Origin of the sequence: Streptomyces sp. NPDC005492 (assembly GCF_040605995.1) — a bacterium.
Classification (GTDB): domain Bacteria; phylum Actinomycetota; class Actinomycetes; order Streptomycetales; family Streptomycetaceae; genus Streptomyces.
Window position 1 is genome coordinate 223,507 of record NZ_JBEXDX010000001.1, and the last position, 113,642, is coordinate 337,148.

A 113,642-nucleotide genomic window follows, 5' to 3' on the forward strand; every position below is an offset into this window, starting at 1 on the left:
GGTCGGCGCCGAGAACGACGGCTGGCGCGTGACCATGGTGACCCTCTCCTTCGAGCGCGGTACGGCCTTCGTCGGCGAGGTCGTCGCCTGCCGCCGAGTGCTCGGCGAACTGGCCGCCGAGGCACGGGAGAACGGCCGCTGGGACGATCCCGTGCTGCGCCGCCGACTGGGCAGGCTGAACGCCGAGTTCAGGGCGCTGTGGCGGCTCACGCAGTGGAACGTGAGCGAGGCCGAGGCGAGCAGGGGAGTGTCGGGGGTGGGCGGTTCGGTCTTCAAACTCCGCTACTCGCACGCCCGCCAGGAGCTCTACGACACGGCGGCCGACGTCCTCGGCCCGGACGCCCTCGACCTGGACCGGCCGTGGGTGCTGGACCGCCTCTCCTCCCTCTCGTACACCATCGCCGCCGGCACCTCCCAGATCCAGCAGAACATCGTGGCCGAGCGCATTCTCGGTCTGCCGAAGGGACGGTGATCTCCCCCATGCGCTTTCAACTCACCGATGATCAACGGGCGTTGCGGGACGGCGTACGGGGACTGCTGGCCCGGCGCTTCGACGGTGAGGCGCTGCGGGCGGCCGTGGAGCGACCCGGGCTCGACAGGTCGCTGTGGCGGGAGCTGGGGCGGGCCGGTTTCTTCGCGCTGCGGGTGCCGGAGGCGCAGGGCGGGGTCGGACTCGGGCTGCCCGAGGCGGTGTTGGCGTTCGAGGAGGCCGGGCGGGTGCTGCTGCCCGGCCCGCTGGTGGCCACGCACATGGCGGCGGGAGACATGCCGGGGGCGGCCGCGGGGGAGACGGTCGTGGCGGCCGTGGACGCCGGTTTGGTGGAGTGGCTGGACGCGGCCGATGTGGTGCTCGGCGACGCCTCGGGGGCCGTGCCGCTGCGGTCCGTGGACCCGCTGACGCCGCTGCACCGGGTGCCCGCAGCGGTCGTAGCGGATCCGGTGGCGGTGCTGCTCACCGCGGCCGAGCAGCTCGGTACGGCCGCGCGGGTGGGGGAACTGGCGGTGCAACACGCCCGGACGCGTGAGCAGTTCGGGCAGCCGATCGGGGCTTTTCAGGCCATCAAGCATCTCTGCGCGCAGGCGCTGGTGCGGGTCGAGGTGGCGCGGGCCGCGGTGTACGCGGCGGCCGTGACCGCGGAGCCGGTGGACATCGCGGTGGCCCGGCTGCTGGCCGACGAGGCCGCCGTACGCGGGGCCCGGGACTGTCTTCAGGTGCACGGAGGGATGGGCTTCACCTGGGAGTCCGAGGTCCATCTGCATCTGAAACGCGCATGGGTGCGTGCTCGGCGTGGCGGAGGAGGCACGGAGAGTGAGGAGTTGCTCGCGGTGGATCTGGTGGCCGGGGCGCGGTAGCGGGGCGCTCGCCTGCGAGGACCGGGACGGGCCCGACCACGGTGTCGCGGATCGTGGCACAGCGGAATCACGGAGCGTTGATATCGGGTTGTGTCCTATGCGTGACTTGTCACGGCCCGGAGTCACCTTCGGGCTCCGGTACCTTGTGTGGGATGCGAGTGGTTCAAGGTACGAGCCATGCCGGTGTTGCCCGTGAGGCGGCCCCGGATCGGGCGGTGCGCTCCGCCGCTCGTATGGCAGAACGGGCTTTCGCCCCTGCCTGTTCGACTCCCCGCAGAGAGCGTCGCACAGTATCCCGCACGCGTACTCCTTCGCGCTGGAATATGCCCGAAGCGCTTGTTGGGGTGACTGAACGTCAACCATGCTGTCTCGCAAGGGATTCACGTTCCGTGACCCTTGATCTGGCCATTGTTCTGGCCATGCAGGAAATGGCTACGATCGTGGCCCTCGTGAGGCGCGAGGCCAAGTGTCCGCCGGTTCGGATGGTGTGAGCGGTGCAGGTGCTTCAAGTGCAACTGGAGATCCGGCCCGACCCCGCGGAAGTGGGGCGAGCCAGGCGGTGGGCGCGCTCGCGGCTCGCCGGGTCCGGGATAGAGGCCGACGAGCCGCTGGCCGAGACGCTGATCCTGTTGGTCTCCGAGCTCGTCACCAACGCCGTGGTGCACACCGGCTGTCCGGCCGTGCTGAGGCTCTGTCTGCCGGACGTGGCGAACGATTCGGCGACCGTGCGCCTTGAGGTCGCCGACACCAGTTGCCAGGCCCCGGTGCCGCGTTGCGCGGAGGGTGACGAGACCGGCGGTCGTGGCCTCGCGCTGGTGGACGGTCTCGCCGACCGCTGGGGCTGGAGCGCCGAGGGCACCGGCAAGCGCATCTGGTGCGAGCTGGACCGGGACAGCGAACCCCGGGAGGCCGCGGCCGCGTTCGGGGGCGGTGTCACGCCGTACGAGGGCTTCGAGTTCGAGGGCTTCGCGTACGAGGCGGTGTAGGGGCTCTCGGGTAGGTGCTGCCTGCAAGTGCCGGGCGGAGATGCGCCGGGCCGTGCTTCCGTGCGCGCCCTGCAACAAATGGGTCTTACGGAACAAATCCCCGGATGGGCGTTGACGCGACGTGACCGTGTGGTCACGCTTGTGGGCAGCGATTCGCCGCGAGGGGACGACGAGGGCTTCGGTGACGGAGGCCCTCGGCGAGTGTGAGTCGCGTTCGGCGTGGGTCTCCTCGGGGCCGGGGACCAGGACGGGGCGCCGGAGTCGGATGGCGGCACGCGGTGCCGTGCTCGGGGCGGGCAGCAGCGCGCCGCCATCCGACCGTAAAGTCCGGCCCTCGTCAAAACCGGACTGCCCTAGAGGATGGCGATCGGGGCCACCGGGGTTCCCGTGGCGCCCACGAAAGGTTCGGGCATCGCCGACAGGAGGAACGTGTAGCGGTTCTCTTGTCCACAGGCTGTGGACAACTCTTCGAGATTCCAGTTCTGGCCCTGGAGCATCCCCATCTCGACCAGGTCGAGCGCGTGCACCGGCAGCCACAGATCCTCGATCTCCGGCGGAAATATCTCGAAGGTCATCGTGTCATTGGCGACCGCCGCGACATCGCGCGCGTGGAACCACTCCGGCGTACGGATCGACAGACCCGGTGACGGATAGCCGTACCCGTGCTTGTCGCCGGAGAGATACACCTGCACCTGCCCGGTCCGTACGAGCACGATGTCGCCCGCCCTGACCCGGGTGCCCGCGAACTCCTCGGCGGCCTCCAGGTCCTCCGGCGTGACCGCGTGACCGCCGTCGAGGCGATCGACCCCCTGTGCGCGTGCCACATCGAGCAGCACCCCGCGCGAGACGATGTGCCGCGCCTTGTCGATCCCGCTGAACTCGGCCCCGCCGTGCGGGGTCACGGTGCCGGCCGGACGGCCGTTGTAGAGCTTCCCGGAGTGCGAGACATGGGTCAGCGCGTCCCAGTGGGTGCCGGCCTGGAGCCCCATCGTCACGGCGTCGTCGCTGCACGCCACCGTCCCCGGGCCGAAGAGTTCCTGGTTGATCTGCACCATCGCGTGCAGCGGGTTGACCCGGCCGGGGATCATCCCCGTCTGGACGCCGTCCTGTTGGAGCGGCAGGGCAAGCGGCACCCGGCGGCCGGTCCGCACCTCGGCGGCGGCCTCGCGCACCACCTCGTCGGTGATCAGGTTCAGCGTGCCGATCTCGTCGTCCGACCCCCAACGCCCCCAGTTGTTCACGCGCTTGGCGATGTCGTGGAACTCCGGACCAAGTGTCGGCTGTGACATCGGGGCCTCCCCGGGGCTTGTCTCCAGGCATCTGACGGGTCGTAGAATCTGAGTCGAATCTAACGGACCGTCAGAAACTGCGGGAGGGGCCGGACATGGCGAACTTCTTGGCAGGCAAGGTCATCGCCGTCACGGGCGCGGGCCGGGGCATCGGCCGGGCGGTCGCGCTCGCGGCGGCCGCCGAGGGAGCGCGGGTCGTCGTCAACGACTACGGCGTCTCGATGGACGGCGCGTCCCCGACGAGCGAGATCGCCGAGGCCGTCGTCAAGGAGATCGAGGCGGCGGGCGGAGAGGCGGTCGCCGTCGCCGACGACATCTCGACGATGGCCGGCGGTCAGCGCGTCGTCGACGTCGCGCTGTCGTCGTACGGGCGGCTCGACGGGGTCGTGTGCGTGGCCGGGATCCTGCGGGAGCGGATGCTCTTCAACATGTCCGAGGAGGAATGGGATCCGGTGATCGCCACCCATCTGAAGGGGACGTTCACCGTTTTCCGGGCGGCCTCGGCGGTGATGCGGAAGCAGCGGGGCGGGACGTTGATCGGTTTCACCAGTGGTAATCATCAGGGGTCGGTTTCGCAGGCGAATTACAGCGCGGCGAAGGGCGGAATCATTTCGCTGGTGCGGAGCGCTGCGCTGGGGCTGAACAAGTATGGGGTGACTGCTAATGCGGTTGCTCCGGTCGCCCGTACGCGGATGTCGGCGAATGTTCCTATGGAGTTGGCGGAGATCGGGTCGCCGGAGGATGTGGCGGCGCTGGTGGCGTATCTGCTGTCGGACGCTGCTCGGGAGCAGGGGATTACCGGGCAGGTTTATACCGTTGCGGGGCCGAAGATCGCGGTGTGGGCTCAGCCTCGGGAGTTGCGCGCGGCGTATGCCTCCGGCGGTTGGACGGTGGAGAGGATCGCGGAGTTTTTGCCGGGGTCTGTGGGGGTTGATGCTATGCCGATGCTTTCTCGGGTGCAGGAGATGGAGAGGGCTGCGAAGGAGGGGGAGCGGCCTAACGCGTAGGTGGGGTGGGGGTGGTTGTTTGTTTGGCGGGTGCGGTTTCGCTGTGGTTTGCGCAGTTCCCCGCGCCCCTATGGGGATTCGTCTGAGCGGTGTTTTGAGGAGAGACCCTGTGGAGTTCGGGTTTGGTGCCGAGGACGATGAGTTTCGGGCGGAAGTGCGGGCTTGGCTTTCCGCGCATGGGGATGGTGAGCGGGATCGGCGTGCGTGGGAACGGACACTCGGTAAAAGTGGGTGGATAGGGCTGGGGTGGGCCGAGGGCGGATATGGGAATCGCACCGGGACTCTCACTCAGCAAGTCGCCTGGGCCGAGGAGTATGCGCGGTCGGGGGCCCCGCCGCGCTCCGGACACATCGGGGAGAACCTTCTCGCCCCCACTCTCATCGCGCACGGTACCGATGAGCAGAAAGCCCGTTTTCTGCCCGCTGTTGCCGCCGGGGACGAGTTGTGGTGTCAGGGGTACAGCGAGCCGGGTGCCGGGTCGGATCTCGCGGGGGTGCGGACCGCTGCCGTGTGGGATGCGGGGGACGGGTCGTATCGGATCAGTGGGCAGAAGATATGGACCTCGCTCGCTCACGAGGCCGACTGGTGTTTTGTGCTGGCGCGGACCGAGGCGGGGTCGCGGCGGCATCACGGGCTGAGTTTTCTGCTGGTGCCCATGGACCAGCCGGGGCGTATCGAGGTGCGGCCCATCCGGCAGTTGACCGGGACCAGTGACTTCAACGAGGTCTTCTTCGACGGGGCGCGGGCGCGGGGCGAGCATCTCGTGGGGGGTGAGGGCGCGGGCTGGGGCGTCGCCATGAGTCTGCTCGGGTTCGAGCGGGGGGTGTCGACCCTGGCCCAACAGATCGGTTTCGCCGGGGAGTTGGGGCGGGTGATCGAGGCGGCCGTCGCTTCGGGCGCCGTGCTCGATCCCGTCGTACGCGATCGACTCGTGCGGCAGTGGGCCGAGTTGCGGGCCATGCGGTGGAACGCCCTGCGGACGCTCGGGCGGGCCGGGGACGCGGGCGCTCCCAGTGTGGCCAAGCTGCTGTGGGGCGGGTGGCACCAGCGGCTCGGGGAGCTGGCGACGCAGGTGCGGGGGGCCGCGGCGGCGGTCGGGCCGGTGGACTGGTCGCCGGCCCTGTCGTACGAACTCGACGTGTTCCAGCACCTGTTCCTCTTTTCGCGGGCCGACACGATCTACGGCGGCTCGGACCAGGTTCAGCGCACGATCATCGCCGAGCGGGTGCTCGGCCTGCCCAGGGAACCCAAGGGGGTCGTCTGATGCGCGGTGTGCTCTTCGACGGAAAGCGGGTCGAGGTGGTGGACGATCTGGAGGTGCGGAAGCCGGGGCCGGGGGAGGTGCTGGTCGCGATCTCGGCGGCCGGGCTGTGCCACAGCGATCTGTCTGTGGTGGACGGGACCATACCCTTCCCCGTTCCTGTAGTGCTGGGACATGAGGGTGCCGGGGTGGTGGAGGCCGTGGGTGTGGGCGTCACCCATGTGGTGCCCGGGGATCACGTCGCCCTGTCCACGCTCGCCAACTGTGGGACCTGTGCCGAGTGCGACCGGGGGCGGCCGACCATGTGCCGGCAGGCCATCGGGCGGCCGGGGCAGCCGTTCACGCGGGCGGGCGGGCAGTCGGTGTATCAGTTCGCCTCCAACTCGGCCTTCGCCGAGCGGACCGTGGTGAAGGCCGTGCAGGCCGTACGGATACCGAAGGACATTCCGATGCCGTCCGCCGCGCTCATCGGGTGCGGGGTGCTGACCGGGGTCGGCGCCGTACTCAACCGGGCGCGGGTCGATCGCGGCGACAGTGTGGTGGTGATCGGGACCGGGGGCATCGGGCTCAATGTCCTCCAAGGGGCCCGGATCGCGGGGGCGTCGACGATCGTCGCGGTGGACGCGAACCCCGGGAAGGAGGCGGTGGCACGGCAGTTCGGGGCCACGCACTTCCTCACCTCGACGGAGGGCGTGCGGGAGATCCTGCCGAGCGGAGCGGATCACGCCTTCGAGTGTGTGGGGCGGGTGGAACTGATCCGGCAGGCCGTGGATCTGCTCGACCGGCACGGTCAGGCGGTGCTGCTCGGTGTGCCGGCGGCCACGGCGGAGGCAACCTTCCTCGTCTCCTCCATGTACTTGGACAAGTCGATCCTCGGGTGCCGGTACGGGTCGTCCCGGCCGCAGCGGGACATCGCCCTGTACGCGCAGCTCTATCGCGAAGGGCGGTTGCTGCTCGACGAGTTGGTGACCGAGACGTATCCCGTCGAGGACTTCGAGAAGGCGGCGGAGGACGCGGAGGCGGGGCGGGTCGCGCGCGGGGTTCTCACGTTCTGAGGCGGGGAAAACCCCGGGGGCGTTGTCGGTCCCGGCCCGTAGCGTCGTGGCATGACTTACCGCGATGTCGTCTCCCGACAGGTCCTGACCTGGGCCTGCACCGCCATCGGTGCCCGTATGCCGGTCGCCATGGCGCCGCTCGCCCTGGTCTTCCTGGTGCGCGAGCGGCCGGGCGGCTACTCGCTGGGCGCGATACTCGCGGCGGCCTACGTCATCGGGGAGATCGGCGGTGCGCCGGTCCTCGGGATGCGGTTGCGGCCGGAGCGGGCCCGGGTGCACCTGGCTGGCGGGCTCGCGGTCGGGACGCTGGGGTATCTGGGGCTCGGGGCGTTTCCGGGCGCGCATCCCGCGGTGCTCGCCGGGTTCGCGTTCGTCGCCGGGGCCGCGCCCGCCGCCGCCACCGGTGGACTGCGCACCCTGCTCGGCGAGTTGGTGCCGGCGCGGTCCGTGGCGCAGGCGCTGTCCGTCGAGTCGATACTGACGGCCGGCGTGTGGGCCGTCTCCCCCGCCGCGGTGGCCGGGCTGGCGCTCGGTGTCGCGCCGCGCGTTCCACTGCTGTTGGCGGCCGGGCTGATGGCGTGGTCGGTCACGGGGCTGTGGCTGCTGCCGGCCAGTTGGGGGGTGGGTGGTGAGGACCGGGCAGGTCCCCCGCTGCTCCGGGTGCTGATCGGTGCCTGGCCGGTGTATGTCGTGGGCGCGGCCAGCCTCACCCTGCTCGGCCTGTCGGAACTCGTCCTGCCCGCCCTGCTCGAACAGCGCGGCATAGGCGTCGGCTGGTCCGGCCCCCTGCTGACCGGCATGGCGGTGGGCGGCGGCCTCGGCGCGTTCGTCTACGGCCTGCGCGGCTGGCCGGGACTGCTGCGCACCCGCAGCGTGGTGCTGATGGCCGGGACGTCGGTGTGCGTGGCGCTGGCCGCGTCGATACCGGCCATGGCGGCCATCGCGGTCGCGCTCGTCGTGGCCGGCACACTCCAGTCGGGCGCGATGCTCACCCGGAACCTCTCCCTGCGCGAGGTCCTGCCGCCGAACGCCCTGGCCGCCGGCTACTCGATCATGTACGCGGCGGCGGGCGCGGGGTACGCGGCGACGGGTTCGCTGACCGGTGCGCTGCTGAGGGTGGTGGCGCCGTCGACGGCGATGCTGGCGGGGGTCTGCCTGACCGTGGTGCTGACCGGCGTCGGGTGGTGGGGGGAGGTGCGGGGTGTGGCGGAGGCGGCTCGGTGCGGCGGGCGGCCGGTCAGCTCAGGGTGGTGAGGGCGCCGGAGCGCCGCTCGGACCCTGTGACTGCCGTCGCTGTCGTCGGTGCTGTCGCTCCGGTGCGGAAGGTGCGGCGGTATGCGGTGGGGGTGACGCCGAGGGCTGTCTGGAGGTGCTGGCGCATCGACTGGGCCGTGCCGAAGCCGGCGTCGGTGGCCACCTGGTCCATGGAGAGATCGGTGGACTCCAGGAGGTGCCGGGCGCGTTCGACGCGCTGCTGGGTCAGCCACTGGCCGGGGCTGACACCGACCTCCTCGCGGAAGCGGCGGGTGAAGGTGCGCACCGACATGGCTTCCTGCTCGGCCATGTCCCGGAGCTGGATGGGTTCGTGGAGCCGGCCCAGCGCCCAGGTGCGGGCGGCGGTCGTGGTCGCCAACTGCGGGTCAGGGACCGGGCGGTGGATGTACTGCGCCTGACCGCCGTCGCGGTGGGGCGGTACGACGGTGCGGCGGGCCACGTCGTTGGCGACCGCGGTGCCGTGGTCGCGGCGCACCATGTGCAGGCACAGGTCGATGCCGGCCGCGACGCCCGCCGAGGTGAGGAGGTCGCCGTCGTCGATGAACAGGACGTCCGCGTCGACCTCGATCCGAGGGAACAGCCGCTGGAAGCGCTCGGCGTCGGCCCAGTGCGTGGTGGCGGGGCGGCCGTCGAGGAGACCGGCGGCGGCGAGGACGTAGACACCGGTGCAGATGGAGGCGATGCGCGTGCCGGGGCGGATGTGGGCGAAGGCGGCCGTGAGTTCGGGGGTGAGGACGCCCTTCTCGAAGACCGGCCCGAGTTCGTACGACGCCGGGACGATCACCGTGTCGGCGGTGGCCAGGGCCTCCGGGCCGTTCGGGACATGGATGGCGAAGTCGGCGTCGGTCTCGACCGGCCCGGGCGGCCGGACGGAACAGGTGACGACCTCGTACAGGTGCCGGCCGCTCGCGGGGTCCTTGGGACGCCCGAAGATGCGATGGGGGATGCCCAGCTCGAAGGGGAGGAGGCCGTCGAGAGCGAGGACGACGACGCGGTGCGGGCGGAAGGCGGTGTGCACTGGGGCCATGGCCTGATCCTAGCGAATGCCGTCCTCCGGGCCAGATGGCGATGGCCGTGGCGCTCTCACCCTTGGCCGACGTGTGAGACACATGCTCGCCGCCCCCCTCCCCGCACAAGCACGCCGACCTGTTGTGGCAGCCGGCCTGGTCAAGTAGCGTCGCCCAACGTGAACACCGGACCGGCACTACGCCACACACGGATTGGCCACCCGGTGGAGGGCTGATCGCACGGCGGGTGCAGAGAGCGCACCCCCTCGGTTCGGCACGCGGACCTCCTGGCACTCGCGCACCACGAGTCCGTTTCCCGTGTCGAACAACCACGAGGTCAGCCGAATGACAGCCACGTTCAACCACACCATCATCGCTGCCAAGGACCGCAACGAATCGGCCCGGTTCTTCCGGGAGTTGCTGGAGCTTTCGGAAGCACCGTCCTGGGGCCCGTTCACCAACATCCAGCTCTCCGACGGCGTGCTACTGCAGTTCGCCGAACCGCCGGTGGAGATCCAGATGCAGCACTACGCGTTCCTGCTCGACGACGAGTTGTTCGATCGCGCCTATCGGCGGCTGTGCGACCGCGACATCGAGCACTGGGCCGATCCGCAGATGCGCCGCCCCAGCGAGATCAACAACGAGCACGGCGGTCGAGGCGTGTACTTCAAAGACCCCGCCGGTCATGCGATCGAGCTGATCACCCGCCCGTATCTGTAACCGAGGGAGCACCTGGTCGGGCGCCCGAAACACGGCGCCCGACCCGGTGGCTGTGGTCGTGGACCGACGGGGTGGCCTGATCCTAGCGAATGCTGTCCTCCGGGCCAGTGGATCGGGAAGGGTGGGGTGCCGGAAGCTCATTGACGTGACGCAGACAACCGATGCCACGACCGGCACCACTCAGGAGCCCGGCCCCACGCCCCGTGGCCGTGCTCGTATCCACCGCGCCTGGTTCGTCGCCGCCGTCGCGTTCGTGACGATCATCGGGGCGGCGGCCTTCCGTTCCCTGCCCGGGTTGTTGATCGATCCGCTGCATCAGGAGTTCGGGTGGTCGCGGGGCACGATCGGGGCGGCGGCCTCCATCAATCTCGCGCTGTACGGGCTGACGGCTCCCTTCGCGGCGGCGTTGATGGACCGCTTCGGTATCCGGCGGGTCGTCGCGGTCGCGCTGACCGTGATCGCGTTGGGTTCGGGGCTGACCGTGTGGATGACGGCTCCCTGGCAACTGCTGCTGTGCTGGGGGCTGTTGGTGGGGCTGGGCAGCGGGTCGATGGCGCTGGCCTTCGCGGCGACCGTCACCAACCGCTGGTTCACCGCGCGGAAGGGGTTGGTCACAGGCATCCTCACCGCAGCTTCGGCGTCCGGCCAGTTGATCTTCCTGCCGCTGCTGTCGTGGATGGTCGAGGGGCACGGCTGGCGTCCGGCGGCGGTGACCGTGGCCCTCGCGGCCCTCGCGGTCGTCCCCTTTGTGTGGCTGCTGCTGCGGGACCACCCGGCGGACGTGGGTGCGACGCCGTACGGCGCGACCGAGTTCGTACCGAAGCCGGAACCCGTGCAGGGCGCGGCCCGGCGCACGGTGGCGGTGCTGTTCAAGGCGGTCCGTACCGGCCCCTTCTGGTTGCTGGCCGGCACCTTCGCGATCTGCGGTGCTTCGACCAACGGCCTGATCCAGACCCACTTCGTGCCCGCCGCCCACGACCACGGCATGCCCATCACGGCGGCGGCCTCGCTGCTCGCGGTGATCGGCGTCTTCGACGTCGTCGGCACGATCGCCTCCGGCTGGTTCACCGACCGCTTCGAACCCCGCCGCCTGCTCGCCGTCTACTACGCCCTGCGCGGCATCTCGCTCCTGTTCCTCCCCATGCTCCTCGCCCCCACCGTCCACCCTCCGATGCTTTTTTTCATCGTCTTCTACGGCCTCGACTGGGTCGCCACGGTCCCCCCGACCCTCGCCCTGTGCCGCGAGCAGTACGGCGAGGACAGCGCGATCGTCTTCGGCTGGGTCCTTGCCTCCCACCAGATCGGCGCGGCCCTCGTCGCCTTCCTCGGCGGGGTGGCACGGGACGCGTTCGGGTCGTACGACATGGTCTGGTACCTGTCGGGGGCGCTGTGCGCGGTGGCGGCGCTGATGGCGCTGGTGATCCGGCGACGGCGGCCGGTCGTGGGGGTGGGGTCGGTGGCGGTGGCGTAGCGGCTACGGGGCGGAGGTGACGTTCCCCTTCGCGTCCACGGTGTGGGCCTCAAGGGCACTCAGAGAAACCGCCCCCGGTGGAACAACAGTGGCTCCCCACCCCCGTCGTCCGTCGCCCCCAGCGCGTCCACCCGGCCCACCACGATCAAGTGGTCCCCGCCCGTGTGGACCGCGTGGATCGTGCAGTCGATCCAGGCGGCGGCGCCGGTGAGCCGGGGCGAGCCGGAGGCCGGGGAGGCGTCGTACGGTACGCCCGCGAACTTGTCCGTGCCGCTGATGGCGAAGGCGCGGCACAACTGGCCCTGGTGGGCGGCGAGTACGTTGACGCAGAAGGTGCCGGCGCGGGCGATGCGGGGCCAGGTCGTGGAGGTGCGGCCGACCATGAAGACGACCAGGGGCGGGTCGAGGGAGAGGGCGGAGAAGGACTGGCAGGCGAAGCCGGCGGGGCCGGGTTCGCCTGGTGCCGCGGGGGCGGTGATCACGGTCACGCCGGTCGCGAAGTTGCCCAGTACGCGCCGGAATTCACCCTGGTCGAGCGGTGCCCGCTCGTCGTCCGCGACGCACCGGAGCTCCGGCCGCGGCAGCGCCTCGACAGGCTGCGCGGCCGGAGGGCTTCCGGCCGACCTGAGGTAGCGGACGGCGGCCGCGGCCGCCCCTGCTTGTCCCATCACGCCTTCCATTGAAGCTGACGGATCATCAGATAGGAAGGGGTAGGGCCCATCACCCATGGCCCGTCGCCCACGGCTCATTCACAGGCTTCCGGGCAGATCATGGGAGTTACGTCGCCGCACGGACCACTCGGAGTCACCCCCCGCACACCCATCGGCAGCAGTGTTGCGGAACGACTGCCACCGGTACGAACCGGTGGCTGCCGTGACCTGAGGAGCACCCACACGATGAACCGTCTCACCGCACGTGGTGGCGCAGTGGCCGCCGTAGCCGGCCTCGCCCTGGCGTTCGCCGCCGCCCTGCCCGCGCAGGCCGCCTCCGTGACCGAGTCCCAGTGGCTGACCGACGTCGCCGCCGTCACCGGCCCCGCGCAGACCTACATCGACTCGCGTGCCGCCGCCAACACCTCCGGCGCCCAGCAGGCGATCGTGCTCGACATCGACAACACCTCGCTGGAGACCTACTTCGAGGGCGTCGGCACCAGCACCCCGGCCACCCCGCCGGTGCTCGCCCTGGCCAAGGACGCGCACGCCAAGGGCATCAGCGTGTTCTTCATCAGCGCCCGCAGCAACCTGTTCAACACGATCACCAAGTCCAACCTGACCTCGGTCGGCTACACGGTCGACGGCCTCTACGCCCGTACGGTCGCGCAGATGGTGACCGAGTCCGTAGCCGACTTCAAGACCTCGCAGCGCAAGGCGATCGAGGCGAACGGCTACGACATCATCGCCAACATCGGCAACAACACGACGGACCTGTCGGGCGGTTACGCCGACACCACGTACAAGCTGCCTGACTACGACGGCCTGTTGGACTGACCGCCCCACCCCAGGACGATCTGGTCACCGCCCCCGGTACTCCGCGCTCCGCCGCTCCACGAAACTCGCCACGCCCTCCCGTGCGTCCCGCGTCGTCATGTTGATCTCCTGTGCCGTCGCCTCCGCCGCGAAGGCGGTCGCCCGGTCGCTGTCCAGGGACGCGTTGACGAGCTGCTTGGTGAGGGCGAGGGCGCGGGTGGGGCCGGTGGCCAGGCGTTCAGCCCATTCGTGGGCCGTTTTCGTCAAGTCGCCGTCCGGGACGACCCGGTTGACCAGGCCGAGGCGTTCCGCGTCCGCCGCGCTCAGCGCGTCGCCGAAGAACATCAGCTCCTTCGCCCGGTGCGGGCCGATCAGCCGGGGCAGCAGATAGGCGCCGCCGCCGTCGGGGACCAGGCCGCGTCGTACGAACACCTCGATGAAGCGTGCCGACTCCGCGGCCAGGACGAGATCGCAGGCCAGGGCGAGATGGGCGCCCAGCCCCGCCGCAGTGCCGTTGACCGCCGCGATCACCGGCTTCTCGCAGTCGAGTACGGCGGCGATCAGGCGCTGCGCGCCCAGGCGGATCACCCGGGCGACATCGCCGGCCACCTGTTCCCCGGCCGCGCCCCCGCCTCTCAGGTCCGCGCCCGCGCAGAAGCCGCGTCCGGTGCCGGTGAGGACCACCGCCCGGATCGACGGGTCGGCCGACGCCTCGGTCAACAGGCCGATCAGGCGGTCCCGTTGGGCGGGAGTGAGGGCGTTCAGCGCCTCCGGCCGGTTGAGGGTGAGGTGGGCGACCTGGCCCGCGACGGTGTGCACGACCTCGTCCGCCGGGCCGGTCACCGGCACACCGCCAGCGCGTCCAGCGCCACCGCGCCCTGCCCCCGGGGCAGCACCATCAGCGGATTGATGTCCAACTCCGAGAGCACATCGCCCAGTTCGAGCGCCATCCGCTGGACCCGCAGGACGACCTCCACCAGCGCGTCCAGGTCCGCCGGTGGCCGCCCGCGGACCCCGTCCAGCAGGGGCCGCCCGCGCAGCTCCCCGAGCATGTCCCGCGCGTCCTCCTCGCCGAACGGCGGCACCCTCACCGCCACGTCCCGCAGCACCTCCACCAGCACCCCGCCAAGACCCACCGTCACCGTCGGCCCGAACAGGTCGTCCTGGGTGACGCCCACCACCATCTCGACGCCCCGCTCGACCATCTGGCAGACGAGGACCCCGTCCAGGTGCACATCCTCGTAGCGGGCGATGTCCGTCAACTCCCTGTAGGCATCGCGGACTTGGCTGGCCGAGGTCAGGCCGACCTTCACCAGGCCCAGTTCCGTCTTGTGCGCGATCTGGCCGCCCGAGGCCTTCATCACCACCGGGTAGCCCACCAGCCCCGCCGCCCGTACGGCCGCCGCCGCGCTGGTCACCAACTGCTCGCGCGGGACCCGGATGCCGTACGCCCGCAGCAGTTGTTTCGCCGCGTGCTCGCTCAGCTGCCGGCCCGGGCGCATCAGGGCCTGCGCCTTGCGGAAGGAGGGGGAGACGGCGCGGGGTGCCTCGTCGAAGGGGGAGCGGTAGGCGCGGACGAAGCGGTGGTGGGAGAAGTAGGCGCGCAGCGCTGTGATGCAGTTGCCGACCGTGCGGAAGGTCGCCACCCGGGAGGAGCCCAACAGGACGTCCCGGTACGCCGGTTCGGTGCCCACCGGCGAACCCCACACCACGCACACCAGCTTGTCCGTCCGCTCGGCCGCGGCCACCAGGTCCGCCACCAGCCTGTCGCTCAGCGGTGGGAACGGGCCGGTGATGGGGCACACCAGCACCCCCACCTCCGGGTCGTCGAGGATCGCGTCGATGATCTTCCGGCCGCGCCAGTCGCCCACCGGGTGACCGCCGTTGTCCACCGGATTGGCCACGCTCAGATACGGCGGTATCCACTCGTGCAGTTCGGCCTGTTTCGCCGAGGACAGCCGCGGCAGGTGCAGGCCCGCCTCACTCGCCAGGTCGGCGAAGTGCGCTCCCGTGCCGCCGGAGATCGAGTACACGACCACGCCCTCGGCCGAGGGAGCCTTCGCCCGCGCCAACAGGGCCGCCGTGTCCTGGAGTTCGTCCAGGCCGTCGACGCGGATCACGCCGTACTGGCGCATCGCCGCGTCCACCACCGTGTCCGCGCCGGTCAGTTTTCCTGTGTGGGAGGCGGCCGTACGGGCTCCGGTCTCGGTGCGGCCGACCTTCACCGCGACGACCGGGACCTTGCGGCGGGCGGCGCGGTCGGCGGCCAGCAGGAAGGAGCGGCCGTCCTTGAGGCCCTCGACATAGCAGGCGATGGCGCCCACCTCGGGGCGCTCGGCGAAGTAGGAGATGAAGTCGGCCGTCTCCAGGTCGGCTTCGTTGCCGGTGGGCGCCCAGTGGGAGAGGCGGATGCCGAGTTCCTGGAGGGCGAAGACCGGGCGGCCCTGGTGGCCCGACTGGGTGATGAGGGCGATCGCGGGACCGTCGAGATCCTCGCGGAAGTTCTCGAAGGCGTTGAGGTTGGTGTTCGGGCCGAGCAGGCGGAGCCCGGACCGGCCTACGGCGGCGGCGAGTTGGGCCTGCGCCAGCGCCCCCTCCTCGCCGGTCTCGGCGAAGCCGGACGCGAAGGCGACCGCGAACTTCACCTTGGCCACGGCGAGTTGCTCGATCACGGGGAGCGGGTCGGCGACCAACACCACGGCCAGGTCGACCTGTTCGGGGAGGTCGGCGACGGACGGGAAGCAGGGGACGTCGAAGACCGTCGTACGGGTGGGATGCACCGGGTGCAGACGGGCGCCCACCCGGTCTGCCCAGGCGATGAGTTGGCGGGTGATGCCGGTGTTCGGGCGGCCCTCCGCGTCCGAGGCGCCGATCACGGCGACCGACTCGGGGCGGAAGAAGCGGTCCAGGTCGGGTACGTCGGCGTACAACGGCCGTCCGCCGACGTCGAGATCGTCGACGTCCGCGGGCCGGCCGTGGACGGCGGGGCCGGGTTGCTCACCGCAGGCGATGACCCGGGCCCGGCGGGAGTCGGTGGTGAGGGTGCCGTGGGTTGATCCAAGCATCGGTCCGCCCCGCTCCTGTGGGAAAGTCGTGACAGCACAATTAACTGACGCAGTGTCAGATTACTGAACTGACACTGCGTCAGGAACTGTCGTGCACGCAAAGAACGCGGATGCCTCTCTGCCCGGACCTACGCGCCTGTCTTCTCGCCCGTCTTCCCGAACATCTTCGCGACGGCCTTCGCGATCTTCTCCGCGTCGATCGCCAGCTCGCGGAACATGCCGCTGATGGGGTTGGTGAACCCGGTGAAGTACAGGCCGGGCGCGTCCTTCGGGGTGCGGGCGCCGTGCACGACCGGCCTGCCGCGCGCGTCCAGCACGCCGAGATGGCCGACGAGGCCCTCCAGGGAACGGACGTAACCGGTGGCCGCGATCACGGCGTCGGGACCGATCCGATCGCCGCCGGCGAGGATCACCTTGCCGTCCTCGAACCCCGCCACGGCCGTCACCACCTCGACCCGCCCCTTGCGCACGGCGTCGATCAGACCGACGTCCTGCACCGGGATCGCCCCTTCGTTGACCCGACTGTAGAGACCGGTGTCGGGCCGCGGAAGCCCCTTCTCCGCCAGGTCGGGCACGCTGAGCTTGGCCATCGGCCCCGCGAGCCGGTCGACGAGGCGCACCGGCAGCCGTCGTACGAGAACGCCCGTGTACTGCGCCGCCCAGCCCGCCGTCGAGCGGCGCACGATGTGCGGGGTGGTGCGGACGGCGAGGCGTACCCGGGACGCGCCGCCCTCCACCAGGTCGACCGCGATCTCCGCACCCGTGTTGCCGATGCCGACGACCAGGACGTCCCGGCCGGCGTAGGGCCGGGGGTTGCGGTAGTCGCGGGCATGCAGCAGCTCGCCGGTGTAGGTGTCACGGCCGGGCCAGTCGGGCAGCCGGGGGGTGTGGTTGGTGCCGGTGGCGACGACGACCGCGCGGCCGGTCAGCTCACGGCCGCCGGTGGCGTGCAGCAGCCAGCTGTCGCCGTCCGGTGCGCGTTCGATACGGGAGACCTCGACGCCGGTGATGATCTCCAGCTCGTGGACCTCGGCGTACTTCTCCAGATAGCGCACCACGTCGTCCCGCGAGACCCAGCGGCCGAAACGACGCGGCATCGCGAGCCCCGGCAGGCCCGACAGCCGCCGGGTGGTGTGCAGATGGAGGCGGTCGTAGTGCCCGCGCCAGGACGCCCCGACCCGGTCCGACTTCTCCAGCACGACGGCGCGGACGCCCCGGGCGCGCAGCGCGTACGCGGTGGCGAGACCGCCGGGGCCGCCGCCGATGACGTACACGGGACGGTCTGTGTGGAGCTGCGCCACGGGGCTCGGGGACGTGGTGGAGTCGGCCATGAGCGCGAGCGTAATCACGTCCCACGTTGATGGGTCTCGGTCAAGCCCGGAATTGGTTGCGGATTGATCACGCGTGTGGAGAACCGGGTGAGGTGGGTGGCGTAGAGCCTCTGGTGTGTGAGGGCCGTGGAAAAGCGACGACGCCGAGCCCGCGGTGTGCGCGGCGGGCTCGGCGTCGTAGGAGGTGGCGCTTACGCGCGCTCGGCCAAGGAGGCTTACTTGCGCTTGGCCTTGTGGCCCGTCAGCTGTGCGATCCAGGTGATGAAGTCGCCCGGGTCGGTGTTGGCGCCGTGGGGCTGGTCCCAGTAGTAGAGGTGGTTGACGTCGTCGCCCAGGTTGTCCAGGGCGGCGGCGAGGTTCGCGGAGACCGTCAGCGCGGTGTCGGAGTCGCTGGTGCCGAGGCGGATCCACCAGTGCTTCGAGCGGCCCTCGTTCTTCTGGGCGATGTGGTACATCGGGTTCATCAGGTCGAGCTTCGCCGGGATGTCGCTCGCGACGCGCTTGCTGCTCAGGCCCGTCGAGTCGTTCTTCGCGCCGTACGCCGTGAAGTGGCGGGCCAGGGTCGTGCCCGCGCCGAACTCGTTGTTCTCGCCGGCCGACAGGTCGAAGGCGTCGAAGGCCGGGGTGTCCTTCTTGCGGGCGCCGACGTGGGTGAGGAAGTCGGCCCAGGTGAAGGTGGCCCTGCCGCCGGACCAGGTGATGAAGGTGTTGGCCTTCAGATAGGTCTCGCGGGCGGAGTCGGAGAGGGCGGCGAGGTAGGTGGTGGCCGACGGCTCCAGGTACTGCCTGACCATGTACTCGTCGAGGTTGCGCGCGGTCAGCGGGCCGAAGCCGCCGAGGCCGCGCAGCTTCAGGCCCGCCTGGTACTCGGCGAACTGCGCCTGGAGCGCCTTGGAGACGGTCTGGTCGACCTGCTTGCCGGTGCTGAGGTCGTTGGCACCCCAGTTCCACTCGTAGGCGCCGTCCGCGTGCTCCAGGTCGGTGATCGGGCACCAGGCACCGGTCGCGAAGATCGCGTCGGAGGCGTCGGCCGCGCCGATCTCCTTGAGGTACTTGTCGTAGAGCGGGCTGTCGCCGGACGCGCCGAGCAGCGAGGACAGCGCGCCACCGGCGCTCGTACCGGCGGAGACGATCCGCTCGACGTCGCCGGGGATGCGGCCCTTGTTGGACTTCACGTACCGGACGGCGGCCTTGAGGTCGACGATCGCGGCGGGCGCGGTGCCGTAGTACTCACCGCTGGAGTTCTTGAGCGTACGGCCGCGGGCGCCGGGCTCGACGACGACGTAACCGGCGGCCAGGGCCAGGAGCTGGTTGGTGTTCATGGCGCCGCCGGTGGCGTTGGTCGCGCCGGTGGCGTTCGAGGCGGCGGCGCTGGGCGCCGCGCTGGAGGTGGAGGAGGGCGCGCCGCTGGGCATGGTGCCGCCGCCCGCCGAGGCGCTGCCGCCGCCGACGCCGGTGGCGTCCGAGACCGAGGAGGGCATGTAGCCGCCGACGGAGTTGGCGAACAGGATCGGCGCGTCCGTCGCGTCGACGGCCTTGCCGTCGATCTCGACCGGCACGCTGACGTTCAGCGACTGGTAGGTGGCGTCGACCGGCTTGGCGACGTAGGTGATCGCCTTCCAGAAGTGGTAGACGACCGTGTGGTCCTTGTCGTCCGTGTCCGTGACGGTCGTCGTCAGCTTCGTGTAGGCGTCCGGGTCGAAGACCAGGGAGTCCGAGGACGACGACGACTTCGAGTCGCTCGCGTTCGCGCTGAGCGCGATGCCGCCGACCGCGGCGACACCGGCGGTGGCGCCGATGCCCATGACTACCGTCCTGCGCTTCACTGCCCTGTGCTTCACCGTGCTGCCTCTCGTCTTCCCGAACGCTCCGTGGCCTTGCGCTTGCGAACGTAATTGGCGCCGAACAAAATCGTCAACAATCCGCCGGGATTCATGGCGGGCCCACAGCGGCACGGCCCGCGCACAGGATTTTCATGGCCCGCTCCCGGCCTTCTTCAGCTTTCCTCCTCGGCTTTTCTTCGGCTTCCGCTCTCGGCTTTCCCCGGCTTCTGACGTACCGTCAGATTCATGGATGCGATCTGGCTCAGCGGAGCGGACTGGCTCGCGGTCCTCCGCATAGGACTCGGGCTGTGGTGGCTGGAGAGCTGGCGGCACAAGGACAAGAAGGCCTGGTTCGAACGCGGCACCGGCATCGCCTGGGCCGCCGACGTCGCCGCCGAACACCGCTGGAACGCGGTCCGTTCGGGCTTCGACACGATGGTCGCCCCGCGCCCGCGCACGATGGCGTACGTCGTCGTCTACGCCGAACTCGCGGTCGGCCTCGGCCTTGTCGCGGGCTTCCTCACCCCGGTCGCCCTCGTCGGCGGCCTGCTCCTCAACGTCCTCTACTTCACGCTCATGATCCACGACTGGGCGGAACAGGGGCAGAACGCGATGATGGCGCTCATCTCGGTCGTGGCGCTGTTCGCGATGTCCTGGCAGGTCTGGTCGGTGGACGCGGCGCTGGGGTGGTTCTGATGGCCGGAAACCCGCGCTTCGACATTCCCGAGGCGGACGCGTTCACCCGCGCCTACTGGGAGGCGGCCGAACAGGGCCGCCTCCTCGTCCGACGCTGCGCGGACTGCGGCCGGGCCCACCACTATCCCCGCGAGTTCTGCCCCCACTGCTGGAGCGAGCACGTCACCTGGGAGACCGCGAGCGGCCACGCCACCCTCTACACCTGGTCCGTCGTCCACCGCAACGACCTGCCGCCCTTCGGGGAGCGGGTGCCGTACGTCGCCGCGGTCGTCGATCTCGCGGAGGGCCCGCGGATGATGACGGAGATCGTGGAATCCGGGCCGGCCGATCTGCGGGCCGGGACGGCGCTGGAAGTGGCGTTCCGGGACGGGGTGCCGGTGTTCAGACTGAGGGAAAATGACGTGTCCGGGGCGCGCGGGGCTTGATTCAGTGACTCCACCCACGACTGAATTGAAGTCGCGGGCTTCCTGCGTTGGTGGCTAGGTCGCCACGCAGAGGGCCAGCCCGGCCCTGTTGAGGATGTTCAGCGCGCCTACGTGGTCGGCGTTCGCGAGGAATCCGCATGAGGTGCACTCGAACTTCGCTTGCGTGGTGCGGTTCTCCTTCGCGACGTGCCCGCATTCAGGGCAGGTGCGTGAGGTGTTGCGGGCGTCCACGGAGACCACTTGACGACCGGCACTCTCAGCCTTGTTCGCCAGGACTCTCAGGAACTGCCCCCAACCCGCGCCGAGGATACTTCGGTTCAAGCCCGCTTTGGCGGCCGCGCCGTTCGGCAGGAATGCACCGTCGTTGTCCGGGTCGGGCCTTGTCCTCGGAGCACGGGTCATGCCAGCCGCGTTCAACTGCTCGTGCCCGATCACGTCGTGGTGGCGCACGAGAGCGAGGGCGGTCTTGTGGTGGTGGTCGAGGCGACGGCGTCGGGTCTTGGCGTGCAACTCGGTGACCTTCCGCGCTGCTGCCCGGTGCTTCTTCGTGCGCTCACGGGTGCCCCTGGGGAAGGCATCGAGTGCTCGTTGGGCTTCGGCCAAGGCTTCGGCAGACGCTTCAGAGAAACGCGGGTTGGCGATGTGCACGCCGTTGCTTGTGGTCAGGAAGTGCGTCACACCCATATCGATGGCGACGATCGCCCCCGTCTGGGGAAGCGGTTCGGCGGGCACTTCGTCACAGGCGAGGATCACATACCAGTGCCTGCCCTCACGCTTGACGGATACCGTCTTCACGCGACCCTTCACGGGGCGGTGCCGGTGTACACGGACGTGCCCGACGCCTTGCAGCCGCACGCGGGTGACCGGATGGTGCGGGGTGGAGTCCCAGCGGCAGCCGTCACCGTCCTTCGGGAAGATCACCGTGTCGAAACGCCCGGAGCCCTTGAACCGCGGGTATCCGGGTGTCTGGCCCGCCTTGGCCCGGCGGAAGAATGCGGCGAACGCCCTGTCGAGGCGCCGCAGGGTGGCCTGCTGCGAGGAGAATGACCAGCGGCCCTGCCTCTCTCGATCGAAGGTCCGGATCTCCTTCAACTGTGCCGACTGGTCTCCGTATTTGATGCTGGTCTTTGAGGTGTGGCGGTATGCGTCGCGGCGTTCCTGCAGTGCAGCGTTGTAGAGCGATCGGTGATCACGCAGCATCTCGATCAGGGCGTGTGCCTGGCGGACGGTGGGGCGAAGGCGGAACTTGTAGGCGCGCTTCAAGACCGCGCCTCCTCGCTTCTCTTGTCAGGCCTCTCCCACTGGCTGTCGATGTACTTCTCCACCATGGTGGGCATCCGTGACTTCAGGTGGGGGAACTCATCGCGCAGCGCCACTGGAGAACTGGCGAACCTTCCTGGTTGCAGCCATGTGATGACTATATGTGCGTGACAGGTCTAGTGCGTCCAGGAACGAGCGCAAGTGAAGGGGCGAATCTGTAGACACCATTGATGCCAGAGCGGCCCGGAGAAGATGATGGCGCGATGGCCCACATACGCGAGCGGTCTCTACGGCACCCCCTCCCCGAGCTGAACGGTCATGGACTGCGGCTGCGCCCCTGGGACGCCGAGGACGACCGCGATGTCAGGGACTGGCTGCGCGGAGTGGCCGACCCCGAGTTCCAGCGCTGGAACACCCCGCTGCGGCCGATCACCGACGTCACCGGCGCCCGCGACTCGCTCCGCTCCCGCGCCGAGAACGCGGAGGACGGCATCAGCGCCTCCTTCTGCGTCACGGACGCGGCCGACGGCAGGACCCTCGGACACATCGGTGTCAACGAGATCGACCACATCATGCGCGTCGCCCGCGTCGGCTACTGGACCCTGCCCGAGGCCCGCGGCCGACGCGTCGCGATCCGCGCCCTCACCCTCGCCGCCCACTGGGCCCTCACCGACCTCGGCCTCCACCGCCTCGAACTGGGCCACGCCCTCGGCCACCAAGCCTCCTGCCACATCGCCGAAAGCTGCGGCTTCCCGGCGGAGGGGACGCTGCGCGGGGCGATGTTCGAGGCGGGACGGCGGGACGCGTTCCGCGATGTCCATCTGCACGGGCGGCTGGCGACGGACCCGGAGGTGAAGGCGTGACGACTGTCGGCACCTGGCACATCACCGGCGACCTGGACCAATTCCTCACCCACGCCGACGACTTCCTGCGCACCGACCCGGCCCTGCACACGATCTCCCTCACGGTGACGCACGCGCTGCGCAGCCGCGGGATGCACATCTACGGCGAGGAACCCCCGGTGTTCGGCGCCCTGGAACGGGACGGCGCCGTACGGGCGGCGTTCTTCCGCACCCCGCCCGGCCGCCTGATGCTCACCGCCCTCACCACCGAGGAGGCCGAGGCACTGGCGACCCAACTGTCCTACCGGGGCGACAAGTTGCCCGGCGTCATGGCCGAACGGGACACGGCGTCGGCCTTCGCGGAAGCATGGCGACGCCAGACCGGAGCCACCCCCGGGCTCCACGCCCGCCAACGCCTCTACCGCCTCACCGAATTGACGCCCCCTCACCCTGCTCCGCCCGGCCGGCCGAGAGTCGCGGAGGCAAAGGACCGCGACCAACTCATACGCTGGTACGGCGAGTTCGAGGAGGCGATCGGCGGGAATGGCGGGGGCGCGCACGACCCGGCCGAGTGGGCGGAGGCGCGGATCGCGTACGGCGGGATCACACTCTGGGAGACCCCGGACGGCACGCCGGTGTCCATGGCCGGAGTGACGGCGAAGGTGGCCGGGCAGATCCGCGTCGCTCCCGTCTACACCCCGACCGGACTCCGGGGCCGCGGCTACGCGGCTGCGGTCACGGCGGAGGTCAGCCGGGTGGCGCGGGCGGCGGGCGCGGAGGAGGTACTGCTGTTCACGGACCTGTCGAACCCGACGAGCAACGCCCTGTACCAGCGGATCGGGTATCGGGCGGTGGTGGACTTCGCCGGGTACGACTTCAGGTAGGACGCCGGCCCAAGGTGATACTCGACCCATGACAACGGGACCGGATCTTCAAGAACTGCTGAGGTCACTACGGGTATGGGCCCCGGAGGTGACCGAACTGCCACCCCTGGACCCGGACTCGGCGCCGGACGCCCCGCTCGCCCTCTTCACCTCCTGGTTCGCGGAGGCGGTCGCGGCGGGGGAGACCGAGCCGCACGTGATGTCACTGGCTACGCGGGACGACGAGGGTCTCCCGGACGTACGGATCGTGATGCTGCACGGCGCCGACGACGAGGGCTGGTCCTTCGCCAGTCATGCCACGAGCCGTAAGGGCCGCCAGTTGCAGGGTTTCGGGTACGCGGCGCTCGCGTTCTACTGGCCCCGCCTCGGCCGACAGGTCCGCCTGCGCGGGCCGGTTCTCCCGGCGAGCCCGGCAGAATCCCAGGCCGACCTGCATGCCCATTCCACGGGGGCCCTGGCGGCCGCGCTGACCGGGCACCAGAGCGAAGTCCTGCCGTCCCTCGACGAGTTGGCGCGGGCATCGGAAGCGGCCTGGGAGCGGGCGCAGCGCGAGCCGGAGACGCCGGTGCCGTCCTGGACGCTGTATCGGGTGTTCCCGGACGAGGTCGAGTTCTTTCAAGGGGATGCGCTACGACGACATGTGCGGCTGAGCTATGAGCGTGAGGAGCGGGGCTGGGCCAAGAGGTTGCTCTGGCCCTGACGGAGGGCGTCCCGTTCCTCGGCGGTGTCTTTGAACCACTGACCCGACCGGTCAGGCCCGGGACGCGAGGTGCCGCCAGTCGTTCCATGTGTCGAGCCGCTTGCGGTAGGCCGCCTCGACCACCGGATAGGGGTAGGTGCCGAGGAAGAGCCGCAGGGGTGGTGCGTCGGTGTCGACGAGTTCGAGGACGACGGCGGCGGCGGCTCGCGCGTCCTGAGGCGCGCGGGCGGACGCACTGGCCCGGCGCGCGGCGCGGACGGGTTCGTAGGCGGGGAGCGGCTCGGTGTGCACCGCGGAGGCGCCCGACCAGTCGGTGCCGTAGGGGCCGGGTTCGACCAGGGTCACGTTGATGCCGAACAGGGCGACCTCCTGGGCCAGGGCCTCACTCATCCCCTCCAGGGCCCACTTGGAGGCGTTGTACAGCCCGAGCGTGGGAAACGCGGCGAGGCCACCGATGCTGGAGACCTGCAGGATGTGACCGCTGCCCTGGGCCCGCAGGTGGGGCAGGGCCGCCTGCGTCACCCACAGGGGGCCGAACAGGTTGGTGTCGAGTTGGGCGCGGGCCTGTTCCTCGGTGGTTTCCTCCACCATGCCGAACAGGCCGTAGCCCGCGTTGTTGACGACCACGTCGAGGCGGCCGAAGGTCTCGGCGGCCTGCTGCACCGCGGCGGTCACGGCGGTGCGGTCGGTCACGTCGAGGCGGAGCGGGAGTACGTCGTCGCCGTGGGCGTCCACGAGGGGCCGCAGGGTGTCGAGGTCACGTGCGGTGGCGGCGACACGGTCGCCGCGGTCGAGAGCGGCTTCGGCCCAGATACGGCCGAAGCCGCGGGACGCGCCGGTGATGAACCAGGTCTTCATGGCATCGAGCCTGCGCCGTGCGCACCTCGGCAGCCAGCACCCCCACGGGGTTACCCTCGCAGCATGGCGGCCGACAACCTGCTGGGAGATTTCCTCAAGGCTCGGCGTGGACGGGTCGTTCCGGCGGACGTGGGGGTGCCCGCCGGCGGACGTCGCCGGGTGGCGGGACTGCGCCGGGAGGAACTGGCCCGCCTCGCCGGAATCAGCGAGCCGTACCTGGTCCGGCTCGAACAGGGCGTCGACCGACACCCCTCGCCCCAGGTGCTGGACGCCCTCGCGCGGGCGCTGGGACTGGACGCCGACGCCTCCGCCCACCTGCACGCCCTGGCCGGCCCCGCCCCTGAGGCGCAGTCGCGGACCGAGGTCTCCGCGGACGTGCACCGGCTGCTCGACGCGTGGGCGGACCGCCCCGCGTACGTGCGCGACCGGTGCTTCGACGTGCTGGCGGCGAACAAGCGGGCCCGCGCGCTCGCCCCGATGTACGAGCCCGGGCGCAACCTGGTCCGGGAAGTGTTCCTCGACCCGGCGTCCCGTCGGCTCTTCCCTGACTGGGCGGAGGTTGCCGCGCAGACCGCGGCGGCCCTGCGCGCCGAGGCCGACCCACGCGACCCCAGGACCGTCCGTCTGGTCGCCGAGCTGGAGACGGACGAGGAGTTCCGCCGGCTGTGGGCGCGGCACGAGACGCGGCCCGCCCGTGACGAACTCAAGCGCTTCGCGCATCCGGTCGTCGGCAGCCTCGCCCTGCGCAGGCAGGCGCTCACTGTCGGCGGCGCCGAGCAACAGGTGATCATCGTGTACCAGGCGACGGACGGGAGCCCGTCCGAGGCGGCCCTGACGCGTCTTCTGTGACCAAGTCGGCGTCGCCCGGACCCGCGACATACTCTGAGCCCCCGTCCGCACAGTCTGGGAGAGTCGTGACAAGTAGGTTCACCGAGTTGGTCGTCGACTGCCACGATGCGGAGAGGCTCGCGGGCTTCTGGTGCGAGGTGCTGGACTTCAAGGTGATCGACCGGAGCGAGGGCAAGGTCGAGATCGGCTCATGGGTGCCTACCGTCGAGGATGTGCGGGCCCGCCAGATGTCGCCCACCCTGCTGTTCGTCCGGGTGCCCGAGGGGAAGAGCGTCAAGAACCGGCTTCACCTCGACGTCAGCCCGATCGACCGCGGCACCGATGACGAGGTGACCAGACTGCTCGGCCTCGGCGCCACCAGGACCGACGTGGGCCAGGGCCCGGACCGGAACTGGGTGGTCATGGCAGACCCCGAGGGCAATGAGTTCTGCGTCCAGCGCACCCTGGCACCGCGGAACCGGGCCGCGAAGGAGCTCCCGTGGCCCTGACCCCCGAGACCTCCCGCCGTCCCTCGCGCCGCGCGGCCGGTGTCGCATTCGTCGCCCTGCTGGCCGGGTCGCTCGTCTCCTGCGATGCCGCCGCCGACAAGGCGCCCTCGATCAGCGCGCCCGAGGTGTTCTACCTCCGCCCGGTCGGCGACACCTCGGGCCCCAAGGACAAGGATCCGTTCCACTTCTCCGCCGACGACGGCAAGGTGCACACCGGTGGCAGGGAAGCCGCCGATCACACCCTCACCGTCGAGGTCCTGCCCGGTGCCAAGAGCGCGGTCGTCCTGCGCCGGAGCGGCACCTGCAAGGGGAGTCCCACCCGTGTGACGTGCGAGGTCGGCCCCGCGTACGACAGCAGGACGGCCGCCGGGGGCGTCTCCCTGGTGGCAGCCAAGGGCAGCAGGCCCGGGGACGTGGGTGTGGTGCGGTACGCCTACACGGACCGGAGCGGGAAGAAGGTCACCGCGCGGACCCGGGCCGTGGTGGGGGAACCGGTGGTCGAGGTGCTGACTCCCGGCTCGCTCAAGGGAGTTCGCCCCGGTGCCGAGCTGAGCCGGCCCATCGTCCTGAGGAACACGGGTGAGGTGCCGGTCCACGGACTCGGGCTCGAACTGGCCGCCAACGGCATGGAGTTCGAGGACCGGTACGCCAACTGCCGCTATCCGGACCTCTCCCACGGCCACATAGCGGTGTGCTTACTCCCCGACGTCCGTATCGCACCCGGACAGACCGTGACACTCCGGCCCGCGCTCCGGCTCCGCACCCCGAAGACGAAGATCTACGTCTCCCTCAGCAGCCAGGCCTGGGCCCTGGACATGGGGCCGGGCCAGTACGGCGGCACCCCGGACGGCGGCGACCACGGAGACGGCCCCACCCTCCGCCCCGAAGTCACGACCGCGCGGCAGGGCGCCTACGCCAAGGGCGGCGGCTGGACGTACGTCGTGCTCGACACCTACGCCGACTACTCCGTCTCCGACGTGGACCTGTACGGCGACCCCGGCACCAAGCGGACCTTCAAGCTCACCGTCCGCAACAAGGGGCCCGCCGACGCCGGCGCCACGGAGAAGCTGGTGTTCAGCCCGCCCCTCGGTATGACCATGGTGAAGCAGCCCATGAGCGAGTACGACGACGGCGTCTACGAGCCCTACTGCGAGAACGGCGCCTCCGTCTACACCTGCGACATCAAGGCCCTGAAGCCCGGCGACACCCAGACCCTCACCTTCACCATGCGGCTCGGCGAACCCGGCGAAGGCACCCTGACCCTCCAGGACAAGCGCCCGACCAGCGACTGGGACGTCGGAGACCGCGACCCGGACCCGGCCAACGACAAGGCCGTCATCCGCGTCCACCCCGATCGCTGACATGGCTGAACCGCCCGGCCGAACCCTGCGTACCAGTCACTGACACGAATACGGCACCAGGGAAGGGAACGGGACGATTTCAACGGACCGGCGGCAAGTGCAGGGCCTGGATGGTCTCCGAGGTCTGGCGGCCCTGTATGTGGTGCTGTTCCACTGCTGGCTGTACGCCTTCCCGGGCTACCCGAACAGTTCCGCGCCCCCATGGCTGGACGTGCTGATGTTCGGGCGGATCGCCGTCGTCTTCTTCCTGGTGCTGTCCGGCTTCTCCCTGGCCATCTCACCGGCCCGGCACGGCTGGCGCTCGGACGGCGTCCTGCGGTTCCTGCGCCGACGGGCCTGGCGCATCCTGCCTCCCTACTGGGCGGCGCTGCTCCTCAGCCTGGCCGTCTCATGGCTCGTGGTCCCGGCCTCGCACCACGGGCCGCCCACCGGCGCGTCCGTCCTGGTCTACGGCCTCGTCGCGCAGGACGTGTTCACCGCCCCGACGCCGAACGGCGCCTTCTGGTCGATCGGGGTGGAGGCCGAGCTGTATCTCGTCTTCCCGCTCCTCCTTCTGGTCCGGCGCCGGTTCAACGCGACCGTCCTGATCGTGTGTGCGACGCTCCCGGTGATCGGCCTCGGGCTGATGGCGGCCGGCGCCTCCCCGGTGGAGGGCGACAATCTGCTCGCCCCGCATCTGTTCCCCGTGTTCGTCGCGGGCGTCGTGGGCGCCGGCATCGTCGCCGCCTCGGATCGCGTCCGGCGCCTGCCGTGGGGCTGGTTCGCCGTGCTGGCCGCGCTGCCCGTCCTGGCGCTCGGCGTCGCGCGGGGCGAGGTGTGGACGGTGAACCACTACTTCTGGGTGGATCTCGCCGTCGCCCCCGCCATGACGATGCTGCTCGCCTCGGTCGCCACCGGCAGGCCCGCCGCCCTCGTACGGTTCCTGACCACACGCCCCCTGCGGAGTCTTGGCGACTTCTCCTACAGCCTCTATCTGATCCATCTGTCGATCGTCCTGGTGGTGATTCGGCGGGTGGCCCCGCACGTCGTCTCGCCGGGGCTGCACACCTTCTGCTTCACGCTCCTCGTCGGCCTGCCCGTCTCGGTGCTCGCGGCTTGGCTGTTCTCCCAGGTCTTCGAACTGCCCTTCAAGCGGAACAGGTCTTGGAAGTCCCTGACCGGGCAGAGCAGCGGTGTTCAGCTCCGCCCCAGCACCACCGTCCCCGAGGAGCAGAACCAGCCGCCCGTCCCGGAGACCACCCCGAGCCGCGGCAACTCGCCCGCCCGGTCGGTGACTTGACGGGCCTCGGCCTCCCCTCGCAACTGCCGTACCGCCTCCACCAGCAGGAACAGCCCCCGCATGCCCGGGTGTTGGGCCGAAAGCCCGCCCCCGTCCGTGTTCACCGGCAGATCTCCGCCCGCCACTCGCAGCCGGCCCTTCTCCACGAAGGCACCCCCCTCGCCCTTCGCGCAGAAACCCAGGTCCTCCAGCGTCACCAACGTCATGTAGGTGAACGCGTCGTAGATCTCCGCGAAGTCGATCTCCTCGGGCCGCACCCCGGCCCGCTCGAAGGCCAGCCGTCCGCTCACCGCCGCCGGTGACACCGTGAAGTCGGGCCACTCGGACATCGCGGCGTGCGAGACGTGCTCCCCGGTGCCGAGGACCCACACCGGGGGTGTACGGCAGTCGCGTACGTACTCCTCGGCGGCCAGCAGTACCGCCGCTCCGCCGTCGGACCGTATGCAGCAGTGCAGTTTGGTGAAGGGGGCGGCGATCATCGGCCCGGCGAGGACGTCGTCCACGGTGATCGGCTCGCGGAACATCGCCTCGGGGTTCAGCGCGGCGTTGGCGCGGGCCTGCACCGCCACCTCCGCCAACTGCTCGATGGTCGTGCCGAATTCGAGCATGTGGCGGCGGGCGGCCATCGCGTACTTGGCGATCAGCGTGTGGCCGTAGGGGACCTCGAACTGGAGGGGACCGCGCGCGCCGAAGGAGAGGTTGCCGGTGCGGCGGCCGGCCTTGATGTCGGCGCGGGCCGTCGAGCCGTAGACGAGGAGGACCGCGTTCGCGTGGCCGGCGGCTATCGCGTCCGCCGCGTGGGCCGCCATGACCTCCCAGGTCGAACCGCCGACCGCCGTCGAGTCGACCCAGGTGGGGCGCAGGCCCAGATACTCGGCCACCTCGACGGGCGGCAGCGTGCCGAGGCCCGCCGACGCGAAGCCGTCCACCACGCTCCTCTCCACGCCCGCGTCCGCCAGCGCGCGGCGGGCCGCCTGGGCGTGCAGGGCGTAGGGGGTCAGGTCGTCCACGCGTCCGCAGTCGGACAGCGCCACGCCCACCATCGCGACCTTGCGGCTCCCCGGTGTCATGAGGGGCCTCCTCCCTCTGTGCATATCGTGCCCGGACTCCTAATATGACGGACCGTCAGATCTGGAGGGAAGTGCCATGGACGCCAGCTTCACCGCCGAGCAGGACGAGATCCGCCGTACCCTCCGCGAACTCCTCACCAGACGCTGCGGACCGGACGAACTCCGGGCCGCCCTCGACACCCCCGCCGGACACGACCCCGCCCTGTGGGCGGCCCTCGCCGACGGGCTCGGACTGCCGGGGCTCGCGCTCCCGGAGTCGTATGACGGCGTCGGCTGTACGACCACCGAACTCGCTCTCGCCTGCGAGGAGTTGGGCCGCTCGCTCGCCCCCTCCCCGCTGCTCGCCACCGCCGTGCTCGTCGCGCCGCTCGTGCTCGCGCTCGGCACCGATGCCCAGCGCGCCCGGCTGCTGCCCCGGATCGCCGCCGGTTCCCTGACCGCCGCTCTCGCCGTGCCCGGCACCGCCCTCACCACCGCCCTGACCCTCACCGGCGACAACGGCGGCGAGTGGGCGGGGGGCGGGCGCGCGGGCGGGGTGCAGGCCAGGCGGGAGGGGGAGGCCGGGTGGCGGCTGTACGGCCAGGTGGCGCAGGTGCTCGACGGGCACAGTGCCGACCTGCTGCTGGTCGCCGCCCACGCGGGAGGGTTCGCGCGGTCGCGGACCCTGTTGTTCCTTGTGGCGGGGGACGCGGAAGGGATCGTACGGACCCGGCAGATCGCCCTCGACGCGACCCGGCCGCAGGCGCGGCTCGAACTGCGGGATGTGAAGGGCGAGTTGCTGGGTGTGGACGACGGTCCCGCCGTGCTGCGGGAGCTCTCCGCGCTCGGTGACACCGTCGCCGTCGTCCTCGCCGCCGAAGCCGTCGGGGCCGCCGACCGCGTGCTGGAGCTGACCGTCCAACACGTGGGGCAGCGCGAGCAGTTCGGGCGGGCGATCGGGTCGTTCCAGGCGGTGAAGCACCGGCTGGCCGATGTGTATGTGCAGGTCCAGGCGGCCAAGTCGGCCGCCTACTACGCGGCTTGGGCGACCGTCCACGGCGAGCGGGTGGGCGCGCTCGCCCTCGCCCAGGCCCTGGAGTCGCTGCGGGCGGCCGCCGCCGAGGGGATCCAACTGCACGGCGGGATCGGCTTCACCTGGGAGCACGAGGCCCATCTCTACTTCAAGCGCTCCGCCGGTGACGAACTGCTCTTCGGGCCGGTGCACCGGTTGCGGGCGTACGCCGCCGAGGGGGCGCGTCTCTTCGAGAACCGCGAGGTGACGGTGTGATCGGTGTCCGGCTGGTGCAGAGGGTCTCCTCCACGCGTGGGTTCGCGAAGGTCGCCCCGCATGTCATCCCGGTCCTCGACCGGGCCGTGCACCGGCTCACGCGCGGCAAGGTGCTGCTCAGCGCGCAGATGCTGCCGGGGGTGATCCTGACCTCGACCGGTGCCAGGAGCGGGCAGTCGCGCCGAAGCCCCCTCGCCTGTATGCCGGTGGAGGACGGCTGGATCCTCATCGGGTCCAACTTCGGCCGGACCGGTCACCCCGCCTGGACGCACAACCTCATCGCCCGTCCCGACGCCTCGATCAACTGGAAAGGCGAGGAAATCCCGGTCACCGCCCGGCTGTTGGAGGGCGAGGAACGGGCGGCGGTCTGGAAGGCCGCGCTCGCTTTCTGGCCGCCGTACGCCACGTATCAGGCGCGGGTGGAGCGGGAGATCCGGCTGTTCCGGATCACACGCAGGGACACACGCAGGGCAGGCGGCGGTCCACCTGGGTGAACCGCCGCCCACGAGACAGGACTTGGGACCCGGGAAGCAGATACCGCGGAAGCGGTCGCTACTTCGTCGGCTTCTTGCCGGTCACGCCCAGATGGACCAACAGCGCCAGGTTCGGCTTCAGTTCAGCCTGTTTGACGCCCCATGTCTGGAAACCCTTCTGGTGCGAGGCGACGGCCGCGAGCATCGCGACCAGCGAACCGGCGATCGCCGCCGGGTTCACGTCCTTGTCGACCCGCCCCTTGGACTGCAACTCGGTGATCGAGTCCGTCAGGGAGTTGTTCACGGAGTTGAGGATCTTCATGCGGATCTTGTAGAAGCGTTTGTCGCCCTCGGCCGCTCCGAGGTCGACGACCCGCAGGATCGCGTCGTTACGGCGCCAGAACTCCAGGAATCCGTCCACGAGTTCCTGCGCGGTGGTCCAGCCGGCCTTGCCCACCCAGGTCCGGCCGTCGAGCAACGCCGTCAACTGGCCTCCCTCCGTGGCCATTTGCTCGGCGATCTCCAGGACGGCACCTTCGACGTCCGGGAAGTACTGGTAGAAGGTCGCGGGTGAAGTACCCGCCTTCCGGGCGACATCGATGACTTTGACGTCCCGGTAAGGGGAGGAGCTGAGCATCTCGCTTAGGCAGTCGAGCAGCTTCTGCCGGGTCGCCTGCCCACGCCGGCCGGCCACGCGGCCGTCGACGGTACGCACTTGTCCTGTCATGCCGTCAGCTTACCGAGGGGTGATCGGAGCGCGATTCGGCCGACTGCAAATGGGGTGCACGGGCTGTTTGAGGCTGGTGCGCTGGTCTGCGCGGTGCGTGCGGCGCCGTTACTTTGACGGTATGGCCGAAAACAGGGCATCCACGAACGAAGAGCCGTACACGGAGGGCGTCCCCTGCTGGGTGGACGCGCAGCTTCCGGACGTGGAGGCGGGCAGGCGGTTCTACGGTGAGCTCTTCGGGTGGACCTTCACCGACCGGCCCGAGGCGTACGGCGGCTCCGTCTGGGCCCGCAAGGACGGTGAGCCCGTCGCGGCGCTCGCCCACAAGGCGGACGGACGCATGCCGACCGTGTGGACGGTGTACTTCGCGACGCCGGACGTGATGCGGCTGACCGGGCGGATCCAGGCGGCCGGCGGACAGGTCGTGATGGCGCCGCTGACCGTGGGGGAACTGGGCACCGCCGCCCTCGCCGCCGACCCCGAGGGCGCCGTCTTCGGCCTCTGGCAGGCGGCCCGCCACCCCGGCTTCGGCGTCCGCCACAAGGCCGGCACCTTCGTCTGGGCCGAGCTGTACACGCGTGACACGGAGGCGGCGAACACTTTCTACGGCGGACTTTTCACAGACGCCCTCTTCGGACCGGACGCGGCCCCCGACTTCGGCCGGGCACCCGTCTCGGACGTGTTCCCGGTCGAGATGCCGCCGCATTTCCTGGTCCACTTCCGGGTCGAGCGCCTCGTGGACGCGCTGGGCACGGTGCACCGGCTGGGCGGGCGGGTCCAGGTCCCGCCCTTCGAGACGTCGTACGGAAAAGTGGCCGTCGTCACCGACAATCAAGGGGCGTCGTTCGCGCTGCTGCAACGCTGACACCTGGACGTTTGTCCGGAGATATGCCGAGACACCCCGATTAGTCGCCGGGTTCGCAACCTGTGGCCCGGCCAGGAAGAATCAGGGTGCGTGCCGCCATGGCGGTGCGGTGGTGAGACGCTGCACGGGGTCGCGTACATATGTGGGTGGCGTGGCCCGTACGGGGAGGTGGCAGGCAAGTGGTGGATCAGCTGACGCAGCACGATCCGCGGCGGATCGGGCCGTTCGAGGTGCTGGGACGGCTGGGCGCGGGCGGCATGGGGCTGGTCTATCTGGCGCGCTCGGCGTCCGGTCGGCGGGTGGCGATCAAGACCGTGCGGACGGAGCTCGCCGAGGACCAGTTGTTCCGGGTCCGCTTCACCCGTGAGGTCGAGGCCGCCCGGGCGGTCTCCGGCTTCTACACGGCGGCCGTGGTCGACGCCGACCCCCGGGCCGCCGTCCCCTGGCTGGCCACCGCGTACGTGCCGGCACCCTCCCTCGAAGAGATAGTGAACGAGTGCGGGCCCATGCCGGCCCAGGCGGTGCGCTGGCTCGCGGCCGGGGTCGCGGAGGCGCTCCAGTCCATCCACGGCGCGGGTCTCGTCCACCGCGACCTCAAACCGTCGAACGTGCTCGTGGTCGAGGACGGCCCCCGGGTCATCGACTTCGGTATCGCCTCCGGCGTCTCCAACACCCGTCTGACGATGACGAACGTCGCCGTCGGCACCCCCGCCTACATGTCCCCCGAGCAGGCCAAGGACTCCCGCAGCGTCACCGGCGCCAGCGACGTGTTCTCGCTCGGCTCGATGCTCGTCTTCGCCGCCACCGGACACCCCCCGTTCCACGGTGCCAACCCGGTCGAGACCGTCTTCATGCTGCTGCGCGAGGGCCCCGACCTCACCGGGCTCCCGGACGAACTGCGCCCGCTCATCGAGTCCTGTATGCAGATGGAGGCCACCGGCCGCCCCAACCCGGCCGACCTCCAGGCCCAGCTCGCCCCCCATCTCTTCGGCTCCGGCTCCGACGACAGCGGTACGGCCTCGGCCTGGCTGCCCGAGCGCGCGGTGGGCCTGATCGAGACCCGGCGCGGCGGCCGCCCGGCCGTGAAACCGACGCCCACCGCGGGCCGCAGCGGCGGAGGCGGCCGCGTCGCCGTACCGCCCCCGCCCTCCCACGACCCCGTCGTGCCCGTCCCCGTCGGCGCCCCCGACACCGGGCCGGTACGGCTGGCCGGCGCCCCCGTGCCCATCGGCCCCGGCCCCCGGGTCGCCGACGCCCGCGCCGCCGCCGTGAAGGCACCCCCTCCGGAGGCCGGCCTGGTCGCCTCCTGGTCCCGGCCCCGTCCCGGCGTCAACGGCACCGACGCCGCCGTGGGCCCCGCCGTACCCGCACCGCCGCCGCTGCCCCCGGAGACCGCCTCCGGCTGGCGCCCCTGGCGGTTCCGCATGTCGAACGACGTCTGGGGCACCCCGACCGTCGCCGGCGACCTCGTCTACGTCACCTCGTTCGAGGTACATGCCCTGGACGTGCAGACCGGCCGCCGCTCCTTCAAGACCAGGGACGTCGCCTGGTCGATGGCGGTCGCGGACGGCTGTATCCACGCCTCGGACGGACCCACCCTCTTCGCCCTGGACGCCCGCGAGGGCGGCGACCTGTGGCGGCTGTCCACCGACGCCTGGGTGTACTCCCTCAAGGCCGAGCGCGGCACCGTCGTCACCGGCACGCGCGGCGGCGGAGTACAGGCCTGGGAGGCGTCCACCGGCCAGAAGCTGTGGCAGCTCACCGGCGCGCAGACCGACTTCGAGTCCCCGGAGGCGGGCCCGGCCCTGCACGACGGCACCGTCTACGTGTGGCAGGACGCCCGCCTGCGCGCCCTCGACGCCCGGACGGGCGAGGAGCGCTGGGCGTACCCGATCGGCGACGTGGCCTCCTGCGGCGGCGTACCCGTACGGATCACCGCCGCCCCGGACGGTCATGTCTACGTCGCCGCGGGCACCCGCGTCCTGTCCGTCGAGGTGGCGAGCGGCCGGGTCCGCTGGCACTTCGAGGCCCCCGCGGTCTTCCTCTGCGCACCCACCTTCGCCCCCGGCCCCGCCGTCACCGGCGGCGGTGTCTACCTCGCCGACTACCTCGGCACGGTCTACGCCCTCGACGCCGCCGACGGCCGCGACCGCTGGCGCATCGCGACCGAACCCCGGGCCTCGATCGAACCGGTCCTGGTCGCCGCCGGGCATGTGCACGTCGGCAGCGGCAAGGGCCTCTACACACTCGACGCGGTCACCGGCACCCCCAAGTGGCGTTTCCAGGCGGGCGGCGACATCGTGGGCGCCCCCGCGGTCGCCGAGGGCCGTATCCACTTCGGCTCCAGCGACCACCTCCTCTACACCCTCAAGGCCGACGACGGCCGCCTGCGCTGGAAGCTCGCGACCGGCGGCGAGATCACCGGAGCGCCGGTCGTCAGGGACGGCGTCGTGTACGCGTGCAGCAAGGACCGCTGCGTGTACGCCCTCGACGCGGAGAAGGGGACGGGCACCGCAAGGACCGCGTGAGCGGCGCCCGTTCGGGTCGGTACCATGATCGGATGCAGACGCGGGGGCGCAGGCTCAAATTTACGGCGGTACTGGCGATGGTGGTCCTCACCCTCACCGGCTTCTCCACCGGACGGCACCACAGCACCAGCCGTCACAGGAGCAGCGGGGGAGGGGGCGGCGGATGCAGCAGCTCCAGCCAGGACCACGACACGTCGACGTCATCGGGTACTTCGTCGGGCGGTACTTCAGGGGGCAGTTCGGGAGGCAGTTCGTACACCCGCCGCCCCAACTACCGCTCCACACCCACCTCTTCCACGACCTCTTCCGGCGGCGGCAGCAGCCTGCGGGACGGCACGGCGAAGCTGGTGAGCTGCGCGACGGCGACCCGGCAGTACGCCACCGTCGAGGTCAGCAACCCCAACAGCCGCAAGGCCACCTTCTCCGTGGACGTCACCTTCAAGGACGCCCAGGACAACGAGGTCGACTTCAACTACAAGGACGTCAAGGTCCCGGCGAACGGCAAGGCGACGGTCCGCGTCCCCCTGCTCGGCACCTCGACCCCCGTGGACCACTGCGAGGTCGACCCCAGGGCGACAGCGGGGAGTTGACGCTCACCGCGTCCGGTAGCCGCCGTCGCGCCGCCCGGCGAACAACTCCGCCTGCCGCGCGGTCGGCAGGTTCCCGAGCGCGATGAGCGGCGGCGCCTGCGCATAGGCCTGCGCCCGCGCCGCCTCCTTCGCCGCCCACAAGGCCCGCACGGTGCCCTGGACACCCTCGGCCGGATACCCGGCGATGACGGCCGCGCAACGCACGGCGGCCTCCAACGCCCCACCGGGCGGGCCGATTTCGGAGACCAGCCCGACGTCGTACGCCCGCTGCGCGGACATCCGCTCCGCCGTCCCCATGAGCATCATCCGCGCGACCTCGCCGTACGGCATCCGATGCGCCATCAGCACCGACTCGTACGCGCTGACCATGCCGTAGGTGGTGTGCGGGTCGAAGAACACGGCGGTCGGGTCGGCGACGACGAACTCGCTCTCGCCGAGCAGATAGAAGGCCCCGCCACAGGCCATCCCGGTCACGGCGGCGACGACCGGCTTCCACAGGTCGTTGGCCTTCGGCCCAATGCGGAGCAGCGGATCGTCCTGCATATAGGGCGAGTTGGGCTGCGGCACGACCGCGTCCCGGTCGAGCCCGGTACAGAAGGCGCGCTCCCCGGCCCCGGTCAGGACGACGGCCCGTACGGTGTCGTCGAACCGCAACTCCCTCCACACGGCACCGAGTTCGGCGGCGGTGTCGAGGTCGATGGCGTTGAGCTTGTGCGGCCGGTCGAGGGTGACGACGGCGACACCGGTGTCCTTGTCGGCGGCGACCCGGAGCGTCATGACCGCTCCAGGACCCACTGCGGCAGCCCGGAGGCCGGGTCGAACACGAACTGCACCCGGGCCCCGATCCGAACCCGCTCCGGCGCAAGGGAGTTGAGGGCCGCCCCCGCTTCGCTGACGAGATTCCCGACCAGCCGGATGCGGGGATGGTCGGTCAGCTCGACCACGATCACGTTGTAGGGCGCGACGGCGGCGTAGTCGGGCAGGAGCGGGGGGTGCGGGAGGACGTACGACCACACTCGCCCCCTCCCGCTCGTCGGCCGCCACTCGCTCGCGAAGGACTGGCAGTGGGGGCAGCAGGGGCGGGGCGGGAAGCGGGGCCCGTCGCAGTCGGCGCAGGTCTGGACACGGAGTTCGCCTTCGGCCGCGTACTGCCAGAAGGGGGCGCCGTCGGTGTCGGTGACGGGGAAGAGCATGGCGGTCAACTCCTCATGTCCTCATGTCGTGAGCAGCAGGGCGGAGGTGGGGACGCCCTCGCCCGCCGTCACCAGACAGGTGGCGGCGTCCGGGACCTGGGCGGTGCTGGTGCCGCGCAACTGCCGTACGCCTTCGTTGATGAGGTTGAACCCGTGGACGTAGGCCTCCGACAACCCGCCGCCACTGGTGTTGAGGGGCAACTGCCCCCCGATTTCCAGCGAACCGCCCTCTGTGAAGGCACCGCCTTCCCCCCGCCCGCAGAAGCCGTAGCCCTCCAGGGAGAGCGGGACGAGGGCGGTGAACGCGTCGTAGATCTGGGCGACATCGACGTCCTGTGGGGTGAAGTCGGCGTGTTTCCACAGGTGTCGGGCGGCGGTCCAGGCGGGCCCGGTCAGTGGGTCGTCGTTCCAGTAGTTGACCATGCCGTGGTGCTGGGCGGGGAGGCCCTGGGCGGCGGAGTGGACGTAGACGGGGCGGGTGCGGCAGTCGCGGGCCCGCTCGCGCGAGACGACCACGCAGGCCAACGCCCCGTCCGTCTCAAGGCAGTTGTCGAAGAGGCAGAGGGGTTCGCTGATCCAGCGGGAGGTCATGTACATCTCGCGGGTGAGCGGGCGGTCGTACATGATGGCCGCCGGATTCTGGTTGGCCCGGTTCCGGCAGGCGAGGGCGACGTTGAAGAGATGGTCGCGGGTGGCGCCGTACTCGTACATGTAGCGGCGGGTGAGCATGGCTATCTCGTCGGCCGGCCGGAGGAGTCCGAAGGGGCGGGTCCACTGGGCGGGGGTGGGGAGTTGGCGGGTCGTGTTGGTCCACGGCCTGGCCCCGCTGCCCCGCTTCCTGGACCGCCAGGCAACCCCCACGCTCGCCTGCCCCGAGGCGATGGCGCCGGCGAGATGGGCGACGGTGGCGCAGGAACCGCCCCCTCCGTACCCCACCTTGCTGAAGAAGGTCAGGTCCCCGAAGCCAACGGCCTTCGCCAGCTCGACCTCGTCGGTCTCCTCCATCGTGTAGGAGGCGAGGGCGTCGACCTCGCTCGGCGCGATCCCGGCGTCGTCGAGGGCGGCGAGCACGGCACGGCAGGCCAAGGTCCGCTCGTCCTCGGGGAGTTGTTTGGCGAAGGGGGTCTGACCGATGCCGACGATCGCGGTGGCGTCCTTGATTCCGGCCATGGTTGGGGCCTCCACAGGGTGCCGGGGCGGCTGACAGGGCGTCAGGCTACAGCTAATCTGACGGGCAGTCAGCTACCGGGTACAGGGAGGCCGTTCATGCGCGGAGACGTGGAGTGGGGCAGCATCCCGGGTCTGGTCCGATCGGCCGCCGAGCGGTACGCCGACACCGAGGCGGTGGTGGAGGGCCGGACCCGGATCTCGTACGCCGAGTTGGGCGCCCGCGTCGAACGGTCGGCGGCGGCCTGCGTCGCGGCGAGCGTCTCGCCGGGCGACCGGGTCGCGATCTGGGCCCCGAACTCCCTCGACTGGATCGTGGCGGCGCTCGGCGCGGTGTCGGCGGGGGCGGTGCTGGTGCCGATCAACACCCGTTTCAAGGGAGTTGAGGCGGCGGACGTGCTGCGGCGCAGCGGGGCGCGGCTGCTGTTCGTGACCGGGACGTTCCTGGGCACCTCGTACGTGGCCTCGCTGCGGCGGGCCGTCGCGGAGGGACCCGGGCTGCCGGAGCTGGACCAGGTGGTGGTGCTGTCGGACGACGCCCCCGCCGACTACCGCACCTGGAAGGACTTCCTGGCGGGCGGCGACGGGGTGCCGGCGCACGAGGTGCGGGCGCGGTCCGCGTCGGTGAACGGCTCCTGCCCATCGGACATCGTCTTCACGTCCGGTACGACGGGTCGGCCGAAGGGCGCGGTGATCTCGCACGCGCAGACGCTACGGGCGTACGAGATCTGGAGCGACCTCGCGGGGCTGAGGCAGGGCGACCGCTACCTGATCGTGAACCCCTTCTTCCACACCTTCGGCTACAAGGCCGGCGTGCTGGCCTGTCTGATGCGCGGCGCGACGATGATCCCGCAGCCGGTGTTCAACGTGGACACCGCGCTGGCGAACATCGCGGCGGAACGGGTGTCGGTCCTCCCGGGCCCGCCGACGCTCCACCAGTCCCTGCTGGACCACCCGGCCCGCGACGCACACGACCTCTCGACACTCCGGCTGGTGGTGACGGGGGCGGCAATCGTCCCGCTGCGGCTGGTGGAACGGCTGCGCGGGGAGCTGGGCGTGGAGACCGTCCTGACGGCGTACGGCCTCTCGGAGGCGAGCGGCATCGTGACGATGTGCCGACGGGGCGATGATCCGACGGTGATCGCGTCGACGTCGGGGCGGGCGATACCAGGCACGGAGGTGCGGGTCGAGGCGGCGGTGGGTGAGCCGGGGGAGGTCCTGGTCCGGGGTTTCAACGTCATGCGCGGCTACTACGAGGACGAGGCCGCCACCGCCCAGGTCGTCACGGAGGAGGGCTGGCTGCGCACGGGTGACGTGGGGGTGTTGGACCCGTCCGGCAACCTCCGCATCACCGACCGCATCAAGGACATGTTCATCGTCGGCGGCTTCAACGCGTACCCGGCGGAGATAGAGCAGTTGCTGGGCCTGCATCCCGATGTGGCGGACGTGGCGGTGATCGGCGTACCGGACGCGCGGCTGGGGGAAGTCGGGAAGGCGTATGTGGTGCGGCGGGCGGGGGTGAGTCTTACGGGCGACGACCTGATCGCGTGGGCCCGGCGGGAGATGGCGAACTACAAGGTGCCGCGGGTGGTGGAGTTCGTGGGGGAGTTGCCTCGGAATGCCAGTGGGAAGGTGGTCAAGGGGGAGTTGCGGGGGCGGGGTGCATAGTCCTACGGGGGTGCTGATGCCGGAGCGGCGGTGGGTGAGCGAGGAATCCCGCGTCAGGTGGGAGGCCATGAGCAGGAGCGAGCACGCGGCCGTCGTCCGAGCCGCCCGCAAAGGCGAATCGACACGGGACCCCGCCATCGCGCTGCCGGCGCTGCACTGGGCCTGGGCCGTCATCGGTCCGCCCGGCGCACGCAGGCGCTACCCCTGGCGGGACGCCTTCCTCGACGTCAGGCCTACCGCTTTCCTCACCGACATCTACGACAGCACCCCACGCAACGACGTCCGCACGTACGTCCGGCGCGACGCCCGGCGGGTCGAGACGGCGTACCTGCCGCTTCTCAGCGCTTCACGTCCGTGAGGAACGCGGACCAGGCGGCGGTGGGGAATTGGTGGCCGAGTCTGCCGAGGTTGGCTCTGATCTCCTCGATCACCTTCGCGGGGTGGAAGAAGACGTCCGCCGCCGTGTAGCGGAGGAGAAGGCGGACCTCGGGGCACTGCTGGATCTGGTTGAAGCGGGCGACGTCCTGTCGGTGGGCGGCGCGGGTGCCGTGATAGGCGTAGCCCTCGATCTCGACGCCCAGGCCCTCGGGGCGGAAGAGGAAGTCCAGATACCGGCGGCGGCCGTCAGGGGTGTGCAACTCGGCCTGGCTCTCCGGGTGGAGGCCGGCGTCGTGCATCCGGAGGCGGGCGATCGTCTCGGCGGCCGAGCCTGCGCGTGGGTCGACCAGTTGGAGCAGGTTCTGGGCGGTCTTCCTGCTGCGGAGCGGGACTTTCGGTGCGGCCAGCGCACTCGTCAGGGTGGCGAGTGTTGTTAGCGGGGCGCGGCGGATGCCGTTGACTGTGCGCCGGGAGAGGGCGGAGTCGGCGGCGACGACCGCTTCGTCGCGGGCCTCTGTTCTCAGGAGGTCGACAACTGTCCGGGCGGGTGCTGTCAGGCGCAGGTCCCGCCGATTAGTTACGTCCTCCGGCGCGAGCCGTGCGCGGTGCACGCTTACGCCGGTCGCTTTCTTGTCCCGGCGTGTACCGAGCCCGGGATCTGTGAACTGCAGGGGGCTGCTGCTGTCCGCCGGGCTTCCCGCATGCCGGGTTTCGATGAGCCAAAGAGAGGCGGCACTTCGGTGACTGGCGACGAGATGCGGTGCCCGCCTTTGTACTGCAAGGCCAGCCGGCTTCAACCGCGACTGAGCTGAAGAGAACCCCGCCCTCAAGCAGTTCCCGCAAGTCGATCATCCCCACGGGCCGACCCTCCCGCAGGAGACGATCTGTTGCCGGGCCCTGTGGATAACACGGTGCGGTGAGTGGTGCTTCTGTCCCGGTGGGCCACCCTGTGCCGAGCGGCGGTGGGACGGAACTGCCAGTCACGGCCCCCGGACACACGCCGGCCGCGACGGCTCCCCCTCGGTGCCGTCGCGGCCGGTCCCCCGTGTGGGAGAGGGTCTAGCTGGGGTCGGACGTGATGTGCGTGTTGTCCGGCGTGACCGTGCCGTCGTCGTCAGTTGCCACTACAGCTTCTACATCTGTGATGTGCGTGTTGAGCGGCTTGATGTCGCCCGTCAGCTTGGCGTCGGTGATGTGGGTGTTGTCCGGCGTGACGACCGTCTCGTCCTTCGTGGTGTCGCTCATCCTGCTGCCTCTCTTGGAGATCGCGTTCAAAAGGTGAGGGCCCACCCGGTCACTCCCCCGAGGATGGCCGGATGGGCCCCACCGGCGCCGCCACTCTAGATCGCGAAAGTGGCGGCCTCACCGACGGTCCGTCTGCCCCCCGACGCGACGGCCCGATAGGAAAAGAGTGCCGGGCGGCGATAAACGATTGATGAACGCCCCTGGGGGGCGTGGTCAGGCTGCCGCCGCCGGGGTCAGCAGGGCCTGGACCTCCGCCGCCTCGGGGGACTCCAGCCGCTGGTAGATCTCCAGCGCCTCCGTCCAGCAGACCTGGGCGCGGCCGGACTGGCCGATGCCGTTCAGGGCCTTGCCGAGGACGGTGAGCACGTTGCCGCGCCGCCATTCGCCGCCGATCTCCCTGAGCGGGGTCAGGGCCATCTCGGCGTTGGCCGCCGCCTGGGCGGGGCGCTGCGCCAGGAGGTCCACCTCGGCCAGACGGAAGAGCGTCATGCCCTCCCACAGGCGTTGCCGGCTCGCGCGGAAGACGGTCAGGGCCTGCTTGAGATGGGAGACCGCGTCGGCGAGCTGGCCGTTGCGGCCGAGGGCCAGGCCGAGCGCGTAGTGGCCGTTGGCCGCCTTCAGCGTGTGCCCGAGTTCCTCGTACATCTCCGTGCCCTGACGGGCGAGGTCCACCGCACTGTCGGACCGCTCCGTCTGCAGGTGCAACCGGGAGAGGTTGCACAGCGCCGACGCGGCGCCGGAGAGGTCGCCGCAGGCGCGGAAGCTCGCGATGGCCCGCTCCAGGAACACCTCGGCCTCGTCGTAACGGCTCTGGTAGAAGGAGTAGATGCCGAGGAGGTTCGCCGCCCAGCAGCACGGCAGCGCGTCGTCGGCGGCCTCCGACAGGGCGAGGGCCTGCTGCGCCTCCTGGCGGGCCTGCTCGAACTGCCCCGAGAAGTGGCGGGCGTTGGCCAGCACCAGCACGGCCCGCCCTTCGGCCCGACTGTCGCAGGCCTCGCGCGCGGCATCCCGCAGGGCGGCCCCGGCGGCCTCGTACTCCTTGAAGTTGGCCCCCGATTCCGCGAGGTCGACCGCCGCCCACAGGAGATCCACGGCCCGTCGTAGCGTCGTACCGCCCGACGACTGCCGGACGCAGGCCAGCAGCGGTATCGCCTCGGAGTACAGCCAGTCCTGGGCGGCGCGACGGTCGGGGAAGACGAGTCCGGCGACGCCGGTCTCCTCCAGGTGGTCCACCAGCCGGTCGCCGGGGCGCTCGACGCCGTAGACGCCGGTGGCCGTGGCCAGATAGAAGTCCAGCAACCGCGAAAGCGCCGCCCCCGTCTCACTGGGCGGCCACTCGTCCCGCTCCGCACACGCACGCGCGTAGAGCCGCACCAAGTCGTGGTACCGGTACCGGCCGGGGGCCGCCGATTCCACCAGGGACGTGTCGACGAGGGACTCCAGGATGTCCTCCGTGGCCTCCGTCGAGAGGTCCAAAACGGCGGCTGCCGCGGCGAGGGAGATGTCCGGGCCGTCCGCAAGGCCCAACAACCGGAACGCCCGCGCCTGGGCCGGTTCCAACTGGCCGTAGCCCAGCTCGAAGGTCGCCTTTACGGCGAGGTCGCCGGCCTGGAGTTCGTCCAACCGGCGTCGCTCGTCGGCGAGTTTGGCGGCGAGGACGGAGACCGTCCAGGTGCGGCGGGCCGCGAGGCGGGAGGCGGCGATGCGGATGGCGAGGGGGAGGAAGCCGCAGGCCGCGACCACGTCGAGGGCCGATTCCCGTTCGGCCGCCACGCGTTCGGCGCCCACGATCTTCGTGAAGAGCTGGAGGGCCTCCTCTGGGGACATCACGTCGAGGTCGACGAGATGCGCACCGGCCAGGTCGACCATCCGGACCCGGGAGGTCACCAGCGCGGCGCAGCCTTCGGTACCGGGCAGCAGGGGCCTGACCTGGGCCGCGTCCCGCGCGTTGTCCAGCAGTACCAACACCCGGCGGCCGTCCAGCACCGAGCGGTACAGCGCGGCCCGTTCCTCCAGGGAGTCCGGTATCGCGGAGTCGGCGGTGCCCAACGCCCTGAGGAACGCGCCGAGTACGGTCTCCGGTTCGGCGGCCCGGGAGCCCGCGCCCTGGAGGTCGACGTACAACTGGCCGTCGGGAAAAGCTGTTCGCGACTGGTGGGCCACGTGGACCGCGAGGGTCGTCTTGCCGACTCCGCCGATGCCGGCCAGTGCCGACACCGCCATCACGCGGCCCTCGGCGGAGGCGAGGACCTCGCTCAGTTCGGAGACGAAGGCGGCGCGGCCCGTGAAGTCGGGGACCGTCGCCGGGAGTTGGTGGGGGCGGACCGGTGCCGTCACGGTCTCCGCCGCCGGTGCGGAGGGCTCGGCCAGGCCCGGGTCGGCCTGGAGGATGCGCTGCTGGAGTTCGCGCAGGCCGGGGCGCGGGTCCACGCCCAGCTCGTCGGCGAGCAGGCGCCGGGTGTCCGCGTAGACGGCGAGGGCCTCCGCCTGCCGGCCGGAGCGGTAGAGGGCGAGCATCAGCAGCTCGCGGAGTCGTTCGCGGAGCGGGTGGGCCGCGGTGAGCGCCGTCAGCTCGCTGATGGCCTCCGCGTGGCAGCCCTGCTCCAGGTCCATGTCCAGCCGGGTTTCGAGGAGTTGCAGCCGCCACTCCTCCAGACGGACGCGCTGCGCCTCCGCGTAAGGGCCCGGCAGCCCGGCCAGCGGCTCCCCGTCCCACAGCGCCAGCGCCTGGCCCAGCAGGTCCCGCGCATGGCACAGGTCACCCGCGGACTTCGCCTTCTCCGCCTCGGTCACCAGGTCGTGCACCACCGCCGAGTCCAACGCGCCCTCGGGCAGCCCCCGTACGGCATAACCGCCCGACTCGCTGACCAGCACCCCCGCGTCCAGGGCCTTGCGCAGCCGGGACGCGTAGGTGCGCACCGCGGCCAGGGCCTGTGACGGAGGGTCGTCGCCCCACAGGGCGTCGATCAGCTCGCCCGCGGTCGCCGTACGGCCCTCGCGCAGCAACAGCGCGGCCAGCAGCGCGCGTTGCTGCGGCGAGCCCGTGGGCAGCGCGACAGGGCCCCGCCAGGCACGTACCGGACCGAGCACACTGAAGCGCAGGGCCGTCGACTCCTCAGAGCCGGGATCGGGCCGCCGCTGCTCCGGTACTCGCGGTCCACCGTCCATCGCCGTTCCCCCTAGGCATGCCTGATAACTACGACAGTTTGCCTTGTCCGCGGCGGATGCGTCAGCTCTCGGAGACACCGCTCACAGGTGGCCGCGCGGGATATCACAAGGCCCTCACACGCTCTACGCACAGTTCCGCACACAACCGAGCATCGCGAACCCGTATCCAGCTAGCTGACGGGTCGTCAGATCGGCGCTACCGTGAGCGCCATGGACACCCAGAACACCGACCGGACACCCCTCCCGCCGATCATCTCCGTCGACGACCACACCGTGGAGCCCGCCGACGTCTGGCAGCATCGGCTGCCCAAGAAGTACCTGGACACCGGCCCTCGCATAGTCCGCGCACCGCTGAAGGAAATGACGTTCCTCGGCGGCCGGTTCAAGCCCGTCATGGGCGAACCCGGCGACGACGGACCCATCGGCGACTGGTGGGTCTACGAGGATCTGCACCGCCCGCTCACCCGCCTCGACACGGCCGTCGGGTACAGCAGGGACGAGATCAAGCTCGAAGTCATCACTTACGAGCAGATGCGTCCGGGCTCCTACGACGTCCCGTCCCGCCTCGCCGACATGGACGTCAACCATGTCCAGTCCGCCCTGTGTTTCCCCACCTTCCCCCGCTTCTGCGGCCAGACGTTCACCGAGGCGTCCGACCGCGAACTAGGGCTGCTCTGCGTCCGCGCCTACAACGACTGGATGGTGGAGGAGTGGTGCGGCCCGGACGCGCGGGGCAGGCTCATACCGCTGCCCCTCATCCCGCTCTGGGACCCGGAGTTGGCCGCCGCCGAGGTGCGCCGCAACGCGGCCCGCGGCTGCCGCGCCGTCGCCTTCTCCGAGATACCCCCGCACCTCGGCCTGCCCTCCATCCACACCGACGACTGGGACCCGTTCCTCGCCGCCTGCGCCGAGACGCAGACGGTCATCGCCATGCACATCGGCTCCAGCAGCCGCATGCCGTCCACCTCCGCCGACGCACCGCCCGCCGTCGGCTCCACGATCACCTTCGCCAACTGCTGCTACTCGATGGTGGATTGGCTGATGAGCGGCAAGTTCGAACGCTTCCCCGACCTCAAGGTCATGTACGCCGAGGGGCAGATCGGCTGGATCCCCTACATCCTGGAGCGCGCCGACGTCGTCTGGGAGGAGAACCGCGCCTGGGGCGGCGTCGCCGACAAGGTCCACCGCCCGCCGTCCGAACTCTTCACCGAGCACGTCTACGGCTGCTTCTTCGACGACGCGTTCGGGCTCCGCAACCTGGACTCCATCGGCGTAGGCAATGTGCTGTACGAGACCGACTACCCCCACTCCGACTCCACTTGGCCCAAGTCCCGCGAGGTCGGCGAGGCACAGATGGGCCACCTGGCGCCGGACGTGGTCGAGCGGATCGTGCGCGGGAACGCCATCGACCTGCTGGGCCTGACACCCGAAGGCCTGTGGGAGGCCCCCAAGTGAGCGCCCTCGCCTACGGCATCCAGCTCCCCGTCCAGTCCCAGAGCACCATCTACGCCGAACCCTGGGAGGCCGACGCCGGCCCCGTCGACCTCGTCGAGATCGCCCGCGCCGCCGAGCGCGCGGGCTTCGACTACATCGCGAGCTGCGACCACGTGGCGATCCCGCGCCGCCTGGCCCCCGCCATGAGCACGATCTGGTACGACCCGGTCGCCACCCTTGCCTATCTGGCGGGCGTGACGGAACGCGTCCGACTGCTCAGCCATGTCGCGGTCGTGGGCCTGCGCCACCCCCTGATCAGCGCCAAGCAGTACGCCACCCTCGACCACCTCAGCGGGGGACGCCTGATCCTCGGGGTCGGCGCCGGGCACGTACAGGAGGAGTTCGAGGTGCTCGGGGTCGACTTCGAGCGCCGCGGGCCCGTCCTCGACGAGTCGATCGACGCCCTGCGTGCGGCCCTCGGCCCCGACGAATTCCCCGAGCACCACGGCAAGTTGTACGACTTCGAGGGGCTCGGGCAGCGGCCCCGCCCCGCGCGGGAACACGTCCCGCTCTGGGTCGGCGGATCGTCCCCCGCCGCCGTACGCCGGGCCGCGCTCAAGGGCGACGGCTGGCTGCCGCAGGGCGACCCGCGGGACCGGCTGCCCGCCCAGATCGCACGCATCCGGCATCTGCGCGAAGAGGCCTCCCTCCAGGGCCCGTTCGTGTTCGGCGCCATCACCGAGCCGCTGTACGTCGGCGAACCGGGGTGGGAGGTCGGCCGCCGCACCCTCACCGGCGCCCCCGACCTCCTCGCAGAGTCGCTGCGCGCCTACCGCGCGATGGGCGTGGACCAGATACAGGTGCGGTTCCGCTGCCGCGACCGTATCGAACTCATCGACCAGATAAGCCAGTTCGGGTCCGAGGTGGGGCCGCTGCTCTGAACCCGCCTCTCCTCGCTTCACACGTCTTTGATCACATCCTGTTTGAACACGGTCACGCCGAGCTGCGTATGTACGGACGTACGGACGTCATGGCTCCGGCGGAAGGACCCCTCACGTGCGATCCTCCGAGCGACTCGTAGTCGCCCTGGTCTCCGCCGGTTGCACCTGGCCGCACAAGGACTGGCCGGCCCCGGACGATCTGTACGTGGACCGTGTGGTGCGTGTCTCCCCGCCTTACCACCTGCTGGCGGAGACCGAGGCGGACGTCGTCGTGCTGCACTGCGAGGACCCGGCGGTGTCCTTTCCGGGGCTGCTGGACCTTCTCCGCACCCGGGGTGTCCCGGCGATCGTGGTCAGTCCGCGCCGGGACACCGAAGCGGTGGTCGAGGTGTTCCGGGCCGGGGCGGGCTATCTGGTCGAGGGCGACCGGTGCCCCGAGATGATGTCCACGGCGATGGTGGCAGCCACCCTCGGGCACACCTTCCTCTCCCCGTCCGCCTGCGACGCTCTGCGGGAAGGTGCCCGGCTGACGGCCGCGACCGATGACATGGTGCAGCGGCTGCGCGCGTCGCTCTCGCCCCGCGAGCAGCAGATCATGGAGTTGCTCTCGACCGGTCTGGGCGCACGGCAGATCGGGCAGCGACTACGGCTGAGCGAGAAGACCGTCCGCAACAACCTCAGCAACATCTACGCCAAGCTGGACGCCAGGAGCGGCACGGACGCGGTTCTGCGCTGGCTGGGAACCACGCCCGTGCTTCGCACCTGAGAACCTTCCGGGAGCGCCGGATCAGGGTGCCGGGATCTCCGTCAGCGGTATTTCCACATCGGTGACACCGGCACCGCCCTCGCCGAATCCGGCGTCTTCGGACCGGAGCGCCCTCGTGGAGTTCGGGACCGAGTCGGCGGCGGTGGTGTCGCATTTCACGTTCCGCAGCCAAAGACGCCCGTCGGGTGTTCCGTTGTTCAGGATCTGCGGATAGAAGACATGCACGGTCGCGGCGCCCTCGCTCGGCGCGAAGAACACCGTCTGCCCGTCCTGTGCCTCCTTGTACGTGGCCTTCAGGAATCCGCTGACGTCGGTGCGCTTGGCGGACCACATGAAGAAGGCGGTGCTGTCCGCCTGCACGGTGTCCGTGCGGCTGAACGCCAATGTGGTCGTCTTGTCGTCACGGGTGATGTTGATGGTCGACGTACTGAATTCCAGGCCGACTTCGAAGAGCGAGTTCCCGAGTTTCGTGCCTGCCTCGGTGACGGTTCCCTCCTCGACCTGGAGGGTGCGCGTCACCGACGTACTGACGTTGAAGGTCTTCGACGCGGTGCTCGTGGAACCGCAGTTGTCACTCACCGGGGAGACGCGTTCGTTGGGCCCGAGGCTGTTCGCCTTGAACTGGACGTCGACGAACTCGCAGTCGGCCAGCTTGTCGGAGTCCGCGGAACAGTCGGCGGTCACCTCGGACGGGGTGGCGGCACTCGCCTGGTTCATCAGCGGGACGATCACCGCGAGCGCGGCCACGGGGGCCAGAGCCAGGGTGATGCGCTTCTTCTTGCTCCGGTGGCTTCTGGTGCGGCCGGTCCGGGACATGGGTGTCTCCTCTGGGGGGTAAGGGAGTTGAGCTGTGGATTCCTGCTGTACGGCCGGTGGCTCAGCAGTCCTCCAGGACCGCCTTGGAGGTGCCGTCCACGACACCGGGGGCACCCGCGGCGCCCGGCAGGATGACAGGTCCCTCGACGACGTCCGGTGCCACGAAGTTCTGTTCGGGAGAAGGATTTACGGCGAAGCTGCCGGGATCGGCGTCGATACGTACCCGCCATTCGCCGGTCATGCGCTGCAGCTTCGGCGTGAACTCCATGTGGAGCACCTTGCCGACCGGTACGTCCCGCGCCTCCGTGTCGCCGGCCGTCGCCGACTTCACGGTCATGTCCAGGGTTCCCTTGTGCTTGGCCCAGGATCCACTCAGGAATCCGAACAGGCCTCCGCCGCCGCCCTGTTGGGTGGAGACGTACTTTCCCTGACCCTGGGCCGCGGTCGACGACCAGGTGATGGAGACCTTGGCCGGATCGGTCGCGTTCGGTTCGCAGTTCGGGAAGTCGATGGACGCCTTTTCGGTGGGTCCGTCGAAAGTCTCGAAGTTCGTCTCGACGAAATCGCAGTTGTCGGCCTGGAAGCCGTCCGCGAAGGCGCCGCCGAAATCCTCCACCGACCGCTGCTCGCCATTGACCACCGCGGACCTCTCGCACATGGTCATGATCTGGTCCGGCGTCTTCGCGTCGGCCGCGTTCGCCGACGGCAGCAGGGCGACGATCACCCCGCCGGTGGCGAGTGCCGCGCCGATCGCCACGTACCTGACTTTCCTGTTGCGTAATCTCCGCTTTGCCATACTCGGCATTGTTGAAGCCAAGCGGAGGTATGGCCAGAGTCAAATGTCCCTACTCCGCGGTCACTTCAAGTGTGCTTGTGCAAGCCCTCCCTCCCGCACCAGGATCCCTCGGTCACCATCTGACGCTTCGTCAGATACGGCGCTACGATGACCCGGATCCACCGATCCCGAGGAGGCCCGCATGGGCAAGCTGGACGGACGTGTCGTCATCGTCACCGGGGCGGCGCGCGGGCAGGGAGAGCAGGAGGCGCGGCTCTTCGTGGCCGAGGGTGCGCAGGTCGTCGTGGCGGATGTGCTGGACGAGCAAGGGGAGGCGCTGGCCAAGGAGTTGGGCGCGCTGTACGCCCATCTCGATGTCGGCGAGGAGGCGGACTGGGGTGCCGCCGTGCGGGCTGCCAAGGAGACCTACGGGCGGATCGACGGGTTGGTGAACAATGCGGGGATCCTGCGCTTCAACTCCCTTGTGGACACGCCCCTTGAGGAGTTCATGCAGGTTGTGCGGGTCAACCAGGTCGGCTGCTTCCTCGGGATCAAGACCGTGGCCCCGGCGATGGAGGACGGCGGCACGATCGTCAACACTGCCTCGTACACGGCGGTGACGGGGATGGCGGCCGTGGGGACGTACACCGCGACCAAGCACGCCATCCTCGGGCTCACCCGGGTCGCCGCGCTGGAGCTGGCGAGCCGGCGGATACGGGTCAACGCGGTCTGCCCCGGCGCCGTCGACACCGCGATGTCCAACCCCGCGCGGCTCGACCCGGACGCGGACCCGGAGGAGACGACCCGGGCCCTGGACGAGCTGTACCGCAAGCTCGTGCCGCTCGGCCGGATCGGGCGGGCCGACGAGGTGGCGCGGCTCGCGCTGTTCCTGACGTCGGAGGACTCCTCGTACATCACCGGGCAGCCGTTCGTGATCGACGGGGGCTGGCTGGCCGGGGTCAGTGTCATCTGACGGGCCGTCATCTATTGACGAATCTGACGCCACGTCAGAAAGTCGTAGCACTCATACGAACCATCTGGACTTGGGACGGTGAACCTCCTTGGAATTCGGGCTCTTTGTACAGGGATACGTGGGCAAGCGTGCCGAGACGGACCCGCTGGCCGAGCACAAGGCGCTGATGGAGGAGACCGAGTACGTCATCCAGGCGGACAAGTCCGGTTTCAAGTACGCCTGGGCGTCCGAGCACCACTTCCTGGAGGAGTACTCGCACCTCTCGGCGAACGACGTCTACCTCGGCTATCTGGCGCACGCGACGGACCGCATCCATCTGGGATCCGGCATCTTCAACCCCCTCGCGCAGGTCAACCACCCGGTGAAGGTCGCCGAGAAGGTCGCCATGCTCGACCATCTCTCCAACAACCGCTTCGAGTTCGGCAGCGGGCGGGGCGCCGGCTCGCACGAGATCCTCGGGTTCATACCGGGCGTGACCGATATGAACTACACCAAGGAGATCTGGGAAGAGACCATCGCCGAGTTCCCCAAGATGTGGCTCCAGGACGAGTACGTCGGCTTCCAGGGCAAGCACTGGCAGTTGCCGCCGCGCAAGATCCTGCCCAAGCCGTACGGCAAGGCGCACCCGGCGATGTGGTACGCCGCCGGGTCCCCGCCCTCGTACGCCATGGCCGCCCGCAAGGGGCTCGGGGTGCTGGGGTTCAGCATCCAGAAGGTGTCCGACATGGAGTGGGTGCTGGAGCAGTACAAGACGGCGATCGTGAACGCCGAGCCGGTGGGCGCGTTCGTCAACGACAACGTGATGGTGACGACGACCGCGATCTGTGCGCCGACGCACGACGAGGCGATCCGGATCGCGACCAGTGGTGGGCTGCACTATCTGCCGTCGCTCGTGTTCCGGTACCACGACACGTTCCCGCGGCCCGAGGGCTTCCCGGTGTGGCCGGAGACGCTGCCCGAGTACACGCCGGAGTTCGTCGAACTCCTCGTGGAAGAAGAGCTGTTGATCTGCGGGGATCCGGACGAGGTGCTCACGCAGTGCAAGCGGTGGGAGCAGGCGGGGGCGGATCAGTTGAGCTTCGGGTTGCCGGTGGGGGTGCCGAAGGAGGAGACGTTGCAGACGATTCGGTTGATCGGGGAGCACGTGATTCCGAAGATCGATACGGATCCTGTGCATCGGACCACGCGGTTCCGGGAGACGGCCTGAGGCTACCCGGGGGGTGGGGGCGTGTTGTCGCTGGAGTGCGCAGTTCCCCGCGCCCCTAAAGCAGGTCGGTCAGCGCATCGCATGCTGAGGAGGCAAGGTTCGTGCTCGATCACGTCATCAAAGGGGCGACGGTTGTCGACGGGACCGGCTCGCCCGCATTCGTCGCCGACGTCGGTATCCGCGACGGTCGTATCGCCGTCATCGGCACTGTCACCGAGGAATCCCGTACCCGCGAGGACGCGCGCGGGCTCGTCCTCGCCCCCGGTTTCGTCGACCCCCACACCCACTACGACGCCCAGCTCTTCTGGGACCCGTATGCCACGCCCTCCCTCAACCACGGCGTGACGACGGTAGCGGCCGGCAACTGTGGCTTCACGCTTGCCCCGTTGAACCCGGACCGCCCCGACGACGCCGACTACACCCGCCGGATGATGTCGAAGGTTGAGGGCATGTCGCTGGTCGCTCTCGAAGAGGGGGCGCCCTGGACGTGGTCGTCGTTCGGGGAGTATCTGGACGCGCTCGAAGGGCGGATCGCGGTCAACGCGGGCTTCATGGTGGGGCATTGTGCGCTGCGCCGGTATGTCATGGGCGCGGATGCGGTCGGCGGGCAGCCGAGTGAGGAGCAACTCGGCGAGATGCTGCGGCTGTTCCACGAGGCGATGGACGCCGGAGCGTGGGGCTTCTCCACCACCCAGTCCACGACCCACTCGGACGGCGACGGCAAGCCGGTCGCCTCGCGGCACGCGCTGCCCGCCGAACTGATCGCTCTGTCCAGGGCTGTTGGCGAGCACGAGGGGACACAGATCGAGGCGATCGTCGCCGGGTGTCTGGATCAGTTCAGTGACCCGGAGATCGATCTGTTCGTCGAGATGAGCGCGGTGGCCGGGCGTCCGCTGAACTGGAACGTGCTGACGGTGGACGCGGCCGTGCCCGAGCGGGTGCCCCGGCAGTTGTTCGCGAGTGAACGGGCGCGGAAGGCCGGCGGCCGGGTCGTCGCGCTGACCATGCCCATCCTCACGCCGATGAACATGTCCCTCGGCACCTTCTGCGCGCTGAACCTGATACCCGGGTGGGGGCCGATCCTGGGCCTGCCCGTGCCCGAGCGGATCGCGAAGCTGCGTGAGCCGGACGTACGAGCCGAGATGCTGCGGAACGCCAACAGCAAGGAGGCGGGCGTCTTTCGGCGGCTCGCGAACTTCGGCAGGTATGTCATCGGGGACACGTACAGCGCGGCCAACGAGGGGCTGACCGGGCGGGTGGTGAAGGACATCGCCGCCGAACGCGGGCAGGAGCCCTTCGAGTGCCTGGTCGAGATCTGCGCGGCCGACGAACTCCGTACGGTCCTCTGGCCGATGCCGTCCGACAACGACCCCGCCTCCTGGGCGCTGCGCGCGGAGACCTGGCAGCACGAGGACGTGCTGCTCGGCGGGTCCGACGCGGGGGCGCATCTGGACCGGATGTGCGGGGCGCCGTACACGACCCGGTTCATCGGGGACTGTCTGCGCGGGCGGAAGCTGGTCGGGCTCGAGCGGGCGGTGAAGATGCTGACCGACGATCCGGCGCGGCTGTTCGGGCTGCGGGAACGCGGGCAGGTGCGGGAGGGCTGGCATGCGGATCTGGTGCTCTTCGACCCGGATCGGATCGACGCGGGCAAGGCCACCCTGGTGCACGACCTGCCGGGTGACAGTCCGCGCCTGGACTCCAAGGCGATCGGCGTACGGGCCGTATGGGTCAACGGAGTCGAGGCGATCCGCGACGACGTGGTGAGCGGGTCCGTGCCGGGGCGGGTGCTGCGGTCGGGGCGGGACACCAGGACGGTGAGCACCAGGTGAGTTCCCAAGTGGCCGACGGGCAGCGGCTGTTCGTCGGCGGGGAGTGGGTCGAGCCGGACGGCGGGCACTACGCCGTGGTCGATCCGGCGACCGAGGAGACCGTGGGGTGGGCGCCGGAGGCGTCGCGGGATCAGGTGCACGCGGCTGCCGCCGCGGCTCGCGAGGCCTTGGGGTCGTGGTCGCGCACCCCGGCCGAGGAACGCGCGGCGATCCTCGGCCGGGCGGCGGACCTCGTCCGGGGCCGGCTCGTGCCGTACGCCGAACTCGCCCAGGCGGAGACCGGCGCCACGACCGGGACCGCGCGGGGCATGCAGGTGGGCGTGGCCGCAGCTCGCTTTCGGCGCTACGCGACCGTGGAGCCGGCCGAGTGGGCGATCCCGCCGCAGGTCAACGAGGCCGGGCCGTTCGGGCGGGCGGCCGTCATGGGGGCGCTTGCCGTACGGCAGCCGGTCGGAGTGGTCACCTGCATCACGTCGTACAACAACCCCTGGGCGAACCCCGCCGGAAAGATCGCCCCCGCCCTGGCCATGGGCAACACGGTCGTGGTGAAACCCGCGCCGCAGGACCCGCTGTCCGTCTACCGGATGGCCGAGGCGCTGGAGGCGGCCGGGGTGCCGCGCGGAGTCGTGAACGTCGTCAACGGCCGTGCGGTGGAGGTCGGCGAGGCGGCGGTGGCCTCACCGGACGTCGACATGGTCAGCTTCACCGGCTCCACGGCGGTCGGGCAGCGGATCGCCGAGGTCTGCGGGCGCGACATGAAGCGGCAGTTGATGGAGCTGGGGGGCAAGGGCGCGGCCCTAGTCTTCGACGACGCGGATCTCGCCTCCGCCGTCTCCGGGATCGGTACGACCTTCTCCTTCTACAGCGGGCAGATCTGTACGGCGCCGACGCGGGTGCTGGCCCAGCGCGGCGTGTACGACCGGCTCGTCGAGCAACTGGTCGCCTACGCCGGTCGGTTGAAGGTCGGCGACCCACGCACCCCGGACACCGTCGTCGGACCGGTTATCTCGGCGGCGCACCGGGAGCGCGTCGAGTCGTACGTCGAACTGGGCCGGAAGGAGGGCGCGGTGGTGATCACGGGCGGCGAACGCCCTTCCACCGGCCCGGGTTTCCTGGTCGCCCCCACCGTCCTCGCCGACTGCACCCCCGAGATGCGGGTCGTCCGCGAGGAGATCTTCGGCCCGGTGGTCGTCGTCGTCCCCTTCGACGAGGAGGAGGAAGGCATCGCCCTCGCCAACGACAGCGACTACGGCCTGATCGACTACGTCTGGTCGGGCGATGTGGCCCGCGCCTTCCGGGTGGCCCGGCGGCTGCGGGCCGGCGGGGTGGGCGTGAACACCGTGGGGCGCAACATGGAGGCGCCGTTCGGGGGGTTCAAGAAGAGCGGGGTCGGACGGGATGTGGGGTCCTACGCGCTGCATGCGTACAGCGAGGTGCAGGCGATCGTCTGGGCGGGGTGAGGGGCGGACGGCCCTCCTGACCGCCCTCCTGGATGTCGCCGGCGCGCTGTCGGACCAGGCCCCGCCGGCCGTGCAACGGCGCGCGGTCGTCCGGACCAGACCGGAGTCGCAGGAACGCGGGCGCTCCGCCGAATCGGAGGCGACGCTGCTCGCGGAGGTCGGTGTCGCCGTCTTCCGCACCGCGCTCGAGCGCTGGACCGGCGAGCCGGACGGCTCGGCCTGCCGGCCCGTATCCGGGAGGCGGCTGCCGAACTGGCCGCCGGCCTGGGTGCGGTGGACTTCGCCGCGCTGCGCCGCGAGCCCCACCGCTGAACTCCTCAACTCCGCAGATCCACCCGCACCGTAAGCAAGTTCGACCCCACAGTCTTCACCGCCGCACTGTTGAACCGCGGCAGCGTCCGCAGCCGCGCCCGCGGATCGTCGTCCGGCAGAAGATGCGCCGTGCCCGTGTGCCAGCGGCCCATGATGCGTACGCGGACCTCCGGGTTCGCCTTGATGTTGCGGACGTAGTGGGAGAGTTCGCCGAACTCCGAGACCAGCCAGAAGGTGTTGCCGATACGGCGTCCGCCGAGCGGGGTGCGGCGGGGGAGGCCCGAGACGCGGCCGGTGGTCTCCAGGACGGTCTGGGTGGGGAGGTGGCGGGTGACTGAGTTCAGCACGCGTTGGAAGCGGGAGATGGCGCGGTACTTGGACTCGGGGGTCGGTGTGGGCATCGGTTCTCTGGTCTCCTGGTGAGTGGCCGGTCGCGTGGCCTTCAATGGTGCCGTGCGGGTCGTGACATGGAATCTGTGGTGGCGGTACGGGCCCTGGGAGGCCCGGCAGCAGGCGATTCTCGCCGTGTTGCGTGAACTGCGGCCCGATGTCGTCGGGTTGCAGGAGGTGTGGGACAGCGGCGGGGCGAATCTTGCCGGGTGGCTCGCCGGGGAGCTTGGTATGCACTGGGCTTGGGGAGCCTCTCACGATCCCGGGTTCTGGCAGCGGCGGCTCGGTGATCCGCACATCGGCATCGGCAACGCCGTCCTCAGCCGCTGGCCCGTCGCCGAGCAGGCCGTACTGCCGCTGCCGCAGGGGGACGGGGACGGCGGGCGGCTCGCGCTGTACGCGGGGCTCGACGCGCCGGGGCATCGCGTGCCCTTCTTCACCGCCCACCTCTCCTCCGCCACCGATGCCTCGGCCGTACGGTGCCGACAGGTCACCGCGCTCGCCGGGTTCGTCGCCGAGCGCCGTGGCGACGGCCCCTTCCCGCCCGTCGTCACCGGCGACTTCAACGCCTGGCCGGACTCCGACGAGGTCCGGTTGTTGGGTGGCTACAAGACGGCGCCGACCGTGCCCGGCCAAGTCCTCGTCGATGCCTGGGACTTCGCCGAGACGGGCGCTCCCTCGGTCACCTGGGACCTCGCGAACCCTTATGTGGCGGGCACGTTCGGGCCGAGCGTCCGTATCGACTACGTCTTCGTGGCGCCGGTGGGGAGGGGAGAACGCGGTCATGTGCGGGGCGTACGACGGGCCGGGGACGGGCCCGTCGAGGGGGTGTGGCCCTCCGATCACGCGGCGGTCGTGGTGGACCTGAGTGACGGCTCCGTCAGCCCTTGACGGCCGTGCCCAGGAAGATCGGGTTCGTGAGCGCGGCCAGCGCGCCCGGTACCGGTCCCGCCGCCGTCTCGTGCCTCAACTCGGCCCGTACATAAGCCGCGTAGGCCGCCGTCGTCCGCCACTCCACCGTCCCCGCGCCGGCCACCGGCAGCGGATCGCTGGTGAACAGCACCCCCTGGTCGGTCACGAAGCGGACGGTGCAGCGCGGGGCGCCGGTGACCTCCAGCCGCACCGTCACCGGCGTGTCCGCGTCCACCCCCAACCGCTCGCCGATTCCCGCGTGTTCACCGTGTCCGCCGGACGCGGTGAAGGTGAGGGAGACGTTCTTGGACTCGGCCACGTACGAGTGGCCCGCGCGGATGCCGCTTTGGATCGCCTCCCTCGTCAAGTCGTCGGCCAGGACCACGGTTTGGGGCAGGCCGACCGCGTCCGGGGCGCGGTGGGCGTCGCTGTTGCCCATCGCCGGGAGCCACTCCCGGTTGTCGCGCACGGAGGCCACCAGCGTGGCGTCCCAGGAGGCGAGGGCGACCTCGTCGTCGGGCGTGTAGGGGCCGTTCCACACCTCGACGGCGTCCGCCTCGCCGAGGCCGAACTTCCAGGCGCAGCCGATGCAGGTGGCGTGCGGGTGGGCGGGGACGACCAGGCCGCCGGCCCGGCGGATCTCCCGGGCGCAGCGTCCGAAGCGGTTCTCGCGGGCCCGGTAGCGCCAGTCGACGAAGGTGCCGGGCTCGGTGCCGAGGGCGACGACGTGACCGTTGCGCGTGGTGACCTCCTCGCCGAGCATGATCAGCAGGTCGTCGCCCGCCTCCGAGGCCCAATGGGGGTGCGAGGAGTGGGTGTTGTGGTCTGAGGAGTTGATGAAGTCCAGGCCCGCCGACCGTGCCAGCGAGGCGATCTCGGCGGGGGTGCGACGCCCGTCCGAGTACCAGGAGTGCAGATGGCAGTCGCCCCGGTACCAGGCCCGGCCGCGGCCCTTCGCCCGCTCCGGCGGGTACACGGGGTGCGGGGCGGTGCCCGGTTCGCCGTAGGTGAGCGTGATCGTCAACTCGTACGACAGGCCCTGCGGGGCCACCGTGTAGGGGCCCAGCGCGATGTGCCAGGTGCCGGCGTGCACCGGGCCGGGGATGTAGCCGGGCGTCGCGTCGTCCACCCGGAGGAAGAACTCTGTGCGCGCCCCGCCCGACCAGCCCCGGAAACCCCGGCCGCCGAGGTCGGTGCCGTGCTGGTCGAAGATGCCGATGTCGAGGGCGTTGCCCTGGGTGCCGGCCGGCACGGACGGCTTGTCGTAGGTGTACGCCACCTTGAGCTCGCGGACCCCGGCGGGGACCTCGACGGGTACGTACACATAGTCGGGCGAGCCGGTCGGGAGGGTGCCCCGTACCGTCCGGCTCTCCTGCTCGCCGTCTGCCGCCGCCTCGGTGCCGCTCGCGAAGGTCACGCTTCCCAACGTAAGCGCGGCGGCGGCGCCCGTCACGATCAGCGCGCGTCTGTTCAGGCCGTTTCCGTGATCGTCGTCGCACATGCTGCTGCTCCCGGAGTGTCGTCGCTGACAGGGATCGTGCGGGGGTGACCCGTACGACTCTGATAGTCGGCTGTGAACTCCCGTGCAAGGAAAGGGAATCGGCGGGTGTCGGGAAACCGGAGTCGGCATCGCCGACGGCCGCGCGCGCCCGCCGCCAGTGACACCGTGTAACGAACTGCCTGGCCGGAACGAATCGGGCGCCCCTCTTTGGCCTGATCAGAGCGATCGTATGCTCGAAGGATGACGACTCCCGCGAGCTCCGGAACCGGCCCGACCGAGAACTCCATGCGTCGCGCCCTCAAACGGGCCCGTGACGGCGTCGCCCTCGACGTGACGGAAGCCGCGGTGCTGCTCCAGGCCCGCGGCGAGGCCCTGGACGACCTCACCGCGTCCGCCGCCCGGGTGCGGGACGCGGGCCTGGAGGCGGCCGGCCGCACCGGCGTCATCACGTACTCGAAGAGCGTCTTCATCCCCCTCACCCGCCTGTGCCGCGACAAGTGCCACTACTGCACCTTCGTCACCGTCCCGGGCAAGCTGCGCCGGGCCGGCCACGGGATGTTCATGTCCCCCGACGAGGTCCTCGACATCGCCCGGCGCGGGGCCGAACTCGGTTGCAAGGAAGCCCTGATCACCCTCGGAGACAAGCCCGAGGACCGCTGGCCGGAGGCGCGCGAGTGGCTCGACGCGCATGGCTACGACGACACGATCGCCTACGTCCGCGCCATCTCCATCCGCATCCTGGAGGAGACGGGACTGCTGCCCCACCTCAACCCCGGGGTGATGACCTGGACGGACTTCCAGCGGCTGAAGCCGGTCGCGCCGTCCATGGGCATGATGCTGGAGACGACGGCGACCCGGCTCTGGTCCGAGCCCGGCGGCCCGCACTACGGCTCCCCGGACAAGGAGCCCGCCGTACGGCTGCGGGTGCTGGAGGACGCGGGCCGGTCGTCCGTCCCCTTCACGTCCGGGATCCTGATCGGCATCGGCGAGACCTACGAGGAGCGCGCGGACTCGCTCTTCGCGCTGCGCAAGGTGTCGCGGGCCTACCACGGCATCCAGGAACTGATCATCCAGAACTTCCGCGCCAAGCCGGACACCGCGATGCGCGGGATGCCGGACGCGGAACTCGACGAACTGGTGGCGACGGTCGCGGTGGCCCGGCACATCATGGGCCCGTCCGCCTGCCTCCAGGCGCCGCCCAACCTCGTCGACGCGGAGTACAAGCGCCTGATCGGCGCGGGCATCGACGACTGGGGCGGGGTCTCCCCGCTCACCATCGACCATGTGAACCCCGAACGCCCCTGGCCGCAGATCGAGTTGCTGCGCGAACAGTCGGCGGAGGCGGGCTTCGAGCTCCGTGAACGGCTGTGCGTGTACCCGGAGTTCGTGGGCCGGGGCGAACCCTGGCTGGACCCGCGCCTGTTGCCGCACGTCCGGGCCCTCGCGGACCCGGAGACGGGCCTGGCCCTTCCTGACGCGGTCGTGGAGGGCCACGCCTGGCAGGAACCGGAGGAGGCCTTCGTCGCCACCGGCCGCACCGACCTCCACACCACGATCGACACGGACGGCCGTACGTCCGACCGTCGTGACGACTTCGACGAGGTCTACGGCGACTGGGGCGCCCTGCGCGAGGCGGCGGCGCCCGGCATGGTCCCCGAGCGCATCGACACGGACGTACGGCAGGCGCTGGCGACGGCGGCCGACGACCCGACGAAGCTGACCGACGCGGAGGCCCTCGCCCTGCTGCACGCGGACGGTCCGGCGCTGGACGCGCTGACGCGGATCGCGGACGACGTGCGGAAGTCGGCGGTCGGCGACGACGTCACCTACATCGTCACGCGGAACATCAACTTCACCAACGTCTGTTACACGGGCTGCCGTTTCTGCGCCTTCGCGCAGCGCCGTACGGACGCGGACGCGTACACGTTGTCGTTGGACCAGGTGGCCGACCGTGCCCAACAGGCCTGGGAGGTCGGGGCGGTCGAGGTCTGTATGCAGGGCGGTATCCACCCGGACCTGCCCGGCACCGCCTACTTCGACATCGCGAAGGCGGTCAAGGAACGCGTCCCCGGGATGCACGTCCACGCCTTCTCCCCGATGGAGGTCGTCAACGGCGCGACCAGGACCGGCCTTTCGATCCGCGAGTGGCTGACGGCGGCGAAGGAGGCGGGGCTCGACACCATCCCCGGCACGGCGGCGGAGATCCTCGACGACGAGGTCCGCTGGGTCCTGACGAAGGGCAAGCTGCCGACGGCGACCTGGATCGAAGTCGTCACGACGGCCCACGAGTTGGGCATCCGGTCGTCGTCGACGATGATGTACGGCCATGTCGACCAGCCTCGGCACTGGCTGGGGCATCTGCGGACCCTCGCCGGGATCCAGCAACGCACGGGCGGATTCACGGAGTTCGTGACGCTGCCGTTCATCCACACCAACGCACCGGTGTACCTGGCGGGGATCGCGAGGCCGGGCCCGACGATGCGGGACAACAGGGCGGTGGTCGCGATGGCCCGCCTCCTTCTCCACCCGCACATCCCCAACATCCAGACGAGCTGGGTGAAACTGGGCGCGGAGGGTGCGGCGGAGATGCTGCGCTCCGGTGCGAACGACCTCGGCGGCACCCTGATGGAGGAGACGATCTCGCGGATGGCGGGGTCGTCGTACGGCTCGTACAAGTCGGTGAAGGACCTGGTCGCGGTGGCGGAGGCGGCAGGGCGGCCCGCGAGGCCGCGCACCACGCTGTACGGCGAGGTGTCGCAGGAGCGGCAGCGGGCGGCGGCCGTCTCGGACGGGCATCTGCCGGAGCTGCTGCCGGTGCTCGACTGAGGGGGCGGGTGGCCGGGACGGTGGCCGGTACGATGATCCGACCCCTGTTCGATCGGGATGCGGGGGATGTGTAGCTGAGGAGATGCGTGCCCGTGCCTGCCTCGAAGGTCTGGGTGACCGGTCTGACGGTGGGAGCGATCGCCGCGGTCACGGTCCTGGCTGTCCAGGCCAACCAGGGGCCGCACCCCAAGGCGTCCGCCGCCCGCCCGACCGCCTCCGCGTCCGCGAGCGGGCATTCCCAGCCGACGAAGAGCGCCGCTCCGGCCGCCGTCCCCGCCGACTCCGGCAGTGGGCGGCGGATCGTCTACTCGGTGGGTCAGAAACGGGTCTGGCTGGTCGACGCGAGCGACAAGGCGGACCGCACGTTCGCGGTCTGGCCGGGCACGGTCAGCCCCGACCCCGGCAAGTACACGGTGTCCGTCCGCAAGGACGCCACCACGGGTTCCGACGGTGTGGCGATCGAGAACATCGTCTACTTCGCCACCAAGTCCGGCCTCAACATCGCTTTCTCCAACGCGGTGGACGGCTCCTCACCGCCACCGGCCGCGGGCAAGCAGACGGGCGGGGTCCGCATGGGCAAGGCGGACGGGGCGGCGCTGTGGACGTTCGGGACGACGGGGACGAAGGTCAGGGTCGTCGGCTAGCCGCGGCGCCTCTGAACGCAGTCTGAACATGATCGCTCCCCGCGTGACCCGCGTGTGAAGGTCACCGTTGTGCCGTTCGCAATGGTGATCTCGGCAAGGGAGACAGATCGATGCGTCATTCGAGGCCTCACGGGAACGCGCTGCGCGAGGCGATCGCCACGGCGGGGACCACGCCGTTGATCGGCGTGCACGACATGTACTCGGCCTCGCTCGCCGCCGCCCACTACGACGGAATGTTCGTCTCGGGCTTCGGCTTCGCGGGGTCCTACTACGGCCTGCCGGACATCGGCTTCATCGCCTGGCCCGACATGCTGGCCTTCGTGGAACGGCTGCGCTGGGCCTTCCCCCGCCACCACCTGCTGGTGGACATCGACGACGGTTACGGCGACCCGGCCGTGGCCTGTCACGTGGCGCGACGCCTGGAGGCGGTCGGCGCGTCCGGGGTGATCCTGGAGGACCAGAAACGTCCGCGCCGCTGCGGGCATGTGGCGGGGAAGCAGATCCTGCCGCTGGAGGAGTACCTCGACAAGCTGGAGCAGGTGCTGGCCTGCCGTACCGACCTCGTGGTGGTGGCCCGCACGGACGCGACCGACGAGGCCGAGATCCTCGTACGGGCCAAGGCGATGGCGGCCACCGACGCCGATGTGGTGCTGGTCGACGGTGTGCGCGACATCGACGCGATCCGGCGCATCCGCTCGGCCATCGGCGACAAGCCGCTGCTCTTCAACCAGATCGCCGGCGGACGCTCCCCCCGCCTGTCACTGCCCGAACTGGCGGAACTCGGCGTGGATGTGGCGATCTACAGCACGCCGTGCCTGTTCGCCGCGCACCAGGCGATGGACCGGGCGCTGACGGAGCTCAGGGCTGCGGAGGGGCGCCTGCCGGCCGGCGACAGCGGTGACCGGATCGGTGTCGCCGAGTCGGTCGAGCTGCTGAGCCGCAATCTCCACACGGCGAGCAGGTGAGGGCGTCGCATCGGATGGCGGGCGGTGCGCAGGGCGGAGGCCGGATCACATCACCGTGTCCGTCCGCAGCGGGCCCGCCGTGATGCGGATCGTCCGGACGCGGACCGGCTCCTCCCGGTCGAGGTAGAAGATGTGGGTGAACGGGGCGCGCACCACCTGGTCCGGCTCGCTCTTCCTGGCCATGGTCGCCTCACCGCGCAGCAGGCGGACACCGTCGCCGGCGGTCCAGAACTCCAGGACCTCGTGAGTGATGACCAGCGGTTCGTCGATCTTGACGAAGAACGCCTTGATGGCCTCGACGCCCTGGAGGTGCGCGGTGCCGAAGAACATGTCGGTGTCCTCGGTGAGCGGCGCGAAGCCCTCACCGAACTCCAGGGTGTCGATGGCGTCCATGAACTTCAGGACCCAGTCCGGAACGGCGGCCGCTTGCGCGGTGTCTGCCATGGGGGTCGCCTCCTGATCACATCGGGGGTCTTGAAGCGAAAGTAACAAGGTCGGCAACGTCACTCGGTGGAGCCCACTTCGTAAATCGATCTGCCTCTCAACGCACCGTCCCCGTTCGATTACAGTGCTGAGCTGACTCGTACGTAAGGACGGAGCCCCGAGGAGGCCTGGGTGAGTACGGCAACTGGAGCCGTCTGGGGCCGGGTCGAGCAGCAGGACTTTCGGAGCCGGGTGCGGGGGACGCTGCTCGGGGCCGCCGTGGGGGACGCGCTCGGTGCGCCCGTCGATCTGCTGGCGATCGACGAGATCCGCGAGGCCTACGGCGCGGAGGGCGTCGTGGATCTCGCGTTCGGGTACGGGCGGCGCGGTGCCGTCACGCATCTCACCCAGCTCACCCTCTTCACCGTGGACGGGCTGATCCGGGCCCAGGTGCGGCGGGACACCGGGGCCTGGCATCCGCCGACCGATCTGCACCGGGCGTATCTGCGGTGGGCCGCCACCCAGCACGACTGGGGGCCCGACGAGCGCCGTAAGGACGACGGGTGGCTCGCGCGGGAGGAGTGGCTGTACGCGCGGCGCGATCCGACCCGGTCCTGTCTGCTGGGGTTCGGGGACGAGCGGATGGGGACGCTGGACGCGCCCAAGAATCCCGGGGAGGCGGGGGGCGAGGCCGCCGCCCGTTCCGCGCCCTTCGGGCTGCTCGTCGGGTGGGAGCCGCAGCTCGTGATGCAGCTCGCGGTGGAGTGCGCGGCGCAGACCCACGGCCATCCCATCGGCTATCTGGCGGCCGGTGCCTACGCCGTCATCGTGCACGGACTTGCCCGCGGCGAGAGCCTCGACGCGGCCGTCCAACGCGCACTCGCGCTCCTCGCCGCCCGCCCCGGCCACCAGCCCGTCTCCACCGGCCTGCAACGCGCCCTCGGCGCCGTACGCCAGGGCATGCCCACGTCCAGCCGGGTCGAGGAGTTGGTGGCGGACGGAAACGCGGACGGCCTCCTCGCGGGCGCGGTCTACTGCGCGCTGGTGGGAGAGGACGTCCGCCACGGCCTGTGCCTGTCCGTGAACCAGACCGGCCCCTCCGCCACGGCCGGCGCCCTCACCGGTGGCCTCCTGGGCGCCCTGCACGGCGAAACGGCCCTCCCCCCGGCCTGGCTGGCCGAGTTGGAGGGCCGTCCCACGTTGCTCGTCCTCGCGGACGACTTCGCCGTGGAGATGACTCAGGGGCCCGCGTTGCACGGGCCGGCTGGGTCTTCGCCGGGGTGGATCGCTCGGTATCCGCGCGGGGCGTGAGGCGCTTACGGCCGGCCTCGGGGCGCTCACCGGTCGGCTGCCGGGGGCCCTGTGCGGAGAGACGGCCCTCCCGTCGGCCTGGCTGGCCGAGTTGGAGGGCCGTCCTACGCCCCGGTTCCGCGAGGGCGTGACGTGACCAGGAGTGCTACGGCTGGCTGCTGCCCACCACGTCGTCGCCCGCTCCCGCCTGGGCCGGTACCGCGACCGCCGCTGTCTCGCCGTCGTCGTCCCCGCCGCCGTTGATCCGCTCGATCAGGGCGTCGCGTTCCGGGGTGTCCTCGGGCTTCACGTAGCCGATGAGGATGTAGAGGACGAGGGAGACCGCGAGGGGGATCGACACCTGGTACTGGAGCGGGACGCCGCCGTCGACCTCCCAGTTGATGGGGTAGTTGACCAGCCAGAAGGCGAACAGGCCCGCCGCCCAGCTCGTCAGGGCCGCTGTGGGGCCGGACTTGCGGAAGGGGCGCAGCAGGCCCAGCATCATCGGGATCGCGATCGGGCCCATGAGGCCCGCGACCCATTTGATGACGACGGTGATGATGTCCTTGAACGTGGGCGAGTTGACCTGGGTCGCCACCGTCATCGACAGGCCGAGGAAGACGACCGTCGTCACGCGGGCCGCGATGAGGCCCGAACGGTCGTTCCACGCACGGGCCTTGGCGGAGACCACCGGTGCCACGTCCCGGGTGAAGACGGCCGCGATCGCGTTGGCGTCGGACGAGCACATCGCCATCGTGTGGGAGAAGAAGCCGACCACCACCAGGCCCAACAGGCCGTGCGGCAGCAGCTGTTCGGTCATCAGGCCGTAGGAGTCGGAGCCGTCCGGCTTCTGCGCGTGGACCAGCAGCGGTGACATCCACATGGGGAAGAACAGGACCGTCGGCCAGATCAGCCACAGTGCCGCCGAGAGGCGGGCCGAACGCTCGGCCGCGTAGGGGCTCTTGGTGGCCATGTAGCGCTGGGCCTGGTTGAGCATGCCGCCGTTGTACTCGAAGAGCTTGATGAAGAGGAAGGCGAGCAGGAACACCGTGCCGTAGGGGCCGACCAGGGGTTTCCCGTGACCCTGCAACGCCGGTTCGTCCCAGGCGCCGAAGAAGCCGATGCCCTTGTCGTTCAGCTTCAGGACGACGGCCACGAACATGGAGACGCCGGCCAGCAACTGGATGACGAACTGGCCGAGTTCGGTCAGCGCGTCCGCCCACAGGCCGCCGATCGTGCAGTAGACCGCGGTGATCGCGCCGGTGATGAGGATGCCCTGGTTGAGGGTGACACCGGTGAAGACGGACAACAGGGTGGCGATCGCGGCCCACTTGGCGGCCACGTCCACGATCTTCAGCAGCATCCCCGACCAGGCCAGCGCCTGTTGGGTCTTCAGGTTGTAGCGGTTCTTCAAGTACTCGAGAGGGGACGCCACATGGAGCCGTGAGCGCAGCCGGTTGATGCGCGGCGCGAACAGCTTCGACCCGATGGCGATACCCAGCGCGATCGGGAACGACCAGGTGATGAAGGACGTGACGCCATAGGTGTAGGCGATGCCCGCGTACCCGGTGAACATCACCGCGCTGTAGCCCGACATGTGGTGCGAGATGCCGGACAGCCACCAGGGCATCTTCCCGCCGGCGGTGAAGAAGTCGCTCACGTTGTCGACGCGCTTGTGCGACCACACACCGATGGCCACCATCACGCCGAAATAGCCGATGAGCACGGCCCAGTCGAGCCCGTTCATGTGCGCCCTCCCACGGTTGAGCCGGTTCAGCCCGGGGCTCATCGTGGGCGGTCGCGCGTGAGCACGACAAGTAAGCGTGAGGTCAAGGGAGAGTAAAATCGTTCGGATTGATGTTCTGCGTTCACCTACATGAACTCATCGCATCAGCTCCCCGGCGTTGACCAGCAACGACTGACCCGTGATCGCCCGCGCCCGTTCCGAGGCCAGGAACACCGCCGCGTCCGCCACATCCCCGTCCGTCGCCAGCTCGGGCAGCGCCATCCGGTCGGACAGCCGCTTCAGCACCTCCGCCTCCGGCACCCCCTCCGTGTGCGCGGTGAACTGCACATACGCCTCCACCGGTGGCCCCCACATCCACCCCGGCAGCACGGTGTTCACCCGGATCCGGTACGGCCCCAACTCCCGTGCCAGCGAGTACATCGCGCTCGTCAGCGCCCCCTTCGACGCCGCGTACGCCGCCTGCCGCACCTGCGAGGGGGCCGCCACCGACGACTGCGTCCCGATGATGACGACCGAGCCGCCGCCGGCCTCCTTCAGGGCCGGCAGGCACGCCCGCGTCATCCGCAGCGTCCCCAGCAGATTCACGTCGAGCACCGACTGCCAGGTGGCGAAGTCCGCGTCCTCGATCCCGCCGAAGTAGCTGTCCCACGCGGCCACATGGACCACCGAGTCGATCCGCCCGAACCGCTCCCGCGCCACCTCCGCGAGCGCCTCGCACTGCCCCTCGTCCGTGATGTCGGTCGCCCGGTACGCGGTGTGCGTGCCGTCCGGATCGATCTCGGCGGCCGACTTGGCCAGATTCGCCTCCGTGCGCGCGCCGAGCACGGCGTTCCCTCCGTCCCGTACGACGGCGGCGGCGACCTGGTGGCCGAGCCCGGCCCCGACCCCCGAGACGACGACGGTCTTGCCCGCGAGCAGCGACATCCGATCCCTCCCGGGGTCTGGTGCTTTATCTGACGGGGCGTCAGAGTATGGGCGACCGGCGGAGGACGGAAGGGGAGCGACATGAGCGAGGACACCCGGAGCGACGTGTACGCCGAACTGGCCGCCGTAGGACCGTACGGAGTCCGGCCAGGCCACGCGCTCATCACCATGGTCGAACCGCATCCCGGCCACGAGTACGCCTACAACCGCTGGTACGAGGACGACCACTACTACGCCGGCGCGATGGCCATGCCCTGGATGTACGCCGGCCGCCGCTGGGTGGCCACCCGCGACCTCCAACTCCTGCGCCGGCCCGAGAAGTCGGCGATCGCCGAGCCCGTCACCGCCGGCTGCTACCTCTCCACGTACTGGGTCACCGAGGGCCGCTACGACGACCACATGAAGTGGACCGTCGGCATCAACAAGCGGCTCAACCGCGACGGCCGTGTCTACCAGGACCGTACGCACGTCTTCACCGCGTTCCAGGACCACGAGGCGACCGTCTACCGCGACGGCGCGGCCGGACCGAGGGACTTCCACGCCCTCGACCACCCTTACGCCGGGCTGGTGTTGGAGGTCGTGGACAGTGAATCGGCGGAGCAGCGCGCCGAGTTGCTGGAGTGGCTGCGGTCCCGGCACCTTCCCAAGCGGCTTGTGGGCTCACCCGCCGCGATGGTGACGGTGTTCCGCCCCACCCCTCTGCCGGGCGACCGCATGACCTACGTCAAGCAGGTCGAGGGCGTCGACACCCGCCTCACGCTCCTGTGGTTCCTGGAGGCGGACCCCCGTGACTGCTGGGAGCGGTACTTCGCGGACCTGGAGACGCCCCTGGCCGAATCCGGCCTGGGGAAGGTGGAGTTGGTGGCGCCGTTCATCCCCACCGTCCCCGGCACGGACACATACGTGGACCGGCTGCGCTGACCGCTGGTTACTTCAACTCGTCGGGACACGGCGTGCCCCGGGGCAACTGGTAGGGCGCGGCCAGCCGGTAGGTCCCCGCCTTCGGCGCGAGCAACATCGTCCACTTGTCGCCCTTCGAGTCCTCCTGGGTCTCCATCAGACAGCCGTTGAGGTTGTCGTACGACTTCGCGGTGCCCTCGGCGCGGTGCTTGGAGGCGTCCGTCTCCTGCGGCGGCTTGAGGCTCTTGCCCTTCGCGTCCACGATGCTCAGCCACGGCGAGTACGGGATACGGATGAGGATCCGGCCCTTCTTCTTCACCTCGATGGTCAACTCGCCCTGCTCCGCCCGGTCCACGACCGCGTTCGGCTCGGCCAGCGGCGCCGGGTCGGTGACCTGGAAGAGCTGCCAGTTGGCATCGCCCCAGACCTGCTTCAGATACGGCATCCCGCGCTGCACCAGCGCCCGCTCGCGCTCGCCGCCGTCACCGTCCGGTACGTCCTTGGGCAGCACGACGTAGTGGACGGCCCAGCGCTGGAGCCACTCGTGGTAGTTCGCCGAGTTGAGCGTGTCGTCGTAGAAGAGGGGGTTGCGCTCCATGTCGGCCTGGCGGTTCCAGCCCCGGGCGAGGTTGACGTACGGCGCGAGCGCGGAGGCCTCGATGTGGGAGCGGGCCGGGACGACCTCGACCCGGCCGCGCTCGGCGCCGACCTCCTGGAGTTCGTTGACGAGCGGCGCGAGTTCGTGCGACCAGGACGCGGCCGGTGCGGTGTTGATGACGTCGTCGACCGACTTGAACCCGATCCAGCCGGTGAAGCCGACGAAGGCCAGCGCGATCGTGTACCACTTGCGCGAGCGCGGCACCGCGAAGGGCAGCGCGGCGATGAGGGCCACTCCGGCGAACAGCATCGCCAGCCGGGTGATGTTCGAGCCGATCTGCGAACTGACCAGCCAGACCAGGACGACCCCGATGCTGTACACCGCCGCCGTTATCCGTACGGTGATCCACTCGCGCGGCACCAGGAAGTAGACGAGGATCCCGGACGCCAGGGGCAGGATCATCGAGCCGAACATCATCGGCTGGGTGCCGGAGAACGGGAACAGCCACGCCGACACCGCCACGACGGCCGCGGGCGCGAGCCCGAGCGCCCAGGCGCCCGGCCGCCGCTTCTGCAGGAACAGCGCGACCGCGACCAGCCCCACGAACAGCCCGGCCACCGGCGACGACATCGTCGAGAGCGCGGCCAGCGGCGCCGCGCACAGGGCCTTCGCCCAGCGTTTGTAGCGCCAGCGATACGGCCAGCAGAAGACGACGGCCACCGCGCCGAGCCCGAACACCATGCCCAGGCCGTACGTCACCCGGCCCGACGCCGCGTTGCACAGCAGCGCGAAGACGCCCGCGAGCGAGGCCCACAGCGGGTTCTTCACCGAGCGGCTGCGGATCAGGATCAGGGTGAGCAGGCCCGCCGAGGCGGTGCCGGCGATCATCATCGTCGTACGGACACCGAGGACCGACATCAGATACGGCGACACCATGCTGTACGACACCGGGTGCATGCCGCCGTACCAGGCGAGGTTGTACGCCGAGTCCGGGTGCCGGCCGACGAACTCCGCCCAGGCGTCCTGCGCCGCGAGGTCGCCGCCACTGTTCGCGAACGTGAAGAACCAGACGACGTGGAGGACACCGGAGAGCAGCGTGAAGCCGATCACCGGGTGCCGGAGGAAGGGGGCGCGCAGCCGGTCGATCAGTTGCGCGGGCCAGCCGCTACGCGTTCCGTCGTCTGTTTCCGTGGGGTGCGCGGGCAGGCGTATTCGCGGGCCGGCTCCCGGGCCCGGATCGGCATCGTCGGCGCGTGTCGGCTCCGCTGTCGCCACCTGAAGGCACTCCCCGTGTCCCGTCTTCTGTTCTCGGCCGCGTCCTGTCCCGTTCCCGGCCTGTTCGCCGCCGCGTCGTGCCGACCGGCGACCTGCCCCGATTCGCGACGCTAGCACGCACCCCGCCGGTCGGCTCCCGGGTGGGTGGCCGGCCGGTGGGGTGCGGTGCGTCCATCGCCTCGTGGGTCAGCCGAGACGGGTCAGCTTCGCCGTCAAGGCGGGTTCCGCGAGATCCTTCTGGAGAGCGACCGGCACGACGACCGCGCCGCCCGAACCGTCCCCCACGGTGAGCGTGCCCACCTTGGTGCCGGCCTTCGCGGAGTGCGGTACGGCGTCGGAGGCGAAGGACAGCTTCACCTTGAGGCCGGCCCAGCCGACGGCCGAGACGTCCTTGGTGACGACGACGGGAGTGTGACCGCCCAACTGGTCGTCCACATACCCGACGACGTCGCCCTTCTTCAGGATCTTCGCCGACTTCATCGCGTCCTGCGCCGCGAGCATCGCCGTCTTGCTGACCGCGTTGACGGTGTCGATGATCGGCGCGGTGTGCTGGCCGAGGATCGCGCCGACGACCACGGCCGTCTCACCGCCGACCTCCTTGGTGGCGGCGAAGAGCAGGTTGCCGCCGGCCGCGGTGGTGGTGCCGGTCTTGATGCCGAGCGAGTTGTTGTACGGCACCAGGCGGTTGTAGTTGGTCCACTTGTGGCCGGACGGGTCGACCCAGCTCGGCAGCTTGGTGATGTCCATCAGGGCCTGGAGCTTGACCAGTTGATTGCCGAGCTTCACCTGGTCCCCGGCGGTGGAGACGGTCGTCTCCTTCAGGCCCGAGGCGTCGGTGTACGTCGTCCTCGTCATCCCCAGGGCCTTGGCGGTGTCGTTCATCTTCTTGATGAACGCCGTCTCCGAGCCCGCGTCCCAACGGGCCAGCAGGCGCGCGATGTTGTTCGCCGAAGGGATCATGATGGCCGACAGGGCCTGCTGCTCGGTGAGGACGTCACCGGCCTTGACGGTGTTGAGCGTGGACTCGCCGTCCTTGTCGTAGCCGCCCTCCTTCTCGGCGGTCGCGTCGACGGTGATCTTCTCGCCCGCGGCGCCCGCCTTCAGCGGGTGGTCCTTGAGCACGATGTACGCCGTCATCGCCTTGGCGACCGAGCCGATGGCCACGGGCGTCTGCTTGCCGAAGCTGCCCATCGTGCCGATGCCGTTGACGTCCATCCAGCCCTGACCCTCACTGGGCCACGGGAGGTCGGCCTTGCTGCCGTCGAAGGTGTACGAGTCGTCGGCGGTGAGCGCGAGGGTGGGCGTGGGGAGCGGCCGCAGAGCCTGTACGACCGCAAACACGATCGCCAGCAGGATGACCAGCGGGGTCCAGATCTTCACCCTGCGGATCGCCGTGCGGACCGGGGTCTGCGGGGGCGGCGGGGTGTTGGTCAGCTCGGCGAGCAGATCCAGCGGAGGCTTCGGGGGAAGCGGCTGCTGGGTGGTGCGCTCCGGACCCACCTGCGGCACGGGACGGGTCTCGTCCGGACGCGGGGTGCCCTTACGCGGCTCGTCGAGAGGCTTGAGCGCGACGAACCTGCTGGTGCGCTCGGCGTCGGACTCGGGGGTCTTGTCGGTCTTGGGTGTCTCGGGGGTCTTTGTGGCGCCGCCCAGCTTGAGCATGGTGGTGGGCTGGTCGACTTCGCGCTTGGGCGGTCGTACGGCTTTGAAGACGGTGGTGGGGTGGTCGATGGCTTCGGCTGGGCCGTCGTCCGGCTTGGCTTTGGCGTCGGCGCCGTCCGGGTGGGGTGCGTCGTCAGGGGCGGGGTCGGGGTCGGTGGCGGCGTCTGCCTCGCCGTCGTCGTCTGCGGCCGGATCACTTTCGGCCACGTCACGGTTGCCGTCGGACCCTGCTTCGGTGTCCTTGGCCGCGCCCTCGGCCTCCGGGCCTCCAGCGGCCGTCTCCGCGTCCGCGGCAGGCTCCTCGGCGTCCGCAGCCTCGTCCGTCTCGGGAACCGCGTCCTCCGGGTCGGCGTCGGCGACCAACGCATCCTCGGTCACGTCACCGTCGCCATCGCGGTCGCCATCGGACCCTGCTTCGGTTTCCTCGGGCGTGTCGGCCACCGCAGGGCGAGTCGCCGCGCTCTCGGTTTCCGAGCCTCCGGCGGCCTTCTCGGCGTCCAAAGCCTCGTCCGTCTCGGGAGCGGCGTCCTCCGGGTCGGCGTCGGCGACCGGATCACCCTCGGTCATGTCACGGTTGCCGTCGGACCCTGCTTCGGTGGCCTCAGGCGTGCCCGCCACCGCGGGACGCGTCGCCGCACCGTCGGCCTCCGGACCTTCAGTGGCCGTCTCCGCGTCCGCGGCAGGCTCCTCGGCGTCCGCAGCCCCCTCCGCCTCGGCAACGGCATTCTCGGGCTCGGCGCCGGAGACCGACTCACCCTCGGTCACGTCACCGTCACCGTCACGGCCGCCATCGGCCTCCGCTTCGGCGTCCTCAGGCGTCTCCGCCACCGCAGGGCCATTCGCCGCGCCCCCGGCCTCCGGGCCTCCAGCGGCTGTCTCCGCGTCCGCGACAGCCTCCTCTTCGTTCCCGGCGCCCGCAGCCTCGTCCGCCTCGGGAGCGGCGTCCTCCGCGTCCGCGACGGGCTCCTCGGCGGCAGCCGCCTGCTCCGGGTTCTCGTCGTCCTCGGCCTCGTCCCCGGAATCACGCCCCGAGCCCGGCTCCTTCGGCCCCGTCACCCAGGCCGCCACCGCCGCACGCAACCGCGCGTCGCCCTCTGTGTCGCCCTTGGCGGAAGGGTTCTGCGCGGCGGGGCTCTCGGGGTCCTCGGTGCTCTCCGCGGCCTCGGGGGAGTCGGTCTCGTCCGTCTCGGGGGTCTCCTCCCGCAGTTCCCGGATCGAGAAAACCTTCGTCGCCGTGTCCACACCCCCGCGCCGGGACGGCGACGTGCCCTCGCGGGCCACCGCCAGACGCGGATCGCGCTCGCGCTCACCCCTCGCCTCGGGAACCGGACTCGCGCTCCCCGGCGTCGGTTCTGCCGACGACTCGCGCTGCTTCGACCTGTCGGGGGACTCGCCCGCCACCGATGCCTCCTCCATGCGCCGCACGCCCTGCGTGCGTCAACCGAACCGACCGAGATAACCGAGATAGCTACAGAATCAGCTAGAAAATCCGCTGGAAAATCTCTTACCCGTCGTCCGGACAACGCATCAACATCCGCTGTCCGAACCATGTACCAGTGTCCTGTGTGCGGGCTTAACCCCTGCGGTAGACGAGAACGACATACCTACCGGTTCCACTACGAAGCGGTCACGCACTCTCGACAGACCAATGTGAGAGGGGTCACCCTGTCATTCATCCACGCGGGGAGGCATGGATGGGCAGGAGCCGCAGAACTCTTCCGGAAGAGCTTCTACTGCTGGCATTGGACCCGGCCACGGGTACCACTGCGCAGCCGCAGTCGCTCGACCTCGGTCTGGCCGGAGCACAGCTAGTGGAGCTGGCGCTGGCCGGACGGATAGCCCCAGACGGGGATCGTATCGCCGTGGTCGTGCCACGGCCGACTGGAGATCCAACTTTGGACTGCGCGTTGGAGTTGCTGCGAAGGCGTGGCGCTCCCGTGCGTGCAGTGAACTGGATTGGCGGGCCCCGACTGGGACTTCGCCAGACCTACCTCTCGCATCTGGAGCGGTGCGGCATGGTGCATGCCGTGGCGGGACAGATGTGCGGGGTGTTGCCCACGACTCGCTATCAGGCGACGGACAACGAGATCAGCCGTGAGATCAGGGGCCGACTCGATTCCGCGATCCGCACCGGCGTACCGCCGGACCCGCGGACTGCCGCGCTCGCCGCACTGGCGCACGCGGTGGGTCTGGGCAAACACCTGTATCCGGGTAATGAGGGACGCTCGTCCCGCTCCCGGCTGCGGGACCTGATCAGGCACGACCCCATGGGCGGACTCGTGGCGCATGCCGTGATGGACGTCCAGAACGGTGTGGCCGCACAGCCACGCCGCAGTCCGGCCCCGGCCGGCCGTCAGGCCGCGCCCGGACCAAGGCCACCGGAACCGGCTCGTGGTGTTCCGATGCAGCCGCACCGCGGCACCATGGCGCGCGCCGTGGCTCACTGAGCCGCAGTCCCACGGCACACGCCCGCATCACGACAGGACCGCACCACCGCACGACCGCAGCACAGGCAGTACCGCCGCACCGCCAGTCCCCAAGACCCGGTTCGGGAGCCGCTGGTCCGAGCGGGGTGGAGTAGACGTAACGTCTCTCCACCCCGCTCGGCCGCATCTACGGGCCCCTCGGGCAACCCGAACCTGGCTCGTACCTGCCGCATATCCACCGTTTCCCAGCGGTAGAAACCACCTTGGTGGCAGTCTGCTCAACAGCAGATACGCAAAGTGGCAAGCAGTGAGCAGCACGTAGCAGCGAGTAGAAGCACGCAGCCGGAGGTGCACGTCCCGTGGCGTCAAGTGTCAATCCCACCGTCAGGCGACGCCGGTTGGGCCAGGAGTTGCGTCGGCTCCGAGAGCTCAAGGGCATGACGGCCGAAGAGGTCGCCGAGCGGTTGCTGGTGTCCCAGTCGAAGATCAGCCGGCTGGAGAACGGCCGGCGCAGCATCAGCCAGCGCGACGTCCGCGACCTCTGCGGGGTCTACGAGGTCGAGGACCTCCGCATCGTCGACTCGCTCATGCAGATGGCCAAGGACTCACGCCAGCAGGGCTGGTGGCACTCCTTCGGTGACATCCCGTACAGCGTCTACATCGGTCTTGAGACGGACGCGGCGAGTCTGCGTGTCTACGATCCCCAGGTCGTCCCGGGCCTGTTGCAGACCCGGCAGTACGCCGAGGCGCTGATCACCGGCGCGTTGCCGGAGACCGCGTCGGCCGATGTCGAGAAGCGCGTCCAGGTGCGGCTGCGCCGGCAGGAACGGATCTCCGCGCCGGAGAACCCGCTGCGGTTGTGGACGGTGATGGACGAGTCCGCGCTGCGCCGGGTGGTCGGCAACCGCTCCCTGATGCGGGACCAGTTGGAGCACCTCGTCGAGCAGTCCCAACTGCCGCACGTGACCGTGCAGGTGATCCCCTTCGACATGGGCGCCCATCCCGGGCTCAACGGGCAGTACGCGATCCTGGAGTTCCCCGACGCGGCGGACTCCAGCGTCGTCTACATCGAGGGTGTCACCAGTGACCTGTACCTGGAGAAGGCGAACGACGTCCAGAAGTACAGCGTGATGTACGAGCATCTGCGGGCGCAGGCCCTGAACGTGGATCAGTCCCGCCAGTTCATCGCGGACGCCGCGAAGGAATACGCGCGCTGAGGGCGCCTCCGGCGGAAGGTGGCGCACACTACACCTTCCGCCGGGCGCGATGGAAGGCGCCAAGGGTATATGCCACCCGGTCGAGTGAATGGCCCCTGCGGTAGCCGATGTTGGCGAGTAGCGTCGATCACGCCATCAAGTAACAAACGTTGGCGCAAACCGCGTTGTGTGTCCGGAGTGTTCGTGGCCGGATGACGCGCGGTGACAGCACTCATCAACTGGTAATAACCGGAGCAAAAATGGCAATTCGTCAGGGCGTCTCGGACTCGTGGACCAAGTCCTCGTACTCCACCGGCAACGGCGCGTGCGTCGAGATCAAGTCACCGGTTCTCGCGGCCATGGCCGTACGGGACTCCAAGGTCACCGAGGGGCCGACGCTGGCCTTTCCCGCGGACTCGTGGAACGCCTTCGTGGCCGATGTCGCCCGGGGGGCGCGCGACCTTCACTGATGTGGCTCGGTCACCTTCCACAACTCCATAAGCAGCACAAGCACTTCAAGAAAGAGCCCTCTCGACTGGCCCGCCGTCCTGGCCGAGGGGGCTCGGCTTGTGCCCGCGGGCAGTCACGCGCCCGTCCGGCGGAGCCTCACTCCACCGGGAGCATCACCGGAAACGCCACATCGCACACCGGGTCTTCGGGCCCCGCCACCTCCCAGTCCGCGAAGTACACCTCGCGGCACGGACCGGCGTACCGCAGCCCCTGCCCGGCGACCCACTGCTCCACCGCCTCGAACGCGGCCAGGATCTGCGGGTGCGCCACCTGCGCCTTGGTGATCCGGGTGTACGCCAGCCGCCGGGCCGGTTCCACGCGGACCGCCGTCTGCCGGGCCCGCCCCTGCCGTGCCGCCCATGCCCGTGCCGCCGCCTCGTCGGCGACCGGGACGCAGGACTCGGCCGGGCCGTCGCTCTCCATCGACACCTCGGCGTGGTAGACGACGAACGGCGCGGCACTCACGCCCCCGCACTCCTCGGCCGCCGCCTCAAGGCGCCCCAGCGACGCCCCGATCCAGGTTGGCAGCTCGTCCGCGAGGGTGTGCCGGGTCTCGGTGATCAGCACCTGTTCCGGTACCTCGACCGTCTCGACCACGAACTTTCCGTACATCTCGGAGCTCCTCCCCGACAGTCGTGCACGGAGGTACTCGGCGAGCGTGCGCTGTCCGGCGATCCGGCTCTCGACGTCCGTCCAGTACGCGGCGAGGAGTTCCGCCGCGTCGCTCCCGTCCGCCGCCACCAGCTCGGCGATCCGCGCCAGCGGCATGTCCAACTGCCGTAGCAGCGCCACGAGTCGGGCCCGCTCGACCTGGTCGGCGCGGTAGCGGCGGTACCCGCTGACCTCGTCGACCTGGGCCGGGCAGAGCAGCCCGAGGCGGTCGTACAGCCGTAGCGCCTTGGGCGAAAGCCGTGCCCGCGCCGCGAAGGCGCCGATGGTCAGCAGGTCGTCGTCCACGCTCGAAATCCTCCGTCACCGGGCGGGTTCTGTCCGCCCGGTGACCAGGACGCTCCGCCTTGCCCCAGGGGCAAGGTCAATACAGGTCAGGCGACGGCGCTCTCCACCGCCGCCACGACCTCCGCCGACTCCGGCTCGGTCTGCGGGGAGAAGCGGGCCACGACCGTGCCGTCGCGGCCGATCAGGAACTTCTCGAAGTTCCAGCGGATGTCGCCAGTGTGGCCCTCCGCGTCCGCGAAGCCGACGAGACGGTCGTACAGCTCGTGCCGGCCATCGCCGTTGACCTCGACCTTCTCGGTCAGCGGGAAGGTCACGCCGTACGTCGCCGAGCAGAACTCGGCGATCTCCTCGGCGCTGCCGGGCTCCTGCCCGAGGAACTGGTTGCAGGGCACGCCGAGCACGGTGAAGCCCTGTGCCGCGTACCGCTCCTGGAGTCGCTCGAGGCCGGTGTACTGGGGGGTCAGCCCGCACTTGGAGGCCACGTTCACCACGAGGACGGCCTGGCCCGCGTACTGCGCGAGGTCCGCCGAGCCGCCCTTGAGCGACCCGATCTCGACGGCGAGGGGACCCGTGTTCTCTGTAGTCGTCATAACCGGATGCTAACTCCGGTAAATGTCGTTCTCCCCACGGCCCCACCAGCCTCCGCCCTCACAGACCGGCCGCCTTCACCACGACCTCCCCGGCCGCCGTCCGCGAGTACAGCACCGAACGCCCCGCCCGCCGCCGCTCCACCAGACCCGCGTCCAGCAGCACCCGCAGATGGCGGCCCACCGAGCCGAGCGCCTGTCCGGTCACGGCGGTCAGTTGACTGGTGCTCATCGGCGACCCGAGGAGCACCAGCACCTCCGCCCGCGAGACACCCAGCAGCGTCCCCAGACTCTCCGGCACCGGCCGCCCGCCACGGTCGGCGAGGACGCCCGCGCAGGGGTAGATCATGGCGTAGCGGTCGGGCTCCTCCCATGACGCCCACCCCGTCCTCGAAGTGACCGGCATGAAGAGCAGCTCCGCGCCGGAGATCTCGCGCGGCGGATTCGCGTGCAGGTTGATCTGGAGCCGGTTCTCGCCCAGCCACCGCGTCCGCCCCGGTTGCAGGGCGTCCAGTACGGCCGCCCAGCCGCCCTGGCTCACCTGCGTGATCCGGGCCACGACATCGGCCTCCAGTACACGCCGCCGCCGCGCCCAGTACGGCCGTACGGTCTCCTCCCAGACGTACTCCAGGAGCCGGGCCGCCCGCTCGGGCAGGTCGTCGCGCTCCAGGGCGGCGGGGAGCGGGCCGCCGAGGGAGACCGTGAGGTCGGCGCGCGCGGTGGCGGGCGGGGTCTCCCGCACCCGCGCGACGGTCTCCGCGAACGACTCCCGGTCGGTCTGGGTGGGGCAGACGAAGTCGGCGATCCAGGACCGCCCGAGCGCCGCCCGCACCAGCGCCCCGGTGACCGGATCGTCCGCCAACAGCCCCCGGTACTGCGGCAGATGATCCCGCAGCCACACCTGTTCACCGGGGTGCGAGCCCACCCCCGCGTGCAGCAGTTCCAGCGCGGCGAAGGTCTCGGCGAACGACGACAGCACGAACCGGCTCCGGGCAAGGGTGTCGGCGTTGAGCTGCCACCACCCCATCCGCACTCCCCGTGTTTCGCGTCCGCGCGAAAGAATAGGACCCCCGGGCGCGCCCCCGCAGACTCCGCGCATGCGCAGCTACCGCGAGCTCTTCCGCACCCCCGAGTACACGCCGCTCTTCTTCTCCGCGGCCGTCCAGACGGCGGCCCTGACGATCAGCGGGCTGTCGATCGCCACCCTGGTCTACCGGGCCACCGACTCGCCCTTGCTGTCGGCGCTGAGCATGTTCGGCCCGCAACTCGCGCAGATGCTCGGCGCGACCTTCTTCCTCTCCGGCGCCGACCGCCTGCCCCCACGGGCGACGCTGGCCGGCATGGACGTCGGCTTCGCGGCCTGTACGGCACTGCTGGCGCTGCCGGGTCTGCCGGTCGGGGCGGTCCTCGGCATCGTGTTCCTCCAGGGGCTGATCGCCTCGCTGGGCGGGGGAGTGAGCGGGGGCCTGCTGAACGAGATCCTGCCCAAGAACGGCTTCGTGCTGGGCCGTTCGGTGTTCAACATGGTCTCCGGCCTGATGCAGGTGGGCGGCTTCGCGATGGGGGGCGCCCTGCTGACCCTCCTGTCCCCCCGCATCTGCCTCCTCCTCGCGGCCGCTCTGTACGCCCTCGCGGCCCTCCTCGTCCGCTTCGGCCTGACCGCCCGCCCACCCCGCACCGCGGGCCGCCCGTCCGTCGCCGCGACCTGGCGCACGAACGCCCTCCTGTGGTCCTCCCGCCCCCGCCGGCTCACCTTCCTGGGCATGTGGCTCCCCAACGGCCTGGTCGTCGGCTGCGAATCCCTCTACGTCTCCTACGACCCCGGGTCCGCGGGCACGCTGTTCGCCGGCGCGGCGCTGGGCATGTTCACCGCCGACCTGACCCTGGGCCGGTTCGTACCGCCCGCCCTGCGCACCCGCCTCGACGTCCCGCTCCGCCTCCTGCTGGCCGCGCCGTACCTGTTCTTCGCACTGCGACCGGCCATGCCGTGGGCCGCCGTCGCCGTATGCGTCGCCTCCATGGGGTTCGGCGCGAGCCTCGTCCTCCAGGAACGCCTGATGGCCCTGACCCCCGACGAACTGGCGGGCCACGCCTTCGGCCTGCGCTCCGCGGGCATGCTCACGATGCAGGGCGTGAGCGCGGCCCTCGCGGGCACGATCGCCCAACTCACCTCACCGGGAACGGCGATGACCCTGATGGCGGTCACGTCGGTCGCGGTGACCCTGACCTTGGCCGCCCTCGCCCGGCAGTACAGGTGGGGATTTCGGGGCGTCTCTACCGGGGTCGGGTGATCCGTACTTTTCCGTAACCACAGGCATCCTTGACAGCGTGCGTACTGTTTCGCGACGTTTGAGCCCTGCCGAACTGTTCGTGTCTCGTCGTACCTTGGGATAGGTAGGCAGGACGCGGACGACGCGTCGTGGGGGAATGGGGGGACGGTCGCCCATGCGATCCAACAGCAAGGCGGACATCACGATCCACAGACCGGAGGAGCTCAGCAGCACGCTCCGCCAGGCCTGGCACAAGGCGATGGACGAGTCGCCGGACTACGCGAACCCTTTCCTGGCACCGGAGTTCGCGGACGGCGTCGGCCGCCATCGCGGTGGGGCGCAGGTGGCGGTGCTGCACGAGGGCGGCGAGCCGGTCGGCTTCTTTCCGTACGAGCGCAACCCCGTCGGTGTCGGCCGGGCCATCGGCCTCGGTCTCTCCGACTGCCAGGCCCTGGTGCACCGGCCCGGTGTCACCTGGGACGTCCAGCAACTCCTGCGGGCCTGCGGCCTGTCGGTCTTCGAGTTCGACCATCTCGTGGAGGAACAGCAGCCGTTCGGCCGTTATGTCACGGGCACCTTCGCGTCCCCGGTCATCGACCTGAAGGACGGCGACGGCGAGGGCACCTACGCCGAGTGGCTGCGCGCCGCCTACCCGGGCATCGCCAAGACGACCCTGAAGAAGGAGCGCCGGCTGGGCCGCGACCTCGGCGAGATGCGGTTCGTCTACGACGACCGCGACCCCGAGGTGCTGCACACGCTGATGCGGTGGAAGTCCGCCCAGTACCGCAGGACCGGCCGCATGGACCGCTTCGCGCGCCCCTGGATCGTGGACCTGGTGGACCACCTGTTCCGGGTCCGCGAGGAACACTTCACCGGCATCCTGTCGGTCCTCTACGCCGGGGACCGCCCGGTGGCGGCCCACTTCGGACCGACGTCCCGCACCCTGTTCGCGGCCTGGTTCACGGCGTACGACCCCGAACTCCGTTACTACTCCCCGGGGTTGATCATGCACCTCAGGATGGCCGAGGAGGCGGGCCGGCACGGCGTGCGCCTCATGGACCTGGGGCGCGGCGACAAGGAGTGGAAGGACTGGCTCAAGACCCGCGAACTGCGGGTGGGGGAAGGTTTCGCCACCCGCCCCCACCCGGTGGCGACGGCCCACCGCCTGTGGCGCCGCCCGGTCCGCGGGCTGCGCAACACGGTCCTGGCCCACCAGTCCCTGCGCGACCCGGCGGACCGCCTCCTGAAGACGGTGGGCACGCTGCGCACATCGGGCCGGGCGACGCCGAGGAAGTGACGTCGCGGCACCGGCGACAGGGGCCCCGGACCGGGAAGGTCCAGGGCCCCTTCCGTGTTTCCGCCCAGGACGGCCCGACCTGCCCCGACACCTGGACGACAGGCGATCGTGGTAGACAACGCCGATGACGGGCAAGGATGTTGATGCCCGGCCCGCGGGCGACCGCACGACAACAGGAAGGGGCAACCCGTGCTTCTGAAGACCTTCCGCTGGTCGTTCGCGATCACCGCGCTCGGCCTGGCCGCAGGAGTCTGGTACGGCGGCTGGACGGCGTTCGGCGTCATCGCGATCCTCGCCGTCCTGGAGATCTCGCTGTCCTTCGACAACGCGGTGGTCAACGCCGGGATCCTGAAGAAGATGTCCGCCTTCTGGCAGAAGATCTTCCTCACGGTCGGCGTCCTGATCGCGGTCTTCGGCATGCGGCTGGCCTTCCCGGTCGTCATCGTCGCGGTCACCGCCAAACTGAACCCGTACGACGCCGTCAACCTCGCCCTGACCGACAAGGACCGCTACCAGCAGTTGGTCACCGACGCCCACCCGGCGATCGCGGCCTTCGGCGGGATGTTCCTGCTGATGATCTTCCTGGACTTCATCTTCGAGGACCGGGACATCCAGTGGCTGGGCTGGCTGGAACGCCCGCTGGCCAGGCTCGGCAAGGTCGACATGCTGTCGGTCTGCATCGCGCTGATCGTCCTGCTGATCACCTCCTTCACCTTCGCGGCCCACGCCCACCAGCACGGCGGCGCCCACGCGGACAAGGCACAGACGGTCCTGGTCTCCGGCATCGCGGGCCTCATCACGTACCTGGTCGTCGGCGGCCTCTCCGGCTTCTTCGAGGCCCGCCTGGAGGCGGAGGAGGAACGCGAACGCGAGGGCGAGCGCTCGGCGGTGGTCCTCGCCGGCCAGGCCGCGTTCTTCATGTTCCTGTACCTGGAGGTCCTGGACGCGTCGTTCTCCTTCGACGGCGTGATCGGCGCGTTCGCGATCACCAACGACATCGTGCTCATGGCCCTCGGCCTCGGCATCGGCGCGATGTACGTCCGCTCCCTGACGGTGTACCTGGTCCGCCAGGGCACCCTGGACGACTACGTCTACCTGGAGCACGGCGCGCACTACGCGATCGGCGCCCTGGCCGTGATCCTCATGGTGACCATCCAGTACCAGATCAACGAGGTCATCACCGGCCTGGTCGGCGTCGTCCTGATCGGCTGGTCCTTCTGGTCCTCGGTCCGCCGCAACCGCGCGCTGGCGGAGACGGAGGGGGAGGCTGCGCCGGTCGACGCGGCGCGGGTCCCGTGAAGGTGCAGTACGGCATGTTCATGGCGATTTCACGCGATGATCGTCTACGCCCCGGATCCTCACCCTCATGACATCGCTGAAGGCCCTGAAACTGACCCTCCCCGTGGGGCTCGCCGCCCTGGTGCTCGCCGTGACGGGCTCCATGTCCACCGCGTCGGCGACGACCTACTGGGTGTACAAGAACTCCTACGAAGGCAACTGCCTCACCGCGTCGACCGTGACCGACAACGTCTGGTCGGGCTCCTGCGACCAGAGTGTCGGCACCTACTGGTTCTGGGGCAGCGAAACCTGGTACGACGTCTCCACTCAGCGGACGTACCGACGCCTCGTGAGCCGAGGTACCGGCGACTGCCTCACCACGGACCAGAAGACCAACACCAACGCCGTGTGGATGTCCCCCTGCGGCGGCGGCAACGGCTATCAGTTCTGGAACGCCGACTACGACGAGCTGAGAAACCTCGACGGAGACGAACTCCGCACCTCGGCCAACGGCGATGCCGTCTACTCCACCCCCTGGGGCCAGAACGGCATCGAGGTGGGCCGGTGGACCTGGACCGGCACGCACAGTTGAGGCCCACTGCTCTCTTCAAGTAGGTCGATCCGGCCACCCTGGAGGTCCGGGGTGGCCGTCAGCGCTACGGGCCACCAGCGCCGCACGGGTCACACCTGACCGAGGTCGATCTCCACCGGGAACGGCGCCGTCACTTTGAGGACACCGGTGAACACGTCGCCGTCCCGGTAGGTCCTCGTCGCGGGGTCGAGAACGTAGGTGTAGACGAGGGGAACACCCGTCACGGCCTGCTCGATCCGCCAGTAGAAGCCGATCCCCGCCTTGGCGTACTGGTCGACCTTCACGATCCGGTCGGTGGTCTCCGAACCCGGCGACACCACCTCCGCGACCAGGAGCACGTGCTCAGGGCGGGTCGGGGTGACGTCGATCGTGTCCGCGCGGTACACGACGACATCCGGGCGGCGATTGGTGAGCGGGACATCCTGAAGTCGGACGTCGAAGTCGGTGTCGGCGTTCCAGCCCGGCCCCGCTGCGGCATCCAGAGCGTTCGCGAGAACTCGGGCCAGCCGGTTGTGCCGCTTGGACCCGCGCGCCCCCGCGACGACCAGCCCGTCCACGATCTGGATTCCGGCGCACCGTTCCTCGGACCAGGAGTCGTACTCCTCCGCCGTAACCACGCCGACCTCGCTCACGCCCCATCTCCCCACCATGAAGGTAACCGTTTGCTGGCCGCATCCGGCAAGATCCCCATGCGCCCCGGCACTCCGCCCCGAGCCAACTCATGCCTTTTATGCATGTATAGCCCCACTAGCGCTCCGAAAACCGTCACCGAAACATTCGAGACCCCGCACACTCCTTGCCCCTCACAACAACGCGCCCCTACCTTCACAGAAACCGTTTTCTCAAGCGAGGTGCCTGACTCGATGAAGAGTTGCATACGGCGGAGACCGGCGAGATGGCACGGCGGGCGCGGGGCCGCCCGATGGTGGGGGACGGTGACCGCGCTCTGTGCGCTGCTGGTGGTCATGATCCCGGCGCTGTCGGCGACACCGGCGAGCGCGGCGACCTCCGCCCCGCAGGACGCGTTCCCCACCGTCATCCTGAACCAGGTCACCAGCGCCGCCGGATTCGTCCACCCCGGAATCGCCGTCAGCGCGTCCGACCTGGAACAGGCCCGCAGTCAGGTGCTCGCCGGCGCGGAACCGTGGGCCTCCTACTACTCGGCGATGCTGGAAACCAAGTACGCCTCCGCCACCCTCGCCCCCGTCAACAAGGGCTCACAGGTGGACACTCCGAAGACGGACGCGTTCAACTCCCAGGGCGTGGAAGCCCAGTTCATCGAGGACGCCTTCGGCGCCTACACCCAGGCCATCCGCTACTTCATCACCGGTGACCCCGTCTACCGCGCCAACGGCATGCACATCATCCGCACTTGGTCCCACATGGACCCGGCGAAGATCGCCAACTACCCCGACGACCACATCCACGCCCCCATCCCGCTGATGCGCATGCTCGCCGCCGCCGAGATCTTCCGCTACTCCAGCGTCAACGCCACGTCCGACGGCTACGACACCACCTGGACCGACGCGGACACCACCAACCTCACGAAGAACCTGGTGACACCGGTCATCAACACCCTGCTGTACGGCAACACGTTCTTCATGAGCCAGCAGACCTACCCCGTCGTCGGCGAGCTGGCCGGCTACCTCTTCACCGACGACCGCACCGGATACGACCGTACGGTCGAGTGGTTCTCGGTCAACTCCGGCAACCCCGACAAGAACACCAACGGCGGGCTCACCTCCCTGATCCGTGAGATCAAGGCGAGCGACCCCCTCAACCCCTACGGCCACTCCTTCGTACAGGAGCAGGAGATGGGCCGCGACCAGGCCCACGCCTGGGACGGCATCAACGCCCTGGCCGAGAGCGCCCGCCTGCTCACCGTGCAGGGCACCCTCCTGGACCCGGTCACCGGCAAGGTCTCCACGAAGCGGAACGCGGTGTCCCCGTACCGCTTCGGCAACGACCGCCTGCTCGCCGGACTCGACGCGTACTACGCCCACATGATGGGCCGCACGATCCCCTGGATAGACACCACCGGAGGGCCGGGCAAGGTCTCGGAGGCCTATCGGGGACGGCTCTTCGACCCGATCGACGAGCTCTACGACGTCTACCGCTACGACCTCGGTGTGAACGTCGAGAAGCAGGCCCCCAGCGTCGCCCAGGTCCACGCACAGGCAGACGGACCGAAGTTGTACTGGGGCACGGCCGCCTACAACTTCTGGAACAGCAACCCCGACTACAACCCGGACTACTGGCTCTCACTGCCCGCGCGCACCGCCGGTGAGACCCGCCCCCAACAGACCACGCCACTGGTCTCGTTGGCGCAGCGCAGCATCGCCCTGGACAGCCGCTCCAAGATCCACGAGGCGGACGACGGACACGACGTCGTACGGATGACGGCGTCGAAAAAGGGCACGACCATCGCCGTCCGCACCCTGATGTACGACAACCGCAACGGATCCAGCCCGGTCGGCGTCCTGGTCCGCACGACGGGCCCGGCGACCCTCCAACTCCGCAAGAACATGTCGCTGGCGCCGTACGGGACCGTCAACATTCCTGATACGCATGGCAGTTGGCGGTACGTCACCTACGACATGGACTACGCCGTCGTACCCGGAAGCACGGGTGGCGAGAACCTCGCCTACTACACGATCACCGGCGTCTCCGGCGCGACGGTCGACGTCGACAGCGTCAACCTCCAGGCCAAGGCGCAACTCGGCACCCCGACCTTCCCCCAGGGACAGCGGACCACGCTGATCGGCGTGGCCGGCACGGCGCTTCAGCGTTCGCTGGCCGCGACCCCCGCCGCGGGCGACACCATCACGTACACCGCGCCGGGCCTGCCGAAGGGCGCGACCGTCAACGAGGCGACGGGGCAGTTCGGTTGGACCCCTGCCAAGGCTCAGCAGGGGACCTTCCACACCAGCGTCGTGGCCTCCGGCAGCAAGGTCGACACCGTCCTCGCCGTCACCCTGAAGGTCGCCGGCGACCGGCAGGAGGCACTGAAGCTGGCGGAGTCCGGTTTCGATGCGAAAGCCACGTACGTCACCAAGTCGCGCCAGACATACGAGACTTCGCTGGCCTCCGCCCAGGGGGCTCTCAGCACGGCCGACGACACCGCATTCCTGACCGCGCTGGCCGATCTCCAAAGTGCCGTAGCGGGGCTGAAGTTGCTGAACCCGAAGCTGCCCGACGGCACCCTCGACTACACGGGCGCGGTCACTTCATCCCTCCCCGCCACCGCCGTATGGAACATGACCGATGACGACGTCAACACCTTCTCCGGCGATCTGACGGCCCCGTCCACCATGGACTTCGGCGCCGGCTACCGCGTGCGGGCCGACTCCTTCGGGCTGCGGGCCCGCTACAACTTCGCCAACCGCTCCCAGGGCGCCAACGTCTATGGCTCTAACGACGGTTACACCTGGACCCTGCTGACCTCGCGGGAGACCACCGACACGACTCCGACGTTCCCGATGGAGACCATCCCGGTCCGGCCCGAGGTCAAGGACGAGTCGTTCCGCTACCTCAAGATCCAGGTCGACGACCCGGGCATCCCGACCGACCCGAACTATCCCGGCCTGTCGTCGTTCAGCGAGTTCCGTATCCACGGCGAACGGGTGGAGACCGCGCAGCCCCTGTCGTCGGTGTCGCTCTCCTCCGACGACCCGGACACCGGCAAGGCCGTCAACGGCGACACCGTACGGCTCGACCTGACCGCCACCGAGCAACTGGCCGACGTACAGGCGAAGATCGAGGGGGTCACCGCGAAGCTCACCCACACCGACGGCGAACACTGGCAGGCCACGGCCGTCCTACCCGACGACGTCGACTTCGGCCGCGCCCTGCGCTTCACGGTCGACTGCACGACGACGGACGGCCGCACCTGCTCGACGGTCACCACCACGACCGACGGCTCGACCCTGGCCCTCTGGAACACCCACGTATCGGAGGTGCCGGTCGCCCAGAGCTGGGTGGACGCGTCCAGCGCGCAGTTCCCAGGCGTCGGCACGACGGCGGCCAACGGCTGGCGGATGTTCGACGGCGACCTCACCACCGCCACGGACACCACCTCGGGCAACGGCTGGGTGAGCGTCAAACCGGCCGACGGCTCCTCCCTCACCCTCGACGCGGTGATGGTCCACCCGAGAGCCACGTTCGTCAGCCGGGGCAACGGCACCCTGATCCAGAGCTCCACCGACGGCGGCCAGACCTGGAAGACCCTCGTGACGGTCAACGGCATGACCAGCGACCAGGACTGGTACACCTTCAAGTTCCCCCAGCGCACGACGACACCACTGCTGCGGATCTACGACGGTCACGGCGGCTTCACCAACCTCGCCGAGGTCCGGCTGCTGCGGCTCGACTCGGCAGCTCAGTAAGGCGATACCTCCTGAGCCGGCCACCGCATCTCCACGCGGTGGCCGGCTCCGGCGCGCTTCCAGGTCCCGAACTTCCCCCGTACGAGCCTCATTTGACTCTCCTGTAAAGGGAGAGTGGAGAGTCTTGGCATCGGCCGGACGACGACTGGAAGGAGGTCCCTCGATGAGCGCGCTGGACGAACGGGCTGCTCTGTTGAGCATCGGGGAGTTCTCTCGGCTGACCCATGTCAGCGTCAAGGCGCTGCGCCACTACCACGATCTGGGCCTGCTGAGTCCCGCGCGGATCGACCCGGGCAGCGGATACCGGTTCTACGCCACGGCACAGGCCCCCACAGCGCAGCTCATCCGGCGCTTCCGGGATCTGGACATGCCGCTGGACCGGATCAAGGTCGTGCTGGAGGCGACCGATCCGACGGTACGGGACGAGATCATCGCCGATCATCTGCGCGGCATGGAACGCCAGTTGGAGCAGACCCGGTCGGCCGTGGCGTCGCTGCGTCAGCTTCTTGAGGGGGGTGGACCACACCCGCTGAACGTCGACTTCCGGACACCTGCCGCCGGGCCGGCCCTCATGGCGAGCGCGCGGGTGACCTGGAACGAGGTCTTCGAGTGGCTGCCCGACACACTCACCGACCTGCGTCGGCGGATCGGCTCGGACACCGCTCTGCGCGGGGGCCCGGACGGCGCGATCTACAGCGCCGAGATCTTCGAGTCGCACGTCGGCGAGGTCACCGCCTTCATCCCGCTCAGCGCCGCCGCAGGCCACATCGACCACGCCGGGGACCCGCTGCCCGAAGGCCCCATGGCGGTGACGGTGCACAACGGCCCGCTGCGGGAGCTCGACCGGACCTATGCCGCGCTGGGCGGCTTCGTCGCCGAACAGGGCATGGGTTCGCGCACACGCACGGCGATCCGGGAGAACTACCTGGTGAGCCGGTTCGACACGGACAACGAGCACGGTCTGGTCACCGAGGTGTGCTGGCCGGTGCTCTCCAGAAGAGGAGAAAAGGAATCATGACGAACCGACTGTTCGCAGTGACCTTCGACTGCGCGGACGCCGCCGGACTCGGCGAGTTCTGGGCGCGGGCGCTCGGCCAGGAACTGGATCCGGGCGCGGGCAAGGCGTTCGCCTCCATCGGTATGGGGGACTCCGGCCGGACCGAGCCCCGCTGGTGCTTCGCCCAGGTCCCCGAAGGCAAGACGGTGAAGAACCGGATGCACCCGGACCTCATCACCGCGGACCTCGAGGCGGAGACCGAGCGGCTGATCGGCCTCGGTGCGAGCCGGAAGGAGGACATCGAGATGGGCAGCATGCGCTGGACCACTCTCCTGGACCCCGAAGGCAACGAATTCGACCTGATCGCCGAGGCGTCGTAATCCCGCCGCGGCCACGAACCCACCCGAAGAAAAGGAATCAGCCATGACCACCGCTGTCAGCCTGAGTTTCGCATCCGTGAACATCGACTCCGCCGATCCCGCGGGCCTGGCGGACTTCTGGGGAAAGGCCCTCGGCCGCCCGGTGACCCCGGGCGCGACCCCCGGGGTCATGACGGTCGACGCCCCCGACACGGGGAGTGGCCTCCAGATGATCTTCCACCCGTCCGCCGAGGCCACGAAGGGCACGGGCGGCTTCCGTCCGACCCTGCTCACGGACGACCACGACGAGGAGACCAAGCGCTTGACCGGCCTCGGCGCCCAGCTGATCAACGAGGCCTACCTCCCCCCGATCCGCCTGAGCGTGCTCGCCGACCCGGAGGGCAACCCGTTCAACCTCGCGACCTGGAAGTCCGAGTGAGGGACAACTGAAAAAGGCCCCGGACCGATCTCGGTCCGGGGCCTTTCTGTCTGGTGCCCTCGGCAGGATTCGAACCTGCGACACCGGCTTTAGGAGAGCCGTGCTCTATCCCCTGAGCTACGAAGGCGGGACGCTGTGGACAGGGTAGCGGATTCGGGTAGGCCGATGCCGCCCGGTTCTGCGGGGGCGGGGTCAGGACACCGGCACCCGTGTGAACCGCCCCGTCACCCGCAGATCCGCCTCGATCCGCCCCGCCGTGATCTTCAGCTCGGGCAGGATGTCCCGCACGCACTCCTCGGTCGTCCGGCGGGCCACATGGGTCGCCGTGTTGAGGGCGGCGACGACCCGGCCCGTGTGGTCGCGGACCGGTACGGCGATCGAGCGGAGGCCTACCTCCAACTCCTCCTCGACCAAGGCGTAACCCTGGCAACGGACCGTTTCCAGGGCCGCTGCCAGGGCCGCCGGGTCGGTCACGGTGTGCGGGGTCAGGGCGCGCAGCTCACCCGGGTCCGCCGGGCCTTCCGCCAGGAGCACGCGGCCAAGTGCCGTCGCGTACGCCGGGAGCCGGGTGCCGACCGCGAGGTTCACGCTCATCACCCGGCTCGTGGCGACCCGGGCCGTGTACTGGATGTCCTGGTCCACGAGGATCGCCAGGGACGCCGACTCGTGGATGCGGGTCGTGAGGGCGGTGAGGTGGGGGAGCGCGAGGTCGGGCAGGGTCGCACGGGACAGGGGCGGGAAGCCGAGGGCCAGGACCCGGGGGGTCAGGGCGAAGCGGCGGTCGCCCGACGGGGTCACCAGGCCCAGGTGCTCGTAGGTGATCAGGGCCCTGCGCGCGGTGGCCCGTGCCAGGCCCGTGGCCTGGGCGACCTCGGTCAGGGTCAGCTCGGCGCGGCCTGCGCCGAAGGCGGTCAGGACTGTCAGCCCGCGGGCCAGGGACTCGACGAACTCCCGGCCCAACTCCTGCTTGGACGCGCCCGTCCAGGTCGCCAGCCCGGAGGGGGCGGCGACGGCATCGCCCTCGGGCGCTTCGCGCAGGTCCTCCTCCATCGTCCGCACCGCCGCCCGGAGCCGCGGCAGCAGCGAGTCCCGCAGATCCTCCGCCGTGTGCCGGCTCGTATGGCTCACGATGCTCGCCACACACGCGATCGCGCCGGTACGGGGGTCCCGTACGGGTACGGACAGAGCCACCAGCCCCGGTTCGATCAGTTGGTCGTCCAACGCCCAGCCGTCCTCGCGGGCCTGTACGGCGGATCGTTCGAAGTCGGGTCCCGGGGACGACGACCGCAGGGGGACGGCCGGGAAACCCCGGTCCGCCGGGTCCGCCGCCCGGCGCTCCCGCCAGCGCGCCCAGTCCCGTTCCGTCCACTCCGTCGCGAACAGCGGTCCGGGCGCGGTGCGTTCGGCCGGCAGCAGGTCGCCGATGCGGAAGCTCAGGGACATCGCGCGGCGCCGGGTCGCCTGGTGGATGAAGCGGATCCCGTCCCGGTCGGCCACCGCCAACGACACCGACTCGTCCAACTCGTCGGCCAGCGCGTCCGCACGGGCGTCCAGCAGCGAGGGCAGCCGCAGCGCGGCCAGATAGGCGTTGCCCAGTTCCATGACCCGAGGGGTGAGAACCGCGTCCCGGCCGTCGAGACGGACGTATCCCACACGGGCGAGCGTCGCGGTGATCCGGTCGACGGTGGACCGGGCGAGTCCGGTGGCCCGCTCCATCCCACTGAGGCTCAACGTGCCGCCCGCATCGGTCAGTTGCCGCAACACCGCGACCCCCCGAATCAACGGAGCGACCGCCTCGGCGGGCACGGCTTCGACAAGCGGACGGGCATCGGCGATATCAGCGGGCATCGACTCTCCGGTACGGCAATCTCGACAGCCCTACGGTAAGCCCGCGCGGGGTGTCGCTACGGCTGCGCAGGTTCTGCGGGGGGGCCCGCGTGTGGCCGGTGCGGCTGGTGGCTCGTCGGCGGGGCCGCGTCCGGCAGCGTCACGCTGGTGGTCCTGCGGTGGGCTCAGGCCCTGTGTCGTCGCGGCTGAAAGCGTTGCGGGGGGCCTGCGTCCGGCACCAGAACGCCGATGTTTCCGTGGTGGGCCCGCGCCCGGTGTCGTCTCGGCCGCTGGCTCTGTTGCAGGCCCGCGCCCCGGACCGTCACCGGTTGCTCGGCGGGAAGCCCGCGCCCGGCGTCGTCATCGCTGCGACACGTCGGTAGGCCTCGCCCCACGATCACCGCCGACCGCCGACCCGGTGCGAACGTTCCGTACCCCGCCTCGTGGACCCGCCTCCTGCACCCGCCGCACCAGCACTCGACGCCCCCGCCCCGACAGCCCTACGGCGACCCCACTCCCCACGAGCCCGGCTCCCGACTGACCCCCACCCGGTAGTTCCCCGCCGCATCCACCCCGAGGACCTCCACCCGAACCCCCCTCCTCGGATCCCGGAACGTTTCCCCCACTCCGAACGGCGCGTCCGACAACTCGGCGTGGACGTTCGGGCTCCGGGTGCAGCCCCCGCTGTCGGGGTGCGCGTCGTAGACCTTCACCGGGCCCATGCCCGTGTCGACGTCCGTCTCGACCTTGTAGATGAGGACCCCGGGTCGGCAGACCGCCTCGTCGTTGCCTTCGTGGGCGCGGAGTTCCAGCGCGTAGCCGGTGCGGCGGTCGAGGGGGATGAAGATGAGCTTCGCGCCGGAGCCGCCGGAGGTGCCGGAGCCGCCGGGGAGTTCCAGCGGGGTGAGGGTGTACTCCGTGGTGCCCCGGGTCTTCGCGCAGTCGACCTGGGACGGGTCGAGCCAGCCCAGCTTCCACTTGTGCCAGCCGAGGAAGTCGTTGTCGGCGCCCCAGTCCTCGCTCATGATGTCCCAGTGGCCGACCGCGCCTCCGCCCGACTGGGTGTAGAGGTCGGGCAGGCCGAAGGTGTGGCCGTTCTCGTGGGGGAGGACGCGGTAGCCGGTCCGGGAGTAGGTGCCGGAGCCGTCGTCCTGGCGGGAGTAGACGAAGGAGGCGTTGGCGACCGGGACGCCGTCCGCGACCGGGGCCTCCGTGTTGCCGGCGAATGTCACGGAGAGGACGGTGTCCAGGGCGGACGGCCCGGCGTTCGGGGTGACCAGGACGTTCAGGAGGTCGTACTGGCGGAAGTCCACCGTCGGGTCCGCCGCGGCCACGATGTCCTGGACGAACTGCCGGTACCCGGGGTCGAAGGGCGCGCCGCGCTCTATGCCGTAGGACTTGAAGGGCTTGGGCATGCGCAGCCAGTGGTCGACCGGGGTCTCGGGGCGGTAGTCGAGGCGGCCGTAGGAGCTGGTGCGGAACCAGTTCTGGGTCTGGGGGAAGAACTCGCGGTAGCGGTCCATGGCGCCGCCCTGGCCGGGGGCGTCGGAGAAGTCGACCATCAGGGTCAGGGCGTGGACCGTGCCGGTGGAGCGGGAGTAGCCGCCGGGGGTGGGGATGCCCTCGGACATCTCGACGTCGGTGGGGCCGTTGATCATGCAGGGGCCGAGTGCGGAGGTGCGGGCGAGCGCGGCCGGGCCCGCCGCCGTCATGGCGCCCGCGGTGAGGTGTCCGGTACCCGCCGAGGTGCTGACCGCGAGGGTCAGGACGGTCACGGACGCGAGGGCGGCCACGCGGCGCGGGCGTATCCGACAACTGGGCTGCATGCAGGGACCCTTCGCGCCACGGCAGCCGCCGGTCTCGGGCTGCACCCTTTCGATCACCCTGTGTCGTGTGGTGCGGGGGCGCGCGCTGGAGGAGACCGACCGTGTGTTTCTTGCCGGTAGGGGGCCGAACGGGAGGCCGCCGGGGAGACGGCGGGGGCCCAGCAGGAGTCCAAACGAAATGTGACTCAGGTCACATCAGAAGTCCCGCTGAGTGGGAAATAACCGGGGACCGTTTCCCCGTTTAGCCATGTGTCCGAGCGAAACGGGGACTCCATCCCCGGATCGCCACCAGTAACGCAAGACCTTCAGGAGCACGCCGTGACGACCGCGACCCCCGTACAGCGAAAGGCGACCCGGCCGCGCGCCGACGCTTTGCGCAACCGGGAGCGGATCGTCACCGCCGCCCGCGAGATGTTCGTCGAGTTCGGCCCGGATGTGCCGCTCGACGAGGTCGCCCGCCGGGCCGGCGTCGGCAATGCCACGCTCTACCGCAACTTCCCGGACCGCGACGCCCTCGTCCGCGAGGTCGTCTGCTCGGTCATGGACCGACTGTCGGAGGCCGCCGAGCAGGCGCTCGCCGAGACCGGCGACGCCTTCGCCGCTCTGGAGCGCTTCGTGCACGGTGCCGCCGACGAGCGGATCGGCGCGCTGTGCCCGATGGTCGCCAGCACGTTCGACCAGTACCACCCGGACCTGGAAGCCGCCCGCGAGCGCGGCGAGGAACTCATCGGGGAGGTCATGGACCGCGCGACGCGGGCCGGACAGCTCCGCCCCGATGTGGGTGTCGGTGACGTGATGGTCGCCGTGGCCCAGCTCAGCAGGCCCCCGGCCGGTACCGGATGCGTCAGCGCCGACCGCTTCGTACACCGACACCTGCAGTTGTTCCTGGACGGACTCAGGGCCCCGGCCCGTTCGGTCCTGCCCGGCGCGGCCGCGACGATGGAGGATCTCCGGCAGCCCTGACCGATTAGTTCAGCGCGTCTCGCCTGTCTCAACCACAAGCGTCCCCGACCACGTCTTCGACGTCCTTCTTCCGAATTTTTCCGTCACGAAGTCCCGAAGTGGGTACCACCATGTCTGAAACAGCTCGAAGCGGCGCGCCAAGCGCCCTCGACAAGGCGGCCGAGGCCGCCGAGCACGAAGCCCATTCCAACCGCTGGAAAGCGCTCGCGTTCATCGCGCTCGCCCAGTTGATGGTCGTGCTCGACGCGACCATCGTGAACATCGCCCTCCCGTCCGCCCAGACCGATCTGGGCATCTCCGACGGCAACCGGCAGTGGGTCGTCACGGCCTACGCCCTCGCCTTCGGCGGACTCCTCCTCTTCGGCGGCCGCATAGCCGACCTGTGGGGGCGCAAGCGCGCCTTCGTCGTCGGCCTGACCGGCTTCGCCGCCGCGTCCGCGCTCGGCGGTCTCGCCACCTCCGGCGCCATGATGTTCGGCGCCCGTGCCCTCCAGGGCGCGTTCGGCGCCCTGCTCGCGCCCGCCGCGCTCTCCCTGCTCGCCGTGATGTTCACGGACGCCAAGGAGCGCGCCAAGGCGTTCGGCATCTACGGCGCGATCGCCGGTGGCGGCGGCGCCGTCGGCTTCATCCTCGGCGGTGTGCTGACCGAGTACCTGGACTGGCGCTGGACGTTCTTTGTGAACATCCCGTTCGCCATCGTGGCCGCGCTCGGCGCGTACTTCGTCATCCGTGAGCCGGAGGGCGGCCGCAACCGCAACCCGCTCGACATCCCCGGTGTCCTGCTCTCCACCCTCGGTCTGGTCTCGCTCGTCTACGGCTTCACCCGCGCCGAGTCCGACGGCTGGGGCGACACCACGACCGTCGGGCTGTTCATCGCCTCCGCGGTGCTGCTGATCTCGTTCGTGGTCGTCGAGGCGAAGGTCAAGGCCCCGCTGCTGCCGCTGCGCGTCATCACCGACCGCAACCGCGGCGGTATCTACCTCTCGCTCGGCATCGCCATCATCGCGATGTTCGGCACCTTCCTGTTCCTGACCTACTACCTCCAGGTCGTCAAGGGCTTCTCGCCGATCAAGACCGGCTTCGCCTTCATGCCGATGATCGTCGGCATGATGGTCGGCTCGACCCAGATCGGCACCCGCCTGATGACCCGTCTGCCGGCCCGCCTGCTGATGGGCCCCGGCTTCCTGGTCGCCGCGGTCGGCATGCTGCTGATGACGCGGCTGGAGATCGGCTCGTCGTACGCCTCGATCATCCTGCCCGCGATGCTGCTGCTCGGTCTCGGCATGGGTACGGCGTTCATGCCGGCCATGTCCCTCGCCACCCTGGGCGTCGAGCCCCGGGACGCGGGTGTCGCCTCCGCGATGGTCAACACCTCGCAGCAGGTGGGCGGCGCGATCGGTACGGCCTTGCTGAACACGATTGCCGCCTCCGCGACGACCGCGTACATCAAGGACCACATCGCCGGCGCCGGTACGTCCAAGACCCAGCAGCAGCTCGTCCAGTTGCAGGGCCAGGTGCACGGCTACACCAACGCCATCTGGTTCGCCGTGGGCATGCTGGTCGCGGCCGCCGCGATCGTCTCGGTCCTCGTCAACGCGGGCAAGCAGGGTTCCGACCCGGTCGCCTCCGGTGACGGCGTCGAGGACGAGTTCAAGGTGCCGGTGGTCGCGCACTGACGGCGCCCGGCCCGGTCGTACCCCCTTCGCACCATCCGTACGTACGGGGAAGGGGACGCCCCGTACGTACGACTCCCAGGAACTGCCCTGGTCTCCGGCTGAGTTGAGCGGCTCAGCGGAGCCAGGGCAGGTCCGCGCCCGCTTCGTTCGGCTGAAGTCCCTCGGCGACGATCTCCATGATCTCGCCGAGGGACTTCTGCTGTTGCGGGCTCAGCCGCTCGAACAGCGCCTGCCGTACGGCGGCCACATGGCCCGGCGCGGTGCGGCGCAGCACCTCGTACCCCTCGTCGGTCAGCACCGCGAACTGGCCGCGCTTGTCGGAGGGACAGTCCTCGCGGCGCACCCACCCGTTCTTCTCCAGCCGCGCTATCGCGTGCGAGAGGCGGGAGCGGGTGATCTTCGCGTTCATGGCCAGCTCGGTCATCCGCAGCCGGCGGCCCGGGGCCTCGGCGAGCTGGACGAGGAGGCCGTAGTAGATGTGCGGCATGCCCGCGTCCCGCTGGAGCTGGCGGTCCAGATGGTCCTCCAGGAGGGTGCTGGCGTGCATGTAGAAGCGCCAGACGCGCTGCTCCTCGTCGGAGAGCCAGGGGGGTTCAGCGGAGGTGGATGCCGTATTCATGTATCCACTGTACGAGAGCTCTCCTTGAAGGTTAAACAAATCGGGCGTAGGGTCGTACCGAGACGTTTGAGACTTCAAGCATGGGGAGTGACCGTGATGTCCACCGCCGCACCGGAGCGCATGCCCGCCCTCTACCTCAGCCACGGCGCGCCGCCCCTCGCGGACGACCCGATCTGGCCCGGCGAGCTCGCCGCCTGGTCCGCCGACCTCCCCCGTCCCAAGGCGATCCTCATGGTCTCCGCCCACTGGGAGGAGGCCCCCCTCGCCCTCGGCGCTACCGACCCGGTCCCCCTCGTCTACGACTTCTGGGGCTTCCCCGAGCACTACTACCAGGTCCGCTACGACGCCCCGGGCGCCCCCGAACTCGCCGCATCCGTGCGGAAGTTGCTGCGCGCCCCGGGCATACCCGTGCAGGACGTCCCGGACCGCGGCCTCGACCACGGGGCGTACGTCCCGCTCGTCGAGATGTTCCCGGCGGCCGACATCCCGGTCCTCCAGGTCTCCATGCCGACCCTCGATCCGGCGAAGCTGATGGACATCGGGCGCAGGCTCGCCCCGCTGCGCGACGAGGGCGTCCTGATCGTCGGCTCCGGCTTCTTCACCCACAACCTGGCCGCCCTGCGCCACACCGGCGGGGGAGTGCCCACCTGGTCCTCCGAGTTCGACGACTGGGGCCGGCGCGCCCTGGAGGCCCGCGACTGGGACGGCCTGCTGGACTTCCTCCACAAGGCACCGGCCGGGCGCTACGCCCACCCGCGCACCGAGCACTTCGCACCGCTGTTCGTCGCCATGGGCGCGGCGGAGGCGGGCGGCGAACTGGACGCGCAGCACTCGGTGATCGACGGGTTCTGGATGGGGATGGCGAAGCGGTCGGTGCAGTTCGGCTGACGACCGTAGGTCCGCGGGACCTACAACTCCTTCTCGTACCAGGCGACATCCCAGTAGCGGCCGAACTTGCGGCCCACCTCCCGGTAGGTGCCGACGGGCCGGAAGCCGAAGCGTTCGTGCAGCCGCGTGGACGCTTCGTTGGGCTGGGCGATGCCCGCGTACGCCCGGTGGACGTCCTCGGTCGCCAGATCCGCGAACAGGGCCTTGTAGAGCAGGGTTCCGATGCCCCGGCCGCCCGCGTCCGGGGCGAGGTAGACGGTGACCTCGACCGAGGTCGAGTAGGCGGGCTTGGGCCGGTAAGGGCTGGATGTGGCGTAGCCGAGGATTCGCTGTGTGTTTCCTTGGAAGGTCCCGTCGACGGCAACCTTCAGCCGGTATGGGCCGTCTTCAGGGTGGGAGAGCAGCCAAGGGCGGCGCTCCTCCGGCGTGAAGGCGGCGGTGTCGAAGGTGATCGGGGTCTCGCGTACGTAGTGGTTGTAGAGGTCGGTGAGGGCATCGAGGTCGCTCTCGACTCCTGGCCTGACCTGCACCTCTGTACGCTCCGATGACATCATGCCTCCCTCTGTGGCCGGACAGGGTACTGCAAGATCAGAAAAATAGGGGAGCGGGTCGGGAATTCTGTCCGGATTCCAGTCGTTGTTTCCATCAGATGCAGGGCACACGAGAAGAGTGCCGAAGCAAGAGCATCCGACGAACACCTGCTGACCCACCATCGCAAGGGAGCACGCATGGCAACCCGTGCCGTCGCCCGTCGTAAGTCCGCCACCGGCGAGACCTCCGACGGTGCGCGCAGTGTTCGCGCCCATGGCGGCGAGATCGCCGACCGCGACCTGGTCGGCATGTATCTCGACGAAATCGCGCGCACACCGCTGCTCGACGCCGCCAAGGAAGTCGAGCTGTCACAGACCATCGAAGCGGGCGTGTTCGCGCGCCAGGTCCTCGACGGCGAGGAGGAGTCCCAGGCGGACGCCAGCCGCGCCGAGCTGGAGGCCCTGGTCGCCGAAGGGGAGCGTGCCAAGGACGTCTTCATCCGGTCCAACCTCCGTCTGGTCGTGGCCGTGGCCCGCCGCTACCCCCGTAGCGGCCTGCCCCTGCTCGACCTGATCCAGGAGGGGAACGCGGGCCTGGTCCGCGCGGTGGAGAAGTTCGACTACCGCAAGGGCTTCAAGTTCTCGACGTACGCGACCTGGTGGATCCGCCAGGCCATCACCCGCTCGATCGCCGACCAGTCCCGGACCATCCGGCTCCCCGTCCACCTCGTGGAGGAGCTGGGCCGGATCCGCCGTGTGCAGCGGGAGTTCAACCGTAAGAACGGCCGGGAGCCCGAGCACGCGGAGATCGCCGCCGAGCTTGACTCGACGCCCGAGCGCGTGACGGACGTCCTGGACTGGGCGCGTGACCCGGTCTCGCTGAACATGTCGGTGGACGACGACGGGGACACGCAGTTCGGTGACCTCCTGGAGGACACCTCCGCGGTCTCGCCCGAGCAGTCCGTGATGACCCTGCTGCGCAGCGAGGAGCTGGACGACCTGATCGGCCGCCTCGACCAGCGCACGGCCTCCATCATCAAGATGCGCTACGGCATCGAGGACGGCCGGGAGCGCACGCTCACCGAGGTCGGCAAGGAGCACGGTCTGACCCGCGAGCGCATCCGCCAGATCGAGAAGCACGCACTGCTGGAACTGAAGAAGCTGGCCGGCCAGACCGGCTTCGACGCGGCTGCCTAGCGGCCGTGAGCGCGACGGGAGGTGTGCCGGAGGCGTGAGCCTCCGGCCCCGGCCCGGCAGTCGCGGGGCGCGCACGCATTCTGTGCACGCCGGGCCGCGTACGCCGGGTGGCGGGAGCCCGCGCAAACATGGCCGGGAACACCGCTTCAACCTACGGAGCCCCGGGAACAAGACTTCAGGGCCCAGGAGTTCGAGTCCGGGGCCCCGCCCCGAGACCCCTTGAGCCACGTCCCGACGCACATCCCCCCCGGCGCCGGGACTCTCCCGAGCCGGGCTCCGGCGCCTGTCCCCCCGGGCGTCGGGGCCCGGCTCTTTTCGTGTGCGGGCACGCAAGGACGGCGGGGCACCCCGTACCTGAACTCCGGGGTGGCCCGCCGAATGGCAGATTCTGCCACAGCGGCATAGCCTGCCGATGTGAGCAGCCCCACCCCAGCACCGGATTCCCCTACCGCCTCCCCCTCCGCACCGCTCTCGCTGACCGAGCGGCGCAAGGCCGAGACCCGGATGGAGATCGCCCGGGCCGCGGCCGGACTCTTCGTGAGACAGGGGCTGCGCGCCACCCGCGCCGAGGACATCGCGCAGGCCGCCGGCATCGCGCCCCGCACCTTCTACCGCTACTTCGCCACCAAGGAGGAGGCCGTCGCCCCGCTCTACGCGGCCGGCACCGAGCGCTGGGCGGAGGCGGTCCGCACGGCCCCGCCCGCGCTCTCGGTACCGGAGGCGCTGGAACACGGGGCGCTCCACACCCTGACCCCCGGGGTGGGGGTCTCCCACTCCTCCTGGACCTGGGTCCGCCCGCTGATCCGCATGGCGGAGTCCAGCTCCGGCCTGCGCAGGGTGTGGGCGGAGGTCTGCCAGGCGGGAGAGCGCACCCTCGGAGAGGTACTCGCGGAACGGATGGCCCAGACCGACGACCTCGGCACCGCGCGGATCCCGTCCGTGACCTCCCCGGAACTGCGCTTCGCCGCGGCCGTCGCAAGTGCCGCCGTCCGCACGGCCGTTGAGGGCTGGGCCTTCGGGGAGGAACCGACCGGGACGGGCGCGCAGGCGGGACCCGCCGACCTGGCGCTGCGGAACCTGCGGGAGTTGCGGCACTTTCCGTGGACGGAGATCGGCGGGGCAGCCCGGTAGGGGGCGGGGTCACGCGCTCCCGGCGCGGCTCAGCCGTTCCCCCAACTCCCGTACGCACCGCACCAGTTCCTCCGGTTCCTGGACCGTGAACTCGCACTCCAGCATGGCCAGCCGTACGGCGAGCCAGGACACCGCATCGCCGGTCGTGGCGCGCAGCCGGCAGGTCTGCTCGTCGAGCGGCTCGGGTGTGCCGAGCCAGGCCGGGATCCGGGCGGCGATGACCTCGGCGGGGGCGGCGAAGGTCACGGTGTACTCGTAGGTCTCCTGCCGCCGGTACATCGACTGCCGCAGGAACTCCGCCGCGTTGCCCGTGGGCAGCTCGCGCGGGGTGAACCGCGCCCCTGTCGCCAGCGGCCTGCTCACCCGGTCCACCCGGAAGGTCCGCCAGTCCTCGCGGTCGAGGTCGTAAGCGACGAGGTACCAACGGCGTCCGGTCGAGACGAGCCGGTACGGCTCCGTCACGCGGCGCGACTCGGTGCCGTCCTTGGCGCGGTAGGCGAAGCGCAGCCGCTCGTGGCCGGCGACCGTGGAGGCCATGACGGTCAGTGTCTCGGGGGCGATGCTCGCCCCGTCCCCGCTGGTCAGCGGGGTGGTGGCGGCCTGGAGGGTGGCGACCCGGTGCCGTAGCCGCGAGGGCAGTACCTGTTCGAGCTTGGCCAGGGCCCGCACCGACGCCTCGTCCACGCCCTCGACCGCGTGCCCGGCGCCCGCGCGCAGCCCGACCGCGATGGCCACCGCCTCCTCGTCGTCCAGCACCAGGGGCGGCATCGCCTTGCCCGCGACCAGCCGGTAGCCGCCGTCGGCGCCGAGCGTCGCCTGCACCGGGTAGCCGAGTTCGCGCAGCCGGTCGATGTCCCGCCGGACCGTGCGCCGGGAGACCCGGAGCCGCTCGGCCAGCTCGCCGCCGGGCCACTCGCGGGGCGTCTGGAGGAGGGAGAGGAGCTGGAGCAGCCGTGCCGGGGTGTCCGTCGTCATGGGTTCGAGGATGCCGTAGAACTAGGACACGATCTGACCTAGTGGGGTCGTAGTTTCAGAACATGACCTCCACCGAAACCCTTGTGGACAGCCCGGCCCCCGTAGTGACGGCGTCCGGGGCGGCCGACCGGCGGCGCTGGTTCGCCCTCGCGATCGTGATGACCGCGGCCTTCATGGACCTCGTCGACGTCACGATCGTCAATGTCGCGATCCCCTCGATCCAGCGGGACGCGGGCGCCTCCTTCAGCCAGATCCAGTGGATAACGGCCGGGTACGCGCTCGCCTTCGCCGCCGGACTCATCACCGGCGGACGGCTCGGCGACATCTACGGCCGCAAGCGGCTGTTCCTCCTCGGGATCGGCGGCTTCACGCTCGCCTCCGCGCTGTGCGGCTTCGCCGCGAACCCGGAGATGCTGGTCGCCTCGCGCATCCTCCAGGGCGGGATGGCCGCGATGATGGTGCCGCAGGTGCTGTCGATCGTGCACGCCACCTTCCCGGCGCACGAGCGGGGCAAGGTGTTCGGGCTGTTCGGCGCGATCGTCGGCCTGGGCGCGGTCTCCGGGCCGCTGCTCGGCGCCCTGCTGACCGAGTGGAACCTCTTCGGCCTCGAATGGCGCCCGATCTTCCTGATCAACCTGCCGGTCGGCATCGCGGGCCTGCTCCTCGGCAGCCGCTTCATCACCGAGTCCAAGGCCCCGCGCGCCCTCAAGCTCGACCTCGTCGGCGTCGCCCTGGTCACCCTCGGCCTGCTGATGCTGCTCTACCCCCTCACCCGGGGCGACGAACTGGGCTGGCCCGCCTGGGGGTTCGTGTCGATGTCCGGCTCGATCGGCGTCTTCGTCGGACTGGTGGCGTACGAGGGGCGGAAGGCCGAGCAGGACGGTTCCCCGCTCGTCGAGCTGTCCCTGTTCCGGGTGAAGAGCTTCGCGGCCGGTATCGCCGTGCAGACCGTGTTCGGTGTCGGACTCGGCATCTTCTTCCTCGTCTGGACCCTGTACATGCAGATCGGCCTGGGCTGGAGCCCGCTGCGGGCCGGGCTGACCGGCGTACCGTTCTCGATCGCCTGCTCGGCGGCGGCCGGCATGTCCGTGCAGAAACTGGTGCCGCGCCTGGGCGGACGCAACGTCCTTCAGACAGGCGCGCTGGTGATGGTCGCGGGTGTGCTGCTCTACCTCTGGGAGGCCGACCGGTACCAACTGGCCATCGCCTCCTGGCAGATGGCGCTGCCGCTGGTCGTGATGGGCGTCGGCATGGGCCTGATCTTCGCCCCGCTGACCGACACGATCCTCTCCGAGGTACCGCGTGAGCACGCGGGCTCCGCCTCCGGGCTCATCAACACCGTGCAGCAGATGGGCAACGCACTCGGGCTCGGGCTGGTGTCGGTGGTCTTCTTCGGCGTGATCGACGACCGGCTGACCCCCGCCGAGGTGGGCCCGGCGTTCGTCAACGCGTTCCAGCACGCACTGGGTTGGGTGGCCGCGGTGATGGGCGTGATCTTCCTGCTGATGTTCGCGCTGCCGGGGCGGGGGGCCGCGCAGACGGTCAAGGAGGCGGATCCGGCCGGGAGTTGACGCCGCTCGGCACCGCAGGACAGCGCCCCGCCCCGAGGCCGTACCGGGGGCGGGGCGCTCGACGCAGTCGGCCGGACGGTGGCGTACGCCGGTGGCCGGAGTGGGGCGCGCGGCGGGCGGACCCGAGGTCGGCGGCCGTGTCGGACGCACCCCAACTCACCTGCCCTGTAACAAAACTGACTGGACGGAAGTTCACGCTGGGGCGGCCGGGACGGCCGGGTCCGATGGGAGTGCCGGCGCTGGACCGGGTGATGGTTGCCTTGTTCCTTAGTCGACAATTTGTGATGTGCGACGGTGAACTGTGCATTTCCGTACGAGATTCCGCCGCCACCCGGAGCCGCCGCATTTCCTGTTGTCTCCGATTGCCTCTCGAAAAGAAATTGCCGTAGTCGTGGCGGCCTAATTCGGCGGACCGGAGCGGCCCGCTCCGCCTGTTCCGGCGGGTGGGGTTCCGGTCGGCGGTGCCGTCGGTCGGGCTGAGCCGTATTGGCCGGATCTGTTGACTCTTGATCGATGGACTTCGCTTGATAACGCTGTCGGTGCGCTGTGGGGCCGGGATCGTCTCGCCCCTGCGTGCATAAAGGGGGTAAAACGTGCCGCGCGGCTGGGTGTTCCGGTGGTGTGCGCGGGGTGGCGTGACCTCCCTCGCGCATCCTCCACGGCCGGGGTTCCGGCTGGCCGTCGGGTACTGAGGGCTGCCGTTTGCCTGACGGGGAGTGACCTAAAGGCCATCCGTGGTGTTTACTGGGCACCGGTCTGATCCCTGGTGGGTCCGGACCTTTCCGGGAGGTCCTGGGGGTGGTGCCCCGGGGCCTCTCGTTTTTGCCGGGGGTTTGTGCGGGCGTCATATGTTGCTCATCCGAGAAGAGTCCTACCGCCCGCTGCGGGCGGTACGTGGATAACCGGGATCGGTAATTGCGTGGAAAAGGCGGTGGCTTTCCCGTCATGATTACGCGCGATGTTCTGTAACAAAGCCCCACGGCAAGGGGTTTCCCGCATGATCACCATCTTCGCGATCCCCTTGGAAATGGCGACTGGCTCTTCGCTTACGGTGAGCGGTACGGTTTCTCTCGCTCAACTGTCTCCACCCGCCCGGCCTCACCACCCGGGCGCTGTCGCACCTCCCGGAGAGGGAGCAGGACCCACCACCGGAACCCCGCTGGCCAGTGGGGTTCCACAGCGTCAACGGAACAAGGGATCAGGTCAATGCGCACCGTCACCGCCGACGGCGTCATTCCGCCGTCGTGCCGCGGACCCCGCGGTATCTCACCCGTGACACATCGTCACCATCACTCTCCCCGGGGCGCGTACGCCGGGACACGCGCCACCACGGCCGCCGGAGCGGGGGAGTGAGCATGCCCTCGACCGTCGTCATCCCCCGGCCGGCCGACCTTCTCCTCGGCCATGAGAACAAGCCTGAGGGAAGCTTCCTGCACCGCCTGAAGGCCGAGGACTGGCCGGCGCTGCTCGCCCTGCTCCAGTCGGAGCTGGACGCCAGTGGTTTCGTCCGCGACCAGTGCCTGCCCCTGGGGCCGGAGGGCCGGGACGTCTACATCATCTGGGACGGCGTCGTACGCCAGGACCGCTTCCCGCTCGGCCGCGGGGAGCACGTGCCCACCGTCACGCGGTTCCGCGGCCGGGGCCAGCTCGTCGGCGAGGCCAAGCTGATCACGCCCGACTCCGCCGTCGTCACCAAGTGCCTGACCCCGACCGTGGCCATCCCCTGCCGCGCGCGCCATCTCAACGTCCTGCTGCGCAGGCGGCAGGACATCCAGGTCGCGCTGCTGTGCAGCCTGGAGGAGCGCAGCCGTAGCGACGAGCTCGTCTACACCATGGCCACCCGGCCGCCCGTCGAGCGGGTGAGCCGGCTGCTGGCCCACCTCGCCGACACCACGGGCGTGCCCGATCCGCGGACGGGCTGGACCGTCATCACCGGACCGGGGCAGAAGGACATCGCCGCGTCCCTCCAGATCGCCGTCTCCACGGTGGAGAACGCGGTGCGGACCCTGCGCTATCAGGGCGTCATCGAAGCCAGGTACCGCCAGTTCGTCGTCCACGACGTCGACGAGTTGCGGCACTTCCACGCCGGGAGCCCGGCATGATGGCCGGCACCGGCACGCTGGCGATCGGCACCGGCGCCGGTTCTCTCGCGCTGGGCGCCGTGTCCTTTCTGGTTATGGGGGCCCTCGGCGCCTACACCGTCGTCCACCACAGACGGGTCTTCGCCTGGACGCGCAGGATCCGGCGCAAGGACGAGACCAACACCGCGTTCGACAAGCCCTCCGAGTGGCTCGCCGACCTCTACAAGGCCCAGTGCCGCCTCGCCCAGAAGCCCTGCCGCGCCGACGACTTCGAGGACATCGCCCAGACCGGCACCATGATCAAGGGGATCGCCGACCACGTCGAGGCCATCCGCCCCGAACTGACGAAGGTCGTCGAGCGCGTCGGTGAATACGTCGCCACCGCGCTGCCCGAGCCGGGCCCGGCCGTGCGGGGAGTCCCCCTCCCGGAGCACCGCGGTCTGCTCGTCAGGGCGATGCGGCAGGAGGCCGCCCGCGACGAACTGGCGCACGCCATCATCGCGGCCCAGCAGAAGATCACCACGCAGCGGCACGGCTGACGAGGCACCGGCAGGGCGTTTCCGAGGAGGGAGCGCTCTGCCCGTTCATGTCCATCTAGTGCCCGAACCTGTTTACTTTCCGGAAATGCGGGCGTAGCCTCCGAGCGAAACCACAAGTTCGGGCACTGGACGGAGGCGAACGGACATGTACGCACCGGAGCGGCAGCAGGAGATCCTCCGGCTGGCCCGTGACGGCGGCCGGGTGGACGTGGTGTCCCTGGCCGAGGAGTTCCAGGTCACGGCGGAGACGATCCGCCGGGATCTGAAGGCTCTGGACCGCGCGGGCCTGCTCCGCCGGGTGCACGGCGGTGCCATACCGGCCGGACGGCTCGACTTCGAGCCGGATCTCGCCGAGCGCGAGTCCACGGCGGCCGACGAGAAGGACCGCATCGCCAAGGCGGCCCTCGCCGAACTGCCCCTCCATGGCACGGTGATCCTCGACGCCGGTACGACGGTGGCCCGCCTCGCGGGCATCGTCCCGCTGGAGGCCGAGCTGACCGTCGTCACCCACTCGCTGCCCATCGCGGCCCGCCTCGCGGACCACCCGGGCATGCAGCTCCACCTCGTCGGGGGGCGCGTGCGGCACCGTACGCGCGCCGCCGTGGACGCCTGGGCGCTGCGGGCGTACGGCGAGATCCGCGCGGATGTCGTGTTCGTGGCGGCCAACGGCTTCTCCGCCCAGCACGGGCTGACCACGCCCGACCTCGCCGAGGCCGCGGTCAAGCACGCGGCGATGGGCGCCGCCCGCCGGGTGGTGCTGCTCGCCGACTCCGCCAAGCACGGCCAGGAGCACTTCGCCCGCTTCGGTGCCCTGAGTGATGTGGACCTCCTGATCACCGACACCGGGCTGAGCCCAGAAGACGCCACCGCCATGGAGCGCGGCGGCATGGAAGTAGTGCGCGCATGATCCTCACGGTCACCCCGAACCCGTCCCTCGACCGCACCTACGAGGTGCCCGCCCTGGAGCGCGGTGAGGTCATACGGGCCACCGGCGAGCGCATGGACCCGGGCGGCAAGGGTGTCAACGTCTCGCGCGCCGTCGCCGCCGCCGGGCAGCGCACAGTCGCCGTGCTGCCCCTGGGGGGCGCACCGGGCGCGCTGGTCGCGGACCTGCTCGACGCGCAGGGCATCGAGGTCGCGCCGGTCCCGGTCGCCGGGGCCACCCGCTCGAACATCGCCCTGGCCGAGGCGGACGGCGTCCTCACGAAGATCAATGCCCCCGGCCCCGAACTGACCGCCGCCGAACAGGAGTTGCTCCTGGAGACGGTCCGGCGGCAGTCCCGCGACGCCGACTGGATCGCCTGCTGCGGCAGCCTCCCGCGCGGCCTCGCGCCGTCCTGGTACGCCGAGTTGGTCGCCCGCGCGCACGCCGCCGGCGTCCGTATCGCGCTGGACACCTCCGGCCCCGCGCTCATCGAGGCCCTGCGCGAGCGCCCCGACGTCGTCAAGCCGAACGCCGAGGAACTCGCGGAGGCCGTCTCCCGCCCCCTGTCCACCGTCGGCGACGCGGTCAAGGCCGCCGAGGAACTCCGCGAGCTGGGCGCGGGCGCCGTCCTCGCGAGCCTCGGCGCCGACGGGCAGTTGCTGGTGGACGCTTCGGGTGCCTGGTACGGCAGCGCGCGCGTCGACGCCGTACGCAGCAATGTCGGCGCGGGCGACTCCTCGCTGGCCGGCTTCCTGATCGCCGGCGGCAGCGGCCCGGAGGCCCTCGCCTCGGCCGTCGCCCACGGCGCCGCGGCCGTCCAGCTCCCGGGCAGCGTGATGCCCACCCCTGCGGACCTGGACCCGGCCGCGGTGACGGTCACGGCCGACGTCCCGGTGGACCTCGTACTGACGGAGCCGGTGGCATGAACGTTTCTACGGCGACGACGGCCACGGCCGATTCCGCTACGACCCTTCCGGCACCCCTTCAACCGGCCCTGAAGCGGCGACACTCCCCGTTACTCGCCGCGACCCGGGGGAGGCGGGGTCTCCCCGGCCCCGCCTCCGCCACCACCCGCACCACCGCGACACCCCGCTGTACCCCCGTCCCCACCCCCGCCCACGGCAGTTCCCGGGCGATACGCGTGCGAAGGAGCCCGCGATGAGCGAGATGATCACCGCGGACCTGGTCGACCTCGACCTGTCCGCCGATACCAAAGAGGCGGCGGCGCGTGCCCTCGCCGAGCGCATGGTCGCCCAGGGCCGGGTCACCGACCTCGACGGCTTCCTCGCCGACGTGGCGGCCCGCGAGGCGCAGATGCCGACCGGCCTCGACGGCGGCATCGGCATTCCGCACTGCCGCAGCGAGTACGTCACCGAGCCGTCGCTCGCCTTCGGACGCAGCGCCGAGGGTGTCGACTTCGGCGCCCCCGACGGCCCCGCCGACCTGATCTTCCTGATCGCCGCGCCCGCCGGGGCCGACGACGCCCATCTGACGATCCTGTCGTCGCTGGCCCGGCAGCTCATGAACACCGAGTTCACGTCCGCGCTGCGGTCGGCGGGCGACGCGGAGTCGGCGGCCGCGCTGATCCGCGGGGACGAGCCCGAGTCCGAGGCCGCGGGCACCACAGACTCCGTGGCGACGTCGGCGGCGGCCTCCGCCGACGCCGCCACGGGCACCACGACACCGGCACCGGAGTCCGACGACGACCGCCCGTTCCGTATCGTCGCCGTCACCTCCTGCCCGACCGGTATCGCGCACACCTACATGGCGGCCGAGTCGCTGGAGAACGCCGGCCGGGACGCGGGCGTCGAAGTCGTCGTCGAGCCGCAGGGCTCGGCCGGTTTCACCCGGCTCGACCCGGCGGTGATCGCGGCGGCGGACGGCGTGATCTTCGCCCATGACGTGCCCGTACGGGAGAAGGACCGCTTCGCCGGCAAGCCGACCGTCGACGTCGGCGTCAAGGCGGGCATCAACCGCCCCGCCGAGCTGATCACCGAGGTCCGCGGCAAGGCGGAACGGGGTGAGGTGACGGCCGGTTCGGGCGCCGCGACCCCCGTCGAGCGCGGCGGCGAGCCGGGCGAGGGCTACGGCTCCAAGCTGCGCAAGTGGCTGATGTCCGGCGTCAGTTACATGGTCCCGTTCGTCGCGGCGGGCGGTCTGCTGATCGCCCTCGGCTTCGCGATCGGCGGCTACGAGATCAAGTCCGCGCCCTCGGTCATGCAGCACTTCGTGTGGACGCAGACCGACAGTTGGGCCGCGCTGATGTTCCAGATCGGCGCCGTCGCCTTCGGCTTCCTGGTCCCGGTGCTGGCCGGTTACATCGCCTACGGCATGGCGGACCGGCCCGGTCTGGTGCCCGGCTTCGTCGGCGGCATGATCGCCTCCACCATCAACGCCGGCTTCCTCGGCGGCCTCGCGGCCGGTCTGATCGCCGGTGGTGTGGTGCTGGCGATCCAGAAGGTGAAGATCCCCAAGGCGGTCCGCGGGATCATGCCCGTGGTGGTGATCCCGCTGATCTCCACGGCGATCGTCGGGTTCCTGATGTTCGTGGTCATCGGCAAGCCCATCGCCTCCGCGCAGAAGGGCATGACCGACTGGCTGAACGGCCTCAGCGGCTCGAACGCCATCCTGCTGGGCGCCCTGCTCGGCCTGATGATGTGCTTCGACCTCGGCGGCCCGGTCAACAAGGTCGCGTACACCTTCGCCACGGCCGGTATCGCGGTCTCCAGCCCCAGCGACTCGGCGATGAAGATCATGGCCGCGGTCATGGCGGCTGGTATGGTCCCGCCGCTGGCGATGGCCCTGGCCACCACCGTGCGCGGCAAGCTCTTCACCGAGACCGAGCGCGAGAACGGCAAGGCCGCCTGGGTGCTGGGCGCCTCCTTCATCTCCGAGGGCGCGATCCCGTTCGCGGCGGCGGACCCGCTGCGCGTCATCCCGTCCTCGATGGTGGGCGGCGCGATCACCGGTGCCCTGTCGATGGCCTTCGGCGCCACCCTGCGCGCCCCGCACGGCGGCATCTTCGTGGTCCCGCTGATCGGCAACGCGTTCCTCTACCTGATCGCCATCGCGGCCGGCATGTGCGTCACGGCAAGCCTGGTCGTCGTACTGAAGGGCATGCGCAAGCAAGCCGGCGGCACGGCCGCCGGGACGCCGGACGGCATAGCGGCGCCGACGGCGGACGCGAAGCAACCGGTCGCCGTCTAGCCGCTTTTGGACCGCTGTGAGGTGTTCACGGCAACTGCGAGATACATCACGGTCCGGGACCACAGTCCCGGACCGTGGTGTCTACTGGAACGTATGCCTGAGCACGTCTCGATCCTCCAGTTGACCGGTGTGGCCGTTCTCGCCCTGGCGACTGTCGCCTGGGTGTTCGGCCTGACGCGCATCCTGCGCCGCTCCCTCGCGGAGCCCACCGTGTGGCACGCGGCCCACCCGCTGTACGGCCTTCCGAACCAGCGCGCCACCGCTCCCCACCTGGAGTCCGTCGACCTGACCCCGGCCGAGCGCGACGCCTTCGCGGGTCTGGTACGACAGCTCAGCGACGGGCGTTGAGGCGGCGGCCCGAGGGTCGGCCCTAGGAGACCTGCGCCGCCCGCCGCTCCATCGCGTCGCGGGCCGCGTCCTCGTCCGCGTACACCTCGCACATGTGCCGGCCGTCGGGTGTCGCCGTGTGCTCGACCTCCCACAGGGAGATCTCCGCGCCGTCGCGCAGCAGGAACGCGTGCTCGTAGAGCGAGAAGCACAGCGCGGGGCGGCCCGCTCGGTAGGGGCGGCCGAAGGCCTGGGTGATCTGGTGCGCGAAGGCCGTTGCCAGCAGCGCGGCGGTCTCGTCGTCCGGCCGGTCCGGGTTCTCCGCCCGGCGCAGTAAACGGCGCGCGTGGTCGGCCGAGTGGTCCGCCAGATACGCGTGCCGGGGCTCGGGGACCATCGACAGGTGCACCAGCACCGGCAGTTCGAAGTCCGGCGCGTCCGGCGGCAGCGGCAGGCGCGCGGTCGCGGCCCGCACCTCCTCCTCGTCGACATACACCTCGTGCTGCGCCTCACGGCCGAGCACGGTGTTGTGGACGAGCTCCCACAGGGTCAGGGCCGAGCCGTCGGCGAGCAGCCAGGTGTGCCGGTACGTCTCGCGATGCAGGCCCGCGCTATGGTGCGCGGAGTGCAGTGAACTGTCGTGCGCCAGCGCGCAGTCGAGACGCCGTATCGTCTCGTCCGGCAGCTCGAAGGAGTTCAGGGCACGACCGAGGAGCCGCGCGAGGTGCTCCTCCGGAGACTCGGGCGACTCGGGTGGTTCGTACGCTGCCATGTCGTACGGAACGCTCAAGGCTTCTCCCGGCGTTGCTGCATGTCACCTTGTGGGTGCATACCGTAGCCCCTCGGTCGGACATCATGTCCGGGAACCGAGAAAACGTCTGCCCGCAAAACGCGCGGGCCGCGCGAGATGTTCCCGCGCGGCCCGAAGATCCGTCAAAACCCGCCGGTCAGGCGGCACTTCCGGCGGTCCACTCGCTCCACGCCATGTTCCAGCCGTTGAGCCCGTTGTCCGGGGCGACCGTCTTGTCGGGGGAGTTCTTCACGATCACGACGTCCCCGATGAGGGAGTTGTCGTAGAACCACTTGGCGTTCGTGGCGCCCTGCGCGCCCTGTACGTCCGCGAGCCCGACGCAGCCGTGGCTGGTGCCGGTCTGCCCGAAGGGCGGGTTCGACCTGCTGTACCAGTAGTTGCCGTGGATGAACGTCCCCGACGAGGTCAGGCGCATCGCGTGCGGCACGTCCGGGATGTCGTACTCGCCGCCCAGGCCGACCGTCTGGCTGTTCATCCGGGTCTGGGTGAACTTCTCGGAGATCACCATCTGCCCGTTGTACGTGGTGTGTTCGGGGCTGCCCGAGGAGATCGGCAGCGACTTGAGGGTCTGCCCGTCCCGTACGACCGTCATGGTCTGCGTGTTGACGTCGACCGTGGAGACCTGCGAACGGCCGATGGTGAAGGTCACCGTCTTCTTCTGCACGCCGTAGACGCCGTTCGCGCCCTCCACGCCGTCCAGGTCGATCTTCATCGTGACCTTGGAACCGGCCTTCCAGTAGTCCTGGGGCCGGAAGTCGAGCCGCTGCGCCCCGAACCAGTGCCCCACGACCTGCTGCCCGCTGCTGGACGTGACCGTGATGTGCGACTGCACGGACTTCTGGTCGCTGATCGCCTTGTCGAAGTTGAACGACACCGGCATCCCGACACCGACCGTCGTCCCGTTGTCCGGCGTGTACGTCCCGATGAAGCTGTTGCTCGAACTGACCGTGGTGAAGATGGAGTTGGCGGCGGAGGTCTTGCCGCTGGAGTCCTTCGCGGTGGCTGATATCTGGTACTTCGTACCGCGCTCCAACTGCTCCTTCGGCTTCCAGCTCGCGCCGTTCGCGGAGATCACGCCGTCCACGGCCTGCCCCGACCCCGCGACCGTCATCTTCACGTCCGTCAGCGTGCCGTCGCTGACCTGCACGCCGGTGGCGTTGATGGACGCGTTCGTCGAACCGTCCTTCGCCGAGATGACGATCTTCGCGGTAGACGTCTTGGCGGACGTCCCGCCGCCGCCCTTGCTGTTGGTGTCGGTGTCCGCGCTGGCGTTGCCGCCGCACGCGCTGAGGGTGAGGGTGCCGACCACCAGGGCGGCGATGGCCCCCAGTACGCGCCGCGCTGCTATGTCCGGCGTTGTCACGGGCTGCTCCAGGTTCGTGTGGTGTGCGTGATCCGCTGCGATGCGTGGACAAAGAGGGGCCACACCCCCGCACGGGTTCCCGCCGTTCCCCACGAAGGCCATCCGGTGACAGAACCGCGACAAACACAGGGTGCCTACCGCCTCCCGTACAACTCCTCGTACGACGGCCACGCCCCGCCCGGCCCGTCCACCGACTCGGCGGCCCGCACCGCGCGCACGATCGCGCGGGTCACCATGTCCGCGCCGGCCGCGAGGACGTCGTTGAGGGCGAGGGGGTTTTCGGCGTCGAGCGGACGGGCTCCGGTGGCGAGGGCGAACACCGTGTCCCCGTCGTGCAGCAGATGCACCGGCCGTACGGCGCGCGCGATGCCGTCGTGTGCCGTGCCGGCCAGCTTCTGCGCCTGCGCCTTGCTGAGTTCGGCGTCCGTGGCGACCACCGCGAGCGTGGTGTTCAGCGGCGGAGGCGCGTTCTTCGCGGCGGTCTCGGCGAGACGCCGACACGCGGCCTCGTGAACACGCGCTTCCGGATAGGTGACGCGCCCCTGGAACAACTCCCCGTACAGGACGCCCGTTTCGGGATCCATCACCGACCCCGCCGCGTTGGCCACCACCAGCGCGGCCACCGTGATCCCGGACTCCAGCACGATGCTCGCGGTCCCGACCCCTCCCTTCATCGCCCCGACCACGGCGCCCGTACCGGCACCCACGCACCCCTCGCGCACCCGCACCCCGGGCCCGCTGATCGCGGCCGCCTCGACCGCGGCCCGCCCGGTGGCCGCGTCCGGCCTGGCCCTGAAGTCGCCGCCCCGCCCCAGATCGAAGACACAGGCCGCGGGCACCACCGGCACGACATGCAGTGGATCCACCCCGACCCGCACCCCGCGCCCCTGCTCCTCCAGCCAGCCCATCACCCCGGACGCGGAATCAAGCCCGTACGCGCTACCACCGGTCAGCACGATCGCCTCGACCTTCTGCACCAGGTTGCGCGGGTCAAGCGCGTCGGTCTCCTTGGTCCCGGGCCCGCCGCCCCGCACATCCACGGCAGCCACGGCCCCACCCTCGGGCGCGAGCACAACGGTGGTACCGGTAAGCCACCCACCCCCCGACCGCGTCGCATGCCCCACCCGCACCCCGGCCACGTCCGTCAACGCGTCAACTGTCATGGGGTTCAGTCTTGCCCAAGGCGGGGCGGATCCGGGGGCGGTCGGCTCGGTGTTCATCGTCAGCTCGCCGGCGCCGTCGCCTCTTCCCTGCGCTTCCCGGCTGCCGTCCGCGCTGTGAGTGCCACTCCGGCCGCGACCGTCAGCGCCGACACCAGGCCCGCCGCGAGTACCGCCCAGGAGCCCGCGAACGTGCAGCAGATCACCAGCAACGCGGCCAGTGGAAGGACCAGTTGCTGGGTGATGCCCACCTTGTAGTGGCGGGCGTGCAGGGCCCAGACGCTGAGCAGGTACAGGGCCGTCGGCAGGGTCACCGCGGCGGAGGCGGACAGGGTGGAGATGTGTGCCTTGCCGACCGCCTGAGTGACCGCCACCTCCAGGCCGGCGCCGATCATGGCCGCCGAGGCGAAGATCAGGTAGTGGCCGTAGCCCCACAGGAACGCCTGCTGGTTGGAGCGAAGGTGTCCGTGGATCGGCACCACGAAGTAGATCCACCACGCGGCGAACACGATCAGCAGCCCGCCCGCCGCGATGGGCAGCAGCTCGCCCAGCGCGTCGTGCTCGTCCACCCCCGACTTCACGGCGACCGTGGCCGCCGCGATCGTCTCGCCCAGCACGATGATCGTGAACAGCCCGTACCGCTCGGAGATGTGGTGCGGATGCCACGGCGTAGGGAAGTTTTTCTCCGCGAAGCGCGGCACGCACAGCTCGGCGATCACCATCACGAGGAACACCCAGCCCCGGGCCGGTTCCGGCAGGACGACCAGACCCGTCCAGCCGATCATGCAGAGCAGCACGCCGCCCGCGTACCGCAATGCCATCGTCCGCTCCGGCCCGGTGGCGCCCCGTGCCGCCCGCAGCCACTGCGTGGCCATCGCCAGCCGCATGATCAGGTAGCCGAGCCAGACCACCAGGTAGTCGTGTTGCTCGAAGGCTCGCGCGACCCCGGCCGCGAGGACCAGGACGCCGGCGATCTGCACCAGCGTGACGATCCGGTACAGCACGTCGTCGTTGTCGTACGCCGAGGCGAACCAGGAGAAGTTCATCCAGGCCCACCAGATCGAGAAGAA

Annotated in this window: 100 protein-coding genes, 1 tRNA gene and 1 pseudogene (2 of these 102 only partly in view); 62 read left to right on the plus strand and 40 right to left on the minus strand. The window is 70.2% G+C overall.

Annotated elements, in window-relative coordinates:
* The 3 genes from ABZT04_RS01100 to ABZT04_RS01110 form a co-directional block, all read left to right on the plus strand.
* Nucleotides 1-472, plus strand: partial view of an acyl-CoA dehydrogenase family protein gene (locus ABZT04_RS01100; RefSeq protein WP_356051418.1) — the final stretch only. Its footprint begins 662 nt before the window's first position; only the last 472 of its 1,134 coding nucleotides appear in the window; the start codon falls outside the window, past its left edge; it ends in the stop codon at nt 470-472.
* Nucleotides 473-480: 8 nt separating this feature from the next.
* Nucleotides 481-1,353 carry an acyl-CoA dehydrogenase family protein gene (locus tag ABZT04_RS01105; protein ID WP_356051420.1) on the plus strand — a complete coding sequence of 291 codons (873 nt, stop codon included), beginning with the start codon at nt 481-483 and terminating at the stop codon, nt 1,351-1,353.
* A gap of 509 nt (nt 1,354-1,862) precedes the next feature.
* Entirely contained in the window at nt 1,863-2,339 is a 477-nt protein-coding gene (locus ABZT04_RS01110; protein ID WP_356052114.1) for an ATP-binding protein, read from the plus strand.
* A 353-nt stretch (nt 2,340-2,692) separates the two neighbouring features.
* Here ABZT04_RS01110 and ABZT04_RS01115 read toward each other — a convergent pair whose 3' ends face one another.
* Nucleotides 2,693-3,628 carry a cyclase family protein gene (locus tag ABZT04_RS01115; protein ID WP_356051422.1) on the minus strand — a complete coding sequence of 312 codons (936 nt, stop codon included), beginning with the start codon at nt 3,626-3,628 and terminating at the stop codon, nt 2,693-2,695.
* A gap of 95 nt (nt 3,629-3,723) precedes the next feature.
* Here ABZT04_RS01115 and ABZT04_RS01120 point away from each other — a divergent pair, with 95 nt between their 5' ends.
* The 4 genes from ABZT04_RS01120 (at nt 3,724) to ABZT04_RS01135 (ending at nt 8,205) form a co-directional block, all read left to right on the plus strand.
* The gene (locus ABZT04_RS01120; RefSeq protein ID WP_356051424.1) at nt 3,724-4,635 is read left to right on the plus strand and encodes an SDR family NAD(P)-dependent oxidoreductase; all 912 of its coding nucleotides are present in this window, start codon (nt 3,724-3,726) and stop codon (nt 4,633-4,635) included.
* A 109-nt stretch (nt 4,636-4,744) separates the two neighbouring features.
* The gene (locus ABZT04_RS01125) at nt 4,745-5,899 is read left to right on the plus strand and encodes an acyl-CoA dehydrogenase family protein (RefSeq protein WP_356051426.1); all 1,155 of its coding nucleotides are present in this window, start codon (nt 4,745-4,747) and stop codon (nt 5,897-5,899) included.
* Nucleotides 5,899-6,951 (plus strand): Zn-dependent alcohol dehydrogenase, encoded by a 1,053-nt coding sequence (locus ABZT04_RS01130; RefSeq protein ID WP_356051428.1) that lies wholly within the window; start codon nt 5,899-5,901, stop codon nt 6,949-6,951. The genes ABZT04_RS01125 and ABZT04_RS01130 overlap by 1 nt, the downstream gene beginning before the upstream one ends.
* Nucleotides 6,952-7,002: 51 nt before the next feature.
* Complete coding sequence (locus tag ABZT04_RS01135) at nt 7,003-8,205, plus strand: MFS transporter (protein WP_356051430.1); 1,203 nt, start codon at nt 7,003-7,005, stop codon at nt 8,203-8,205.
* Here the strand turns inward: ABZT04_RS01135 and ABZT04_RS01140 are convergent.
* The gene (locus ABZT04_RS01140) at nt 8,189-9,253 is read right to left on the minus strand and encodes a helix-turn-helix domain-containing protein (protein WP_356051432.1); all 1,065 of its coding nucleotides are present in this window, start codon (nt 9,251-9,253) and stop codon (nt 8,189-8,191) included. The two genes, ABZT04_RS01135 and ABZT04_RS01140, sit on opposite strands and share 17 nt — an antisense overlap.
* A 325-nt stretch (nt 9,254-9,578) precedes the next feature.
* On the opposite strand from ABZT04_RS01140, the gene ABZT04_RS01145 reads away from it, so the two are divergent.
* Nucleotides 9,579-9,953 (plus strand): VOC family protein, encoded by a 375-nt coding sequence (locus ABZT04_RS01145; protein WP_356051435.1) that lies wholly within the window; start codon nt 9,579-9,581, stop codon nt 9,951-9,953.
* Between the two features lie 145 nt (nt 9,954-10,098).
* Nucleotides 10,099-11,424, plus strand: coding sequence for an MFS transporter (locus ABZT04_RS01150; protein WP_356051437.1), 1,326 nt, complete (start codon nt 10,099-10,101; stop codon nt 11,422-11,424).
* A gap of 59 nt (nt 11,425-11,483) precedes the next feature.
* On the opposite strand, the gene ABZT04_RS01155 is transcribed toward ABZT04_RS01150, so the two are convergent.
* Complete coding sequence (locus ABZT04_RS01155; RefSeq protein ID WP_356051439.1) at nt 11,484-12,092, minus strand: flavin reductase family protein; 609 nt, start codon at nt 12,090-12,092, stop codon at nt 11,484-11,486.
* Nucleotides 12,093-12,320: 228 nt separating this feature from the next.
* Here ABZT04_RS01155 and ABZT04_RS01160 point away from each other — a divergent pair, with 228 nt between their 5' ends.
* Nucleotides 12,321-12,911, plus strand: coding sequence for an HAD family acid phosphatase (locus tag ABZT04_RS01160; protein WP_356051441.1), 591 nt, complete (start codon nt 12,321-12,323; stop codon nt 12,909-12,911).
* Nucleotides 12,912-12,935: 24 nt separating this feature from the next.
* Here ABZT04_RS01160 and ABZT04_RS01165 read toward each other — a convergent pair whose 3' ends face one another.
* The 4 genes from ABZT04_RS01165 to ABZT04_RS01180 form a co-directional block, all read right to left on the minus strand.
* Nucleotides 12,936-13,733, minus strand: a complete 798-nt coding sequence (locus ABZT04_RS01165; protein WP_356051443.1) for an enoyl-CoA hydratase-related protein — start codon at nt 13,731-13,733, stop codon at nt 12,936-12,938.
* On the minus strand, nt 13,730-15,955 hold the full coding sequence (locus ABZT04_RS01170; RefSeq protein WP_356051446.1) for an acetate--CoA ligase family protein: 2,226 nt from the start codon (nt 15,953-15,955) through the stop codon (nt 13,730-13,732). Before ABZT04_RS01170 ends, ABZT04_RS01165 begins: the two co-directional genes overlap by 4 nt.
* Before the next feature lie 128 nt (nt 15,956-16,083).
* Complete coding sequence (locus ABZT04_RS01175; protein ID WP_356051448.1) at nt 16,084-17,286, minus strand: NAD(P)/FAD-dependent oxidoreductase; 1,203 nt, start codon at nt 17,284-17,286, stop codon at nt 16,084-16,086.
* Nucleotides 17,287-17,501: 215 nt separating this feature from the next.
* Nucleotides 17,502-19,091 carry a subtype B tannase gene (locus ABZT04_RS01180; protein ID WP_356051450.1) on the minus strand — a complete coding sequence of 530 codons (1,590 nt, stop codon included), beginning with the start codon at nt 19,089-19,091 and terminating at the stop codon, nt 17,502-17,504.
* Between the two features lie 264 nt (nt 19,092-19,355).
* Between ABZT04_RS01180 and ABZT04_RS01185 the strand changes: the two genes are divergently transcribed.
* Together ABZT04_RS01185 and ABZT04_RS01190 are read left to right on the plus strand one after the other, a co-directional pair.
* Complete coding sequence (locus ABZT04_RS01185; protein ID WP_356051453.1) at nt 19,356-19,805, plus strand: DoxX family protein; 450 nt, start codon at nt 19,356-19,358, stop codon at nt 19,803-19,805.
* Nucleotides 19,805-20,230: a Zn-ribbon domain-containing OB-fold protein gene (locus ABZT04_RS01190; RefSeq protein ID WP_356051455.1), complete on the plus strand. Its 426-nt coding sequence runs from the start codon at nt 19,805-19,807 to the stop codon at nt 20,228-20,230. The genes ABZT04_RS01185 and ABZT04_RS01190 overlap by 1 nt, the downstream gene beginning before the upstream one ends.
* Before the next feature lie 54 nt (nt 20,231-20,284).
* Here ABZT04_RS01190 and ABZT04_RS01195 read toward each other — a convergent pair whose 3' ends face one another.
* The gene (locus tag ABZT04_RS01195) at nt 20,285-21,493 is read right to left on the minus strand and encodes a transposase (protein ID WP_356051457.1); all 1,209 of its coding nucleotides are present in this window, start codon (nt 21,491-21,493) and stop codon (nt 20,285-20,287) included.
* A 260-nt stretch (nt 21,494-21,753) separates the two neighbouring features.
* On the opposite strand from ABZT04_RS01195, the gene ABZT04_RS01200 reads away from it, so the two are divergent.
* From ABZT04_RS01200 to ABZT04_RS01210, 3 genes are read left to right on the plus strand one after another with little or no spacing between them, the layout of a single operon-like run.
* Nucleotides 21,754-22,353: a GNAT family N-acetyltransferase gene (locus ABZT04_RS01200; protein WP_356051459.1), complete on the plus strand. Its 600-nt coding sequence runs from the start codon at nt 21,754-21,756 to the stop codon at nt 22,351-22,353.
* Nucleotides 22,350-23,216, plus strand: a complete 867-nt coding sequence (locus tag ABZT04_RS01205; protein ID WP_356051462.1) for a GNAT family N-acetyltransferase — start codon at nt 22,350-22,352, stop codon at nt 23,214-23,216. The genes ABZT04_RS01200 and ABZT04_RS01205 overlap by 4 nt, the downstream gene beginning before the upstream one ends.
* Nucleotides 23,217-23,244: 28 nt before the next feature.
* A complete protein-coding gene (locus ABZT04_RS01210) occupies nt 23,245-23,916 on the plus strand; it encodes a pyridoxal 5'-phosphate synthase (protein ID WP_356051464.1) in 672 nt (223 codons plus the stop codon).
* 51 nt (nt 23,917-23,967) lie between these two features.
* On the opposite strand, the gene ABZT04_RS01215 is transcribed toward ABZT04_RS01210, so the two are convergent.
* Nucleotides 23,968-24,774 (minus strand): SDR family oxidoreductase, encoded by an 807-nt coding sequence (locus ABZT04_RS01215; RefSeq protein ID WP_356051466.1) that lies wholly within the window; start codon nt 24,772-24,774, stop codon nt 23,968-23,970.
* Nucleotides 24,775-24,837: 63 nt separating this feature from the next.
* Here ABZT04_RS01215 and ABZT04_RS01220 point away from each other — a divergent pair, with 63 nt between their 5' ends.
* The 4 genes from ABZT04_RS01220 to ABZT04_RS01235 all read left to right on the plus strand — a co-directional run bounded on the left by ABZT04_RS01220 (nt 24,838) and on the right by ABZT04_RS01235 (nt 28,751).
* Nucleotides 24,838-25,623, plus strand: coding sequence for a helix-turn-helix transcriptional regulator (locus tag ABZT04_RS01220; RefSeq protein WP_356051468.1), 786 nt, complete (start codon nt 24,838-24,840; stop codon nt 25,621-25,623).
* A gap of 65 nt (nt 25,624-25,688) precedes the next feature.
* Nucleotides 25,689-26,111: a VOC family protein gene (locus ABZT04_RS01225; protein ID WP_356051470.1), complete on the plus strand. Its 423-nt coding sequence runs from the start codon at nt 25,689-25,691 to the stop codon at nt 26,109-26,111.
* Nucleotides 26,102-27,472, plus strand: a complete 1,371-nt coding sequence (locus tag ABZT04_RS01230; protein ID WP_356051472.1) for a hypothetical protein — start codon at nt 26,102-26,104, stop codon at nt 27,470-27,472. The genes ABZT04_RS01225 and ABZT04_RS01230 overlap by 10 nt, the downstream gene beginning before the upstream one ends.
* 97 nt (nt 27,473-27,569) lie before the next feature.
* Complete coding sequence (locus tag ABZT04_RS01235; RefSeq protein WP_356051474.1) at nt 27,570-28,751, plus strand: acyltransferase; 1,182 nt, start codon at nt 27,570-27,572, stop codon at nt 28,749-28,751.
* Here ABZT04_RS01235 and ABZT04_RS01240 read toward each other — a convergent pair.
* Nucleotides 28,649-29,821 carry an acetyl-CoA acetyltransferase gene (locus ABZT04_RS01240; protein ID WP_356051476.1) on the minus strand — a complete coding sequence of 391 codons (1,173 nt, stop codon included), beginning with the start codon at nt 29,819-29,821 and terminating at the stop codon, nt 28,649-28,651. The two genes, ABZT04_RS01235 and ABZT04_RS01240, sit on opposite strands and share 103 nt — an antisense overlap.
* 76 nt (nt 29,822-29,897) lie before the next feature.
* On the opposite strand from ABZT04_RS01240, the gene ABZT04_RS01245 reads away from it, so the two are divergent.
* Together ABZT04_RS01245 and ABZT04_RS01250 are read left to right on the plus strand one after the other, a co-directional pair.
* Nucleotides 29,898-31,088, plus strand: a complete 1,191-nt coding sequence (locus ABZT04_RS01245) for an acyl-CoA dehydrogenase family protein (RefSeq protein ID WP_356051478.1) — start codon at nt 29,898-29,900, stop codon at nt 31,086-31,088.
* Complete coding sequence (locus ABZT04_RS01250; RefSeq protein WP_356051480.1) at nt 31,085-31,582, plus strand: nitroreductase family deazaflavin-dependent oxidoreductase; 498 nt, start codon at nt 31,085-31,087, stop codon at nt 31,580-31,582. Before ABZT04_RS01245 ends, ABZT04_RS01250 begins: the two co-directional genes overlap by 4 nt.
* 58 nt (nt 31,583-31,640) lie before the next feature.
* On the opposite strand, the gene ABZT04_RS01255 is transcribed toward ABZT04_RS01250, so the two are convergent.
* The gene (locus ABZT04_RS01255) at nt 31,641-32,276 is read right to left on the minus strand and encodes a TetR family transcriptional regulator (RefSeq protein ID WP_356052116.1); all 636 of its coding nucleotides are present in this window, start codon (nt 32,274-32,276) and stop codon (nt 31,641-31,643) included.
* A 133-nt stretch (nt 32,277-32,409) separates the two neighbouring features.
* On the opposite strand from ABZT04_RS01255, the gene ABZT04_RS01260 reads away from it, so the two are divergent.
* From ABZT04_RS01260 to ABZT04_RS01270, 3 genes are all read left to right on the plus strand, one after another.
* Nucleotides 32,410-33,153 carry a VOC family protein gene (locus tag ABZT04_RS01260; RefSeq protein ID WP_356051482.1) on the plus strand — a complete coding sequence of 248 codons (744 nt, stop codon included), beginning with the start codon at nt 32,410-32,412 and terminating at the stop codon, nt 33,151-33,153.
* 179 nt (nt 33,154-33,332) lie between these two features.
* Entirely contained in the window at nt 33,333-35,681 is a 2,349-nt protein-coding gene (locus ABZT04_RS01265; RefSeq protein ID WP_356051484.1) for a serine/threonine-protein kinase, read from the plus strand.
* A 32-nt stretch (nt 35,682-35,713) separates the two neighbouring features.
* Nucleotides 35,714-36,271, plus strand: coding sequence for a hypothetical protein (locus ABZT04_RS01270; protein WP_356051486.1), 558 nt, complete (start codon nt 35,714-35,716; stop codon nt 36,269-36,271).
* 3 nt (nt 36,272-36,274) lie between these two features.
* Here the strand turns inward: ABZT04_RS01270 and ABZT04_RS01275 are convergent, their stop codons facing one another.
* The 3 genes from ABZT04_RS01275 to ABZT04_RS01285 are packed head-to-tail and all read right to left on the minus strand — an operon-like array spanning nt 36,275 to nt 38,634.
* Nucleotides 36,275-37,048, minus strand: coding sequence for an enoyl-CoA hydratase/isomerase family protein (locus ABZT04_RS01275; protein ID WP_356051488.1), 774 nt, complete (start codon nt 37,046-37,048; stop codon nt 36,275-36,277).
* A complete protein-coding gene (locus tag ABZT04_RS01280; protein ID WP_356051490.1) occupies nt 37,045-37,464 on the minus strand; it encodes an OB-fold domain-containing protein in 420 nt (139 codons plus the stop codon). The genes ABZT04_RS01275 and ABZT04_RS01280 overlap by 4 nt, the downstream gene beginning before the upstream one ends.
* Nucleotides 37,465-37,485: 21 nt before the next feature.
* Nucleotides 37,486-38,634, minus strand: a complete 1,149-nt coding sequence (locus ABZT04_RS01285; RefSeq protein WP_356051492.1) for a lipid-transfer protein — start codon at nt 38,632-38,634, stop codon at nt 37,486-37,488.
* A 96-nt stretch (nt 38,635-38,730) separates the two neighbouring features.
* On the opposite strand from ABZT04_RS01285, the gene ABZT04_RS01290 reads away from it, so the two are divergent.
* Nucleotides 38,731-40,299 carry a FadD3 family acyl-CoA ligase gene (locus ABZT04_RS01290; protein WP_356051494.1) on the plus strand — a complete coding sequence of 523 codons (1,569 nt, stop codon included), beginning with the start codon at nt 38,731-38,733 and terminating at the stop codon, nt 40,297-40,299.
* A gap of 67 nt (nt 40,300-40,366) precedes the next feature.
* A complete protein-coding gene (locus ABZT04_RS01295; protein WP_356051496.1) occupies nt 40,367-40,657 on the plus strand; it encodes a hypothetical protein in 291 nt (96 codons plus the stop codon).
* Here the strand turns inward: ABZT04_RS01295 and ABZT04_RS01300 are convergent.
* The 3 genes from ABZT04_RS01300 to ABZT04_RS01310 all read right to left on the minus strand — a co-directional run bounded on the left by ABZT04_RS01300 (nt 40,638) and on the right by ABZT04_RS01310 (nt 45,090).
* Complete coding sequence (locus ABZT04_RS01300) at nt 40,638-41,288, minus strand: hypothetical protein (protein WP_356051498.1); 651 nt, start codon at nt 41,286-41,288, stop codon at nt 40,638-40,640. The genes ABZT04_RS01295 and ABZT04_RS01300 overlap by 20 nt on opposite strands.
* 448 nt (nt 41,289-41,736) lie before the next feature.
* On the minus strand, nt 41,737-41,922 hold the full coding sequence (locus ABZT04_RS01305; protein ID WP_356051500.1) for a hypothetical protein: 186 nt from the start codon (nt 41,920-41,922) through the stop codon (nt 41,737-41,739).
* 213 nt (nt 41,923-42,135) lie between these two features.
* Nucleotides 42,136-45,090 carry a BTAD domain-containing putative transcriptional regulator gene (locus tag ABZT04_RS01310; RefSeq protein ID WP_356051502.1) on the minus strand — a complete coding sequence of 985 codons (2,955 nt, stop codon included), beginning with the start codon at nt 45,088-45,090 and terminating at the stop codon, nt 42,136-42,138.
* A 210-nt stretch (nt 45,091-45,300) separates the two neighbouring features.
* Between ABZT04_RS01310 and ABZT04_RS01315 the strand changes: the two genes are divergently transcribed.
* The 3 genes from ABZT04_RS01315 to ABZT04_RS01325 all read left to right on the plus strand — a co-directional run bounded on the left by ABZT04_RS01315 (nt 45,301) and on the right by ABZT04_RS01325 (nt 48,231).
* Nucleotides 45,301-46,545 carry an amidohydrolase family protein gene (locus ABZT04_RS01315; protein WP_356051505.1) on the plus strand — a complete coding sequence of 415 codons (1,245 nt, stop codon included), beginning with the start codon at nt 45,301-45,303 and terminating at the stop codon, nt 46,543-46,545.
* Entirely contained in the window at nt 46,542-47,465 is a 924-nt protein-coding gene (locus tag ABZT04_RS01320) for an LLM class F420-dependent oxidoreductase (protein WP_356051507.1), read from the plus strand. The genes ABZT04_RS01315 and ABZT04_RS01320 overlap by 4 nt, the downstream gene beginning before the upstream one ends.
* A 115-nt stretch (nt 47,466-47,580) precedes the next feature.
* Nucleotides 47,581-48,231 carry a response regulator transcription factor gene (locus tag ABZT04_RS01325; RefSeq protein ID WP_356051509.1) on the plus strand — a complete coding sequence of 217 codons (651 nt, stop codon included), beginning with the start codon at nt 47,581-47,583 and terminating at the stop codon, nt 48,229-48,231.
* Between the two features lie 21 nt (nt 48,232-48,252).
* Here the strand turns inward: ABZT04_RS01325 and ABZT04_RS01330 are convergent, their stop codons facing one another.
* The gene (locus ABZT04_RS01330) at nt 48,253-49,047 is read right to left on the minus strand and encodes a hypothetical protein (protein WP_356051511.1); all 795 of its coding nucleotides are present in this window, start codon (nt 49,045-49,047) and stop codon (nt 48,253-48,255) included.
* 61 nt (nt 49,048-49,108) lie between these two features.
* Complete coding sequence (locus ABZT04_RS01335) at nt 49,109-49,843, minus strand: hypothetical protein (protein ID WP_356051513.1); 735 nt, start codon at nt 49,841-49,843, stop codon at nt 49,109-49,111.
* 181 nt (nt 49,844-50,024) lie between these two features.
* Here ABZT04_RS01335 and ABZT04_RS01340 point away from each other — a divergent pair, with 181 nt between their 5' ends.
* The 4 genes and pseudogenes from ABZT04_RS01340 to ABZT04_RS01355 all read left to right on the plus strand — a co-directional run bounded on the left by ABZT04_RS01340 (nt 50,025) and on the right by ABZT04_RS01355 (nt 55,294).
* Nucleotides 50,025-50,795, plus strand: a complete 771-nt coding sequence (locus ABZT04_RS01340) for a glucose 1-dehydrogenase (protein ID WP_356051515.1) — start codon at nt 50,025-50,027, stop codon at nt 50,793-50,795.
* Between the two features lie 88 nt (nt 50,796-50,883).
* Nucleotides 50,884-52,002 carry an LLM class flavin-dependent oxidoreductase gene (locus ABZT04_RS01345; protein ID WP_356051518.1) on the plus strand — a complete coding sequence of 373 codons (1,119 nt, stop codon included), beginning with the start codon at nt 50,884-50,886 and terminating at the stop codon, nt 52,000-52,002.
* A 92-nt stretch (nt 52,003-52,094) separates the two neighbouring features.
* Nucleotides 52,095-53,834: pseudogene (locus ABZT04_RS01350) on the plus strand (D-aminoacylase); the annotation flags it as partial.
* Nucleotides 53,831-55,294 carry an aldehyde dehydrogenase family protein gene (locus ABZT04_RS01355; RefSeq protein ID WP_356051520.1) on the plus strand — a complete coding sequence of 488 codons (1,464 nt, stop codon included), beginning with the start codon at nt 53,831-53,833 and terminating at the stop codon, nt 55,292-55,294. The pseudogene ABZT04_RS01350 and the gene ABZT04_RS01355, both read left to right, overlap by 4 nt.
* Before the next feature lie 317 nt (nt 55,295-55,611).
* On the opposite strand, the gene ABZT04_RS01360 is transcribed toward ABZT04_RS01355, so the two are convergent.
* Nucleotides 55,612-56,007, minus strand: a complete 396-nt coding sequence (locus tag ABZT04_RS01360) for a nitroreductase/quinone reductase family protein (protein WP_356051524.1) — start codon at nt 56,005-56,007, stop codon at nt 55,612-55,614.
* Nucleotides 56,008-56,059: 52 nt separating this feature from the next.
* Here ABZT04_RS01360 and ABZT04_RS01365 point away from each other — a divergent pair, with 52 nt between their 5' ends.
* The gene (locus ABZT04_RS01365; RefSeq protein WP_356051526.1) at nt 56,060-56,887 is read left to right on the plus strand and encodes an endonuclease/exonuclease/phosphatase family protein; all 828 of its coding nucleotides are present in this window, start codon (nt 56,060-56,062) and stop codon (nt 56,885-56,887) included.
* On the opposite strand, the gene ABZT04_RS01370 is transcribed toward ABZT04_RS01365, so the two are convergent.
* The gene (locus ABZT04_RS01370) at nt 56,877-58,409 is read right to left on the minus strand and encodes a CehA/McbA family metallohydrolase (protein WP_356051528.1); all 1,533 of its coding nucleotides are present in this window, start codon (nt 58,407-58,409) and stop codon (nt 56,877-56,879) included. The genes ABZT04_RS01365 and ABZT04_RS01370 overlap by 11 nt on opposite strands.
* Before the next feature lie 240 nt (nt 58,410-58,649).
* Here ABZT04_RS01370 and ABZT04_RS01375 point away from each other — a divergent pair, with 240 nt between their 5' ends.
* From ABZT04_RS01375 to ABZT04_RS01385, 3 genes are all read left to right on the plus strand, one after another.
* The gene (locus tag ABZT04_RS01375; RefSeq protein WP_356051530.1) at nt 58,650-61,235 is read left to right on the plus strand and encodes a bifunctional FO biosynthesis protein CofGH; all 2,586 of its coding nucleotides are present in this window, start codon (nt 58,650-58,652) and stop codon (nt 61,233-61,235) included.
* Between the two features lie 92 nt (nt 61,236-61,327).
* Nucleotides 61,328-61,879, plus strand: a complete 552-nt coding sequence (locus tag ABZT04_RS01380) for a hypothetical protein (protein ID WP_356051532.1) — start codon at nt 61,328-61,330, stop codon at nt 61,877-61,879.
* 110 nt (nt 61,880-61,989) lie between these two features.
* The gene (locus ABZT04_RS01385; protein ID WP_356051534.1) at nt 61,990-62,844 is read left to right on the plus strand and encodes an isocitrate lyase/PEP mutase family protein; all 855 of its coding nucleotides are present in this window, start codon (nt 61,990-61,992) and stop codon (nt 62,842-62,844) included.
* A 45-nt stretch (nt 62,845-62,889) separates the two neighbouring features.
* Here the strand turns inward: ABZT04_RS01385 and ABZT04_RS01390 are convergent, their stop codons facing one another.
* Complete coding sequence (locus tag ABZT04_RS01390) at nt 62,890-63,288, minus strand: nuclear transport factor 2 family protein (RefSeq protein WP_356051536.1); 399 nt, start codon at nt 63,286-63,288, stop codon at nt 62,890-62,892.
* Nucleotides 63,289-63,459: 171 nt separating this feature from the next.
* Here ABZT04_RS01390 and ABZT04_RS01395 point away from each other — a divergent pair, with 171 nt between their 5' ends.
* Complete coding sequence (locus ABZT04_RS01395; protein WP_356051538.1) at nt 63,460-64,578, plus strand: ADP-ribosylglycohydrolase family protein; 1,119 nt, start codon at nt 63,460-63,462, stop codon at nt 64,576-64,578.
* Nucleotides 64,579-64,723: 145 nt separating this feature from the next.
* Here ABZT04_RS01395 and ABZT04_RS01400 read toward each other — a convergent pair whose 3' ends face one another.
* Both ABZT04_RS01400 and ABZT04_RS01405 read right to left on the minus strand, forming a co-directional pair.
* The gene (locus tag ABZT04_RS01400) at nt 64,724-66,304 is read right to left on the minus strand and encodes a sodium:solute symporter family protein (RefSeq protein ID WP_356051542.1); all 1,581 of its coding nucleotides are present in this window, start codon (nt 66,302-66,304) and stop codon (nt 64,724-64,726) included.
* A gap of 135 nt (nt 66,305-66,439) precedes the next feature.
* On the minus strand, nt 66,440-67,228 hold the full coding sequence (locus ABZT04_RS01405) for an SDR family oxidoreductase (RefSeq protein ID WP_356051544.1): 789 nt from the start codon (nt 67,226-67,228) through the stop codon (nt 66,440-66,442).
* An 81-nt stretch (nt 67,229-67,309) separates the two neighbouring features.
* On the opposite strand from ABZT04_RS01405, the gene ABZT04_RS01410 reads away from it, so the two are divergent.
* Nucleotides 67,310-68,149: a hypothetical protein gene (locus ABZT04_RS01410; protein WP_356051546.1), complete on the plus strand. Its 840-nt coding sequence runs from the start codon at nt 67,310-67,312 to the stop codon at nt 68,147-68,149.
* Between the two features lie 7 nt (nt 68,150-68,156).
* On the opposite strand, the gene ABZT04_RS01415 is transcribed toward ABZT04_RS01410, so the two are convergent.
* Nucleotides 68,157-70,001, minus strand: coding sequence for an MFS transporter (locus tag ABZT04_RS01415; protein WP_356051548.1), 1,845 nt, complete (start codon nt 69,999-70,001; stop codon nt 68,157-68,159).
* Between the two features lie 186 nt (nt 70,002-70,187).
* Nucleotides 70,188-73,079: a D-alanyl-D-alanine carboxypeptidase gene (locus ABZT04_RS01420; protein WP_356051550.1), complete on the minus strand. Its 2,892-nt coding sequence runs from the start codon at nt 73,077-73,079 to the stop codon at nt 70,188-70,190.
* 278 nt (nt 73,080-73,357) lie between these two features.
* On the opposite strand from ABZT04_RS01420, the gene ABZT04_RS01425 reads away from it, so the two are divergent.
* From ABZT04_RS01425 to ABZT04_RS01435, 3 genes are all read left to right on the plus strand, one after another.
* Complete coding sequence (locus tag ABZT04_RS01425) at nt 73,358-74,110, plus strand: GPP34 family phosphoprotein (protein ID WP_356051552.1); 753 nt, start codon at nt 73,358-73,360, stop codon at nt 74,108-74,110.
* 338 nt (nt 74,111-74,448) lie between these two features.
* On the plus strand, nt 74,449-75,306 hold the full coding sequence (locus tag ABZT04_RS01430) for a helix-turn-helix transcriptional regulator (RefSeq protein ID WP_356051554.1): 858 nt from the start codon (nt 74,449-74,451) through the stop codon (nt 75,304-75,306).
* Nucleotides 75,307-75,545: 239 nt separating this feature from the next.
* On the plus strand, nt 75,546-75,755 hold the full coding sequence (locus ABZT04_RS01435; RefSeq protein WP_355905489.1) for a DUF397 domain-containing protein: 210 nt from the start codon (nt 75,546-75,548) through the stop codon (nt 75,753-75,755).
* Nucleotides 75,756-75,891: 136 nt separating this feature from the next.
* On the opposite strand, the gene ABZT04_RS01440 is transcribed toward ABZT04_RS01435, so the two are convergent.
* The 3 genes from ABZT04_RS01440 to ABZT04_RS01450 all read right to left on the minus strand — a co-directional run bounded on the left by ABZT04_RS01440 (nt 75,892) and on the right by ABZT04_RS01450 (nt 78,366).
* Nucleotides 75,892-76,752: a MerR family transcriptional regulator gene (locus ABZT04_RS01440; protein WP_356051556.1), complete on the minus strand. Its 861-nt coding sequence runs from the start codon at nt 76,750-76,752 to the stop codon at nt 75,892-75,894.
* A gap of 86 nt (nt 76,753-76,838) precedes the next feature.
* Nucleotides 76,839-77,342, minus strand: a complete 504-nt coding sequence (locus ABZT04_RS01445) for a glutathione peroxidase (RefSeq protein WP_355905483.1) — start codon at nt 77,340-77,342, stop codon at nt 76,839-76,841.
* Between the two features lie 58 nt (nt 77,343-77,400).
* Complete coding sequence (locus tag ABZT04_RS01450; protein ID WP_356051558.1) at nt 77,401-78,366, minus strand: helix-turn-helix domain-containing protein; 966 nt, start codon at nt 78,364-78,366, stop codon at nt 77,401-77,403.
* Nucleotides 78,367-78,436: 70 nt separating this feature from the next.
* On the opposite strand from ABZT04_RS01450, the gene ABZT04_RS01455 reads away from it, so the two are divergent.
* The 4 genes from ABZT04_RS01455 (at nt 78,437) to ABZT04_RS01470 (ending at nt 82,776) form a co-directional block, all read left to right on the plus strand.
* On the plus strand, nt 78,437-79,630 hold the full coding sequence (locus tag ABZT04_RS01455; protein WP_356051560.1) for an MFS transporter: 1,194 nt from the start codon (nt 78,437-78,439) through the stop codon (nt 79,628-79,630).
* Nucleotides 79,631-79,784: 154 nt separating this feature from the next.
* Complete coding sequence (locus tag ABZT04_RS01460; protein ID WP_356051563.1) at nt 79,785-80,906, plus strand: GNAT family N-acetyltransferase; 1,122 nt, start codon at nt 79,785-79,787, stop codon at nt 80,904-80,906.
* A 189-nt stretch (nt 80,907-81,095) separates the two neighbouring features.
* On the plus strand, nt 81,096-82,205 hold the full coding sequence (locus ABZT04_RS01465; protein WP_356051565.1) for a DUF475 domain-containing protein: 1,110 nt from the start codon (nt 81,096-81,098) through the stop codon (nt 82,203-82,205).
* A gap of 67 nt (nt 82,206-82,272) precedes the next feature.
* Nucleotides 82,273-82,776: a hypothetical protein gene (locus tag ABZT04_RS01470; protein WP_356051567.1), complete on the plus strand. Its 504-nt coding sequence runs from the start codon at nt 82,273-82,275 to the stop codon at nt 82,774-82,776.
* 89 nt (nt 82,777-82,865) lie between these two features.
* On the opposite strand, the gene ABZT04_RS01475 is transcribed toward ABZT04_RS01470, so the two are convergent.
* Nucleotides 82,866-83,408, minus strand: a complete 543-nt coding sequence (locus ABZT04_RS01475) for a Uma2 family endonuclease (RefSeq protein ID WP_356051570.1) — start codon at nt 83,406-83,408, stop codon at nt 82,866-82,868.
* Nucleotides 83,409-83,711: 303 nt separating this feature from the next.
* On the opposite strand from ABZT04_RS01475, the gene ABZT04_RS01480 reads away from it, so the two are divergent.
* The 4 genes from ABZT04_RS01480 to ABZT04_RS01495 all read left to right on the plus strand — a co-directional run bounded on the left by ABZT04_RS01480 (nt 83,712) and on the right by ABZT04_RS01495 (nt 88,956).
* Nucleotides 83,712-87,161: an Ig domain-containing protein gene (locus ABZT04_RS01480; RefSeq protein ID WP_356051572.1), complete on the plus strand. Its 3,450-nt coding sequence runs from the start codon at nt 83,712-83,714 to the stop codon at nt 87,159-87,161.
* Nucleotides 87,162-87,324: 163 nt separating this feature from the next.
* The gene (locus ABZT04_RS01485) at nt 87,325-88,179 is read left to right on the plus strand and encodes a MerR family transcriptional regulator (protein ID WP_356051574.1); all 855 of its coding nucleotides are present in this window, start codon (nt 87,325-87,327) and stop codon (nt 88,177-88,179) included.
* On the plus strand, nt 88,176-88,538 hold the full coding sequence (locus ABZT04_RS01490; RefSeq protein WP_356051575.1) for a VOC family protein: 363 nt from the start codon (nt 88,176-88,178) through the stop codon (nt 88,536-88,538). The genes ABZT04_RS01485 and ABZT04_RS01490 overlap by 4 nt, the downstream gene beginning before the upstream one ends.
* Nucleotides 88,539-88,581: 43 nt before the next feature.
* Nucleotides 88,582-88,956, plus strand: coding sequence for a VOC family protein (locus ABZT04_RS01495; protein WP_356051576.1), 375 nt, complete (start codon nt 88,582-88,584; stop codon nt 88,954-88,956).
* 51 nt (nt 88,957-89,007) lie between these two features.
* On the opposite strand, the gene ABZT04_RS01500 is transcribed toward ABZT04_RS01495, so the two are convergent.
* The 3 genes from ABZT04_RS01500 to ABZT04_RS01510 form a co-directional block, all read right to left on the minus strand.
* A tRNA-Arg gene (locus tag ABZT04_RS01500) sits at nt 89,008-89,083 on the minus strand.
* A 65-nt stretch (nt 89,084-89,148) separates the two neighbouring features.
* Entirely contained in the window at nt 89,149-90,804 is a 1,656-nt protein-coding gene (locus ABZT04_RS01505) for an IclR family transcriptional regulator C-terminal domain-containing protein (RefSeq protein WP_356051578.1), read from the minus strand.
* A gap of 479 nt (nt 90,805-91,283) precedes the next feature.
* Nucleotides 91,284-92,609 (minus strand): M6 family metalloprotease domain-containing protein, encoded by a 1,326-nt coding sequence (locus tag ABZT04_RS01510; protein WP_356051580.1) that lies wholly within the window; start codon nt 92,607-92,609, stop codon nt 91,284-91,286.
* Nucleotides 92,610-92,927: 318 nt separating this feature from the next.
* On the opposite strand from ABZT04_RS01510, the gene ABZT04_RS01515 reads away from it, so the two are divergent.
* A complete protein-coding gene (locus ABZT04_RS01515; protein ID WP_356051583.1) occupies nt 92,928-93,572 on the plus strand; it encodes a TetR/AcrR family transcriptional regulator in 645 nt (214 codons plus the stop codon).
* Nucleotides 93,573-93,682: 110 nt separating this feature from the next.
* Nucleotides 93,683-95,248, plus strand: coding sequence for an MFS transporter (locus ABZT04_RS01520; protein ID WP_356051585.1), 1,566 nt, complete (start codon nt 93,683-93,685; stop codon nt 95,246-95,248).
* A 112-nt stretch (nt 95,249-95,360) separates the two neighbouring features.
* Here the strand turns inward: ABZT04_RS01520 and ABZT04_RS01525 are convergent, their stop codons facing one another.
* Complete coding sequence (locus ABZT04_RS01525; RefSeq protein WP_356051587.1) at nt 95,361-95,867, minus strand: MarR family transcriptional regulator; 507 nt, start codon at nt 95,865-95,867, stop codon at nt 95,361-95,363.
* 96 nt (nt 95,868-95,963) lie between these two features.
* Here ABZT04_RS01525 and ABZT04_RS01530 point away from each other — a divergent pair, with 96 nt between their 5' ends.
* The gene (locus tag ABZT04_RS01530) at nt 95,964-96,755 is read left to right on the plus strand and encodes a class III extradiol ring-cleavage dioxygenase (protein WP_356051589.1); all 792 of its coding nucleotides are present in this window, start codon (nt 95,964-95,966) and stop codon (nt 96,753-96,755) included.
* Between the two features lie 20 nt (nt 96,756-96,775).
* On the opposite strand, the gene ABZT04_RS01535 is transcribed toward ABZT04_RS01530, so the two are convergent.
* Nucleotides 96,776-97,306 (minus strand): N-acetyltransferase family protein, encoded by a 531-nt coding sequence (locus ABZT04_RS01535; protein WP_356052118.1) that lies wholly within the window; start codon nt 97,304-97,306, stop codon nt 96,776-96,778.
* A gap of 177 nt (nt 97,307-97,483) precedes the next feature.
* Here ABZT04_RS01535 and ABZT04_RS01540 point away from each other — a divergent pair, with 177 nt between their 5' ends.
* Complete coding sequence (locus ABZT04_RS01540; protein WP_356051591.1) at nt 97,484-98,482, plus strand: sigma-70 family RNA polymerase sigma factor; 999 nt, start codon at nt 97,484-97,486, stop codon at nt 98,480-98,482.
* 504 nt (nt 98,483-98,986) lie between these two features.
* Nucleotides 98,987-99,613 carry a TetR family transcriptional regulator gene (locus tag ABZT04_RS01545; RefSeq protein WP_356052120.1) on the plus strand — a complete coding sequence of 209 codons (627 nt, stop codon included), beginning with the start codon at nt 98,987-98,989 and terminating at the stop codon, nt 99,611-99,613.
* A gap of 9 nt (nt 99,614-99,622) precedes the next feature.
* Here ABZT04_RS01545 and ABZT04_RS01550 read toward each other — a convergent pair whose 3' ends face one another.
* Complete coding sequence (locus ABZT04_RS01550) at nt 99,623-100,588, minus strand: YafY family protein (protein WP_356051593.1); 966 nt, start codon at nt 100,586-100,588, stop codon at nt 99,623-99,625.
* A 62-nt stretch (nt 100,589-100,650) separates the two neighbouring features.
* On the opposite strand from ABZT04_RS01550, the gene ABZT04_RS01555 reads away from it, so the two are divergent.
* The 7 genes from ABZT04_RS01555 to ABZT04_RS01585 all read left to right on the plus strand — a co-directional run bounded on the left by ABZT04_RS01555 (nt 100,651) and on the right by ABZT04_RS01585 (nt 109,259).
* Nucleotides 100,651-102,159 carry an MFS transporter gene (locus ABZT04_RS01555; protein ID WP_356051595.1) on the plus strand — a complete coding sequence of 503 codons (1,509 nt, stop codon included), beginning with the start codon at nt 100,651-100,653 and terminating at the stop codon, nt 102,157-102,159.
* A gap of 1,355 nt (nt 102,160-103,514) precedes the next feature.
* On the plus strand, nt 103,515-104,261 hold the full coding sequence (locus ABZT04_RS01560) for a Crp/Fnr family transcriptional regulator (protein ID WP_356051597.1): 747 nt from the start codon (nt 103,515-103,517) through the stop codon (nt 104,259-104,261).
* Nucleotides 104,258-104,779: a hypothetical protein gene (locus ABZT04_RS01565; protein WP_356051599.1), complete on the plus strand. Its 522-nt coding sequence runs from the start codon at nt 104,258-104,260 to the stop codon at nt 104,777-104,779. The genes ABZT04_RS01560 and ABZT04_RS01565 overlap by 4 nt, the downstream gene beginning before the upstream one ends.
* A 145-nt stretch (nt 104,780-104,924) precedes the next feature.
* Nucleotides 104,925-105,686, plus strand: a complete 762-nt coding sequence (locus ABZT04_RS01570; protein ID WP_355905380.1) for a DeoR/GlpR family DNA-binding transcription regulator — start codon at nt 104,925-104,927, stop codon at nt 105,684-105,686.
* The gene (gene pfkB, locus ABZT04_RS01575; protein WP_356051601.1) at nt 105,683-106,630 is read left to right on the plus strand and encodes a 1-phosphofructokinase; all 948 of its coding nucleotides are present in this window, start codon (nt 105,683-105,685) and stop codon (nt 106,628-106,630) included. Before ABZT04_RS01570 ends, pfkB begins: the two co-directional genes overlap by 4 nt.
* A 232-nt stretch (nt 106,631-106,862) precedes the next feature.
* Entirely contained in the window at nt 106,863-108,911 is a 2,049-nt protein-coding gene (locus ABZT04_RS01580) for a fructose-specific PTS transporter subunit EIIC (protein ID WP_356051603.1), read from the plus strand.
* A 93-nt stretch (nt 108,912-109,004) separates the two neighbouring features.
* Nucleotides 109,005-109,259, plus strand: a complete 255-nt coding sequence (locus ABZT04_RS01585) for a hypothetical protein (RefSeq protein WP_355905371.1) — start codon at nt 109,005-109,007, stop codon at nt 109,257-109,259.
* Nucleotides 109,260-109,281: 22 nt separating this feature from the next.
* Here the strand turns inward: ABZT04_RS01585 and ABZT04_RS01590 are convergent, their stop codons facing one another.
* The 4 genes from ABZT04_RS01590 to ABZT04_RS01605 all read right to left on the minus strand — a co-directional run.
* Nucleotides 109,282-110,028 carry a DUF6227 family protein gene (locus ABZT04_RS01590; protein ID WP_356051605.1) on the minus strand — a complete coding sequence of 249 codons (747 nt, stop codon included), beginning with the start codon at nt 110,026-110,028 and terminating at the stop codon, nt 109,282-109,284.
* A gap of 157 nt (nt 110,029-110,185) precedes the next feature.
* Nucleotides 110,186-111,412, minus strand: coding sequence for an Ig-like domain-containing protein (locus ABZT04_RS01595; protein WP_356051607.1), 1,227 nt, complete (start codon nt 111,410-111,412; stop codon nt 110,186-110,188).
* A 134-nt stretch (nt 111,413-111,546) separates the two neighbouring features.
* Nucleotides 111,547-112,575 carry a P1 family peptidase gene (locus ABZT04_RS01600; protein ID WP_356051609.1) on the minus strand — a complete coding sequence of 343 codons (1,029 nt, stop codon included), beginning with the start codon at nt 112,573-112,575 and terminating at the stop codon, nt 111,547-111,549.
* Nucleotides 112,576-112,634: 59 nt separating this feature from the next.
* Nucleotides 112,635-113,642: the 3' portion of a low temperature requirement protein A gene (locus tag ABZT04_RS01605; RefSeq protein ID WP_356051612.1), read on the minus strand. 195 nt of this gene lie beyond the right edge of the window; the window shows 1,008 of its 1,203 coding nt (coding positions 196-1,203); the start codon falls outside the window, past its right edge; it ends in the stop codon at nt 112,635-112,637.

Coding starts and splice junctions, on each gene's coding strand:
- ABZT04_RS01450 (WP_356051558.1), bottom strand. CDS start 78,366: ATGGGGTGGTGGCAGCTCAACGCCGACACCCTTGCCCGGAGCCGGTTC.
- ABZT04_RS01530 (WP_356051589.1), top strand. CDS start 95,964: ATGTCCACCGCCGCACCGGAGCGCATGCCCGCCCTCTACCTCAGCCAC.
- ABZT04_RS01485 (WP_356051574.1), top strand. CDS start 87,325: ATGAGCGCGCTGGACGAACGGGCTGCTCTGTTGAGCATCGGGGAGTTC.
- pfkB (WP_356051601.1), top strand. CDS start 105,683: ATGATCCTCACGGTCACCCCGAACCCGTCCCTCGACCGCACCTACGAG.
- ABZT04_RS01505 (WP_356051578.1), bottom strand. CDS start 90,804: ATGCCCGCTGATATCGCCGATGCCCGTCCGCTTGTCGAAGCCGTGCCC.
- ABZT04_RS01555 (WP_356051595.1), top strand. CDS start 100,651: ATGACCTCCACCGAAACCCTTGTGGACAGCCCGGCCCCCGTAGTGACG.
- ABZT04_RS01310 (WP_356051502.1), bottom strand. CDS start 45,090: ATGGACGGTGGACCGCGAGTACCGGAGCAGCGGCGGCCCGATCCCGGC.
- ABZT04_RS01215 (WP_356051466.1), bottom strand. CDS start 24,774: ATGAAGACCTGGTTCATCACCGGCGCGTCCCGCGGCTTCGGCCGTATC.
- ABZT04_RS01570 (WP_355905380.1), top strand. CDS start 104,925: ATGTACGCACCGGAGCGGCAGCAGGAGATCCTCCGGCTGGCCCGTGAC.
- ABZT04_RS01200 (WP_356051459.1), top strand. CDS start 21,754: ATGGCCCACATACGCGAGCGGTCTCTACGGCACCCCCTCCCCGAGCTG.
- ABZT04_RS01405 (WP_356051544.1), bottom strand. CDS start 67,228: ATGTCGCTGCTCGCGGGCAAGACCGTCGTCGTCTCGGGGGTCGGGGCC.
- ABZT04_RS01130 (WP_356051428.1), top strand. CDS start 5,899: ATGCGCGGTGTGCTCTTCGACGGAAAGCGGGTCGAGGTGGTGGACGAT.
- ABZT04_RS01525 (WP_356051587.1), bottom strand. CDS start 95,867: ATGAATACGGCATCCACCTCCGCTGAACCCCCCTGGCTCTCCGACGAG.
- ABZT04_RS01315 (WP_356051505.1), top strand. CDS start 45,301: ATGGACACCCAGAACACCGACCGGACACCCCTCCCGCCGATCATCTCC.
- ABZT04_RS01425 (WP_356051552.1), top strand. CDS start 73,358: ATGGGCAGGAGCCGCAGAACTCTTCCGGAAGAGCTTCTACTGCTGGCA.
- ABZT04_RS01295 (WP_356051496.1), top strand. CDS start 40,367: ATGAGCAGGAGCGAGCACGCGGCCGTCGTCCGAGCCGCCCGCAAAGGC.
- ABZT04_RS01510 (WP_356051580.1), bottom strand. CDS start 92,609: ATGCAGCCCAGTTGTCGGATACGCCCGCGCCGCGTGGCCGCCCTCGCG.
- ABZT04_RS01170 (WP_356051446.1), bottom strand. CDS start 15,955: ATGCTTGGATCAACCCACGGCACCCTCACCACCGACTCCCGCCGGGCC.
- ABZT04_RS01275 (WP_356051488.1), bottom strand. CDS start 37,048: ATGACGCTCCGGGTCGCCGCCGACAAGGACACCGGTGTCGCCGTCGTC.
- ABZT04_RS01545 (WP_356052120.1), top strand. CDS start 98,987: ATGGAGATCGCCCGGGCCGCGGCCGGACTCTTCGTGAGACAGGGGCTG.
- ABZT04_RS01495 (WP_356051576.1), top strand. CDS start 88,582: ATGACCACCGCTGTCAGCCTGAGTTTCGCATCCGTGAACATCGACTCC.
- ABZT04_RS01390 (WP_356051536.1), bottom strand. CDS start 63,288: ATGGCAGACACCGCGCAAGCGGCCGCCGTTCCGGACTGGGTCCTGAAG.
- ABZT04_RS01120 (WP_356051424.1), top strand. CDS start 3,724: ATGGCGAACTTCTTGGCAGGCAAGGTCATCGCCGTCACGGGCGCGGGC.
- ABZT04_RS01260 (WP_356051482.1), top strand. CDS start 32,410: ATGGCCGAAAACAGGGCATCCACGAACGAAGAGCCGTACACGGAGGGC.
- ABZT04_RS01140 (WP_356051432.1), bottom strand. CDS start 9,253: ATGGCCCCAGTGCACACCGCCTTCCGCCCGCACCGCGTCGTCGTCCTC.
- ABZT04_RS01600 (WP_356051609.1), bottom strand. CDS start 112,575: ATGACAGTTGACGCGTTGACGGACGTGGCCGGGGTGCGGGTGGGGCAT.
- ABZT04_RS01245 (WP_356051478.1), top strand. CDS start 29,898: ATGGACGCCAGCTTCACCGCCGAGCAGGACGAGATCCGCCGTACCCTC.
- ABZT04_RS01305 (WP_356051500.1), bottom strand. CDS start 41,922: ATGAGCGACACCACGAAGGACGAGACGGTCGTCACGCCGGACAACACC.
- ABZT04_RS01135 (WP_356051430.1), top strand. CDS start 7,003: ATGACTTACCGCGATGTCGTCTCCCGACAGGTCCTGACCTGGGCCTGC.
- ABZT04_RS01185 (WP_356051453.1), top strand. CDS start 19,356: ATGGATGCGATCTGGCTCAGCGGAGCGGACTGGCTCGCGGTCCTCCGC.
- ABZT04_RS01360 (WP_356051524.1), bottom strand. CDS start 56,007: ATGCCCACACCGACCCCCGAGTCCAAGTACCGCGCCATCTCCCGCTTC.
- ABZT04_RS01585 (WP_355905371.1), top strand. CDS start 109,005: ATGCCTGAGCACGTCTCGATCCTCCAGTTGACCGGTGTGGCCGTTCTC.
- ABZT04_RS01445 (WP_355905483.1), bottom strand. CDS start 77,342: ATGACGACTACAGAGAACACGGGTCCCCTCGCCGTCGAGATCGGGTCG.
- ABZT04_RS01490 (WP_356051575.1), top strand. CDS start 88,176: ATGACGAACCGACTGTTCGCAGTGACCTTCGACTGCGCGGACGCCGCC.
- ABZT04_RS01520 (WP_356051585.1), top strand. CDS start 93,683: ATGTCTGAAACAGCTCGAAGCGGCGCGCCAAGCGCCCTCGACAAGGCG.
- ABZT04_RS01370 (WP_356051528.1), bottom strand. CDS start 58,409: ATGTGCGACGACGATCACGGAAACGGCCTGAACAGACGCGCGCTGATC.
- ABZT04_RS01290 (WP_356051494.1), top strand. CDS start 38,731: ATGCGCGGAGACGTGGAGTGGGGCAGCATCCCGGGTCTGGTCCGATCG.
- ABZT04_RS01280 (WP_356051490.1), bottom strand. CDS start 37,464: ATGCTCTTCCCCGTCACCGACACCGACGGCGCCCCCTTCTGGCAGTAC.
- ABZT04_RS01175 (WP_356051448.1), bottom strand. CDS start 17,286: ATGGCCGACTCCACCACGTCCCCGAGCCCCGTGGCGCAGCTCCACACA.
- ABZT04_RS01285 (WP_356051492.1), bottom strand. CDS start 38,634: ATGGCCGGAATCAAGGACGCCACCGCGATCGTCGGCATCGGTCAGACC.
- ABZT04_RS01335 (WP_356051513.1), bottom strand. CDS start 49,843: ATGGCAAAGCGGAGATTACGCAACAGGAAAGTCAGGTACGTGGCGATC.
- ABZT04_RS01565 (WP_356051599.1), top strand. CDS start 104,258: ATGATGGCCGGCACCGGCACGCTGGCGATCGGCACCGGCGCCGGTTCT.
- ABZT04_RS01385 (WP_356051534.1), top strand. CDS start 61,990: ATGCGTCATTCGAGGCCTCACGGGAACGCGCTGCGCGAGGCGATCGCC.
- ABZT04_RS01270 (WP_356051486.1), top strand. CDS start 35,714: ATGCAGACGCGGGGGCGCAGGCTCAAATTTACGGCGGTACTGGCGATG.
- ABZT04_RS01560 (WP_356051597.1), top strand. CDS start 103,515: ATGCCCTCGACCGTCGTCATCCCCCGGCCGGCCGACCTTCTCCTCGGC.
- ABZT04_RS01145 (WP_356051435.1), top strand. CDS start 9,579: ATGACAGCCACGTTCAACCACACCATCATCGCTGCCAAGGACCGCAAC.
- ABZT04_RS01240 (WP_356051476.1), bottom strand. CDS start 29,821: ATGACACCGGGGAGCCGCAAGGTCGCGATGGTGGGCGTGGCGCTGTCC.
- ABZT04_RS01155 (WP_356051439.1), bottom strand. CDS start 12,092: ATGGGACAAGCAGGGGCGGCCGCGGCCGCCGTCCGCTACCTCAGGTCG.
- ABZT04_RS01220 (WP_356051468.1), top strand. CDS start 24,838: ATGGCGGCCGACAACCTGCTGGGAGATTTCCTCAAGGCTCGGCGTGGA.
- ABZT04_RS01375 (WP_356051530.1), top strand. CDS start 58,650: ATGACGACTCCCGCGAGCTCCGGAACCGGCCCGACCGAGAACTCCATG.
- ABZT04_RS01535 (WP_356052118.1), bottom strand. CDS start 97,306: ATGTCATCGGAGCGTACAGAGGTGCAGGTCAGGCCAGGAGTCGAGAGC.
- ABZT04_RS01115 (WP_356051422.1), bottom strand. CDS start 3,628: ATGTCACAGCCGACACTTGGTCCGGAGTTCCACGACATCGCCAAGCGC.
- ABZT04_RS01210 (WP_356051464.1), top strand. CDS start 23,245: ATGACAACGGGACCGGATCTTCAAGAACTGCTGAGGTCACTACGGGTA.
- ABZT04_RS01190 (WP_356051455.1), top strand. CDS start 19,805: ATGGCCGGAAACCCGCGCTTCGACATTCCCGAGGCGGACGCGTTCACC.
- ABZT04_RS01580 (WP_356051603.1), top strand. CDS start 106,863: ATGAGCGAGATGATCACCGCGGACCTGGTCGACCTCGACCTGTCCGCC.
- ABZT04_RS01180 (WP_356051450.1), bottom strand. CDS start 19,091: ATGGGCATCGGCGCCACCGCCGGTGTCGCCGCGGTCGGCGGCATCGCG.
- ABZT04_RS01330 (WP_356051511.1), bottom strand. CDS start 49,047: ATGTCCCGGACCGGCCGCACCAGAAGCCACCGGAGCAAGAAGAAGCGC.
- ABZT04_RS01455 (WP_356051560.1), top strand. CDS start 78,437: ATGCGCAGCTACCGCGAGCTCTTCCGCACCCCCGAGTACACGCCGCTC.
- ABZT04_RS01435 (WP_355905489.1), top strand. CDS start 75,546: ATGGCAATTCGTCAGGGCGTCTCGGACTCGTGGACCAAGTCCTCGTAC.
- ABZT04_RS01105 (WP_356051420.1), top strand. CDS start 481: ATGCGCTTTCAACTCACCGATGATCAACGGGCGTTGCGGGACGGCGTA.
- ABZT04_RS01340 (WP_356051515.1), top strand. CDS start 50,025: ATGGGCAAGCTGGACGGACGTGTCGTCATCGTCACCGGGGCGGCGCGC.
- ABZT04_RS01540 (WP_356051591.1), top strand. CDS start 97,484: ATGGCAACCCGTGCCGTCGCCCGTCGTAAGTCCGCCACCGGCGAGACC.
- ABZT04_RS01410 (WP_356051546.1), top strand. CDS start 67,310: ATGAGCGAGGACACCCGGAGCGACGTGTACGCCGAACTGGCCGCCGTA.
- ABZT04_RS01420 (WP_356051550.1), bottom strand. CDS start 73,079: ATGGAGGAGGCATCGGTGGCGGGCGAGTCCCCCGACAGGTCGAAGCAG.
- ABZT04_RS01160 (WP_356051441.1), top strand. CDS start 12,321: ATGAACCGTCTCACCGCACGTGGTGGCGCAGTGGCCGCCGTAGCCGGC.
- ABZT04_RS01400 (WP_356051542.1), bottom strand. CDS start 66,304: ATGAACGGGCTCGACTGGGCCGTGCTCATCGGCTATTTCGGCGTGATG.
- ABZT04_RS01550 (WP_356051593.1), bottom strand. CDS start 100,588: ATGACGACGGACACCCCGGCACGGCTGCTCCAGCTCCTCTCCCTCCTC.
- ABZT04_RS01470 (WP_356051567.1), top strand. CDS start 82,273: ATGACATCGCTGAAGGCCCTGAAACTGACCCTCCCCGTGGGGCTCGCC.
- ABZT04_RS01460 (WP_356051563.1), top strand. CDS start 79,785: ATGCGATCCAACAGCAAGGCGGACATCACGATCCACAGACCGGAGGAG.